100 protein-coding genes and 6 pseudogenes (2 of these 106 only partly in view) are annotated in these 112,232 nt (G+C 70.4%); 48 read left to right on the top strand and 58 right to left on the bottom strand.

Annotated elements, in window-relative coordinates; genetic code table 11:
• On the top strand, nt 1–761 hold the 3' portion of the coding sequence (locus ACIBCU_RS16470; protein WP_362927461.1) for a carbon-nitrogen family hydrolase. Its footprint begins 37 nt before the window's first position; only the last 761 of its 798 coding nucleotides appear in the window; its start codon lies beyond the left edge, outside the window; it ends in the stop codon at nt 759–761.
• A gap of 71 nt (nt 762–832) precedes the next feature.
• Here ACIBCU_RS16470 and ACIBCU_RS16465 read toward each other — a convergent pair whose 3' ends face one another.
• Nucleotides 833–1,351, bottom strand: a complete 519-nt coding sequence (locus ACIBCU_RS16465; protein WP_362927460.1) for an LURP-one-related family protein — start codon at nt 1,349–1,351, stop codon at nt 833–835.
• Nucleotides 1,352–1,415: 64 nt separating this feature from the next.
• On the opposite strand from ACIBCU_RS16465, the gene ACIBCU_RS16460 reads away from it, so the two are divergent.
• Complete coding sequence (locus ACIBCU_RS16460; RefSeq protein WP_399231982.1) at nt 1,416–3,227, top strand: NHL domain-containing thioredoxin family protein; 1,812 nt, start codon at nt 1,416–1,418, stop codon at nt 3,225–3,227.
• 79 nt (nt 3,228–3,306) lie between these two features.
• On the opposite strand, the gene ACIBCU_RS16455 is transcribed toward ACIBCU_RS16460, so the two are convergent.
• The 3 genes from ACIBCU_RS16455 to ACIBCU_RS16445 all read right to left on the bottom strand — a co-directional run bounded on the left by ACIBCU_RS16455 (nt 3,307) and on the right by ACIBCU_RS16445 (nt 6,913).
• Entirely contained in the window at nt 3,307–3,528 is a 222-nt protein-coding gene (locus tag ACIBCU_RS16455; protein ID WP_124277833.1) for a DUF6458 family protein, read from the bottom strand.
• A gap of 105 nt (nt 3,529–3,633) precedes the next feature.
• Nucleotides 3,634–4,932 carry a M18 family aminopeptidase gene (locus ACIBCU_RS16450; RefSeq protein WP_362927458.1) on the bottom strand — a complete coding sequence of 433 codons (1,299 nt, stop codon included), beginning with the start codon at nt 4,930–4,932 and terminating at the stop codon, nt 3,634–3,636.
• 154 nt (nt 4,933–5,086) lie between these two features.
• On the bottom strand, nt 5,087–6,913 hold the full coding sequence (locus tag ACIBCU_RS16445; RefSeq protein ID WP_362927457.1) for an acyl-CoA dehydrogenase: 1,827 nt from the start codon (nt 6,911–6,913) through the stop codon (nt 5,087–5,089).
• 171 nt (nt 6,914–7,084) lie between these two features.
• On the opposite strand from ACIBCU_RS16445, the gene ACIBCU_RS16440 reads away from it, so the two are divergent.
• From ACIBCU_RS16440 to ACIBCU_RS16430, 3 genes are all read left to right on the top strand, one after another.
• The gene (locus tag ACIBCU_RS16440; protein ID WP_103760589.1) at nt 7,085–7,525 is read left to right on the top strand and encodes an SseB family protein; all 441 of its coding nucleotides are present in this window, start codon (nt 7,085–7,087) and stop codon (nt 7,523–7,525) included.
• 174 nt (nt 7,526–7,699) lie between these two features.
• Complete coding sequence (locus ACIBCU_RS16435) at nt 7,700–8,656, top strand: pirin family protein (RefSeq protein WP_399231978.1); 957 nt, start codon at nt 7,700–7,702, stop codon at nt 8,654–8,656.
• Nucleotides 8,657–8,745: 89 nt separating this feature from the next.
• Nucleotides 8,746–9,822: an AI-2E family transporter gene (locus tag ACIBCU_RS16430; RefSeq protein ID WP_362927455.1), complete on the top strand. Its 1,077-nt coding sequence runs from the start codon at nt 8,746–8,748 to the stop codon at nt 9,820–9,822.
• Here the strand turns inward: ACIBCU_RS16430 and ACIBCU_RS16425 are convergent.
• Nucleotides 9,817–11,937, bottom strand: a complete 2,121-nt coding sequence (locus ACIBCU_RS16425; RefSeq protein ID WP_399231975.1) for a SpoIIE family protein phosphatase — start codon at nt 11,935–11,937, stop codon at nt 9,817–9,819. The two genes, ACIBCU_RS16430 and ACIBCU_RS16425, sit on opposite strands and share 6 nt — an antisense overlap.
• 173 nt (nt 11,938–12,110) lie before the next feature.
• Here ACIBCU_RS16425 and aspS point away from each other — a divergent pair, with 173 nt between their 5' ends.
• Nucleotides 12,111–13,928 (top strand): aspartate--tRNA ligase, encoded by a 1,818-nt coding sequence (gene aspS / locus ACIBCU_RS16420; RefSeq protein WP_362927453.1) that lies wholly within the window; start codon nt 12,111–12,113, stop codon nt 13,926–13,928.
• 454 nt (nt 13,929–14,382) lie between these two features.
• Nucleotides 14,383–15,144: a hypothetical protein gene (locus ACIBCU_RS16415; protein WP_362927452.1), complete on the top strand. Its 762-nt coding sequence runs from the start codon at nt 14,383–14,385 to the stop codon at nt 15,142–15,144.
• A gap of 86 nt (nt 15,145–15,230) precedes the next feature.
• Here the strand turns inward: ACIBCU_RS16415 and metG are convergent, their stop codons facing one another.
• The gene (metG, locus tag ACIBCU_RS16410) at nt 15,231–16,844 is read right to left on the bottom strand and encodes a methionine--tRNA ligase (protein ID WP_362927451.1); all 1,614 of its coding nucleotides are present in this window, start codon (nt 16,842–16,844) and stop codon (nt 15,231–15,233) included.
• Nucleotides 16,845–16,970: 126 nt separating this feature from the next.
• Nucleotides 16,971–18,494: a VWA domain-containing protein gene (locus tag ACIBCU_RS16405; RefSeq protein WP_399231973.1), complete on the bottom strand. Its 1,524-nt coding sequence runs from the start codon at nt 18,492–18,494 to the stop codon at nt 16,971–16,973.
• A 291-nt stretch (nt 18,495–18,785) separates the two neighbouring features.
• On the opposite strand from ACIBCU_RS16405, the gene ACIBCU_RS16400 reads away from it, so the two are divergent.
• From ACIBCU_RS16400 to ACIBCU_RS16390, 3 genes are all read left to right on the top strand, one after another.
• Nucleotides 18,786–20,846 (top strand): PhoX family protein, encoded by a 2,061-nt coding sequence (locus ACIBCU_RS16400; RefSeq protein ID WP_399231971.1) that lies wholly within the window; start codon nt 18,786–18,788, stop codon nt 20,844–20,846.
• Nucleotides 20,847–21,032: 186 nt separating this feature from the next.
• Nucleotides 21,033–22,706 (top strand): hypothetical protein, encoded by a 1,674-nt coding sequence (locus ACIBCU_RS16395; RefSeq protein ID WP_362927448.1) that lies wholly within the window; start codon nt 21,033–21,035, stop codon nt 22,704–22,706.
• 102 nt (nt 22,707–22,808) lie between these two features.
• Nucleotides 22,809–23,222, top strand: a complete 414-nt coding sequence (locus tag ACIBCU_RS16390; protein ID WP_362927447.1) for an RNA-binding S4 domain-containing protein — start codon at nt 22,809–22,811, stop codon at nt 23,220–23,222.
• A gap of 17 nt (nt 23,223–23,239) precedes the next feature.
• Here ACIBCU_RS16390 and ACIBCU_RS16385 read toward each other — a convergent pair whose 3' ends face one another.
• The 4 genes from ACIBCU_RS16385 to ACIBCU_RS16370 form a co-directional block, all read right to left on the bottom strand.
• A complete protein-coding gene (locus tag ACIBCU_RS16385) occupies nt 23,240–23,485 on the bottom strand; it encodes a DUF2630 family protein (protein ID WP_362927446.1) in 246 nt (81 codons plus the stop codon).
• Nucleotides 23,486–23,521: 36 nt separating this feature from the next.
• On the bottom strand, nt 23,522–24,463 hold the full coding sequence (locus ACIBCU_RS16380; protein ID WP_362927445.1) for an NADP-dependent oxidoreductase: 942 nt from the start codon (nt 24,461–24,463) through the stop codon (nt 23,522–23,524).
• An 89-nt stretch (nt 24,464–24,552) separates the two neighbouring features.
• Nucleotides 24,553–25,557, bottom strand: coding sequence for an endonuclease/exonuclease/phosphatase family protein (locus tag ACIBCU_RS16375; RefSeq protein WP_399231968.1), 1,005 nt, complete (start codon nt 25,555–25,557; stop codon nt 24,553–24,555).
• A 10-nt stretch (nt 25,558–25,567) separates the two neighbouring features.
• A complete protein-coding gene (locus ACIBCU_RS16370) occupies nt 25,568–26,425 on the bottom strand; it encodes a hypothetical protein (RefSeq protein ID WP_399232322.1) in 858 nt (285 codons plus the stop codon).
• Between the two features lie 127 nt (nt 26,426–26,552).
• Here ACIBCU_RS16370 and ACIBCU_RS16365 point away from each other — a divergent pair, with 127 nt between their 5' ends.
• From ACIBCU_RS16365 to ACIBCU_RS16355, 3 genes are all read left to right on the top strand, one after another.
• Entirely contained in the window at nt 26,553–26,975 is a 423-nt protein-coding gene (locus ACIBCU_RS16365) for a hypothetical protein (protein ID WP_399231966.1), read from the top strand.
• Between the two features lie 151 nt (nt 26,976–27,126).
• Nucleotides 27,127–28,443 carry a MerR family DNA-binding transcriptional regulator gene (locus tag ACIBCU_RS16360; RefSeq protein ID WP_399231964.1) on the top strand — a complete coding sequence of 439 codons (1,317 nt, stop codon included), beginning with the start codon at nt 27,127–27,129 and terminating at the stop codon, nt 28,441–28,443.
• A 64-nt stretch (nt 28,444–28,507) separates the two neighbouring features.
• Nucleotides 28,508–28,879 carry a hypothetical protein gene (locus ACIBCU_RS16355; RefSeq protein ID WP_399231962.1) on the top strand — a complete coding sequence of 124 codons (372 nt, stop codon included), beginning with the start codon at nt 28,508–28,510 and terminating at the stop codon, nt 28,877–28,879.
• An 83-nt stretch (nt 28,880–28,962) separates the two neighbouring features.
• Here ACIBCU_RS16355 and ACIBCU_RS16350 read toward each other — a convergent pair whose 3' ends face one another.
• The 3 genes from ACIBCU_RS16350 to ACIBCU_RS16340 form a co-directional block, all read right to left on the bottom strand.
• Entirely contained in the window at nt 28,963–29,385 is a 423-nt protein-coding gene (locus ACIBCU_RS16350) for a universal stress protein (RefSeq protein ID WP_362927593.1), read from the bottom strand.
• 93 nt (nt 29,386–29,478) lie between these two features.
• Nucleotides 29,479–30,144 carry an FMN reductase gene (locus ACIBCU_RS16345; protein WP_399231960.1) on the bottom strand — a complete coding sequence of 222 codons (666 nt, stop codon included), beginning with the start codon at nt 30,142–30,144 and terminating at the stop codon, nt 29,479–29,481.
• Nucleotides 30,141–31,241: an LLM class flavin-dependent oxidoreductase gene (locus ACIBCU_RS16340; protein ID WP_362927442.1), complete on the bottom strand. Its 1,101-nt coding sequence runs from the start codon at nt 31,239–31,241 to the stop codon at nt 30,141–30,143. The genes ACIBCU_RS16345 and ACIBCU_RS16340 overlap by 4 nt, the downstream gene beginning before the upstream one ends.
• Before the next feature lie 333 nt (nt 31,242–31,574).
• On the opposite strand from ACIBCU_RS16340, the gene trpS reads away from it, so the two are divergent.
• Entirely contained in the window at nt 31,575–32,627 is a 1,053-nt protein-coding gene (trpS, locus tag ACIBCU_RS16335; RefSeq protein ID WP_399231957.1) for a tryptophan--tRNA ligase, read from the top strand.
• A 22-nt stretch (nt 32,628–32,649) separates the two neighbouring features.
• Here the strand turns inward: trpS and ACIBCU_RS16330 are convergent, their stop codons facing one another.
• Both ACIBCU_RS16330 and ACIBCU_RS16325 read right to left on the bottom strand, forming a co-directional pair.
• Entirely contained in the window at nt 32,650–34,662 is a 2,013-nt protein-coding gene (locus tag ACIBCU_RS16330; RefSeq protein WP_399231956.1) for an NAD-binding protein, read from the bottom strand.
• A 246-nt stretch (nt 34,663–34,908) separates the two neighbouring features.
• A complete protein-coding gene (locus ACIBCU_RS16325) occupies nt 34,909–35,547 on the bottom strand; it encodes a hypothetical protein (protein ID WP_399231954.1) in 639 nt (212 codons plus the stop codon).
• 294 nt (nt 35,548–35,841) lie between these two features.
• Between ACIBCU_RS16325 and ACIBCU_RS16320 the strand changes: the two genes are divergently transcribed.
• Nucleotides 35,842–36,909 carry a PucR family transcriptional regulator gene (locus ACIBCU_RS16320; RefSeq protein WP_399231952.1) on the top strand — a complete coding sequence of 356 codons (1,068 nt, stop codon included), beginning with the start codon at nt 35,842–35,844 and terminating at the stop codon, nt 36,907–36,909.
• 61 nt (nt 36,910–36,970) lie between these two features.
• Here the strand turns inward: ACIBCU_RS16320 and ACIBCU_RS16315 are convergent.
• Nucleotides 36,971–37,117 (bottom strand): annotated as a pseudogene (locus ACIBCU_RS16315) (TerB family tellurite resistance protein); the annotation flags it as partial.
• A 99-nt stretch (nt 37,118–37,216) separates the two neighbouring features.
• Here ACIBCU_RS16315 and ACIBCU_RS16310 point away from each other — a divergent pair.
• The gene (locus tag ACIBCU_RS16310) at nt 37,217–37,660 is read left to right on the top strand and encodes a BlaI/MecI/CopY family transcriptional regulator (RefSeq protein ID WP_362927438.1); all 444 of its coding nucleotides are present in this window, start codon (nt 37,217–37,219) and stop codon (nt 37,658–37,660) included.
• An 8-nt stretch (nt 37,661–37,668) separates the two neighbouring features.
• A pseudogene (locus tag ACIBCU_RS16305) lies at nt 37,669–37,867 on the top strand (M56 family peptidase); the annotation flags it as partial.
• Nucleotides 37,868–37,887: 20 nt separating this feature from the next.
• Here ACIBCU_RS16305 and ACIBCU_RS16300 read toward each other — a convergent pair.
• The 5 genes from ACIBCU_RS16300 to ACIBCU_RS16280 form a co-directional block, all read right to left on the bottom strand.
• Nucleotides 37,888–39,135: a cation:proton antiporter gene (locus ACIBCU_RS16300; RefSeq protein ID WP_362927437.1), complete on the bottom strand. Its 1,248-nt coding sequence runs from the start codon at nt 39,133–39,135 to the stop codon at nt 37,888–37,890.
• A 2-nt stretch (nt 39,136–39,137) separates the two neighbouring features.
• On the bottom strand, nt 39,138–39,608 hold the full coding sequence (locus ACIBCU_RS16295; RefSeq protein WP_205019030.1) for a cation:proton antiporter regulatory subunit: 471 nt from the start codon (nt 39,606–39,608) through the stop codon (nt 39,138–39,140).
• 275 nt (nt 39,609–39,883) lie between these two features.
• On the bottom strand, nt 39,884–41,329 hold the full coding sequence (locus ACIBCU_RS16290) for a flotillin family protein (protein ID WP_399231949.1): 1,446 nt from the start codon (nt 41,327–41,329) through the stop codon (nt 39,884–39,886).
• A gap of 95 nt (nt 41,330–41,424) precedes the next feature.
• Nucleotides 41,425–41,946 (bottom strand): hypothetical protein, encoded by a 522-nt coding sequence (locus ACIBCU_RS16285; RefSeq protein ID WP_399231947.1) that lies wholly within the window; start codon nt 41,944–41,946, stop codon nt 41,425–41,427.
• Between the two features lie 106 nt (nt 41,947–42,052).
• Nucleotides 42,053–42,538, bottom strand: a complete 486-nt coding sequence (locus tag ACIBCU_RS16280) for a peroxiredoxin (RefSeq protein WP_362927434.1) — start codon at nt 42,536–42,538, stop codon at nt 42,053–42,055.
• A gap of 156 nt (nt 42,539–42,694) precedes the next feature.
• Here ACIBCU_RS16280 and ACIBCU_RS16275 point away from each other — a divergent pair, with 156 nt between their 5' ends.
• From ACIBCU_RS16275 to ACIBCU_RS16265, 3 genes are all read left to right on the top strand, one after another.
• Nucleotides 42,695–43,438 (top strand): alpha/beta hydrolase, encoded by a 744-nt coding sequence (locus tag ACIBCU_RS16275; RefSeq protein WP_362927590.1) that lies wholly within the window; start codon nt 42,695–42,697, stop codon nt 43,436–43,438.
• Nucleotides 43,439–43,512: 74 nt separating this feature from the next.
• Nucleotides 43,513–45,207, top strand: coding sequence for a SpoIIE family protein phosphatase (locus tag ACIBCU_RS16270; protein ID WP_399231944.1), 1,695 nt, complete (start codon nt 43,513–43,515; stop codon nt 45,205–45,207).
• A 50-nt stretch (nt 45,208–45,257) separates the two neighbouring features.
• On the top strand, nt 45,258–45,659 hold the full coding sequence (locus tag ACIBCU_RS16265) for a hypothetical protein (protein ID WP_362927432.1): 402 nt from the start codon (nt 45,258–45,260) through the stop codon (nt 45,657–45,659).
• Nucleotides 45,660–45,692: 33 nt separating this feature from the next.
• Here the strand turns inward: ACIBCU_RS16265 and ACIBCU_RS16260 are convergent, their stop codons facing one another.
• Both ACIBCU_RS16260 and ACIBCU_RS16255 read right to left on the bottom strand, forming a co-directional pair.
• Nucleotides 45,693–45,911 carry a hypothetical protein gene (locus ACIBCU_RS16260; RefSeq protein WP_362927431.1) on the bottom strand — a complete coding sequence of 73 codons (219 nt, stop codon included), beginning with the start codon at nt 45,909–45,911 and terminating at the stop codon, nt 45,693–45,695.
• Between the two features lie 131 nt (nt 45,912–46,042).
• Complete coding sequence (locus ACIBCU_RS16255) at nt 46,043–46,627, bottom strand: hypothetical protein (protein WP_362927430.1); 585 nt, start codon at nt 46,625–46,627, stop codon at nt 46,043–46,045.
• A 334-nt stretch (nt 46,628–46,961) separates the two neighbouring features.
• Here ACIBCU_RS16255 and ACIBCU_RS16250 point away from each other — a divergent pair, with 334 nt between their 5' ends.
• The 4 genes from ACIBCU_RS16250 (at nt 46,962) to ACIBCU_RS16235 (ending at nt 50,057) form a co-directional block, all read left to right on the top strand.
• Entirely contained in the window at nt 46,962–47,306 is a 345-nt protein-coding gene (locus tag ACIBCU_RS16250; protein WP_362927429.1) for a MerR family transcriptional regulator, read from the top strand.
• Nucleotides 47,307–47,611: 305 nt separating this feature from the next.
• Nucleotides 47,612–47,815: a cold-shock protein gene (locus ACIBCU_RS16245; protein WP_031090619.1), complete on the top strand. Its 204-nt coding sequence runs from the start codon at nt 47,612–47,614 to the stop codon at nt 47,813–47,815.
• A gap of 300 nt (nt 47,816–48,115) precedes the next feature.
• Nucleotides 48,116–49,684, top strand: coding sequence for a DEAD/DEAH box helicase (locus tag ACIBCU_RS16240; RefSeq protein ID WP_362927428.1), 1,569 nt, complete (start codon nt 48,116–48,118; stop codon nt 49,682–49,684).
• Between the two features lie 64 nt (nt 49,685–49,748).
• The gene (locus tag ACIBCU_RS16235) at nt 49,749–50,057 is read left to right on the top strand and encodes an SCO5918 family protein (protein WP_362927427.1); all 309 of its coding nucleotides are present in this window, start codon (nt 49,749–49,751) and stop codon (nt 50,055–50,057) included.
• 178 nt (nt 50,058–50,235) lie between these two features.
• On the opposite strand, the gene ACIBCU_RS16230 is transcribed toward ACIBCU_RS16235, so the two are convergent.
• Nucleotides 50,236–51,144 carry a zinc-binding alcohol dehydrogenase family protein gene (locus ACIBCU_RS16230; protein WP_399231940.1) on the bottom strand — a complete coding sequence of 303 codons (909 nt, stop codon included), beginning with the start codon at nt 51,142–51,144 and terminating at the stop codon, nt 50,236–50,238.
• 200 nt (nt 51,145–51,344) lie between these two features.
• Here ACIBCU_RS16230 and ACIBCU_RS16225 point away from each other — a divergent pair, with 200 nt between their 5' ends.
• A complete protein-coding gene (locus ACIBCU_RS16225) occupies nt 51,345–52,109 on the top strand; it encodes an SDR family oxidoreductase (RefSeq protein WP_399231938.1) in 765 nt (254 codons plus the stop codon).
• Between the two features lie 6 nt (nt 52,110–52,115).
• Here the strand turns inward: ACIBCU_RS16225 and ACIBCU_RS16220 are convergent, their stop codons facing one another.
• Nucleotides 52,116–53,039: a ScbA/BarX family gamma-butyrolactone biosynthesis protein gene (locus ACIBCU_RS16220; RefSeq protein WP_362927424.1), complete on the bottom strand. Its 924-nt coding sequence runs from the start codon at nt 53,037–53,039 to the stop codon at nt 52,116–52,118.
• 91 nt (nt 53,040–53,130) lie between these two features.
• Between ACIBCU_RS16220 and ACIBCU_RS16215 the strand changes: the two genes are divergently transcribed.
• Entirely contained in the window at nt 53,131–53,775 is a 645-nt protein-coding gene (locus tag ACIBCU_RS16215) for a ScbR family autoregulator-binding transcription factor (RefSeq protein ID WP_356709313.1), read from the top strand.
• A gap of 94 nt (nt 53,776–53,869) precedes the next feature.
• On the top strand, nt 53,870–54,619 hold the full coding sequence (locus tag ACIBCU_RS16210) for a peptidoglycan recognition protein (protein ID WP_362927423.1): 750 nt from the start codon (nt 53,870–53,872) through the stop codon (nt 54,617–54,619).
• Here ACIBCU_RS16210 and ACIBCU_RS16205 read toward each other — a convergent pair.
• On the bottom strand, nt 54,597–54,962 hold the full coding sequence (locus tag ACIBCU_RS16205; RefSeq protein WP_104787217.1) for a PH domain-containing protein: 366 nt from the start codon (nt 54,960–54,962) through the stop codon (nt 54,597–54,599). The two genes, ACIBCU_RS16210 and ACIBCU_RS16205, sit on opposite strands and share 23 nt — an antisense overlap.
• A gap of 126 nt (nt 54,963–55,088) precedes the next feature.
• On the opposite strand from ACIBCU_RS16205, the gene ACIBCU_RS16200 reads away from it, so the two are divergent.
• Nucleotides 55,089–55,979, top strand: coding sequence for a transglycosylase family protein (locus ACIBCU_RS16200; protein ID WP_399231934.1), 891 nt, complete (start codon nt 55,089–55,091; stop codon nt 55,977–55,979).
• A gap of 92 nt (nt 55,980–56,071) precedes the next feature.
• On the opposite strand, the pseudogene ACIBCU_RS16195 reads toward ACIBCU_RS16200, so the two are convergent.
• A pseudogene (locus tag ACIBCU_RS16195) lies at nt 56,072–56,702 on the bottom strand (AAA family ATPase); the annotation flags it as partial.
• Nucleotides 56,703–56,802: 100 nt separating this feature from the next.
• On the bottom strand, nt 56,803–57,021 hold the full coding sequence (locus ACIBCU_RS16190) for a hypothetical protein (protein ID WP_362927421.1): 219 nt from the start codon (nt 57,019–57,021) through the stop codon (nt 56,803–56,805).
• A 199-nt stretch (nt 57,022–57,220) separates the two neighbouring features.
• Between ACIBCU_RS16190 and ACIBCU_RS16185 the strand changes: the two genes are divergently transcribed.
• Nucleotides 57,221–57,982 carry an HAD-IA family hydrolase gene (locus ACIBCU_RS16185; RefSeq protein WP_362927420.1) on the top strand — a complete coding sequence of 254 codons (762 nt, stop codon included), beginning with the start codon at nt 57,221–57,223 and terminating at the stop codon, nt 57,980–57,982.
• Nucleotides 57,982–60,411: a glycosyl hydrolase family 65 protein gene (locus tag ACIBCU_RS16180; RefSeq protein ID WP_362927419.1), complete on the top strand. Its 2,430-nt coding sequence runs from the start codon at nt 57,982–57,984 to the stop codon at nt 60,409–60,411. Before ACIBCU_RS16185 ends, ACIBCU_RS16180 begins: the two co-directional genes overlap by 1 nt.
• Before the next feature lie 30 nt (nt 60,412–60,441).
• On the opposite strand, the gene ACIBCU_RS16175 is transcribed toward ACIBCU_RS16180, so the two are convergent.
• Nucleotides 60,442–61,134, bottom strand: a complete 693-nt coding sequence (locus ACIBCU_RS16175; RefSeq protein WP_362927418.1) for a class E sortase — start codon at nt 61,132–61,134, stop codon at nt 60,442–60,444.
• Between the two features lie 79 nt (nt 61,135–61,213).
• Nucleotides 61,214–62,878 carry an ABC-F family ATP-binding cassette domain-containing protein gene (locus tag ACIBCU_RS16170; RefSeq protein ID WP_362927417.1) on the bottom strand — a complete coding sequence of 555 codons (1,665 nt, stop codon included), beginning with the start codon at nt 62,876–62,878 and terminating at the stop codon, nt 61,214–61,216.
• A gap of 388 nt (nt 62,879–63,266) precedes the next feature.
• Between ACIBCU_RS16170 and ACIBCU_RS16165 the strand changes: the two genes are divergently transcribed.
• Together ACIBCU_RS16165 and ACIBCU_RS16160 are read left to right on the top strand one after the other, a co-directional pair.
• Complete coding sequence (locus ACIBCU_RS16165) at nt 63,267–63,878, top strand: TetR/AcrR family transcriptional regulator (RefSeq protein ID WP_362927416.1); 612 nt, start codon at nt 63,267–63,269, stop codon at nt 63,876–63,878.
• 61 nt (nt 63,879–63,939) lie between these two features.
• Entirely contained in the window at nt 63,940–64,548 is a 609-nt protein-coding gene (locus tag ACIBCU_RS16160; RefSeq protein WP_399231931.1) for an SRPBCC family protein, read from the top strand.
• A 98-nt stretch (nt 64,549–64,646) separates the two neighbouring features.
• On the opposite strand, the gene ACIBCU_RS16155 is transcribed toward ACIBCU_RS16160, so the two are convergent.
• Nucleotides 64,647–65,765: an NADH:flavin oxidoreductase gene (locus ACIBCU_RS16155; protein WP_399231929.1), complete on the bottom strand. Its 1,119-nt coding sequence runs from the start codon at nt 65,763–65,765 to the stop codon at nt 64,647–64,649.
• A 178-nt stretch (nt 65,766–65,943) separates the two neighbouring features.
• Here ACIBCU_RS16155 and ACIBCU_RS16150 point away from each other — a divergent pair, with 178 nt between their 5' ends.
• On the top strand, nt 65,944–66,894 hold the full coding sequence (locus ACIBCU_RS16150; protein ID WP_399231927.1) for an SMP-30/gluconolactonase/LRE family protein: 951 nt from the start codon (nt 65,944–65,946) through the stop codon (nt 66,892–66,894).
• 94 nt (nt 66,895–66,988) lie between these two features.
• Here ACIBCU_RS16150 and ACIBCU_RS16145 read toward each other — a convergent pair whose 3' ends face one another.
• Both ACIBCU_RS16145 and ACIBCU_RS16140 read right to left on the bottom strand, forming a co-directional pair.
• On the bottom strand, nt 66,989–68,080 hold the full coding sequence (locus ACIBCU_RS16145; protein ID WP_399231925.1) for a winged helix DNA-binding domain-containing protein: 1,092 nt from the start codon (nt 68,078–68,080) through the stop codon (nt 66,989–66,991).
• Nucleotides 68,081–68,089: 9 nt separating this feature from the next.
• Entirely contained in the window at nt 68,090–68,512 is a 423-nt protein-coding gene (locus ACIBCU_RS16140; RefSeq protein ID WP_362927411.1) for a VOC family protein, read from the bottom strand.
• Between the two features lie 94 nt (nt 68,513–68,606).
• Between ACIBCU_RS16140 and ACIBCU_RS16135 the strand changes: the two genes are divergently transcribed.
• Nucleotides 68,607–69,590, top strand: coding sequence for a helix-turn-helix transcriptional regulator (locus tag ACIBCU_RS16135; protein WP_399231923.1), 984 nt, complete (start codon nt 68,607–68,609; stop codon nt 69,588–69,590).
• Nucleotides 69,591–69,633: 43 nt separating this feature from the next.
• On the top strand, nt 69,634–70,494 hold the full coding sequence (locus tag ACIBCU_RS16130) for a winged helix-turn-helix transcriptional regulator (RefSeq protein WP_362927409.1): 861 nt from the start codon (nt 69,634–69,636) through the stop codon (nt 70,492–70,494).
• A gap of 21 nt (nt 70,495–70,515) precedes the next feature.
• Here ACIBCU_RS16130 and ACIBCU_RS16125 read toward each other — a convergent pair whose 3' ends face one another.
• The 4 genes from ACIBCU_RS16125 to ACIBCU_RS16110 are packed head-to-tail and all read right to left on the bottom strand — an operon-like array spanning nt 70,516 to nt 75,778.
• The gene (locus tag ACIBCU_RS16125) at nt 70,516–72,324 is read right to left on the bottom strand and encodes a PQQ-binding-like beta-propeller repeat protein (protein ID WP_399232320.1); all 1,809 of its coding nucleotides are present in this window, start codon (nt 72,322–72,324) and stop codon (nt 70,516–70,518) included.
• A 15-nt stretch (nt 72,325–72,339) separates the two neighbouring features.
• Nucleotides 72,340–72,603: a hypothetical protein gene (locus tag ACIBCU_RS16120; protein ID WP_399231920.1), complete on the bottom strand. Its 264-nt coding sequence runs from the start codon at nt 72,601–72,603 to the stop codon at nt 72,340–72,342.
• Between the two features lie 39 nt (nt 72,604–72,642).
• Nucleotides 72,643–74,847: a PQQ-binding-like beta-propeller repeat protein gene (locus tag ACIBCU_RS16115; RefSeq protein WP_399231918.1), complete on the bottom strand. Its 2,205-nt coding sequence runs from the start codon at nt 74,845–74,847 to the stop codon at nt 72,643–72,645.
• A gap of 4 nt (nt 74,848–74,851) precedes the next feature.
• The gene (locus ACIBCU_RS16110; protein ID WP_362927406.1) at nt 74,852–75,778 is read right to left on the bottom strand and encodes a serine/threonine protein kinase; all 927 of its coding nucleotides are present in this window, start codon (nt 75,776–75,778) and stop codon (nt 74,852–74,854) included.
• A gap of 514 nt (nt 75,779–76,292) precedes the next feature.
• On the opposite strand from ACIBCU_RS16110, the gene ACIBCU_RS16105 reads away from it, so the two are divergent.
• The 4 genes from ACIBCU_RS16105 (at nt 76,293) to ACIBCU_RS16090 (ending at nt 79,658) form a co-directional block, all read left to right on the top strand.
• A complete protein-coding gene (locus ACIBCU_RS16105) occupies nt 76,293–76,892 on the top strand; it encodes a hypothetical protein (RefSeq protein WP_362927405.1) in 600 nt (199 codons plus the stop codon).
• A gap of 211 nt (nt 76,893–77,103) precedes the next feature.
• Nucleotides 77,104–77,862: a polysaccharide deacetylase family protein gene (locus tag ACIBCU_RS16100; protein ID WP_362927404.1), complete on the top strand. Its 759-nt coding sequence runs from the start codon at nt 77,104–77,106 to the stop codon at nt 77,860–77,862.
• Nucleotides 77,863–78,328: 466 nt separating this feature from the next.
• The gene (locus ACIBCU_RS16095) at nt 78,329–78,865 is read left to right on the top strand and encodes a VOC family protein (RefSeq protein ID WP_362927403.1); all 537 of its coding nucleotides are present in this window, start codon (nt 78,329–78,331) and stop codon (nt 78,863–78,865) included.
• On the top strand, nt 78,858–79,658 hold the full coding sequence (locus ACIBCU_RS16090; RefSeq protein ID WP_399231915.1) for a MerR family transcriptional regulator: 801 nt from the start codon (nt 78,858–78,860) through the stop codon (nt 79,656–79,658). The genes ACIBCU_RS16095 and ACIBCU_RS16090 overlap by 8 nt, the downstream gene beginning before the upstream one ends.
• A 65-nt stretch (nt 79,659–79,723) precedes the next feature.
• Here ACIBCU_RS16090 and ACIBCU_RS16085 read toward each other — a convergent pair whose 3' ends face one another.
• Nucleotides 79,724–80,365, bottom strand: coding sequence for a GNAT family N-acetyltransferase (locus ACIBCU_RS16085; protein WP_399231913.1), 642 nt, complete (start codon nt 80,363–80,365; stop codon nt 79,724–79,726).
• A gap of 264 nt (nt 80,366–80,629) precedes the next feature.
• Here ACIBCU_RS16085 and ACIBCU_RS16080 point away from each other — a divergent pair.
• A pseudogene (locus ACIBCU_RS16080) lies at nt 80,630–80,870 on the top strand (GNAT family N-acetyltransferase); the annotation flags it as partial.
• A gap of 13 nt (nt 80,871–80,883) precedes the next feature.
• Here the strand turns inward: ACIBCU_RS16080 and ACIBCU_RS16075 are convergent.
• The 7 genes from ACIBCU_RS16075 to ACIBCU_RS16045 form a co-directional block, all read right to left on the bottom strand.
• A complete protein-coding gene (locus ACIBCU_RS16075) occupies nt 80,884–81,402 on the bottom strand; it encodes a hypothetical protein (protein WP_399231911.1) in 519 nt (172 codons plus the stop codon).
• A 322-nt stretch (nt 81,403–81,724) separates the two neighbouring features.
• Nucleotides 81,725–82,558: a PIG-L family deacetylase gene (locus ACIBCU_RS16070; protein WP_362927399.1), complete on the bottom strand. Its 834-nt coding sequence runs from the start codon at nt 82,556–82,558 to the stop codon at nt 81,725–81,727.
• Between the two features lie 598 nt (nt 82,559–83,156).
• Nucleotides 83,157–84,773, bottom strand: coding sequence for a D-alanyl-D-alanine carboxypeptidase/D-alanyl-D-alanine-endopeptidase (gene dacB, locus ACIBCU_RS16065; protein ID WP_399231909.1), 1,617 nt, complete (start codon nt 84,771–84,773; stop codon nt 83,157–83,159).
• Nucleotides 84,774–85,166: 393 nt separating this feature from the next.
• Nucleotides 85,167–85,853, bottom strand: coding sequence for a hypothetical protein (locus tag ACIBCU_RS16060; protein WP_399232318.1), 687 nt, complete (start codon nt 85,851–85,853; stop codon nt 85,167–85,169).
• Between the two features lie 102 nt (nt 85,854–85,955).
• Complete coding sequence (locus ACIBCU_RS16055; protein WP_399231907.1) at nt 85,956–86,288, bottom strand: hypothetical protein; 333 nt, start codon at nt 86,286–86,288, stop codon at nt 85,956–85,958.
• A gap of 66 nt (nt 86,289–86,354) precedes the next feature.
• Nucleotides 86,355–86,666: an NIPSNAP family protein gene (locus tag ACIBCU_RS16050; RefSeq protein WP_362927396.1), complete on the bottom strand. Its 312-nt coding sequence runs from the start codon at nt 86,664–86,666 to the stop codon at nt 86,355–86,357.
• A gap of 323 nt (nt 86,667–86,989) precedes the next feature.
• Nucleotides 86,990–87,571, bottom strand: coding sequence for a helix-turn-helix domain-containing protein (locus ACIBCU_RS16045; protein WP_362927395.1), 582 nt, complete (start codon nt 87,569–87,571; stop codon nt 86,990–86,992).
• Nucleotides 87,572–87,713: 142 nt separating this feature from the next.
• Between ACIBCU_RS16045 and ACIBCU_RS16040 the strand changes: the two genes are divergently transcribed.
• The 3 genes from ACIBCU_RS16040 to ACIBCU_RS16030 all read left to right on the top strand — a co-directional run bounded on the left by ACIBCU_RS16040 (nt 87,714) and on the right by ACIBCU_RS16030 (nt 90,896).
• Nucleotides 87,714–88,532 (top strand): SDR family NAD(P)-dependent oxidoreductase, encoded by an 819-nt coding sequence (locus ACIBCU_RS16040; RefSeq protein ID WP_399231904.1) that lies wholly within the window; start codon nt 87,714–87,716, stop codon nt 88,530–88,532.
• On the top strand, nt 88,529–89,470 hold the full coding sequence (locus ACIBCU_RS16035) for a DMT family transporter (protein ID WP_399231902.1): 942 nt from the start codon (nt 88,529–88,531) through the stop codon (nt 89,468–89,470). The genes ACIBCU_RS16040 and ACIBCU_RS16035 overlap by 4 nt, the downstream gene beginning before the upstream one ends.
• 289 nt (nt 89,471–89,759) lie before the next feature.
• Nucleotides 89,760–90,896 (top strand): endo-1,4-beta-xylanase, encoded by a 1,137-nt coding sequence (locus tag ACIBCU_RS16030; RefSeq protein ID WP_362927392.1) that lies wholly within the window; start codon nt 89,760–89,762, stop codon nt 90,894–90,896.
• Between the two features lie 230 nt (nt 90,897–91,126).
• Here ACIBCU_RS16030 and ACIBCU_RS16025 read toward each other — a convergent pair whose 3' ends face one another.
• Nucleotides 91,127–91,873, bottom strand: a complete 747-nt coding sequence (locus ACIBCU_RS16025; protein WP_399231900.1) for a DUF1838 family protein — start codon at nt 91,871–91,873, stop codon at nt 91,127–91,129.
• A gap of 410 nt (nt 91,874–92,283) precedes the next feature.
• Here ACIBCU_RS16025 and ACIBCU_RS16020 point away from each other — a divergent pair.
• A pseudogene (locus tag ACIBCU_RS16020) lies at nt 92,284–92,460 on the top strand (contact-dependent growth inhibition system immunity protein); the annotation flags it as partial.
• A gap of 476 nt (nt 92,461–92,936) precedes the next feature.
• On the opposite strand, the gene ACIBCU_RS16015 reads toward ACIBCU_RS16020, so the two are convergent.
• From ACIBCU_RS16015 to ACIBCU_RS15995, 5 genes are all read right to left on the bottom strand, one after another.
• Nucleotides 92,937–93,308, bottom strand: a complete 372-nt coding sequence (locus ACIBCU_RS16015; RefSeq protein ID WP_362943432.1) for a DUF6193 family natural product biosynthesis protein — start codon at nt 93,306–93,308, stop codon at nt 92,937–92,939.
• An 11-nt stretch (nt 93,309–93,319) separates the two neighbouring features.
• The gene (locus ACIBCU_RS16010; RefSeq protein WP_399231898.1) at nt 93,320–98,104 is read right to left on the bottom strand and encodes a DUF6531 domain-containing protein; all 4,785 of its coding nucleotides are present in this window, start codon (nt 98,102–98,104) and stop codon (nt 93,320–93,322) included.
• A gap of 735 nt (nt 98,105–98,839) precedes the next feature.
• The gene (locus ACIBCU_RS16005; RefSeq protein WP_399231896.1) at nt 98,840–99,265 is read right to left on the bottom strand and encodes a DNA-binding protein; all 426 of its coding nucleotides are present in this window, start codon (nt 99,263–99,265) and stop codon (nt 98,840–98,842) included.
• Nucleotides 99,262–99,510 carry a type II toxin-antitoxin system CcdA family antitoxin gene (locus ACIBCU_RS16000; RefSeq protein WP_362943423.1) on the bottom strand — a complete coding sequence of 83 codons (249 nt, stop codon included), beginning with the start codon at nt 99,508–99,510 and terminating at the stop codon, nt 99,262–99,264. The genes ACIBCU_RS16005 and ACIBCU_RS16000 overlap by 4 nt, the downstream gene beginning before the upstream one ends.
• A gap of 1,018 nt (nt 99,511–100,528) precedes the next feature.
• A complete protein-coding gene (locus tag ACIBCU_RS15995) occupies nt 100,529–100,813 on the bottom strand; it encodes a hypothetical protein (RefSeq protein ID WP_399231894.1) in 285 nt (94 codons plus the stop codon).
• Nucleotides 100,814–102,037: 1,224 nt separating this feature from the next.
• Here ACIBCU_RS15995 and repSA point away from each other — a divergent pair.
• From repSA to ACIBCU_RS15980, 3 genes are read left to right on the top strand one after another with little or no spacing between them, the layout of a single operon-like run.
• Nucleotides 102,038–103,420: a replication initiator protein RepSA gene (gene repSA, locus ACIBCU_RS15990; RefSeq protein WP_399231893.1), complete on the top strand. Its 1,383-nt coding sequence runs from the start codon at nt 102,038–102,040 to the stop codon at nt 103,418–103,420.
• Entirely contained in the window at nt 103,417–103,629 is a 213-nt protein-coding gene (locus tag ACIBCU_RS15985) for a helix-turn-helix domain-containing protein (RefSeq protein ID WP_399231891.1), read from the top strand. Before repSA ends, ACIBCU_RS15985 begins: the two co-directional genes overlap by 4 nt.
• Complete coding sequence (locus ACIBCU_RS15980) at nt 103,629–104,789, top strand: tyrosine-type recombinase/integrase (protein WP_399231889.1); 1,161 nt, start codon at nt 103,629–103,631, stop codon at nt 104,787–104,789. Before ACIBCU_RS15985 ends, ACIBCU_RS15980 begins: the two co-directional genes overlap by 1 nt.
• 320 nt (nt 104,790–105,109) lie before the next feature.
• On the opposite strand, the gene ACIBCU_RS15975 is transcribed toward ACIBCU_RS15980, so the two are convergent.
• The 4 genes from ACIBCU_RS15975 to ACIBCU_RS15960 form a co-directional block, all read right to left on the bottom strand.
• Nucleotides 105,110–109,858, bottom strand: coding sequence for a caspase family protein (locus ACIBCU_RS15975; protein WP_399231887.1), 4,749 nt, complete (start codon nt 109,856–109,858; stop codon nt 105,110–105,112).
• Between the two features lie 16 nt (nt 109,859–109,874).
• Nucleotides 109,875–110,237, bottom strand: a complete 363-nt coding sequence (locus ACIBCU_RS15970) for a hypothetical protein (RefSeq protein WP_399231885.1) — start codon at nt 110,235–110,237, stop codon at nt 109,875–109,877.
• Between the two features lie 158 nt (nt 110,238–110,395).
• Nucleotides 110,396–110,725: a MazG-like family protein gene (locus tag ACIBCU_RS15965; protein ID WP_399231883.1), complete on the bottom strand. Its 330-nt coding sequence runs from the start codon at nt 110,723–110,725 to the stop codon at nt 110,396–110,398.
• A 27-nt stretch (nt 110,726–110,752) separates the two neighbouring features.
• A complete protein-coding gene (locus ACIBCU_RS15960) occupies nt 110,753–111,124 on the bottom strand; it encodes a UDP binding domain-containing protein (protein ID WP_399231881.1) in 372 nt (123 codons plus the stop codon).
• On the opposite strand from ACIBCU_RS15960, the pseudogene ACIBCU_RS15955 reads away from it, so the two are divergent.
• Nucleotides 111,120–111,715 (top strand): annotated as a pseudogene (locus ACIBCU_RS15955) (tyrosine-type recombinase/integrase); the annotation flags it as partial. The gene ACIBCU_RS15960 and the pseudogene ACIBCU_RS15955 sit on opposite strands and share 5 nt — an antisense overlap.
• Before the next feature lie 95 nt (nt 111,716–111,810).
• Here ACIBCU_RS15955 and ACIBCU_RS15950 read toward each other — a convergent pair.
• Nucleotides 111,811–112,191, bottom strand: coding sequence for a hypothetical protein (locus ACIBCU_RS15950; RefSeq protein ID WP_353784919.1), 381 nt, complete (start codon nt 112,189–112,191; stop codon nt 111,811–111,813).
• Between the two features lie 2 nt (nt 112,192–112,193).
• Nucleotides 112,194–112,232: the 3' end of a hypothetical protein gene (locus ACIBCU_RS15945; RefSeq protein WP_399231879.1), read on the bottom strand. Its footprint extends 1,662 nt past the window's final position; only the last 39 of its 1,701 coding nucleotides appear in the window; its start codon lies off the right edge, out of view; the stop codon is at nt 112,194–112,196.

Here is a 112,232-nt window from a genome sequence, read left to right as displayed (position 1 = left end):
ATGAATCGGTCAATTCCCGTAGAGAGCGCGCGGCTTCGCTGGTCGTGGCCCAGCGGGGTGCGGACCTGGTCCTCCTCCCCGAGCTCTGGCCGGTCGGTGCGTTCGCCTACACCGCGTTCGCCGATGAGGCCGAGCCCCTGCAAGGCCCCACCCACGACGTCATGGCGAAGGCGGCGGCCGAGGCCGGGGTCTGGCTGCATGCCGGGTCGTTCGTCGAGCGTGCCGAGGACGGCACCCTCTACAACACCTCGCTGGTCTTCTCGCCCGAGGGTGAGCGGGCCGCCGCCTACCGCAAGATCCATCGCTTCGGCTTCGACAAGGGCGAGGCGGTGCTCATGGGGGCTGGAGAGGAACTCGTCACCGTCGCTCTGCCGGAGACCGTGGTCGGCCTCGCCACCTGCTACGACCTGCGCTTCCCCGAGCAGTTCCGGGGGCTCGTCGACGCGGGGGCCGAGACCCTGATCGTCGCGGCCGGCTGGCCGGAGCGCCGTCGTTCGCACTGGACCCTGCTGGCGCAGGCCCGCGCGGTCGAGAACCAGGCGTACGTCCTGGCGGTCGGGTCGGCCGGTACCCACGCGGGGGTCGAGCAGGCGGGCCACAGCATCGTCGTCGACCCCTGGGGCGAGGTGCTCGCCGAGGCCGGGGCCGGCGAGGAGGTGCTCACCGTGGAGTTCGACCCGGCGAAGGCCACCACCACCCGGGAGCAGTTCCCGGCCCTCAAGGACCGCCGCCTGGGCCTCGCGCCACGGCGCCTGGCCTGAGCCGTACGCAGACGTCCCGAGGGCCCGGTTTCACGTGAAACCGGGCCCTCGGCGGTCCGGCCGGCCGCCGGTCAGTCCTCGTCGTGGCCCTTGTCGTGATCATTGTCGTGCTCCTTGTCCGCGAGGACGATGACGCACACCGCCACGGCGAGAAGCAGCGGCACATCGGCGTCCTCCCGCACGATGTCGACGCCGTAGGTGTCGCGGACGGTCAGCCACCGCCGGGAGATCTGCGCGAGCAGCTCCCCGTCGTAGTCGATGGCGAACTCGCGGTCCAGGATCTTGCCGCTGACGTCGAGCTCGGTGCCGTCCACCAGGGCCACCCGGTAGTGGTTGCGCAGGAGCGAGAGCCGCTTCCGTTTGATCTTGGCGAGCTCCTCGCCGTTCCGCTCGATCAGCATCGTGTCGCGCAGGCTGATCATCTTCTGGCGGATCTCCACCAGCACCTGGCCGTTCGTGTCCTTCAGCTCGAAGGTGTCACGGAGCCGCATGGCCTTGCCGTCGACGAGGAAGAGCTTCCGCCCGTCCGCATCCTCGATCCAGTAGTCGTCGCCGACGCCGAGCAGTCGCTCACGCACGAGAAGTCTCATGGATCACAGGTTCCCCGACGACCTGCCGGAATGCGGGCAGGCCACGGTGCTGTTGACTGTTCTCATGACAGCACGTGCACGTGTCCGCGCCCCCGAACTGATCGGCAAGGGCGGCTGGCTCAATACAGGCGACCGGCAGTACACCCTTGCTGACCTGCGGGGACGCATTGTCATTCTGGATTTCTGGACATTCTGCTGCGTGAACTGTCTGCATGTGCTCGACGAGCTGCGTGAGTTGGAGGAGAAGCACCGCGACACCGTGGTGATCATCGGTGTCCACTCCCCGAAGTTCGTGCACGAGGCTGAGCACCAGGCCGTGGTCGACGCCGTCGAGCGGTACGAGGTGCACCACCCCGTGCTCGACGACCCCGAGCTCGCGACCTGGAAGCAGTACGCCGTCCGCGCCTGGCCCACGCTCGTCGTCGTGGACCCCGAGGGCTACGTCGTCGCACAGCACGCCGGTGAGGGGCACGCGCACGCCATCGAGAAGCTGGTCGAGGAGCTGGAGGCCGAGCACGCCGCGAAGGGCACCCTGCACCGCGGCGACGGCCCCTACGTCGCTCCGGAGCCCGTCGCCACACACCTGCGGTTCCCCGGCAAGGCGCTCGCCCTCCCGGACGGCGGCTTCCTGGTCTCGGACACCACCCGGCACCGCCTGGTCGAGCTGGATGCCGACGGCGAGACCGTGCGGGGGCACTTCGGCGCCGGTGAGCGCGGATTCGCGGACGGCGGCCGCGACGAGGCCCGGTTCAGCGAACCGCAGGGTCTCGCCGTGCTGCCGGACGGCCGGATCGCCGTCGCCGACACCGTCAACCACGCGATCAGGGCGCTCGACCTCGCCACGGGAGTGACGACCACGCTCGCCGGGACCGGACGCCAGTGGTGGCAGGGCTCCGCCACCAGCGGCCCGGCCACGGAGGTGGACCTGTCGTCGCCGTGGGACATCGCCTGGTTCGGCGACCGGCTGTGGATCGCGATGGCCGGGGTGCACCAGCTGTGGACGTACGACCCCGGGCAGGGCACGGTGCGGGTCGCCGCCGGGACGACCAACGAGGGACTGGTCGACGGGCCCGGGGACGAGGCGTGGTTCGCGCAGCCGTCCGGTCTGGCGGCGGCCGGCGACCGTCTCTGGGTCGCCGACTCCGAGACCTCCTCGCTGCGCTACGTGGACCCGGAGGGCGCGGTCCACACCGCCGTCGGTACCGGCCTCTTCGACTTCGGCCACCGCGACGGCCCCGCGGAGCAGGCGCTTTTCCAGCACCCGCTGGGCGTCACGGCCCTCCCCGACGGCTCCGTGGCCGTGAGCGACACCTACAACCACGCGCTGCGGCGGTACGACCCGGAGAGCGGCGAGGTCACCACGCTGGCCACCGATCTGCGGGAGCCGAGCGACGCGGTCCTGGTGGACGGCGATCTGGTCGTCGTCGAGTCCGCACGGCACCGGCTGACCCGGCTGCGGCTTCCCGAGGAGGCCGTGCGGGTCGCGGACCGGGCCCACCGCACCCAGCGCGCGGCCACCGAGGTCGCCGCCGGCACGCTGAGGCTTGACGTGGTCTTCCAGGCGCCGGCAGGGCAGAAGCTCGACACCCGTTACGGCCCCTCCACCCGGCTGCTGGTCTCCTCGACCCCGCCGGAGCTGCTGGCCGAGGGGTCGGGCCAGGGGACGGATCTGGGTCGTGACCTGGTCCTCGCGGACGGGGTCACCGAGGGTGTTCTGCATGTGTCCGCGATGGCGGCGTCCTGCGACGACGACCCGGACAACGAGTACCCGGCCTGCCATGTGCACCAGCAGGACTGGGGCGTCCCCGTGAGCGTCACCGCCGGAGGGACGTCCAGGCTCCCGCTGGTGCTGGCCGGGATGGACGACCGGGGCTGACGACGGACCGACCCGGCGGCGTCGCGCCACGTGCTCTCAGGGCACGTGCCGGCGCCATGAGGCCTGTCGGGTCGTCAGCTCACTGGTAGCGGCGCTCGTCCTCCGAGACGACCGTGGTGGTGGGCGGCACGACCATGCGGCGGCGCCGCGCGATGCTCACGTAGACGAAGACCCCGACGAGGCCGACGAGCATCATGATCCAGCCGACCAGGTCGACGTTGACGGTATCCATTTCCCAGTCGGTGGCGAACGCCAGGATCGCCCCGGCACCGATCAGGAGAATGCATCCTCCGAGTCCCATGATTTCCGCCTCCTCGACGGCCCGGTGAATCCGGGCCGGTGTACGGATCGCGTACCCGGCCCGGCAACAACCATGTCCACCGGGGCGGTTGGGACGGTGGAGGGATCAGCCCGCGAGGAACGCCGTGAGCGCGTTGGCCAGGAGGTACGGGTCGTCGGCGCCGCAGAGTTCACGCGCGCTGTGCATCGACAGGATCGCCACACCGATGTCGACGGTCGTGATGCCGTGCCGGGCCGCGGTGATCGGGCCGATCGTGGTGCCGCACGGCATCGAGTTGTTGGAGACGAACGTCTGCCACGGCACGCCGGCCTTCTCGCAGGCCGCGGCGAACACGGCGCGGCCGCCGCCGTCGGTCGCGTAGCGCATGTTGACGTTCACCTTGAGGATGGGCCCGCCGTTGGCCACCGGGTGGTGCGTCGGGTCGTGGCGCTCGGCGTAGTTGGGGTGGACGGCGTGACCGGTGTCCGAGGAGAGACAGACGGTTCCGGCGAAGGCCCGGGCGCGGTCCTCGTACGAACCGCCGCGGGCGAACACGGAGCGCTCCAGGACCGTGCCCAGCAGCGGGCCGTCCGCGCCGGTGTCGGACTGGGAGCCGTTCTCCTCGTGGTCGAAGGCGGCCAGCACGGGGATGTACGGGATCTCGTCGTCCGGCTGCCCGGACACGGCGGCCAGCGCGGCCGTCGCGGCGTGCACCGAGAGCAGGTTGTCCATGCGCGGACCGGCGAGCAGTTCACGGTCCCGGCCCAGGTAGGCGGGCGGCTCGACGGGGTGCGGCATGAGGTCCCAGCCGGTGATCTCCGCGGCCTCGACGCCCGCCGCGTCGGCGACGAAGCGGATGAGGTCGCCCTCCTCGACGTCGCCGAGTCCCCAGATCGGCTGCATGTGCTTCTGGCGGTCGAGCTTGAGGCCGTCGGGATTGGCGGACCGGTCCAGGTGCACGGCGAGCTGGGGGACGCGCAGCAGGGGCCGGTCGATGTTCACCAGCCGGTGCGTGCCGTCGCGCAGGGAGATGCGGCCGGCGAGACCGAGGTCCCGGTCGAGCCAGGTGTTCAGGAGCGTCCCGCCGTAGACCTCGACGGCGATCTGGCGCCAGCCGTGCGCACCCGAGTCGGGCAGCGGCTTGACCCGCAGGTTCGGGGAGTCGGTGTGGGCGCCCACGATCCGGAACGGGGTGTGGGCGGCGGCGCCCTCCGGCACGTACCAGGCCACGATGGCGCCGCCCCGCAGGACGTACTTACCGCCGGTGGAGCCGTCCCACGCGTCCGTCTCCTCGACCTGCCGGAATCCGGCCTTCTCCAGCCGCGCGGCGGCCGCGGCCACGGCGTGGTACGGGGAAGGGGCCGCCATCAGGAAGGCCATCAGATCGTCGGTGTGCCCGCGGTCGAAGCGGAGGGGAGAGCTCATGTTCCTCACTGTAACGACGGCGGACCGGGACGTTTAACGGTGTACGACGTCGTGCCGCCGCCCGTGTCCGGAAAGTTGCCCCGCCCATGACGACGCCGCCACCTGGAGGGATCCGGGTGGCGGCGTCATCATGGGCGGGGCGGGCCGGCGACGACTAGAACGCGGCCTCGTCGAGCTCCATCAGCGAGTTGTCGACGGACTCGGCCAGCGCGCGCTCGCCGGAGACGCCCGGCAGGACGTTCGCGGCGAAGAACTTCGCAGCGGCGATCTTGCCCTGGTAGAAGGCGGTGTCCTTGGCGGAGGCGTTGCGCAGCTTCTCGGAGGCCACGACCGCGCCCTTGAGCAGCAGGTAGCCGACGACGACGTCGCCCGAGGCCATCAGGAGGCGGGTCGTGTTGAGACCGACCTTGTAGATGTTCTTGACGTCCTCGCCCGTGGCGGTGAGGTCGGTGATCATCGTGCCGACGATCGCCTCCAGGTCCACCGCGGCCTTGGCGAGGTTGTCCAGCGAGCCGGACAGCTCCTCGTCGCCCTGGGCGCTCGCGAGGAACTTCTTGATCTCCTCGGAGAGGGCGTTCAGCGAGGCGCCCTGGTCGCGGACGATCTTCCGGAAGAAGAAGTCCTGGCCCTGGATCGCCGTCGTGCCCTCGTAGAGGGTGTCGATCTTGGCGTCGCGGATGTACTGCTCGACCGGGTACTCCTGGAGGTAACCGGAACCGCCGAACGTCTGGAGCGACTGCGCGAGCTGCTCGTAGGACTTCTCGGAGCCGTAGCCCTTCACGATCGGGAGCAGCAGGTCGTTGAGGCCGTTGAGTGCCTTGGCGTCCTCGCCCGCGGCCTCCTTCACCTGGATCGCGTCCTGGACGGAGGCGGTGTACAGCACGAGGGAGCGCATGCCCTCGGCGTACGCCTTCTGCGTCATCAGGGAGCGGCGCACGTCGGGGTGGTGCGTGATGGTGACCTTGGGGGCCGTCTTGTCCATGAACTGCGACAGGTCGGTGCCCTGGACGCGCTCCTTGGCGTACTCCAGCGCGTTGAGGTAGCCCGCAGAGAGGGCCGCGATGGCCTTCGTGCCGACCATCATGCGGGCGAACTCGATGATGCGGAACATCTGGCGGATGCCGTCGTGCTTGTCGCCGATCAGCCAGCCCTTGGCGGGGTGCTGGTCGCCGAAGGTCATCTCGCAGGTGTTCGACGCCTTGAGACCCATCTTGTGCTCGACGTTCGTCGCGTACACGCCGTTACGCGCACCGAGCTCGCCGGTGGTCCAGTCGAAGTGGAACTTCGGGACCAGGAAGAGGGAGAGGCCCTTGGTGCCCGGGCCGGCGCCCTCGGGGCGTGCCAGGACGTAGTGGAGGATGTTCTCGGACATGTCGTGCTCGCCCGAGGTGATGAAGCGCTTCACACCCTCGATGTGCCAGGAGCCGTCCTCCTGCTCGACCGCCTTCGTGCGGCCGGCGCCGACGTCCGAACCGGCGTCGGGCTCGGTCAGCACCATCGTCGAGCCCCACTGCTTCTCGACGGCGATCTCCGCGACCTTCTTCTGCGCCTCGTTGCCCTCGTCGAAGAGGATGCCGGCGAACGCGGGGCCGGAGGAGTACATCCAGACGGCCGGGTTCGAGCCGAGCAGCAGCTCCGCGTAACCCCAGATCAGGGAGCGCGGCGACGTCGTGCCGCCGATCTCCTCGGGCAGTCCCAGGCGCCAGTACTCGGAGTCCATGAAGGCCTGGTAGGACTTCTTGAAGGAGGCCGGGACGGGCGCGGTGTTCGTCTCGGGGTCGAAGACCGGCGGGTTGCGGTCCGCGTCGGCGTACGAGTCGGCGAGCTCGTTCTCCGCGAGGCGGGTCACCTCGTCCAGGATGCTCTTCGCGGTGTCGACGTCCATCTCCGCGAACGGACCGGTGCCGTACAGCTTGTCGCGCCCGAGGACCTCGAAGAGGTTGAACTCGATGTCGCGGAGATTCGACTTGTAGTGCCCCATGGGAAGGCTCCGTAATCAATAGCAGTGGCGCGCAGCGCCCCGTGGAGGAGTGAGGTTCGGGCGACGGACGGCCGGGCGTGGGTATATCACCTGACCCCCACGATGATGCTACCCGTCAGTAATAAGGCGCAACCCCTCAAGGCACAGATGTGTCCGATTACTCTTTGCGGCATGTATGGCTACGACCAGAACCAGGGCGCACAGCAGCAGATGGGCGGCGGCTATGGCGAGCAGCCGTTGTACCCCGAGCCCTCGCCGCCGTCCCTGGCCGACGCGGTACGGGCCTTCACGACCGGGTCGCTGTCCGCGGAGGACTTCCAGCAGATCTTCGCCACGGCGAAGGTCTACTGCCCGCGCGGCGACAACCCCGGCTTCCTGGCGCTCCACAACACCCAGCAGCCGGTGATCCCCATGTTCACCACGCTCAAGGAGCTCCGGAGCTACGCGGGCAAGGAGTCCAAGTACTTCGTGATCACGGGCGCCGAGGTGATCGACCTGCTGCCGACCGGCTACGGCTTCGTCCTGGACATGGAGGGTGATCACCGCATGGTCTTCGACGCCAAGGCGGTGGAGCAGATGGTGGACTTCGCTATGCGTCGTATGTACGGATAGGCATCCCCTGATCCGCGGACGGCCGAGGGCGTCCGCGGCCCGAGGCGGCCCGAGGGCCCGCACCGTCCGGTGCGGGCCCTCGGTGCTGTCCGGGGCGGCGGGAATGGATGCCGCCTTGCTAGATGTTCACTGTTCAACTAAATTGGTCGCAGAAGACTCCCGGAGGTGGCTCCCATGCCCGCAGTGACCGTCGAAAACCCGCTGACCCTGCCGAAGGTCGCGGCCCAGGCCGAGGCCGTGGCCCGCCCTGTGCTGACCGTCACGACCGCGCCCAGCGGTTTCGAGGGCGAGGGGTTCCCGGTGCGGCGTGCCTTCGCCGGGATCAACTACCGGCACCTCGACCCGTTCATCATGATGGACCAGATGGGTGAGGTGGAGTACGCGGCCGGCGAGCCGAAGGGGACTCCCTGGCACCCGCACCGCGGCTTCGAGACCGTCACGTACATCATCGACGGCAGCTTCATCCACCAGGACAGTCACGGCGGCGGCGGTGCCATCGAGAACGGCGACACCCAGTGGATGACCGCCGGCAGCGGGCTCCTGCACATCGAGACGCCGCCCGAGGCGCTCGTCATGTCCGGCGGCCTCTTCCACGGCCTCCAGCTCTGGGTGAACCTGCCCAAGGCCGACAAGATGATGGCCCCGCGCTACCAGGACATCCGTGGTGGCCAGGTCCAGCTCCTCGCCTCCCCGGACGGCGGCGCGCTGCTCCGTGTCATCGCCGGTGAGCTCGACGGCCACGAGGGCCCGGGCATCACGCACACGCCGATCACCATGGTCCACGCGACGGTCCGGCCGGGTGCCGAGGTGACGCTTCCGTGGCGCGAGGACTTCAACGGCCTCGCGTACGTCCTCGCCGGGCGCGGCAGCGTCGGTGAGGAGCGCCGCCCGGTCCGCACCGGGCAGACCGCGGTCTTCGGCAAGGGGTCCTCGCTGACCGTCCGCGCCGACGAGACGCAGGACGGCAACACCCCGGACCTGGAGGTCGTGCTGCTCGGCGGGCGCCCGATCCGTGAGCCGATGGCGCACTACGGGCCGTTCGTGATGAACACCCAGGACGAGCTCAAGCAGGCCTTCGAGGACTTCCAGGCCGGCCGCCTCGGCAAGGTCCCGGCCGTCCACGGCATGTGACCGGCCCCTCCGGTCGTACGGGTGACGGGCCGTCACCCGTACGACCGTGCGGAAGGGACATCACTCCCCGCCCGTGATCGGGTGGGAGGGTGCCGAACCGGAAGCCCCTCCTGCCCGATGTCGCGCGGCGGACGGCCGCCTGGTGCGGCGTTCTGCTCCTGGTCGTCGGCGTCGTGGCTGTGGCCATCTGGCTGGTGGTGGTGCTCAAGACCGCGGTCACCCCGGTCCTGCTGGCACTGCTCGGCACGGCGCTGCTCGGCCCCGTCCACCGCTGGCTGACCGCCCATAAGGTGAACAGATCCGTGGCGGCCGGACTCACCTGCGCCGCGCTCGTCGCGGTGGGGGGCGGCGCCGGATACATCGTCGTCACCGCCCTCGTCGACACCGGCGACCAGATCGTGGCCTCGCTGAAGGACGCGGCACAGTGGGTCATCGATCACTTCGACATCGAAGGGGTCGCGAATGTGGACGACCTGGCGGACAACGCGAAGAAGCTGATCGGGAGGTTCGGCGCGAGTGCGGCGGGCGGACTGCTCACCGGGATCAGCGTCATCGGGTCGCTCGTGACCACCGCGGTCCTGGCCCTGCTGCTGACGTTCTTCTTCCTGCGCGACTCCGACCGTGCCGTCCACCTCGCCCACACCATCGCCCCGCGCGGCACGGGCGGACTCGTGGAGGCCATGGGGCGCAGGGCCTTCGAAGCCGTCGAGGGGTTCATGCGCGGCACCACCTTCATCGCCCTGATCGACGCGCTGTGCATCACGGTGGGCCTGCTGATCCTGCGCGTGCCGGGGGCGGTGGGCCTGGGGGCGCTGGTCTTCGTCGGTGCCTACATCCCGTATCTCGGGGCCTTCATCTCCGGTGCCGTGGCCGTGCTGGTCGCGCTCGCCGACCGGGGCGTCGTGATCGCGCTCTGGGTGCTGGGAGTGGTGCTCGCAGTCCAGGTGCTGGAAGGGCACGTGCTCCAGCCCGTCATCCAGAGCCGTACGGTCCAGATGCACCCCGCCACGATCATGATCGCGCTGACCGCGGGTGCGAGCGTCGCGGGGCTGCTGGGCATGCTGCTGGCGGTGCCGGTGTGCGCCGCGGTGTTCGGGGTGATCGGCGAGCTGCGCAAGGGGTACGGGGCGGGAGGCCCGGAAGGCGCGGTTCCCGGGAGCTCATGAGCCGGTGACGCCCAGCTCGGCCGGCTCCGCGGACTCGTACAGCTCGAACCAGATCGACTTCCCTTCGCCCCTCGGGTCCACCCCCCAGGCGTCGGCGAGCATCTCCATCAGCACCAGCCCGCGGCCGCTGGACGCCATCTCCCCCGGCCGCCGCTTGTGCGGCAGCTCGTCGCTGGCGTCGGCCGCCTCGACACGCAGCCGCCGCTCGCCCCGCTCGCCCGTCACCTCCGCGACGAGCAGCGCGTCCCCGTCCGTGTGGACGAGCACGTTCGTGGACATCTCGGAGACCATGAGCTCCGCGGAGTCGACCTGCTCCGTGTCCGCCCAGTCGTGCAGCAGCTCCCGCAGCTGCTGCCGGGCGGCCGCGACGCGCTCGGGCTCCGCCTGGGCGATGGTCATGGCCGAGCGCCGCCCCGGGGTCCTGCGGGTCCGTGCGGCCTCGCGGCGCAGCACCATGACCGCGATGTCGTCCTCACGGCGGTCCACCAGCGGCCCGGTCGTGTAGTGGGAGCCGGGACCGTGCACCGTCTGCACGAGGGCGTCCGCGAGCTCCTCCAGGTCCTCGACGGGCTTCTCCAGGACCGGCCTGAGCCTGGTCCATCCGGTGGCCATGTCGTGTCCGCCGGTCTCGATGAGCCCGTCCGTGCACAGCATGATCGTCTCGCCGGGTCCCAGGACCACGCGGGTCGTCGGGTAGTCGGCGTCCTTCTCGACGCCCAGGGGCAGCCCTCCGGCGGTCTGCCGGATCACCGCGGTGCCGTCGACGCTGATCACCACCGGGTCCGGGTGGCCCGCCCGGGCGACGTCGAGGGTCCCGTTCTCGGGGTCGGCCTCCGCGTACAGGCAGGTCGCGAAGCGCGTCGCGTCGGACCGGTCCTCGCCGTCGTCGAGGTCGTACGTCTCGGTCAGTCCCGACAGGAAGCGCGAGGCCCGGGAGAGCACGGCGTCGGGGCGGTGCCCCTCGGAGGCGTACGCGCGCAGGGCGATCCGCAGCTGGCCCATCAGCCCCGCCGCCCGCACGTCATGGCCCTGGACGTCGCCGATGACGAGGGCGATACGGCCGTTGGGGAGCGGGATCACGTCGTACCAGTCGCCGCCGACCTGGAGACCTCCTCCTGTCGGGATGTAACGCGCCGCCACCGTCAGGCCGGGCACACCGGGTCCCAGGGACGGCCTCATCGCCCGCTGGAGGCCCAGCGACAGCTCCCGCTCGGTCTCGGCGGCACCGGCGCGGGTCAGGGCCTGAGCCAGCATCCTGGCCACCGTCGACAGCACGGAGCGCTCGTCCGGCGAGAAGGCCACGTTGTGCCGGAACCCGGCCATCCAGGCGCCCATGGTGCGACCGGACGAGATCAACGGCAGAAAGGCCCAGGACTGGCGTCCGAACTCCCGGGCGAGGGGCCAGGTGGCAGGGAAGCGCTGCCGGTACTCCTCGGGCGAGGCGAGGTAGATGGCCTGGCCGGTCCGCACGACCTCGGCTGCCGGGTAGTCGGTCTGCAGGGGCATGTCGGTGAACGGCTTCTCGTCGCCGACGTTGTGCCCGTGGTGCCCGATGACCGTCAGCCGCTCGCCCGAGACCCCGAACACGGCGAGTCCGTCAGGCGAGAACCCGGGCATGGAGAGCGAGCCCGCGACCCGCAGGACCTCCTCGGTGGACACCGCCTCGGCCAGCGCCCGTCCGGCGTCCAGCAGGAAAGCCTCGCGCGACCGCCGCCAGTCGCCCGTGAGCGGGGTCTTCGCCGCGGTGTCCTCCGGGAGCTGGGTGACCTCCTGGAGGATGCCCGTCAGCACGTACGTGTGGCGGCCCGGGGTGTCCAGCGGGATCGGCTTCGACCGGGTGCGCACCGTGCGTACGACCGCGCCGTTCTCGTCCACGATCCGCATCCTGGCCTCGGCCACCGTGCCCTCGGCGATCGCGAAGTTCACGATGCCGTCGATCTCGTTCCAGTCGGCGGGGTGGAACCGGGGGCGCACCTCCTCGCCGGGGCGGGCCGTGGCCTCGGCGGGCAGTCCCACCAGCCGCGCCGCCTCGGCGTCGAGCGTGACCGTGCCCGATGAGCTGTCCCAGCTCCACAGCCCGGTCCCGATCGCAGCCAGGATCTCCTCGGTGCGCATTGCCCCACTTTAGGAAGATGTTCTCCGCGGTCGCCACCGAGGGAGGCCGCCGCAGGAGGGCGTCGGGCGGGTCTCGGACAGCCGTGCGGCGACAATGCCAATGAAGCGGTGCGTCCACGGGCGGTAGCCTGGGGTGTCAATCCACCCCGACCGCGAAGACTGGATGAACGACGATGCATCGGTACAGGTCCCACACCTGCGGCGAGCTCCGCGCCTCTGACGTCGGCACCGACGTCCGGCTGAGCGGCTGGCTGCACAATCGTCGAGACCTGGGCGGCATCCTCTTCATCGATCTGCGCGACCACTACGGTCTGGTGCAGCTCGTCGCCCGCCCCGGCACCCCCGGCAACGACGCCTTGGCGAAACTGACCAAGGAGACCGTCGTCCGGATCGACGGCAAGGTCTCCGCGCGCGGCTCCGACAACGTCAACCCGGAGCTCCCGACCGGTGAGATCGAGATCGAGGTCACCGAGGTCGAGGTGCTGGGCGAGGCCGGCCCGCTGCCCTTCACGATCAACACCGAGGACGGGGTCAACGAGGAGCGGCGCCTGGAGTACCGCTTCCTCGACCTGCGCCGCGAGCGCATGCACCGCAACATCATGCTGCGCTCGGCCGTGATCGCCTCCATCCGCTCCAAGATGGTGGCCCTCGGCTTCAACGAGATGGCGACCCCGATCCTCACCGCGACCTCCCCCGAGGGCGCCCGTGACTTCGTCGTCCCGTCCCGGCTGAACCCCGGCAAGTTCTACGCGCTGCCGCAGGCCCCGCAGCAGTTCAAGCAGCTGCTGATGATCTCGGGCTTCGACCGCTACTTCCAGATCGCGCCGTGCTTCCGCGACGAGGACGCCCGCGCGGACCGCTCACCGGGCGAGTTCTACCAGCTCGATGTCGAGATGTCCTTCGTCGAGCAGGAGGACGTCTTCCAGCCGATCGAGAAGCTGATGACCGAGCTCTTCACCGAGTTCGGCAACGGCCGCGAGGTCACCTCGCCGTTCCCGCGCATCCCCTTCCGCGAGTCGATGCTGAAGTACGGCAACGACAAGCCGGACCTGCGGGCGAAGCTGGAGCTCGTCGACATCTCCGACGTGTTCGCCGACTCCGGTTTCAAGGCGTTCGCGGGCAAGCACGTCCGCGCCCTTCCCGTGCCGGACACCGCGGGCCAGTCCCGGAAGTTCTTCGACGGCCTCGGTGAGTACGCCGTCGAGCACGGAGCGAAGGGCCTCGCCTGGGTCCGCGTGGGCGAGGACGGCACGCCGACCGGGCCGATCGCGAAGTTCCTCACCGAGACGGACGTCAAGACCCTCACCGAGCGACTGTCCCTGGCCCCCGGCCACGCGGTCTTCTTCGGCGCGGGCGAGTTCGACGAGGTCTCCAAGATCATGTCCGCCGTCCGCGTGGAGGCCGCCAAGCGCGCCGGCCACTTCGAGGAGGGCGTCTTCCGGTTCTGCTGGATCGTCGACTTCCCGATGTACGAGAAGGACGAGGACACCGGGAAGATCGACTTCTCGCACAACCCCTTCTCGATGCCCCAGGGCGGCCTGAAGGACCTGGAGGAGAAGGACCCGCTGGACATCCTCGCCTGGCAGTACGACATCGTCTGCAACGGCATCGAGCTGTCCTCCGGCGCCATCCGTAACCACGAGCCCGAGCTGATGCTCAAGGCCTTCGAGATCGCCGGCTACGACCGCGAGACCGTCGAGCACGAGTTCGCGGGCATGCTCCGCGCCTTCCGTCTCGGCGCCCCGCCGCACGGTGGCATCGCCCCGGGCGTCGACCGCATCGTCATGCTGCTCGCCGACGAGCCCAACATCCGCGAGACGATCGCCTTCCCGCTCAACGGCAACGCCCAGGACCTGATGATGGGTGCCCCGACCGTGCTGGACGAGACCCGGCTGCGCGAGCTGAACATCCAGCTCCGCAAGCCCGTCGCGGCCGCGAAGGACAAGGCCGACGTCACGGACGCGGTGGCGAGGGACACCGGCGCGAAGTAGGCGTCACCGGTTCCGCTTCGGTTCCACGTGAAACAGTCCCCGGCCACCGGCCGGGGACTGTTTTCGTGGAGCCGGTGGGAGGGACCTCACCCGGTGCCGCGCGGTGTTCCGCGGTGCGGCGGTCGTGGGCCGCAGCAGGAGCCGGGGCCGGGTCCGTCGTCGCCACCGCCCGGCCCAGGAGGAGAAGAGCCAGGTATCCGGCACGACGACCGGACAGACCGACGAGACTCACGACGGAACCGGCCTCTGGACAGCAGGCCCCCGGTGAAGGGCCCGGAACCATGACGGTTCCGGGCTCTTTGCCTGCGTACGGGTGGACCGTGCGGAACTCCCGGACCTCGGGTACACGAACCGGGTACATCCGGATGGCCCCGGTTCCGGTTCGGCGCCGTCGGGTCCGGCAAGGACTGGCACGGGAAGTGCTCGTCCGCCCCCCACCGAGGAGTTCCGTACCGTGTCCGTCCCGCGTCGCCCGTACGCCCTGCTCGTCACCCTGTTCCTGCTGGTCATCGGCTGTTCCGCCGGGGCGGTGCAGACGACCGGCCCCTTCACGCCCCGCGGCGCGGCCGGCCCGGAGACCTCGGCCGCCCCGCCCCGCACCGTGGAGAGCCTCCGCCCCCCGGCTGAGATCCCGGCGCTGGGCCCGGAGACCCGGGCGCAGATCCCGGCCACGGCCCGGCAGGCCGTCGTGGTGACCGGGCAGGGCCCCGATTCCAACCGTTCCGCGGTCATGCTCTACAGCCTCGACGACCCCGCTCTCGGCTGGAGACCCGGGGCGGGCCCCTGGCCCGCCCACAACGGCATGGAGGGCTGGACGGACCACCACCTCGCGGACGACCTCCGGTCCCCCGTCGGGGTCTTCGGCCTCACCGACGCGGGCGGCCGGCTGCCCGACCCGGGCGCGCTGCTCCCGTACGACGAGCAGCACCGCTTCGCGGTGAGCGGCGAGGGCTTCCTGGGGGAGCCGCTCGAAGGCTCCTTCGACTACGTGGTCGCCATCAACTACAACCGGACCCCGGGCACCAGTCCCCTGGACCGCACCCGGCCGCTCGGCGCGGAGAGGGGCGGCGGCATCTGGATCCACGTGGACCACGGCGGACCGACCCAGGGCTGCGTCTCGCTGACCGAGGACCGGATGCGCGACCTGCTGCTCACCCTGGACCCCGCCAAGCACCCGGTGATCGTGATGGGGGACGCCGCGTCGCTGGCCCGGTGAAACGCCGGACACGCTGTGCCGGGTCACACGCAGGAGCCCGGGTCCCGATGGGTTCGGGTCCCGGGCTCCTGCACTGCGTACGCCGCTTACGCGGGCTTCTCCTCCAGGCGCGGGAACAGCACCGCGCCCTTCGTCACCGTCGCGCCCACGGGCAGCTGACCCCAGCGGCCCGCGTCCTGCACCGGCTGGTCGGCCAGGGCGCCCAGGGACGCCTCGGCGCCCAGGGACTCCCACAGCTTCTGCGAGGTGTCCGGCATGACGGCGTTCAGCAGGACCGCGACACCGCGCAGTGCGTCGGCCGCCGTGTACAGGATGGTCGCGAGCCGTGCCTGGCCCTCGGGCGACGTGTCCTTGGCGACCTTCCAGGGCTCCTGCTCCGTGATGTAGCCGTTGACCTGCTTCACGAAGTCGAAGACCGCCAGGATGCCGCCCTGGAAATCCAGCTCCTCGCCGATCTTCTGATCGGCCGAGGCGACGGCCCTGGCCAGGCCCTCCTGGACCGCCCGTTCCGCGTCACCGGCGGCCGTGGCCTCCGGGAGCGCACCGCCGAAGTACTTGCCGACCATGGCGGCGACGCGCGAGGCGAGGTTGCCGTAGTCGTTGGCGAGCTCGGAGGTGTAGCGGGCGCTGAAGTCCTCCCAGGAGAACGAGCCGTCGCTGCCGTACGCGATGGCCCGGAGGAAGTACCAGCGGTACGCGTCCACGCCGAAGTGCGAGGTCAGGTCCTGCGGCTTGATGCCCGTCAGGTTCGACTTGGACATCTTCTCGCCGCCGACCATCAGCCAGCCGTTGGCGACGACCTTGCCGGGCAGTGGCAGGCCCTGCGCCATCAGCATGGCCGGCCAGATGACCGAGTGGAAGCGCAGGATGTCCTTGCCGATCAGGTGCACGTCCGCCGGGAAGGTGCCGTCGAACTTCTCCTGGTTGGCGCCGTAGCCGACCGCCGTCGCGTAGTTGAGCAGCGCGTCGATCCACACGTAGATGACGTGCTTCGGGTCCCACGGCACCGGGACGCCCCAGTCGAACGTGGAGCGCGAGATCGACAGGTCCTGAAGGCCCTGCTTGACGAAGTTCACGATCTCGTTGCGGGCGGACTCGGGCTGGATGAAGCCCGGGTTGGCCGCGTAGAACTCCATGAGCTTCGGGCCGTACTCGCTGAGCTTGAAGAAGTAGTTCTCCTCCTTGAGGAGCTCCACCGGCTTCTTGTGGATCGGGCACAGCTTCGTGCCGTCCTCGGCCTCGATCAGGTCGCCGGGGAGCTTGTACTCCTCGCAGCCGACGCAGTACGGGCCTTCGTACCCGCCCTTGTAGATCTGGTCCTTGTCGTACAGGTCCTGCACGAACTCCTGCACACGGTCGGTGTGCCGCTTCTCCGTCGTACGGATGAAGTCGTCGTTCGCGATGTTCAGGTGCTCCCAGAGGGGCTTCCAGGCCTCCTCGACGAGCTTGTCGCACCAGGCCTGGGGCGTGACGTCGTTCGCCTCGGCCGTGCGCATGATCTTCTGACCGTGCTCGTCCGTGCCGGTGAGGTACCACACCTTCTCGCCACGCTGGCGGTGCCAGCGGGTGAGCACGTCGCCTGCGACGGTCGTATAGGCGTGCCCCAGGTGAGGAGCGTCGTTGACGTAGTAGATGGGGGTCGATACGTAGAAACTCTTCACGCCGTCGCCCCCTTGCTTCTCGGATCCAGTGGCCGCCATGGTCGAAATCCTAACGGTCCGTGGGAGATCCACTCACATCGATCTCGCGATGGCTCACGGCGGTACGGTCACGGCGGTACCCGGCCCGGAGGGCGGGCTCGCCGCGACCGTACGGCCGCCGGTGGATCAGTCCTCCGCGACGACCCCGCGGGCGGCGGCCCAGGCGGGCAGTGCGGCGAGGGCCTCACGGTAGAAGGCCGCGTCGGGGACCTCGCGCGGGGCGGGGCCCGCGTGGAAGAACCCGGCGTTCTCGGCGTCCAGCTTGCGCAGGAAGTCGAAGGCCTTCGCGTCCTCGTCGCCGAACGCGACGAACTGGAAGAACAGCGGCAGCCGCGCCGCGTCCGCCAGTGCCTGCTTGGCCGCCACCTTGGCGTCCGGGGCGCCGTCCGTCTGGAAGACGACCAGCGCCGGGCCGTCGGCGCCGGACTTCTCGTAGTGCGCGACGACCTCCTCGACGGCCCGGTGGTAGTTCGTACGGCCCAGGCGGCCGAGGCCCGCGTTCAGCTCGTCGATCCGGCCCTCGTGGGCGGTGAGGTCGATCGCCCCGGTGCCGTCGATGTCGGTCGAGAAGAAGACGACGGGCACGGTGGCGTTCGGGTCCAGGTGGGCCGCGAGCGCCAGGGCGCGGTCGCCCAGGTGCTGGGCGCTGCCGTCCTTGTAGAACGGCCGCATGGAACCGGACCGGTCGAGCACCAGATACACGGTGGCCCGCAGCCCGGTCAGCCCGTGCGCCTTGAGCCCGGCCTGTGCGGCCTTGTACGGGGTCACGAGCGCGGGCGCCGCCGCCTTGACCCGGGCGAGGGTGACGGCGGGCTTGCCGGCGGGGGCGGCGGTCTTGGCCGCGGGTGCGGCTTCCGGCTCGGGTGCGGTGACGGGTTCCGGTGCGGCTTCGGCGACCGGCTCGGCGGCGGCGACCGGCTCCGCCTTCGGCGGCTCGGGTGCGGCTTCCGGCTCGGGTGCGGCGACGGCTTCCGGTGCGGCTTCGGTGACGGGCTCGGCGGCGGCGACGGGCTCCGCCTTCGGCGGCTCGGGTGCGGCTTCCGGCTCGGGTGCGGCGACGGGCTCCGGTGCGGCTTCGGCCACCGGCTCCGCGGTGGCGACCGGCTCGGGCTCGACGGCCGGCTCGGGTTCCGCGACCGCGACCGGTTCGGCCGGCTTCTCGGCGGCGGCCGGTTCGACAGCCGCCACCACCTTCTCCTCGGCGGCAGGAAGCTGCTCCGCCTCCGGCTCCGGGTCGATGTCGATCGTGATCGGCGCGGCGGCGGCCGGCTCCGTCACCGCGGCGGCCTCCTCGGCCGCGTCCTTCCCGGCGTCCGCGGCCGGCTTCGCCTCCGGGTCCGACCCCTGGGCCGGAACCCTCGGCGCGGACGTGGAGGCAGGCGTGGTCGCCGAGGTCGCGGCCGCCTTGTCGAAGGCCGCCGCGACCAGGTCGGACGCCTGTCCGCTGTCGTCCCCCGTGCCGGCGGACCGGTCCGAGGAGGAGGCCGGGGCCGGTACCGAGGCCTTCGCGGGCTCGGCCGCCGAAGTGGCGGTCTCCGGCTCCGGCTCCGTGGGCTGGGTGCGCTCGGCCTGGGGCGGGACGGTGGCCGTGGTCGGCTCGTCCTGCTCCGTCCGGCCGAACACCTTGCGCAGCAAGCTCCGAATGCCCATGGGCGAGGCCTTTCGCATGAGGTGGGTGCGATAAATGTCCGTACTGCGGGAATTGATCCCTGGCCAGGGCGGATACGTAAGGTTAGCGGCCGGATCCGGCCGTTCGGTGGCGCGGCCCGCCCCTGGGGCAACCGAGCTCCACCCGAGTCGTGACCGAGTCCTGAACGGGGCCCGGATCAAAGGGAAGAGGAGCGGTGTCCCGGACTTCACCCTCCGTTCACCGGCAGTCCCACGAACGGCGTGGATGCGCACCTACCGTCACGCGTGACACACAGACGGAGGGACGAAAACGTGCGCGATCTGCTGCCGCTCATCGGCTCGCACCAGGGCGGGCGCTCTGCGCTGACCTGCCGCTACCGCTGCGGTGACGCCTGCTTCCAGGAGGTTCCGAACACCAGCGACAACGAGTACGCCGGCGACATCATCGCCGGTGCCCTGTCACGCCGGTCGATGATGCGCGCCGCCGCCGTGGTGACCGTGGCCGCCGCCGCCGGAACCACCGCTCTCGCCGGCCCCGCGGCCCCGAGTGCCGAGGCCGCGCCCCTCGCGGGCCGTACGGGCGGCAAGCCGAAGCCCACCACCCCGGGCGCCCGGGGCCTGCGCTTCGCGGCGGTCGCGCCCAACACGGAGGACAAGGTCACGATCCCCGACGGCTACGGCCAGAACGTCGTGATCCGCTGGGGCGAACCGATCCTGCGCGGCGCTCCCCGCTTCGACCCCGACAAGCAGTCGGCGAAGGCGCAGGCGGGCCAGTTCGGCTACAACAACGACTTCCTCTCCCTGCTCCCGCTGCGCGGTGAGCGCGGCCGTCAGGTGCTGGTCGCCAACCACGAGTACACGGACGAGATCCTGATGTTCCGTGGATACGATCCGGCCAGCCCGACCCGTGAGCAGGTCGAGATCGCCTGGGCGGCACACGGACTCTCCGTGGTCGTCGTCCAGGAGGAGAACCGCACCGGCAAGCTCGCGCCGGTCAACCGCCACCCGCTGAACCGCCGTCTCACCGCGACCAGCGAATTCCGGGTCACCGGCCCCGCCGCCGGCAGCCCGTTGCTCCGTACCTCCGCCGACCGCACCGGCCGCAAGGTGCTGGGCACCCTGAACAACTGTGCGGGCGGCACCACCCCGTGGGGCACCACGCTGCACGGCGAGGAGAACTTCAACCAGTACTTCGCCAACGGTTCCAGCGACACCGACAAGCGCTACGGCATCGGCACGGCCGCCACCGAGCGCAAGTGGGAGCGGTTCGACAGGCGCTTCGACCTGGCACAGGAGCCCAACGAGGCGCACCGCTTCGGCTGGGTCGTCGAGCTCGACCCGTACGACCCCGACTCCACGCCCCGCAAGCGGACCGCGCTCGGCCGGTTCAAGCACGAGGCGGCGCAGCCCCGGCTGACCGCCGACGGCCGCCCCGTGGTCTACATGGGCGACGACGAACGGTTCGACTACTTCTACAAGTTCGTCTCCAGCAAGCGGATGAAGAAGGGGAACTCGCGGGCCGCCCGGGAGCACAACCTCACGCTGCTGGACGAGGGAACGCTGTACGTCGCCAAGCTGACCGGGGACTCCCCGGCCGCGGAGTTCGACGGGACGGGCAAGCTCCCCTCCGACGGCGAGTTCGACGGCAGCGGCGTCTGGATCCCGCTCGCCACGGGCACCACCTCGCACGTCCCGGGCATGACGGCCGACGAGGTGTACGTCTTCACCCGCCTGGCCGGTGACAAGGTCGGCGCGACGAAGATGGACCGTCCCGAGGACGTCGAGCCCTCGCCGCGCACCGGCCGGGTCTACATCGCGCTCACCAACAACACCGACCGCGGAAAGGCGGGCAAGGCCGGCGCCGACGAGGCCAACCCGCGCAACGCCAACAAGCACGGTCAGATCCTGGAGCTCGCGGAGAACCGGGACGACCCGGCGGGCGACGGCTTCGCCTGGCGGCTGTTCCTCGTCGCGGGCGACCCGGAGGACCCGGCGACGTACTTCGCCGGGTTCCCGAAGGAGAAGGTCAGCCCCATCTCCTGCCCCGACAACGTCGCCTTCGACGACCACGGCAACCTCTGGATCTCCACGGACGGTGCCCAGCTCGGTTCGCACGACGGCCTGTTCGGCGTCGCCACGCAGGGCGAACGACGGGGCGAGCTCAAGCAGTTCCTGACCGTGCCGACCGGCGCGGAGACCTGCGGCCCGGTGATCCAGGACCGCCGCGTCCTCGTCGCCGTACAGCACCCGGGCGAGGTCGACGGCGCCTCCGTCGAGAAGCCCGCGAGCACCTGGCCGGACGGGCCGGGCAGGATCGTGCGCCCGTCGGTCGTCGCGGTCTGGCGCGAGGACGGCAGCGACATAGGCGTCTGAACCGTCCGGCCCTGCACAAGCGGAGCCCTCACTACGGCCTGTGTCCGTGTGGTGCACGGCTGATGAGTGTCGTTCAAATGTGCGTATAGGTCGCCCGATTGTGTTGCTAGCGTGACCGGCCGTTGTGCCTGATGAGGAATCAGGCGCAACGGCCGGTCGGTACGCGCACTCACGAAGGGCCCCCACATGGGACAACCATCCCGCCGAACACGCCTCGCGGCCTGCGCCGTGGCAGCAGGCGCACTGATGACCGCGCTGGTGCCGGCGACGGGTGCCACGGCCGCCGCCCCCGCTGACGCCCCTCGCGCCGTCGCGGCGGACGATCCCGTCCCGGGCCATGAGGGCATGCCGGACGACGGCTTCGAGAACGCGCCCGAAGGGGAGCAGGACGACCTGGCGGGTTCGGGATCCGCCCCCTCCGCGACCGCCGACGCACAGGCCGTGGTCCCCGGCCGTCCGGGCGACTTCACCCTGGAGACCGGCACAGGCCTCACGGGGCTCGTCGACAAGCTGGACGCCGCCCTGCCCAAGCAGGGCCTCACCGAGCTCATGACGCAGGCCAACCGTGACGCGGGCTGGAACGCCACCTGCGGTGACGCGGCCATCTACGGTCCCGACCTGACCGCGGCCCCCCGTGTCTGCTGGAAGGACGACGACGCCACCTCCTCCGAGTGGATCCCGCAGGCCATCACCGGCGTCTCGGACGCCCAGGAGGACGAGGACTGGGGCACGTCGGACGCCGAGCCCATCGCGGTGGCGGGCTACGACGACCAGAACCCGGGCCGCAGCAACTACGCCTCCGGCCGTAGCAACTGCGTCCAGGACTCGGCATCCGACGCCTGCAACGAGAAGGGCATACGGGTCAGCTTCTTCAACCAGGCCACCAAGAAGTACCGCCATGTGCTGCTGGCCTGGCCCTACCTGAACTCCAAGGACCACATCTCCTTCGACGCCCTGCACGCGAGCGAGGGCACGTGCACGCAGGAGTCCGGCGTGACGGACGCCTGCAGGGCGCAGAACGGCATCCACGCCGGCGGCATGGTCTGGTACGGCAACTACCTCTACGTCGCCGACACGGCCAACGGCATGCGGGTCTTCGACCTCCGCAAGATCATGGACCTCAACCCGGACAACGACACCTCGGTCCACGACCCGACTCCGGACGGCCTCGTCAGCAACGTCGTCGACAAGAAGCGGGTCGGCCGCCAGAACAACGTCTGGTACGGATACGGCTACCGGTACGTGATGCCCCAGGTCGCCACGCTGAAGTTCACCACGGCGAAGAACGGCGGGACCACCAGCGAGAACCAGTGCTACGCCACCGGCCGCCCGAAGGCCTCGTACATCTCGCTCGACCGGACCGGCGACGACCACATGGTCCTCGGTGAGTACTGCAACACCAACAACGGCGGGTCCAGCAACGGCCGCGTCGGCACCTACCCGATGACCGCGCTGACCGCCGCCGTCGAGGGCGCGTCGGGCACCACGGCCAGGGCGGACCTCGCGTACGGACTGCCGGACACGGGGACCTTCGGGGGCGAGGACCTCTGGCACAAGATCCAGGGCGTCACGCGCTACGACGGCAAGTGGTACTTCCACCGCAGCAACGCCTACGACAACGGCCGGCTGATGCAGGCCACCCCGGGGACCGTGGACGGCACGACGCAGCTCGTCGCCAACCCGAAGATCCTGGAGAGCTCGTTCGGCCCCGAGGACCTGTATCTCGCGCACGGGAGGGGCGACGGCTTCGCCCCGAAGCTGTGGTCGCTGAGCGAGCACGCGCCCAGCGAGTGCGGGGTCTGCAAGCGGGAGCTGTACAGCTACGACATGGGTGACGTCATCAGCGGCTTCGGCTCCTGACCCCGTGAAGGCGCCTCACCAAGACCGTCCGGCACATGGGGGGCGGCGTCGCGGGGCTCTTTCCTCCACCCCCCATGTGCCGGACGGTCTACAGTCGTACGCATGGTTTCCGGTGAGGCGCCGCAGGCGGAGGGAAGCGTCCGGGTCGATGCCTGGATCTGGGCGGTCCGGCTGACGAAGACCCGCTCGCAGGCGGCTGCCGCCTGCCGCGCGGGACATGTGCGTGTCAACGGCGAGCGCGCGAAGCCCGCCCAGGCCCTGCGTACGGGCGACGAGGTGCGGCTGCGGCACGCCGGCCGGGACCGGATCGTGGTCGTCTCCAAGATCGTGAAGAAGCGGGTGGGTCCGCCGGTCGCCGCGGAGTGCTTCGTCGACAACAGCCCGCCCCCGCCGCCGCGCGAGATGGCGATCCAGGTCCCGGTCCGCGACCGGGGCGCGGGCCGCCCGACCAAGCGGGACCGCCGGGAGATGGAACGCCTCCAGGGCTTCCAGGGCCGGGGCCCGGACGCCGGCTAGGCGGTCCGGCAGGGGTTTCAGCTCTGGTACCCCTCCACCTCGTCGGCCGGGCGCACCCGCGCCTCCGAGGGGTCCTCGCCGAATTCGCTGAGCGCGCGCCGCTGCCGCAGCAGGTCCCAGCACTGGTCGAGCTGGACCTCCACCTCGCGCAGCCGTGACCGCTCCTCGGCGGAGAGGCCCAGGTCCGCGGTGGAGCGGGCGCGGAGGGCGCGCTCCTCGGTGATCAGTCCGTCGATGTTCTCGAAGATGTCCTGTTCGGCCATGAGAGCTCCCGGTCGGTGTCCTGGGGGATGTGTCCTTCAGATGACGAAGACGGTCTTGCCGCGCGCCCCGCCCGCGCGGTTCTGGGCGAGAGCCTGCGGTGCCTTCTCCAGGGGCAGTTCCATGTCGATGGGCACGTCCAGCTCCCCACGCGCCACGGCCGAGGCCAGCTCCTCCAGCACCGCGGCGGTCGGAGCGAGCCGGAAGTCGGCCCAGGCGATGCCCGGCGGCGCCGCCACGCCCCGGGTGGTGACCGCGACGCCGCCGTCACGCACCAGGGCGGTGTAGGCCGCGAACGAGGCGGCGTCAGCCGAGACGAGGTCGACGAGGGCGTCGACACCGTCCGGGTACAGATCGCGCACCGCGGCCTCCAGCGCTTCGGGGCCCATGGTCGTGTCGACGGTGGCGGTGGCGCCGAGCGCCCCCATCCGCCGCTTCTCGTCGCCCCGCACGGCGGCGACGACCGCTGTCCCGCGGGCCGCCGCGAGCTGGGTCAGGAAGCTGCCGACGCCGCCCGTCGCCCCGACGACCAGCAGGCTCAGTCCGCTGCGTACGGCCGTGCTCGACAGGATCTGCGCGGCGGTCGTCCCGGCCGACGGGAGCGCCGCCGCGAGCTGGAGCGGCATGTCGCGAGGGACGAGGGCGATCGGGGAGTCCTGCGGGACGCACACGTATTCGCCGTACGCCCCACAGCGTCCGAGGGGCGGGGCCGTCGCGCGGCCGAAGACGGGGTCACCGACCCGGAAGCGGTTGTCGCCGCTGCCGATCATGTCCACCCGGCCGGCGAAATCGGTGCCCAGGACGAGTGGGAACACCTGAGGGGCGGCACCGTCCGGAGCGCCGTCGGCGGTCTGCCAGTCGAGCGGGTTCAGCGCCGCGTACTCGACCTTGACCCGCACCTCGCCCGCCCCGGGGTCGGGCTTCGGCACCTCGACGGAACAGGGCTCCGCACGGAACGCGCTGACGGCGATGGCTCGCATACGGCAGACCTCTCACTCGCCCCCTGCTCTCACGCATCCCACTGTCGCCCGGCCCACGCACCCGCGCACGTCGGGCCCGGGACGCCGGATCAGCCGTCGTGGAGGGCCAGCGAGACGAGCAGGGCCCGGTGGTCGGTGCCGCTCAGGTCCAGGAAGCGGGCGGACCGTACGGAGAAGTCGTCGCTGACCAGGACGTGGTCGATCTGGGTGCGCAGGGGCGTACGGCGGTCGGCCGGCCAGCTGTACGTGCGGGACCGGCCGGCGATCCTCGCGCTGTCGTGGAGCGCACCCGTGTCCAGCACCTCGCGGAAGGCGGCATGGTCCTGGGAGGCGTTGAAGTCGCCCGCGAGCAGGACCGCCCCGCCCCTGGCCCCCGCCGCGAAGTCCCTGATGCGGCCCAGCTCGTCCCGCCATCCCCCGACCCTGCCCGGCACCGGTGGCAGCGGGTGCGCGAGCTGCAGCCGGACGTCCCTGCCCGCGACTTCGGCCACCGATCCCGGCATAGCCATGACCCCGTCGACGGGATCGGCGGGCCGCAGCGGATACCGGCTGAGCAGGGCGGAGCCGAGCGAGCCGTCGAGGCGGACGACCTCGCGGTAGGGGTACGCGGCCTCCGGGATCCGGGCGGCGAGGGCGTCGGCGCAGAGCGGATCGCACTCCTGGACGAAGACGAGGTCGGGCCGTTCGCGCCGGACCGTGTCGATCAGCCCTTCCGTGGCGCCGCCGAACTCCACGTTGGAGGACAGGACCCGGACCTCGGCCAGGACGGACCCCTGCGCCCCCGTGGTGCCGGAGCCGTAGGGCCTGGCGTACCAGCCGGTGGCCGCGAGCACCACGGCCGCCCAGACCATGCCCGTACGCCACCGGGCGATGCCCGCGAGCGCGAGGCCGGCGCCGCCGGGGACGAGCAGCCAGGGCAGGAAGGCGAGGGCCTGGGGCACCGGCGTGGGGCCGTCGGCGTCCGCGGCGCGGAAGCCGAGGACGAGGGTGGCGCAGGACAGGGCGAGTGCGGCGCACCCGCCGGCGGCTGCGCGCCCTCGCCCTCGCGGGCGGGCCCCGTCCCCCACGGCCGCCCTCGCGGCGCTGCTGCTCACACCGGAAGTCCTACCCGCGCCGGGCCGCCACGACGCGCCCCACCAGGCCGCCGACCGCCAGGACCGCCCCCACGAGCAGCACGATCCACACCGTCGTCCGCAGGGACGCGGTCAGCGCGTCGTACACCGCGGCGGCCCCGTCCCGGTCGGTTCCGGGCACCTGGTCGAGCACCCGGTCGCGGCCGACGGCGACCGCGGCCCGCAGGAGGGCCGCGCCGAGGGCCAGGCCGCCGCCGACCACGGCCGCGGCCGTCAGACCGGCGCGGAGGCCGCCGCGTACGAGCGTGAGACCCAGCACCAGGACGAGCAGCACCACCGTCGCCACGGCCGGCCAGACGCTGCAGTACCTGAGCCACCTGAACGAGGACCGCAGGCCGTCCGCGCGGTCGGCGGACAGCACGGTGATGGAGGTCTCCCGGACCGGGATCCGGTCGGCGAACGGCACCCCGCTGCTGACCAGTTCCTTCTTGACCTCCTCGATCACCGGCGCCAGATCGATGGTCACCGCCTGCCCGTCGTCCCCGTGCAGCGAGGCGGTCACGGCCTGGTGCGCCGTCCGGTTGGCGCTGTCCCAGACCCGCCGGAACGCCTCGGTCGTGGTGAACGACAGGGCGGACTCGTGCAGGAACTGCTCGACGGTGTCCTGGAGCGGGCCGACGTCGATGTTCTTCATCGCCTCGTCCGTGACCAGCGTGGCGACGGTTTCCCGTACATCGGGGTCGGAGGCCAGCGGCGAGACGGCGGCCAGATAGCGGTCGGTGTCGTCGAGCTCCAGATCGACCCACGCCGAGAGCGCGCTCACCGGGACCAGCACGGCCAGCACGACGAGCAGCACCGCCGAGAGAGCCGCTGAGAGACAGTTCCGCACAGGCACCAGCCAATCCCCTGCGGCGGCGGGGCGCTCCGGGCCGTAGACCATTCGAGTTGCCGGGCGGCCCGGCCGGGTGTGCGCTGGAGGAACACAGGGACGGGGGCGACGGAAGGAGCTGTGCGCCATGGCCACACACGCGACGATGCCGACGCATCGACGGACGGGGGCCCGCGCCCCCGCCCCCGCCCGGCAGGAGCACCGGCGCACCGCGCTCGCCTGGGCGGTGCCCCTCGCACTGGGCGTGATCCTCGGCTTCTGGGCCTTCTTCATCAATCGGGACGGTGGAGCGACCACCGCTGGGCAGATCTGGCTCGGAGTCGTCTCCGGGGTGGTCTTCGCCGCGCTCTGCTACGCACTCGCGCGGGTCCGGTGGGCCTTGCCGCGTGAGCTGCGGGCGGCGGCCTTCGGCGTGATGGCCGGGGGCGCGGTCGGCTTCCTCTCCAGCCTGAACGGCAAGAGCGTGCTGATGTCGGGCTTCATCGGACTGGTGGTCGGGGCGGGCACGTTCTGCACGATGTTCTACGCCTACTACACGCGCGAGGAGTGACCCGGCCGCCTTCCGGAGGAAGGGGCGCGGTGGCCGGATCCGATCCGGCCACCGCGCCCCTCCCATTCCGTCCGATCCACCCCGCCACCGGCCTGCACCGTGCCATCGTTGGCCCGTATCCGCCCTCGACAGAGCCGAGAGGGAAGGGACCATGAGTACTGAACCGGCCATCGAGACCACGGGGCTGGTGATGGACTTCGGTGACAACCGTGCGGTGGACGGCGTCGATGCGGCTCTACAACCGGAAGTGACAGCGGCGGACCGGAGGTTGACCTTCCCGGCGGGGGAAGCCCCAGCATCGGCGTGGCCGGGCGCATCCGCCCGGCGCGAGGAGGCCGTGGTGGTACACGAAGGCGCGGGCGGGCGTGCGGGGCTGGTGACGATCGGGGAGTTCGCCCGGCTGTCCAGGCTCTCGGCGAAGGCCCTGCGCCGCTACGACGAGCTGGGGCTGCTCCGCCCCGCCCTGGTCGATCCGGTGAACGGCTACCGGTACTACGACCGGGCGCAGGCGGAGCCGGCGCGGCTGGTGGCGTGGCTGCGCAGGATCGGGATGCCGCTCGCCCGGATCTCCGAGGTGGTGGCGCTCGACGACGGCGCGGCCGCGGCGGAGATCCGCGCCTACTGGGCGCGGGTGGAGGCCGAGACGGCCGCCCGCAGGGAGCTCGCGGCCTTCCTCGTCGACCATCTGTCAGCGAAGGAGAAAGCCGGAATGTCGAACGGCAACGGGACCGGCCGGGGGCCGGCCACCCTCGGGATCCGCTATGCGGCACTCACCCACCCGGGCGCGGTGCGCACCTCCCAGCAGGACACGGCGTACGCCGGGGCACGGCTGCTCGCCGTGGCCGACGGCTTCGGGGTGAGCGGCGCCGGCGCCGGCGCGGCGGCCGTCGACGCGCTGAAACCGGCCGCGCGCGGTGCGGTGGACGCGGCGGATCTGCTCAGCGCCCTGCACGAGGCGGCGGAGTCCGCCGCGCGGGCGGTCCACGACGCGGTGGGCGGTGACGGCGCGCCGGAGGAGTCCGGGACCACGCTCACGGCCCTGGTGTGGACGGGTGAGCGGCTGGGTCTGGTGCACATCGGGGACTCGCGGGCCTATGTGCTCCGTGGCGGCGAGCTGTTCCGGATCACGCACGACCACACCCTGGTGCAGTCGATGATCGACGACGGCTCACTGACCGAGGAGGAGGCCGTCTCACACCCGCAGCGCGCGATGCTGCTCAGGGCCCTGGCCGGCGGTCCTCAGGCGCAGGCCCGCCCCGACGTCCGGCTGCACGACACCTTGCCGGGCGATCGCTATCTGCTCTGCTCGGACGGGCTGTCGGCGGTCGTCGACGAGGCGGAGGTGACCCGCACGGTCATCGCGGCGGACGGTCCGGACGCGGCCGTGCACGCTCTGGTCGCCCTGGCCGGTGACGCGGGCGCCCCGGACAACGTGTCCTGCGTCGTGGCCGACGTCGTCGCCCTCTGACATCGCGCCCCGCCGGGGCCGGGCCCAGACTGTAAGGGGGACGGAGACCGGCTCTGGAGGAGCAATGACGGCAACGACATGGGACGAGACGCCCGTTGCGATCCGAACCGACGAGGCGGAGCTGCGCAGTACGGAGATCGGCGGTGACCTGAGCGTCGCCCTGGTCCGGCTCGTCAAGGGCGCGGACATGGGCCCGGCGCTCAAGGGCCTTCCCGACGACGTGTGCCCCTGCCCGCACTGGGGCTACCTTCTGAAAGGCAGGCTGAAGCTGCGGACCGGCGCGGCCCCCGAGGCGTACGAGGTCTACGAGGAGGGCCAGGCGTTCTACTGGGCGCCCGGGCACGTGCCCGAGGCGCTGGAGGACTGCGAATACGTGGATTTCTCGCCCGTGCAGGAGTTCGACCGAGTGATCAGCCACATCACCGCTCAGGGCTGAGGCCTCACGGACGGGCGGGCTCTGCGGCGTACCCGGGAGCCCGCCCGTTCGCGTGCGGCAGCTGCGGAGGTGTTCAGGCCGGCTCAGTCACGGACGACGGTGACCGGGCAGGCGGCGTGCTGGGTGACATGGAGGCTGACCGAGCCGAGCAGCGTCGCCTTGAAGCCGCTGTAGCCACGGGCGCCCACGACCAGCAGGTTCGCGCCCCTGGCGCGGTCCAGCAGGGTCTGGGCGGGATTGCCGATCACGACGATCTTCTCGACCGCCGCCGCCCCCTCCGCGCCGAGCGCCTCTTCCAGCGCCTCGGTGAGCGCCACGGTCGCCACCGCCTGCGGGTCGAAGTCCTCCGGCATGCCCGGCATCATGGACGCCCAGCTGGTCGCGGGGTACTCCCAGCTGTTGACCGCCTCGACGGTGTCGCCGGTCAGCTCGGCCTGGCGCACGGCCCAGCGGAGCGCCTTGATCGACGGGTCCGATCCGTCCACACCCACGACGATCCTGCCCATGTCTGCCTCCAGTGTGTTCAACTTTTACGGCATACAGGGAGCAACTGTAGCCAAGGCGGACATAGGGGGCAGGGTGGCCCCCGGTGTCCGGGTTCAGCCGGCCCGCAGGCCGGCGAGCTGCTCCTCGAACGGGACGACCGCGTCCTCGCCGTCGTCGAGGGTGAGGGCCCGGGAGGCACCGGAGACGGTCCGCCCGGTGACCGCGGAGGCGAGCTCGCCTCCCGCGCGCCGGATCCGGGAGGGCAGTCCCTCGGTGTACTCGTCGCCGTTCGAGCCCCAGTCCTCCGACGCCGCGTACACGGAGGTCGGCAGGACGACGGCTCGCAGATAGGCGAAGAGCGGGCGCAGCGCGTGCTCCAGGACCAGCGAGTGCCGAGGTGTTCCGCCGGTCGCAGCGATGACGACGGGCTTGCCCGTCAGTGCGGTGTTGTCGATCAGGTCGAAGAAGGACTTGAACAGCCCGCTGTACGAGGCGGTGAAGACGGGCGTCACGGCGATCAGCCCGTCCGCCCCGGTCACCGCGTCGATCGCCTTCTTCAGGCCGGCCGGCGGGAAGCCGGTGACCAGGTGGTTGGCGATGTCCACGGCGAGGCCGCGCAGCTCGACGACCTGGACCTCGACTCGGCGGTCCTGGTCCGACGCGAGCCGCTCACGCGCGGCCTCGGCGAGCCGGTCGGCCAGCAGTCGGGTGGAGGAGGGGCTGCTGAGCCCCGCCGCGACGGCGACGATCTTCAGGGGGGCGGTGGCGGGCACGGTCATCGGAGCTCCTTCGGGTCCCCGGCGGCGGCGCGGGCGGCGGTGACGGCGGGGTGGACGGGGGCGTCCGGCACTCCGGCCGGGCGCAGGCGGGCGAATTCCTTGCGCAGCACGGGCACGACCTCCTCGCCCAGGATGTCGAGCTGCTCCAGGACCGTCTTCAGCGGCAGCCCCGCGTGGTCCATCAGGAAGAGCTGGCGCTGGTAGTCACCGACGTCCTCACGGAAGGAGAGGGTCCGCTCGATGACCTCCTGCGGGGAGCCGACGGTCAGCGGGGTCTGCTGGGTGAAGTCCTCCAGGGAGGGCCCGTGCCCGTAGACCGGCGCGTTGTCGAAGTACGGGCGGAACTCCCGGACCGCGTCCTGCGAGTTCTTCCGCATGAAGACCTGGCCGCCGAGACCCACGATCGCCTGCTCGGCGGTGCCGTGCCCGTAGTGGGCGTAGCGGCGCCGGTAGAGGTCGACCATCTTCCTGGTGTGCTCCATGGGCCAGAAGATGTTGTTGTGGAAGAAGCCGTCGCCGTAGTACGCGGCCTGCTCGGCGATCTCCGGGGAGCGGATCGAGCCGTGCCAGACGAACGGCGGGACGCCGTCCAGCGGGCGCGGGGTCGCGGTGAAGGACTGCAGCGGGGTGCGGAACTTCCCCTCCCAGTCGACGACGTCCTCGCGCCACAGCTTGTGCAGCAGCGCGTAGTTCTCGATCGCGAGCGGGATGCCCTGACGGATGTCCTTGCCGAACCAGGGGTAGACCGGCCCGGTGTTGCCCCGGCCCATCATCAGGTCGACGCGGCCGTCGGCCAGGTGCTGGAGCGTGGCGTAGTCCTCGGCGATCTTCACCGGGTCGTTGGTGGTGATCAGCGTGGTCGAGGTGGAGAGGATCAGCTTCTCCGTGCGGGCGGCGATGTAACCGAGCGTGGTCGTCGGGGAGGACGGGACGAACGGAGGGTTGTGGTGTTCGCCGGTCGCGAAGACGTCCAGGCCCACTTCCTCGGCCTTGAGCGCGATCGCGAGGGTCGCCTTGATCCGCTCGTTCTCGCTCGGTGTCGTACCGGTCGTGGGGTCGGTGGTGACATCCCCGACAGTGAAGATCCCGAACTGCATGGCGCCCGCCTCCAAAGGTGTTGAGCGGAAGTTGTTGAACCTTGAACTATGTGAACACACCCTACAACGGGGCACACCCTCTCCCTATTCCAGCCCTCTCCGGGACGCCCGGCCGGCAGGAAAACGGTCCGCGCTCCGGGGACCGGTGAGCGCTACACTCGGCCCATGACCTCCGTACCGTGCCGGAACTGGTGGCGCTCCTCCTAGGAGCGGCCACCTTCTCTGCACGGAACCAGGGCCGTTCGATCTTCGGACGGCCCTTCTCGCTGCCCCGGTGCCCTGTGACGGGCCGTCCTCCACGCGCAGACCACCAGCGAGGAGACCCCCGTGACCATGACCACCGATCTTGCCGTCAGCCCCGCCGTGCGCCGCAGCGCCGAACTGGAACAGCAGCTCGCCGGGGACCCCGGCCGCTTCCGCGTCCTCACCGGCGACCGGCCCACCGGAGCCCTGCACCTCGGGCACTACTTCGGCACCCTCCACAACCGGGTGCGCCTCCAGAACCTCGGCGTGAAGGTCTTCGTGCTCATCGCCGACTACCAGGTCCTCACCGACCGGGACGTCGCCGAACGGCTCACCGAGCATGTGGAGGGGCTGCTCCTGGACTATCTCGCCATCGGGATCGACCCCGCCCGCGCGACGGTCTTCAACCACAGCGCGGTCCCCGCCCTCAACCAGCTGATGCTGCCGTTCCTGTCCCTCGTCTCCGTCGCGGAACTCGGGCGCAATCCCACCGTGAAGGACGAGATCGCGCACTCCAGGCAGTCCGCCGTCAGCGGCCTCATGTACACCTACCCGGTGCACCAAGCCGCCGACATCCTGTTCTGCAAGGGCAACCTCGTCCCCGTCGGCATGGACCAGCTGCCGCACCTGGAGATCACCCGCACCGTCGCCCGCCGCTTCAACGAGCGGTACGGACATGTCTTCCCCGAACCCGACGCGCTGCTCTCCGCCGCGCCCCTGCTGCTCGGCACCGACGCCACCAAGATGAGCAAGAGCAGGGGCAACTCCATCGCCCTGGGAGCCGACGCCGACGAGACCGCCCGGCTGATCAAGGGCGCCACCACCGACGCCGACCGGCACATCACCTACGACCCCGAACTCCGGCCCGGGGTGTCGAGCCTGGTGCTGCTGGCCGCGCTCTGCCTCGACCGCGACCCGCACGAGGTCGCCCAGGAGATCGGGAACGGCGGCGCGGCCGGGCTCAAGCGGACCGTGACGGAGGCCGTCAACGCCCGCATGGCCCCGATCCGCGCCCGCCGGGCGGAGTACGCCCAGGACACGGGGTACGTGCGGGACGTGCTGCGCGCCGGCAACGAGCGGGCGAACGCCGTGGCCGAGGAGACCCTCCAGGAGGTGCGGGACGCGATGGGGATGTTCCGCTGACCTCCCGGGCCCCGGCCCTGGCTCAGCGCCGGGTCATCGAGCGCTGCCCGCGCAGCAGCTCGGCCAGACCGCGCCGGGTCGCGGCGATCACGACCCGGTCCTCCGGCCGCAGCACATAGCCCGGGTGCAGGTCCCAGACCAGGCCGGATGGCCGGCCCGGGGCCCCCGGGCCGGCGGGGTCGAGGGGGTCGTACGGCGGTACGGCCGCCAGGTCCGGGAGACGGTCGGCCGGCGGGGTGGCGTCCAGGGCCAGGACCCGCCAGGCGCCCGCCCGGAACGCCTGCTCGACGGTGCGGCCCTCCAGCTGGGAGTGCCCGGCGACCTCCAGGACCGCGAACAGCATCACCTTGCGCTCGACCGGGATCGCACCCAGGATCTGCCGGCCCATCATGGCCCCCGCGAATGCGGGCGCGGCCAGATGTGACACGGAGCGGGAGCGGGTCAGGGCCCCGGGGTGGGCCGTGCGCAGCGTGCGGTAGACGGCGGTGGCGAACTCGTCGTCGTACAGGCGCAGCGCCACCCGCAGGCCCGGCTTCACCGAGCGGGCGTACAGCGCGGCTTCGAGGTTCGTCGTGTCGACGCTGGTCAGGGCGAGCAGCGCGCGGGCCCGGCGGATCTTGGCCGCCTCCAGGACGCCCTCCTGGGTCACGTCCCCGAGGACCGTCGGGACGTGCAGGCTGCGGGCCAGCGGGATGCCCCGCGCCTCCGGGTCCTCCTCGACGACCACCACCGGGATGTCCAGCTCGCGGAGGCGCACCAGGACCCTCGTGCCGATCTTGCCGAGCCCCAGCAGGACCACATGGCCGGACAGGCCGCGCGGGGGGCGGCGCAGGGAGGACGCGGTGCGCAGCGTGCCGAACGCCTCCAGGACGGCGGCGACCAGCAGGGGCAGCAGCAGGAGCCCGGCCATGCCGGAGAGCAGCTGGATGACCTGGCGGGAGTCCGAGTCGGTGTCCTCGACCGCAGGATCGCCCATCGCCAGCAGGTCGAGCAGGGTCAGATAGGCGGCGTGCAGCGGGTTGTCGCCCGTGGTGACCACCGAGGCGACGGCCAGGGCGACGACGGCCGCCGCGACGCCCAGCGCCGACCGGCGCAGCCGCCGGGAGAAGACCTGGCCGAGCGGCGCGCCCCTGCCTCCCATACGGGCGGGCGTCCGGTCGGGCCCCGCCTGGCTGATGGCCTCCAGGACGACCGTGCCCCGGCCCGTGGCGGCGTTCACCGTCGCCAGGTCGGGCAGGAGCTGAGGGCCCTCCTCGCCGCTGCTGTCGGAGCCCTCGCTGCCGGCCGGGTCCTGGCTGGTCGAGGAGAGGAGCGCCAGCGTGCACAGCCCGGGGTCGGCGAGCTCGCCCGGGCGGGGCGGGGTGCGTTCCACGGCGCGCAGGAGCAGGCCCTCGGCCTGGATGACCTTGCTGCTGCCGGTGAGCGCGGTGGCCGCCAGGGCGGGGGCCGCGGTGTCGGCGTCGGACAGGACGGTGGTGGAGGCGTCCAGGGCGGCCGGGTCGAGTCCGGGCATGGAAACGGCGGCCGCCTGGTCGAGCAGCGCCTCCAGGTGCTGGCCCAGCTTGCGGTTGTAGAGCCGGATGACGAGGCGCAGGCGCGGATTGAGACGACGGGCCGTCAGGGCGGCGCGGATGTTGCGCTCGTCATCGTCGTAGACGAGCGCGAGCGCGGCGGCCCGGTCGACGCCGGCCTCCTCCAGCACGTCGTCGGAGGGCTCGTGCGCCTCCATGATGCGGACGGCCTCGACCCCGGCGTTCGTGTCGCCGCTCCCGTTCGCCCCGCCCGCCCCGTTACGGTTCATCGCCGCCGACATCCGCCCGAACAGTGCGCCGGCCCGGGCGCGCTGGGTCATAGGCGCGTCCGGTCTGCTGGGCTCCCGGCCCGGCGGGACGAGGAGCGTGACCCGCTCCCCGTACACGTAGCGCAGCTCCACGGCGAGCCGGCGGCCGAGGGTGTCGTCCCCGCAGACCACCATGTGGCCGGTACTCGGGGGGCGTTGGGGCTGTTGCGGAAGTGGGGACACATGACCCAGCATGCCTTGCTCCCTCCGGTTCAGTCGGGCGTGTCGGTGATCATCGCGTGACGGGGACGTGGGCCCGCGTCCGTCCGGCGGGGGCCCCGCGCGCTCGATGGCCGCCTCGGCCGCCGCGATCAGGTCCGCGAGCAGCCCCAGCTGAGATGGTCCTTGCGGCTGGTGGGACGTACGAGGAAGGGGAGCCCGGAGGCCCGTCCGAGGGCGCGCGGAACCACCGGCCCGGGGCCCGGAGGAAAGGGAGGACGGTCAGCCGGCCTTGCGCGGCAGCGGGCGCGGGGCGAGCGACGCGTCGTACGGCGAGACCCAGAAGAACTCACCGTCGGCGTCGTACGCGTAGAGGAGGCCCGTGCTGCCGGAGGTGAACACATCACCCGGCGCGGACGGCCTCAGCGGCTGCCGCACCTGCACGATCGCGGTCGAACCGTCGGCGGCGGCGACCTCGGCCCGCCCGAAGTCGGCGCTGACGGATCCCGTACGGATCGTGCAGACCTGACCCACGAAGTCCTGCCGGGATGGAGGGGGTTCCGCGGGGAAGAACCGGCGGAAGCGGCGTACGAGCATGCGGACCACCCCCCAGGCGATCAGGAGCGCCCCCGCCAGGACGGCGAGGTGCATCGCGGCCCGCGGGGTGCCGGTGGCTCCGCTGCGGAGGACCAGGACCGAACCGGCCAGGCCGGTGAACCAGGAAACGGCGATGAACAGCGACACCGACACGGAGACGGGCACCCCGCCGAAGCCGACCGCCTCGGTGTCGAGGTCGGTGTCGAAGGAGTCGTGACCCGCCGCTCCGACCAGCACCAGCAGCCAGAAGCAGACGACGACCACCAGGGCGCCGCCGAAGACGACGGCCGGGAACGCGACTGCTGCGGAAAAGAACTCGGTCATCCGGTCCACCCCCTGCGACGACGTGCGGTCCGGGGACCGGGCGGCGCCGGAGGGGACGGGGGACCGGCGCCGCGACACCGCGAACGGCCTCGCAGCAGCCGGCTTCTTCCCCCGTGATCCCCCGTAACCCCCGTGATTCCCCCGTGTGTTGCTGAACAGATCGTGTCAGCCGGGCCGGTCCGGGCGCATTGCCGGAATCCGGCAGCCTTCACGGGACCGGCCTGCCGGGCACCGGCACCGGCCTCCGTGCGTTGACGGGATGACGAGGCCGGCGATGTGTGGAGGAGTGCGCAAGTGGCGGAGCCCGAGATCCCCGAACGGTTCCTGGAGGGCTATGCCCGGATCCTGGCCGAGGTCGCGGACACCGGCCGGCGGCTCACCCGGGACGAGCTGGAGGCGCGGCGCATGCTCGGCCGTGAGGCCGCGGAGGCCGGGCATCAGCTGCGGGCTCTGGTGCGGCTCCATCTCTCGGAGACCCGCGCCGCCTGGCCGCTCACCACGCAGGGCGCGGTCGCCACCGAGGCCGTGCTGGGCGCCGTGGAGCAGACGGTCGACGCGTTCGCGGAGGGGTTCGAGCGGGCGCAGCGCATCACGGTGCGGCGGGAGGAAGCGGCGCGGCGGGAGTTCATCGACGACCTGCTGTACGGGCGCAGCGACCTGGGCCGGCTCGCGGAGCGCGCCACCCGGTTCGGGCTGCGGCTCTCGCGGGCCCATGCCGTCGCGGTGGCGGCGGGCCCGGAGGCCTACACCGAGTCCGACGCGGCGCCCCGCAGCGTGGAGGCGGCCCTGCTCGCCCGCTTCAGCGGCCGGAAGATCCTGCTCACCACGAAGGACGGGCGCCTCGTCTGCATAGCCCCCGGCAGCCAGCCCGACGTCCTGCGGTACTTCGCGAAGCAGGCCCATGCGGCGACGGACGGCGGTCAGGTCGCGGTCGGCCGCCCGCACCGGGGCCCCGGCGGAGTGGTCCACTCGTACGACGAGGCGCTCGACGCCCTCGATCTGGCTCAGCGGATGGGCCTCGACGACCCCGTTCTGTACGCCGCCGACCTGCTGGTCTACCCGGTGCTGACCAGGGACCGGCAGGCGATGGCCGACCTGGTGCGGAGCGAGCTCGGCCCGCTCACGGAGGCCCGGGGCGGTGCGGAGCCCCTGCTGCGCACGCTCTCCGTGTACTTCGACGCGGGCTGTGTCGCCGCCGAGACGGCCCGTCGGCTGTCGCTGAGCGTGCGCGCGCTGACGTACCGGCTGGAGCGGATACACCAGCTGACCGGCTCCGACCCGTCCGACCCGATGCACCGCTACACGCTGCAGACCGCGGTGATCGGCGCCCGGCTGCTGGACTGGCCTGCGAACGAGCTCTGACGGGCCCGGCCGGGCCGTGGCGCGTACGGCCCGAAGGGCCCGGGCCGTACGCGACGGGGGCCTACAGGTCGAACTCGTGCGGCGGCAGGTCCAGCGCGAAGCACGCCTCGCGCACGACGGCCTGCTCCGACGTGTCGAAGTCGCCGTCGGCGCCGCCGATCACGATGCCGATCTGGATGACGACACGCGCCTCGGCGGGCTTGGTGCGGAACAGTCAGACTCTACAGTCGCGTAGAAGTACGGCGGGCGGTCAGCGGTGGCACGGCGGCCGACAGGCACCGCCCGGCCACTCAGTAGGATGCCGCGGATGAACAGGCCCACAGGCGCGGACGACGGCTCCACCCGGGACGGCCCACGGCTGCCCAGGCGCGGCCAGGGACAGCTGGAGTCCCAGGTCCTGACCGTGCTGCGCTCGGCGGGCGGGCCCGCGACGGCGGGGTGGGTGCAGGAACACCTCGACGGCGACCTCGCCTACACCACGGTCATCACCATCCTCTCCCGCCTCTACGCGAAGAAGGCCGTGACCCGCACCCGCAAGGGCCGTTCCTACGTCTGGACCCCCGCCTCCGACGAGGCCGGCCTCGCCGCCCTCCGCATGCGCCGCGTCCTGGACGGTGAACGCGACAGGGATGCCGTCCTCGCCCGGTTCGTCTCCGCGCTGTCCCCCGGTGACGAGGCGAGACTCCGCGCGCTGCTCTCCCGCGCGGCCGACGAGCCCGACGACGACCCCGCCGGTCCGGACGGCCGATAGCCACCACGATGGGCGTCTTCGTCCACCTGCCACTCGTCCTGCCGCTGACCGCCCTTGCCCAAGGCGCGTCTCGCCGAGCAGCACCTGCACCCCAGGAGCGCCACCCGGCTGCCGGCCGCCGTGGGTTCGACGCCGGCCCTGTGCAGCACGCTGTGCCTGGCCCTGCTCATGGTGGTGGGCACGGCCCGGCTCCCCGGCAATCCTCTGACCGCCGTCCGGCGGACCCGTCAGTCGGAGTCGCGCCCGGCGTGCTCCGGCGTGAGGTCGTCGTGGGACGGCATCGGCTGGTCGGACACCACGGCCGGCTTCTTCCGCTTCCCGGCCAGAGCGGCCTGGAGCTTCGAGGCGACCGGCTCCGTCCAGCGGGCGGTGAGCGGCCCGACGATCACCAGGATCAGCACGTACGCGGTCGCGATGGGCCCGATCCGCGGCTCCGTGGCCACGGCCAGACCGGCGATGACGATCGAGAACTCCCCGCGCGCGACGAGCGTGCCGCCCGCGCGCCAGCGGCCCCGGGGCCCGATACCGGCCCGCCGGGACGCGTACCAGCCGGTGCCGATCTTCGTGAGGACCGTGACGACCGCCAGCAGCGCCGCCGGAAGCAGCACGGGCGGGATCTCCGCCGGGTCGGTGGACAGTCCGAAGAACACGAAGAAGACGGCGGCGAACAGGTCCCGCAGGGGCGTCAGCAGCTTGCGCGCACCCTCGGCGACCTCGCCTGACAGGGCGATACCCACGAGGAAGGCTCCGACGGCCGCGGAGACCTGGAGCTGCTGGGCGACACCGGCCACCAGGACGGTGAGCCCGAGGACGACGAGCAGCAGCATCTCCGGGTTGTCGGAGGAGACCGCGCGGCTGATGAGCCGGCCGTGCCGCAGCGCGAGGTACAGCACGAAGCCGACGGTCCCGAGCGCGATCAGCAGGGCGATGCTGCCGCCGGCCAGACCGACACCGGCCAGCATCGCGGTGAGCAGCGGCAGGTAGACGGCCATGGCGAGGTCCTCGATGACGAGGACACCGAGGATGACGGGCGTCTCGCGGTTACCGAGCCGCCCCATGTCGGTCATCACCTTGGCGATCACGCCCGAGGACGAGATCCAGGTGACCCCGGCCAGCGCGACGGCCCCCACGGGGCCCCACCCGAGCATCAGACCGGCTGCCGCGCCGGGCGTCGCGTTGAGCACGAAGTCGACGGCCCCGGACGGGTACTGCGTCTTGAGGCTGGTGACGAGCTCCGATGCGCTGTACTCGAGACCGAGCAGGAGCAGCAGCAGGATGACGCCGATCTCCGCCCCGATGGCGGTGAACTCCTCGCTGGCGCCGAGCGGCAGCAGACCGCCCTCACCGAACGCGAGCCCGGCCAGCAGGTAGAGCGGGATCGGCGAGAGACCTATCCGCCCGGCGAATCTTCCGATGATGCCGAGCCCCAGAATGACGGAGCCCAGCTCCACCAGCAGTGCGGTCGTGTCGTGCACGGTCAGCCCTCCGCAATGATCTCGGAGAGCGTGTCGACGCCCTCACGCGTTCCTACAACGACGAGCGTGTCCCCGATGGCCAGCCGGAAGTCCGGCCCGGGCGACGGATGTGCACTGTGCGTCCGCAGCACGGCCACGATCGAGGCCCCCGTCCGCGTCCGCGCCCGGGTGTCCCCGAGCAGCCGCCCGCCGTACGGGGAGCGGGTCCCGAGCGGGATGTGCTCGGTGACCAGGTCGATCCCCTCGGTCCGTACGGCGTCGATCGGCGCCGCGTCGATCAGGTGCGCGAGCCCGGTGGCCTCGGTGGTCGTCAGGGGTACGGAGAGCACGCACGAATCTGGGTCGTCCTTCTCGTAGAACCCCAGGAACCGCCGTCCGTCGTGATGCACCACCACGGAAATGTGCTGCCCCGACTCGGTGGTGTAGTCGTACTGGACGCCGACTCCCGGCAGAGATGTGCGGTGCGTTCCCATGGCTTCCTCCCGGGGAGCGCGCGGCAGCACGGCGCGCTTTTGATCAGCTTTTTATCTGCCCATTACCCTAACCGGAGCAAGGTTTCGGCCCAGGTCGCGGCGGAGCCACGGGCTCCGCAGCCCAGGTCGCGGCGGACCTGCACGAGGCGGGCCGGGCCGGGCCGGAGGCACGGGAAACCTGGCCCTGCGGGCTCGTCCGACAGCCGGCCGCCCGAACGGCCCGGGCCCGGCGGTGACCGAGGGTCGCCGCCGGGCCCGGAGGGAACAGAGGTGCGTCAGTCCTTGATCTCGATCTTCTCGCCGTTGGCCGCCGGGGCGGGCGCGGGGACCGCCGGTGCGGACGTGGCGCCGCCCGCCTTGCCCTGAAGGTTCCGGAGCAGCGCGGCCAGGTCGACGCCCGTGGTGGAGTTGAGGAGTTCCAGGCCCTGGGCGACGTTGTCGGTCACCGTGCGGGACAGCTGGCTCGCTCCGTCCGTCGAGATGACCGTCAGCTTGTCGATGGCGCTCAGCGGCTCGGACGCCTTGGCGACGACCTGCGGCAGCACCTCGACCAGCATCTGCAGGACGGCCGCGTCGCCGTACTGCTTGAAGGCGTCGGCCTTCTTCTGCATGGCCTCGGCCTCGGCGGCGCCCCTCGCGGCGATGGCGGCCGCCTCGGACTCACCCTCGATGCGTACGGCGTCGGCGAGGGCGGAGCGGTGGAGCTTCTCGCCCTGACCGGTGAGGCGGGAGCGCTCCGCGTCGGCCTCGGCCTCCTTGACCTGGGCGATGCGGCGGGCCTCCGCCTCCTGCTCCGCCTGGTAGCGGGCGGCGTCGGCGGGCTTGCGGACCTTGGTGTCGAGCTCACGGTCCGTCAGAGCGGCCTGGCGCTCGGCGACCTTCTCCTGCTCGCTGAGGACTTCCTGCTGGCGGGCGGCCTCGGCGAGCGGGCCCGCGGCGTTGGCCTTGGCCGCCGCGGCCTCGGTCTCGGCCTTGATCTCGGCCTGCTTGAGATAGAACGTCCGCTCGGCGATGGCGATCTCCTCCGCCGCCTTCAGCCGGGCCTGCTCGGAGGCCCGCCGGGCGATGGCCTCGGCGATGTCCGCCTCCTGCTTGGCGCGGGCGGCCTCCGGACGGCCGAGGTCCTCCAGGTAGGAGCCCTCGGTGGTGATGTCCTGGATCTGGAAGGCGTCCAGGATGAGGCCCTGGCCGGAGAGGCTGGCCTCGGCCTCCTCGGCGACCTGCCCGGCGAACGCGGCACGGTCACGGATGATGTCCTCGACCGACATGCGGCCGACGATGGCGCGGAGGGCCCCGGAGAGCACTTCCTGGGTGAAGCCGACGATGCCGTTCTGCTGCTGGAGGAAGCGCTGGGCCGCGGCGCGGATCGCGTCCTCGCTCCCGCCGACCTTGACGATCGCGACACCCTCGAGGTTGGACTTCACGCCGCGCAGGGTGACGGCGCCGCGTACGGCGACGGGGATGTGGCGGCTGGAGAGGTCCAGGGTGAACTTCTGCTGGACGAAGGGCACGACGAAGACGCCGCCGCCCACGACGACCTTCTGGCCGCTGTTGTCGATGCTGGTGCGGCCGGTCACCGGGTCGGTGGACTTCTTGCCGCGGCGCCCCGTGATGATGAAGGCCTGACTGGGGCCGGCGACCTTGTATCTGGTGATCACGGCGAGGGCCAGGAGTACGAGAAGTACGACGATGCCGATGACGGCGATGACTACTGGGCTCATGAAGGTGTCCCCCTTGCCCTCCCCACGGAGTTCCCGGGGGGACGGCAGTCTGTTCGGCTGTACGGGTTTCGGACAGGCGGGTGGCTCTGTGGTGGTCAGCGCTCGACGGGGCGGACCGTGACCGAGGTGGTCGAAAGCGTGGCCTCCACCCAGATCTCGGCGCCGCGTTCGACCGGGACGGCGCTCTTCGCGGAGAACTTCACGGTCTGGCCCGCGAGCCGGAGCAGGACCTCGCCGTAACCGTCGGCCGGGATCGGAGTGACCACCGAGCCCGAGGTGCCGACGAGGTCGTCCCCGCGTGGTGTGGCCGTGGTCTGATCCCGCATCAGGGCCTGGCTGAACTTCCATGTCAGCCAGGCCGCGACGACGCCCGCCGCCGCTCCGGCCGCGAGGGCGAGGGGGATTCCGGCCCCGGTGGTGCCGAGGACGATCGCTGCCCCGAAGCCGAGCATGGACAGGAAGCCGGCGATGACGGGCAGGGAGAGCAGACCGTCGAAAAAGCCGTTCAACAGCCCGCCCAGAGCGTCACCGAGGAGCCCTTCGAGGATCCCGTCGAAGATCAGGGAGAGGGTGAGAAGTGCGATCCCCGCAATGCCGAGACCGAGGAGAACGGTCACGTGATCACTCCCCCGTTTGTCCGCTGGCCCGCGAAACGCTTCCGTCGAACCGACTGAATGGTCCCACGGAGGACGTGATGGCGGCACTGCCGGAGTCCGGCAGTTTTTACCGAGTTCCGATGCCGGAAAGCTGCTGGGCGAGCGTGTCGAGCGACTGGAAGGTGGCACCGAGCAGGGCGACGTGCTTCCACCGCACCACGCCGTCCGGCCCGATCAGGAAAACGGAACGGCGTACGCCGATGCCGGGTGCGGCGACCCCGTAGGCCCGGGCGGTCTCCCGCCCCGTGTCGGCCAGCAGGGGCATGCGCAGGTCGTGGCCGCGGGCGAAGGACTCATGGCTGTCCACACCCTGTGGACTGATTCCCCAGACCTCGGCGTCGAGGTTCTCGAAGGTCTCGAGACCCGAGGAGTAGGAACAGAGCTGCTTGGTGCAGACGGCCGTGTTGTCACCCGGGTAGAAGGCGAGGACGACGGCCCGGCCGCGCGCGGCGGAGAGCGTGTGGTCGCGCCGCGTGAAGGTGTCTTCGGTGAGTATGCCTCCGGGCAGGGTGAAGTCCGGTGCGGGCTGGCCGATTTGGGGTCCTGACGCCATGTCGGCGCTCCTTGGGTCGCGTACGGGAAGGGTCCGTGCCTCCCCCAGTGAACGGCACTTTCCACGCATCGACACGTTCGACCCATGCGTCCGCCCTCCGGCACCGAATATGGGGGTGTGCGGGCGTCGGCCCGCGACCCCGATCTGGAGGTACGTGTGGCCGGAAGACCGCCGTCGGCAGCAGTGCTCGTTCTCCACGGCGGCTACGAGACGGGCATGGCGGCGCCGGCACCCGGCGCCCTGAACCTGCCCGGTCTGCGGATGCTGCCGGTCTCGCGCACGGTGGCCCGCGCGGTGCGCGGCGACCCCGGTGTGCGCGTGCAGCGCGTCCGTTACACGCACCGGGGCTGGAACGGCTCCCGCGAGGACCCGCTGCACGACGCCTTACGGGTGCTGGACGCCCTGCGGCGCGAGGCGGGCGACATCCCCGTGGTCCTTCTCGGCCACTCCATGGGAGCCCGCGCCGCCCTCCACGCCGCCGGGCACCCGCTGGTGCGCTCCGTGGTGGGACTCGCGCCGTGGTGCCCGCCCGGCGACCCGGTGACGCAGCTCGCGGGGCGCGACGTCGTCCTGCTGCACAGCACGCGGGACCGGGTGACGAGCCCGCTGGCGTCCCAGTCGCTCACTGCCAGGGCACGCCGGGCGGGCGCCAGGACCTGTCTGGTGACGATCCCGGGCAGCGACCACGCGATGATCCGCCGGGCTCCGGCCTGGCACCACCTGGCGGGCCTGCTGGTGACCGGGCTGCTGGGCCTCGCACCGGTGCCGAAACGGGTCGAGGCGGCGTTCGGACTGCCGCGGGGTGCGGCGGCCTCCGAAGGGACGCTGTCGCTGGACGGACTCGACGCCGACCGGCCGGGCCCGCGGAGATGCGGGGCGGTGCGGGGCGGCGGACGATGAGGGGCCGGGTGCCTGGTGGCCCGTGAGGGCCGCGCGCTCCGCACCCGCCCGGCATGATCCCTCCGGAGGCTCCGTTGCAGGCCGAAGAGCACGCCGATCCGCCGCCCTTCGACTCGGCGGCGCTGGCCGCGCTGATCGGCAGCAGCCCGGCAGGGGTGGCGGTCTTCGACACGGAGCTGCGCTATGTGTACGTGAACCCTGCACTCGAACGGCTCAACGGGGTGCCGGCCGCCGCGCACCTGGGCAGATCCGTCACCGAGGTGCTGCCGGACATGCACGTCCGGACGCACGTCATGCGCCAGGTGCTGGCCGACGGCAGACCCCGTGAGATCACCACCAGCGGGCAGACCTGGGTGGACTCCGTCATCGAGCAGAGGTACTGGCGTGTGGCCCTGCACCGGTACGAGGAGGACGGACGGGTGTGCGGGCTGATCGGGATCGTCCAGGAGGTCACCGCGACCCAGAACGAGCGGGAGGAGCTGCGGCGGGCCAGGAGCTATCTGACGCTCCTGGACAACGCGGCCGTCGACATCGGTACGACGCTGGACGTGGAGACCACCTGCCAGGAACTCGCGGAGTTCGTGGTGCCGGTGATGGCCGACGTCGCCGTCGTCGAGATGATCCCGGAGGACAACGGGCGCCCCCGGCGTGAACCACCGGCCGGAGTGCTGCGGCTGCGGCGGGCCGGGGTGGCCACGATCCCGGAACTCGCCGACTCGATCTCCCAGTTCGGCGGGCCGGGTACGGACATCGACTACCAGGAGGACGCGGCCGTGCCCCGCTGCCTGGCGGCCGACGAGCCGGTGATCGAGAACCTGTACGGCGACGAGCAGCTCAGCCATTCGGCGCCCGCCCCCGAACGGGTCGCCGCCTACCGGGCCGTCGGCCTCCACTCGGCCGTCGTCGTGCCGCTCACCGCGCGCGGACGCCCGCTGGGGGCCCTCAGCCTGCTGCGGGCCGGGGAATCCCCTCCCTTCACGGAGGGCCTGGACGTGGTCGTCGCCCGTACGCTCGCGGGCCGCGCCGCCGTCGACGTGGATCACGCCTACCGCTTCACGCACGAGCACCGCGTCGCCCGGGAACTCCAGCGCTCCCTGCTCGCCGAGCCGCGGGGGCCGGACCCGGGCATCGAGATCGCGTCCCTCTACCTTCCCGCGGGCGCGGGGGCGCTGGTGGGCGGGGACTGGTTCGACGCCATCCCGCTCGAGGGGGGACGGCATCTCAAGGTGATGGGCGATGTGATGGGGCACGGGGTGGAGGCCGCCGTCGCCATGAGCAACTACCGCTCGATGCTGCGCATCATGGCCGAGGACGACCAGCCGCCGCACCGCATTCTCGAGCGGCTCGACAAGGCCGTGGAGCACTCCGGCCTCGACCGCGCGGCGACCTGCCTGATCGCCGTGGTCGACCGGAAGGAAGGGGTCTGCGAGGTGGCCAGCGCGGGACATCCGCCGCCGGTCTTCATCGACCCCGGGGCGTCCGGCGCGCGGGTGGCGCGCATGCCCGTGGGACCGCCCCTCGGGACGGGCATGGGCGGGTACCGGACAGCGGTGCTGCCGTGCGGCCCCGGGACGGTGCTGTTCATGTACACCGACGGCCTGGTGGAGCGCCGGGGCGAGGACATCGACCACTCCATCGCGCGGCTCGCACGGCTCACCATGCCGGTGAGCGGACGGCTCCAGGACCTGCTGGGGGAGGTCGTCGACCGCTTCGCCGAGGGGGCCGAGGACGACATCGCGGTGCTCGTCTCGCGGAGCCGGGGTTACTGAACGCCCGCTGTACGGGGGCGTTGTCAGTGGCGGGTGCGAGGATTCACGGCATGGAACCTCTGCTGCTCACCGACATCGAAGCCGCCGTCCGCAGCAGTTGGGACGCGGACACCACCACGCCCACGCACCGGGCGCAGTGGGACCCGGGGAACCCGGCCCGCGACCAGTGCGGCGTCACCGCCCTGGTGCTCAACGATCTGTTGGGCGGCGAGCTGATCCGGGGAGAGGTGCGGGTCGACGGTGTCCGCGTCGATTACCACTGGTGGAACCGGCTGGGCATGGGGATCGAGGTCGACCTGACGCGGGAGCAGTTCGCCCCGCACGAGCTGGTGTCCGGGGGCGTGGTCGTCGAGCGCCCGGCGGAGATCGTGCGGCTCCGCGAGGAGTACGAGCTGCTGAGGGCCCGGGTGCTGGAGAGGCTGCGGGGACGGATACGGGCCGGGGCGGTCTGAGCGGGAGGTCCTGGTGCCGGTGCCGGTGCCGGTTCAGCCGGAGTGCTGCCGGGAGTGGCTGCGCAGCCGGCGCAGGACGATCAGTGCGGACATGACCAGGGGGAGCAGCCCGGCCACGGTGTTCGCGGCGGTCAGCTTGTCCTGGGTGCCTCTGGCCCGGCGCATCTGCTTGACGGTGCGGACGACGGCGATCGCGCTGCTGCCCAGGCTCAGGAGCAGGCCGACCTTGGAGTTCGCGGGTTTCCTGGGCATCTGCGCGCCTCCTGGTGACATCGCTGCGCGGCCCCTCCGTCCACGTAACCGGCTCCCGGCCGGCTCCGCAATCGGGGAGGTCGGGCGAGAGCGGGGTTCGGGCGGGACAGGGGGTCGGGCGGGACCGGGGGTCAGGTGAAGAGGAAGCCGGCCGCCGTCGCCGCGCCCGTGGCCGCCCCCGCCATCGTCTGGGCCACCGAGTGGTAGCGCAGCGCCACCCGCGACCAGCACACGGCGAGGGCCGCCGCGCCCGCGCACAGCCACCACAGGGAGTGCGTGACGCTGAGAAGGGCCACCACGGCCGACGCGACCGCCGAGTCCACGGAGATCTTCCAGAGCGTGTTGACCGCCAGGAGCACCGTCGTCATGACCCACAGGGAGATCATCGCGATCAGGATGCCGGGGGGAGCGTGGCCCAGCACCATGATCAGCGCTCCGGCGCCGATCGAGCCGAGGATCACCAGGAAGACGGGCGCCCGCTGGGTCCGGTCCACGACATGGCGGTCGCCCCAGGTCCCGCGCCCGCGCTCCCACTCGATGTAGCCGGCGGGGACGAGTCCGGCGCAGAGGGCGCCGAGGAAGCCCCAGGGCAGCCCGGTCCAGTCGCCGGCGGAGGCCAGCCCGATGGCGGGCATGCCGATGAGCAGCACATTCCGGGGCTGCAGGACGTCCGTGACCGTGCGGGCCACCGTCGTGGCCGTGTCCGTGCCGCTCATGCTGGGTGTGCTCCGGGTCGCGCGGGCTACGCGGACACCGGCGGGCGCGCGTAGAAGTAGCCCTTCACGACGGGGGATGCGTGAAGGGCTACGCGAGCAGTATGACCGTTCGCCGGTCTGCCGACAACTGACCGGTCGGTCAGCCTTGTTGGGGTGGTCATGCGGCTACGGAGGGCTTCCGCCGGGAAGCCTTTGGCCGGCGTCCGCGCGCGGGCCACACCGGGGGCTGGGCGAAACCTGTTCCGGCGGCAATAGACATGACCCACCCGTACGCCTAGGGTTTCTAGTGCAGCCAGGCCATATCAGTGGCTGGTGCGCAGCAGAAGAGGTGCAGATGCCCCCGGAGTCCCCGTCGCATGCCACGGACCGTCTCGATGACGACGACTACCCCGCGTACACGATGGGGCGGGCCGCGGAGATGATCGGTGCGACGCCCGGCTTCCTCAGGGCCCTCGGCGAAGCCCGCCTGATCACGCCGCTGCGCTCCGAGGGAGGCCACCGACGCTACTCCCGCTACCAGCTGCGTATCGCGGCCAGGGCCCGGGAGCTCGTGGACGCCGGCACGCCGATCGAGGCAGCCTGCCGCATCGTCATCCTGGAGGACCAGCTCGAGGAGGCCCTGCGTCTCAACGAGGAGCTGCGGCGGCCCGCCCCCGGCCGGAGCGGCGCCGATTCCTGACCGGCGCACGGGTGCATATCTGTTTCGGTCGGCACAGAAATACGCGCAATCAGCAGTGAGAGTTTATATCGTGCACGGTGGAGCGACGCCGTAGTGATATGGCGTACAGCTCGCTTGTGCCCAAATCGTGCTACTGTTGATCTCAGTTGCAGTTGTGGTTCCCAAAACTTCAAGTGCACTCACCGTTTTCACTCCGGTGGGCGCACTTTTGTATTTCCGGTTCTTTCCGGTCGGGGCAATCATTTGCGGCGACGTAGGACTCGCACAGTGTGGGTCCACGGGCAACGCCCCGAAGGAGATATGACATGGCTACTGGCACCGTGAAGTGGTTCAACGCGGAAAAGGGTTTCGGCTTCATCGAGCAGGAGGGTGGCGGCGCTGACGTCTTCGCCCACTACTCGAACATCGCCGCCCAGGGCTTCCGCGAGCTGCAGGAAGGCCAGAAGGTGAACTTCGACGTCACGCAGGGCCAGAAGGGCCCGCAGGCGGAGAACATCACCCCCGCCTGATCACTCAGGCGAATGGCGCAGCTGGGGCCCGCACCTTGGGGTGCGGGCCCCAGCTCGTTGTGCTTTCCCGGCCGTTGCCGAGGCCGTCGCACCGGTGGAGCAATCCCCGGTGAGGGCGGGCCGCGGCACGGCAGTTATCTGCAGTCATATGAAGTGCCTAATCCGGCTGGTTCACCCGGCCGACGGACTTCGTTTTTCGATATTTCATCGGCTCGTTCTTGCGATTCTTGGCGCCGTACATGGCTGCAGCCGCCCGGAAAGAATCCCTCGATACGTGCCATTCGAGGGAAGGGTTCTTCTTTGAACCGCGATCGCACAGCTCGCACGAACGACCGATTTTCCCGGACGCGCTCCGGCGGATCCGCAGGCAGTCGTACCGCCAACGGATTCCGCGGGACGGCATCCGGACGGCAGGGGGCCCCGGGTTCGCAGGGCCGCTCCGGCGGACCCAAGCGCTCCGGTGGCTACGGCCGCCGCTCCTCCTCCGTCTCGGGTGAATTCGCCCTGCCGGTGACCATCACCCCCGCCCTCCCCGCCGCCGAGTCCTTCGCGGACCTGGACATGCCCGCGCCCCTCCTGGCGGCGCTGGCTTCCGAGGGCATGTCCGTGCCGTTCCCCATCCAGGCGGCCACCCTGCCGAACTCGCTCGCCGGACGGGACGTCCTGGGCCGCGGCCGCACCGGATCGGGCAAGACGCTCGCCTTCGGCCTGGCCCTGCTCGCCCGCACCGCGGGCAACCGTGCCGACGCGCGCCGTCCGCTGGCCCTGGTCCTGGTCCCCACCCGGGAGCTGGCCCAGCAGGTCACCGACGCGCTCACCCCGTACGCCCGGTCCCTCAAGCTCCGGCTGGCCACGGTCGTCGGCGGCATGTCGATCGGCCGCCAGGCCAGCGCGCTGCGCGGCGGCGCCGAAGTCGTGGTCGCCACCCCGGGCCGGCTCAAGGACCTCATCGAGCGCGGCGACTGCCGGCTGGACCGAGTCGCCATCACCGTCCTCGACGAGGCCGACCAGATGGCCGACATGGGCTTCATGCCCCAGGTCACCGAGCTGCTGGACCAGGTCAACGCCGAGGGTCAGCGGATGCTGTTCTCGGCCACCCTGGACCGCAACGTGGACCTCCTGGTCCGCCGCTACCTGCACGACCCCGTCGTCCACTCGGTGGACCCCGCGGCCGGTGCGGTGACGACGATGGAGCACCACGTGCTCTACGTCCAGGGCGCCGACAAGTACGCCACGACCACCGAGATCGCCGCCCGTGAGGGCCGGGTGATCATGTTCCTGGACACCAAGCACGCGGTGGACAAGCTCACCGACCACCTGCTGCACAGCGGTGTGCGGGCGGCCGCGCTGCACGGCGGCAAGTCGCAGCCCCAGCGCACCCGCACCCTGGACCGGTTCAAGACCGGTCATGTCACGGTGCTGGTCGCCACGAACGTCGCCGCCCGCGGCATCCACGTCGACAACCTCGACCTGGTCGTCAACGTGGACCCGCCGAGCGACCACAAGGACTACCTGCACCGCGGCGGGCGTACCGCGCGGGCCGGGGAGTCCGGCAGCGTCGTCACGCTCGTGCTGCCCAACCAGCGCCGCGAGATGACCCGGCTGATGGCGGACGCAGGCATCACGCCGCAGATCGCCCAGGTCCGCTCCGGCGAGGCCGAGCTCAACCGCATCACCGGAGCCCAGGCGCCGTCGGGTGTGCCCGTCACGATCACCTCACCGGTGTCGGAGCGCGCCAAGGGCAGCGGTTCCGGTCCCCGCGGCCGGCGCGGCGCGCGTCCCGGCCAGGGGCGTCGCTCCAACGCCAACACGCCGACGCCGCAGGCGCGTGCGGCGTCGGTGCAGCGCCGGGCCAACAAGGCCGCGTAGTCGCCCGGCCGGGAACCCGGCCGACCCTGTCCGGCTTTCTTCACGACCACCCTGTTGAGGCACCATGCGCTGTGTCATCGCCCGCTTCCCTTTCGACCTCTTCAAGCACGAGGTCGAGGACTCGATGAAGGGCGTCAAGCCCGAGCCCGTCACGGGTGACGCGGTGGTGGTCAACCGCCGCGTCTACCCCGTCAAGCAGGTCGGCGAGATCATCACCCGGCAGGACCGCCGGGACTTCTCCGCCGGCGAGGTGACCAGGGCGCTGTCGCGTCTCGGCTTCACCTGCCGCCCGGCGGAGGTGCCCGCCCCCGCGGTGCCCCTCACTCCGCTGGAGAACGCGTCCGCCATGCTCGGAACGCCCGGCGAGGTCTGAGCCTCCGCCCGTCCCGCGCGAACCGCACCCCCGAGGCCTCCGGGCCCGGGGGTGCGGTGCGTCCGGGCACCCTTCCCTGCCCGCCGATGCCGGAAAGGTCTGTAACAGTCCTCCGCCCGCGGCTCGTGTCCCTGGCGCGGCGCCGCGGAGGCCTCGGGCCACCCCGGAAGCCGGCTGCTCAGGGGGTGAGGATCAGCTTCCCGGTGGTCCTGCGCGCGAGCAGGTCCTCATGGGCGCGCCGGGCCTCGGCCAGCGGATAGCTGCCGCCGGTCACGGGCCTGAGGCGGCCCTCGGCGACCAGGGTGAAGAGCTCCTTCAGTGGGCCGCTGACCCCGCCCGGTGCCGCGAGTGCGGGGCGCAGCCAGAACCCGACGACGGAGGCGTTGAGCCGGCCCAGCCGCCCCGGGTCGACGGGGGTGAAGCCGTCCCGGGCGGCGTTGCCGTAGGTCACCAGCCGGCCGAACGACGCCAGGGAGTCCAGGGCCCGGTCGAAGAGCTCACCGCCCACGGCGTCCAGGACGATGTCCGCCTTCTCCGCGAGGGGGTAGGTGATCACCGCGTCCGCCCCGAGGTCCAGGGCGAGCCGCTCCTTGTCCGGCGTGGAGGCCTGGGCCAGCACCCGGCCCGCTCCGAACTCGCGGGCCAGCTGGACGGCCAGGCTGCCGACCCCGCCCGCAGCGGAGTGCACGACGACGGTCTCGCCGCTGCGCAGCCGGGCCGCGGACCGCAGCAGGTGCCAGGCGGTCAGGCCCTGCATCATGAGGGCCAGTGCCTGGGCCGCACCGAGGTCCTCGGGGATCTCCACGACGCCGGACTCCTTGGCGGTCACCTGCTCCGCGTACCCGTGGGAGACCCGTGCCAGCACCCGCCGGCCGTCCTGGGTTCGGCCCACGACCTCGCTGCCGGGGACGTACGGCAGGGCGTCGGCGGCGAGGTAGGAGCCGTCCACCTGGTGGGTGTCCGCGAAGTTCACCCCGGCGGCCTCGACGGTGAGGAGCACCTCTCCGGGGCCGGGCACGGGAGCGGCCAGTTCCACGGGGCGGAGTACGTCAGGACCACCGAAGCGGTCGAACTGGATGGCGAGCATGCCGCAGAGTACCGCGGGGCCTCCGGGCAGGCGGGGGCTCCTGCGGTCCGCTGTCGGATTCCGGTGAAGGACGAGTTCCGGTGAAGGACGAGACGAAAACGGGATATTCAGTCGGTTATGGCCGGGCCCCTGGAGATCCTGGGTGAGGCTCGGGGGGAACGGCCATGGCCGGGGTCCGGATCGCCTGCCAGACTGCCGCCATGAGCGATCTTCTCCACGACAGAGTCGTCCTGATCACCGGGGCGAGCAGCGGTATCGGTGCGGCGGCGGCACGGGTGTTCTCCGAGGAGGGTGCGACGGTGGTCCTTGCCGCGCGCCGGGAGGACCGACTTGCCTCGCTGGTGGCCGAGTTGAGGGACAAGGGGGCCCAAGCCTCGTACGTCGTCTGCGATGTCACGGTGGCGGCGGACGCCGCCCGCGCCGTCGGCTTCACGGTCGACACCTACGGGCGCCTGGACTCGGCCTTCAACAACGCGGGGCTCGGCGGCGACCGGACTCCCCTTCATCTCATGGGAGATGACGTCTACGACGCGGTCATGGACACCAATGTGCGTGGCGTCTGGAACTGCCTCCGCCATGAGATCGCCGCCATGTTGCCCAACACCAGGGGCTGTTCCATCGTGAACAACAGCAGTGTGGGCGGGCTGGTGGCCATACCGGCGGCCGCGCCCTACATAGCGGCCAAGCACGCCGTCGTCGGTCTCACCAGGGCCGCCGCTGACGAGTACGCCCAACAGGGCATCAGGGTCAACGCGGTTGCGCCCGGCACGACCCGGAGCGAGATCACGGCCGACTGGTTCGGCCGCAATCCCGGACTCGAGGAAATGGTCAACGGCCTCACCCCACAGGGGCGTACGGCCGAGCCGGAGGAGATCGCCAACGCGGCTGCCTGGCTGCTCAGCGACCGCTGTCCCTTCCTCACGGGCACGGTCATGCCGGTGGACGGCGGCTTCGTCAACCAGTGAGCCGCGTCAGCCGCAGGGCCCGGTCAGCCGGCTCCGGAAGACCGTTTCTCCGTCCTGTGTCGCCGTGACCAGCACCGAGGTCTCTCCGGGGGCGGCGGGCAGGATCTCGGCGGAGATCCAGCAGGGCCGGTCGAACTCGGCGTACCGTTCGAACGTGCTGGTGACGGTGGTCGGTTCGAAGCGCGCGGGGTGAAGGGCCCCGTGTGCGGCCTGGTCGGCAGCCTCCATCAGGGCGAGCCCCGGGACGTGGTCGACGGGGTGGTCGTACAGCACGGTGTTGTCCACGTCGTTGCGCAACTGCCAGTGCCGGGGGCGGTCTCCGGCGGCCAGGACCACGTCGGCCGGGGCGCACCGGCCCACGGTGCGGGGATCGACCGGAGCGGGCAGCGGCCATGCGTTCCAGTCGACGGTGAAGTGTTCGCCGCGAAGCCGTCGGTAGACGCGCGTGGAGAGCCAGCCGAACTCGGAGTCCGCGCGGACCACCACGCTGCCACCCCGGAGGATGCGGAACTCCATGTCGAGTGAAGTGACCTTCCTGCCCCGCTCCTTGGTGCTCTTGACCGTGACCTCGACAGCGAGGTCGCAGGGCTCACCGGATGGCACCTCGAACCCGGGAGCGACGGTGAAGTCGAAGTAGTTCAGCAAGGTGTGATCGGAGAGGGGTGCGCCGTAGGCGGCGTGCGCGATGGTCAGGCCGCTCTGCCGGACGGTCTGTGTGAGCATCCGCGGGTCGTAAGGGAGGCCGGCAGCCAGGGCCGGCCATGTCGCGGACAGCGAGAACTCGCCATCTTCCCTGCGCCGCCAGGACGTGAGGAGGACCATGTCGGAACGTCCGAGGTGGACGTATTCCTTGAGGATGCCGTCCCACCCCTCAGTCGGGAGCGGCGGGCACGGAACAGCGGGTATGTCGGGCACGGCCCTCCCGGACATGGCGCAAAATGGGCATTACGGCGCTGATATGATACCGGTTCACCGGTACTTTTTGAAGTAGCGTCTTGCAACGTTCAAAGGGGAGCGCGAGTTGGCACGACAGCAACGGGCGATCCGCACGCGCCGGATCTTCCTGGAGGCGGCCGCCGAGGTCTTCGACGAGCACGGCTACGACGCCGCCACCATCGCCGCGATCCTCGACCGGGCAGGTCTCACGCGGGGCGCCCTCTACTTCCACTTCACGTCGAAGGAGGAGCTGGCCCGTGGTGTCCTCCTGGAGGCGGTGACGTCGGACGGGGTCACCCCGCAGACCTTCAAGCTGCAGGAGTGGGTGGACATGGCGCTCCTGCTCGCCTACCGCCTGCCACGGGAACCTCTGCTCAGTGCCTCGATCCGGCTGTCCGTGGACCCGCGTGCGCGCGGGCTCTTCGGCACCCGCTGGCCGGACTGGATCGCTCTCGGGACGGAGATGCTGACCGAGGCCAAGGAGCGCGGCGAGCTCCTTCCGCACGTCGATCCGGAGGTCACATCCCGGCTGGTCGTCGGGGCGTGGACCGGGGTGCAGCTGGTGACCGAGTCCATGGCCGAGCCGCCGGACCTGGTCGCCGAGATATCTGCACTGTTCGAGCTCATCCTGCCCAACAACGCGGTCCCGGGCGTGCTGGCCCGGCTCGACACCTCCCCGCACCGCGCCGCACGCATCATCGAGCAGCAGCAGGCGGTCGCCGTTTCCTGACCGCCCTGGCGGTGCTCGATGATGCGTCGGCACGGGTTCACCCGATTGGGTGTGGGCGCCTGCGACGTCGCTGGTCAGCCCGCATGGTGGCCCTATGTGGCTTCGCCGAACCGTCGTGTGCGCCATGGTCGTGCCGCTGGCGTTCCTGGTCCTCCGGGACGCGCCGGTACGCCTCGCCGCGCCCGACAGGGCCACCGCGAAGCCGGCCACGCCGCCCGCCGCCCCGCGACCCGCGATCGTCAGCCGGGCGGAGTGGCACGCGGACGAGAGCCTGGTGAAGGAGCACGCGGTGTACGCGGGGGCGGTGAAGGCCGTCTTCGTCCATCACACCGGTCACACCAACAGCTACGACTGCGCCGACGCCCCCAAGATGCTCCGGGCGATGGAGGAGATGCACGTCCGGGGCGAGGGCTGGGACGACATCGGCTACAACTTCGTCGTCGACCGCTGCGGGACCATATACGAGGGCAGGGCGGGCGGTGTCGGACGCTCCGTGCGCGGGGCCCACACCACCGGGTTCAACGCGCACAGCGTGGGCATCGCGGCCCTCGGCACCTTCGACCCCGGCGTACCGGTGCCGAAGGCGCTCATCGAGGGGATCGCGAAGGTCGGCGCGTGGAAACTGGACCGGGCCGTCGACCCGCAGGGCTTCGTGCGATTGGTCTCGACGAACGACGACAGCCTGTACCGGCGCGGTGAGGTGGTCCACCTCCACGCCGTGGCGGGTCACCGCGACACCTTCTCGACGTACTGTCCCGGCGAAGCGCTGTACGCCCGACTGCCGGCGATCCGCGCGGAGATGGCCAGGCTCCGGGACCGGGCTAGCGCGCGACGTACTGGGTGAGGACGGCCTGCACCTCGTAGATGTCGACGCCCTTGGTGAACGTCTTCTGGATCGGCGTCGCGGAACCTGAGACCCAGATCTTCAGCTCGGCGTCCAGATCGAAGGTCCCGGCCGTCTCCACCGCGAAGTGCGTGATGCTCCGGTACGGGACGGAGTGGTACTCCACCTTCTTGCCGGTGATCCCCTGCTTGTCGATGAGGACGAGCCTGCGGTCGGTGAAGAGGATCGTGTCGCGGATCAGGAGATACGCGGCGTGCACCTGCTCCCCCTGCCCGAGAAGCCGTGCGTAGTCACGCTGCGCGGCCGCCGGATCGACGGTGTGCGCGTTACCGAACAGTGCCATGAGGGACCCTCCACCCGAGTGAATGTGCGGGCGTTGAACGCGTCAAAGCCCAACGAAAAGAATATCGGCGGCTTATCTGTACGTGCCCTTGCACACCTTCCGGAGCACAGCGGAGGAAATACCGTCATGCCGGCATCACCCCTCGCCAAGCGGCCCGTCGAATCGGTGCTCGTCCTTCTGCTCGTCCTCCTGAGCGTGCTCGGCCTCGCCGGCCGCAGCGTCGCCGACGCCCCCGCCCAGGCCCCGGCCCAGGCCCCGGCCCAGGCCGTACCGGCGCAGGCCGCCCCCGCGCGGGCCGTCATCGCGCCGACCGTCACGGCGGGTACCGACTGGGACCGCATCGCCGAGTGCGAGAGCAGCGGACGCTGGAACACCAACACCGGCAACGGCTACCACGGCGGCCTCCAGTTCGCCCCGTCCACCTGGCGGGCCTACGGCGGCGGGCAGTACGCACCCCGCGCCGACCTCGCCACGAGGTCCGAGCAGATCGCCGTCGGTGAACGCGTCGCCCGGTCACAGGGAATGGGTGCCTGGCCCACGTGCGGACGCCTCGGAGCGAGCGGTACGTCGAACTCCTCGTCCGGCAGCGGCGACAGCGGCAGTGTCGACGGGAGTGACACGGCGCAGGCAGCGCCTGAGCGTCAGTCGACCGGCAGTTCGAACAGCGGCTCGTCCAGCAACACATCGTCCAGCAACACGTCGTCCGGCAGCGCGTCGTCCGGGAACACGTCGTCCGGCAGCGCGTCGTCCGGGAACACGTCCTCCGGCAGCACGTCGGGCAGCACGAACGACAGCGACGACAGCACCGCAGGCAGCGACAGCGGCGCGACGCACTTGTCCGAGGACCTCGCCGACGCGGAGACGTACGTCGTCGAGCCCGGTGACTGCCTCTCGGAGATCGCCGAGCGTGCCGACGTGTCCGGTGGCTGGCCCGCGCTGTACGAGCTGAACCGCGAGGCCCTGGACCACGGACCGCACCTCATCTTCCCCGGTCAGCACCTCCGACTGAACGCCTGAACCATGACGACCGCGGTGAGTCGGCGACCCGGCAGGGCCGGAACGTCCTCGGGGAGCAGCCGGCGCAGCACGTCGAGAGCCGGGGAGTCCGGTGCGGTGACGACGACGTCGTCACGGTGGTCCTCCATCAGCTTGAGCAGTGTCTCCACGGCCTCACGGCCGAAGTCGGAGGTCGCCCCCTCGGGAGTGAGGGTGCAGGCCCCGTCGATGAACAGCACACCACCCAGGGCGCTTTCGAAGACTTCCTTGGTGAGCTGCGCGGTGTGGCCGACGTACCGGCCGACGAGGTCCGCGCGTGCCACCTCGACGAGCCGGCCCCGGGGCGGTACCCCCGGAGAGTGCAGGAGCCCGGCGTAGAGGCGGGCCACGGTGGTCTTACCGGTGCCGGGAGGCCCGGAGAAGATCAGATGGTGGCTGACCTTGGGTGTCGGCAGACCGGCGGCCGTGCGGCGGCGGGAGGAGTCCAGGAGGGAACTCGGCGGGTTCGGCCATGCTGCTCAGCCGGAAGGCCTGGCGGTCGACCATCCCCTCGAAGACACGGCGGGCGGCCCGGCCGTTGCCGAAGGAGGCGTCGCGGGTCATGGACGTGTAGTGCGCGGCGAGGGCGTCGAGCGTGCGCGGGTCCAGCTCGTAGCGGTGGGTCTCACCCATGGAGTCGGTGATGGTGACGAGCTCTTCGACCGAGTAGTTGGCGCATTCGACGGTGCGGGTGAAGCGGGAGGCATCTACCAGGCGGACACGGCGAACGGCACCCCGGCGGTGCTCTTCCCCTGCTCCGGCGTTCCGAACCAGACCTGGTCCAAGGCCTGATCCGGGGTACCGGCTACCGCCCGACGGAGTCCGCACCCCGGGTGGAGGCGGACGCCTCCCCGGCCTCCGCCTCGTGCCGGTGGCACTCGGGGTTGCGACACGGCCCCGCGCCCCAGTGCGGGACGAAGATGCCGAGGGTCTTGTGCCGCGCCAGCACGGTCTCGACGGGCTGCTTGCAGGCCGGACACACGTACTCCGCCTGCCGGTGGGTCTGACGCTCGGTTCTGGCCATGTTTTTACGGTAGCTCCGAAGGGGACATTTAGAAACTTTCCCGACTGTTTGCCAGTGGTTGCCTCGGAGCTTGCACAAGGGCTCGGAGCGCTCCGCGAGCGCCCGCTCCGGTGCGCCCGTTCCGGAAGCCACGAGGAGCGGTCCGGCCCGGAACCTGGTGCCATGGAACGGAGGCGCCACGACGAAGGGACCACCGGGCATGGCACGTGCAGCGTCACCGGCCGCAGTCCTGCTCTCCGTGCACGCCGTCGTCTTCGACACGGACGGCGTGATTACCGACTCCGCTCCGGCGCACGCGGCAGCCTGGAAATTGGCGTTCGACGCCTGTCTGGCCACTCACGAGGGCCAGCGGCCCTTCGACGAGGAGGACGACTACCGGCGCTACGTCGACGGCAAGGCGCGCATGGACGGTGCCGCCGCGTTCCTCGCGTCCAGGGGCCTCGATCTCCCCGAAGGCAGCCCCGACGACCCCCCGGGCACCGGGACCGTACGGGCCGTCGCCGCGCGCAAGGACGAGACGTTCACCCTGCGCCTGCGCGACCGTCCGATCGAGGTCTGGCCGGGGACGGTCCGTCTCCTGCACGTGCTGCACGAAGCGCGGGTGCCGTTCGCCGCCGCGTCCGCGTCCCGGCACGCGACCGAGCTGCTGGCCGGGGCCGGTCTGCTGGACCTGTTCACGGCGGTCGTCGACGGCAACGAGGCGCGCCGCCTCGGACTGCCCGGCAAACCGGACCCAGCCCTGTTCACGGAGACGGCACGGCGCCTGGGCGTCCCGCCCGGGGACACCGCCGTCGTGGAGGACGCCCTGGCCGGGGTGGAGGCGGGCCGGCGGGGCGGCTTCGGTCTCGTCGTCGGGGTCGACCGGACGGACAGCCCGGAGGGAGCCGCCGGCCTGCGCCGTCACGGCGCGGACCTCGTGGTGGCCGATCCGGGAGACCTGCTGATCGACGGGGAGGACTGATGGCGCGCGGCTGGATCTGGGCGTACGAGGGGTACGACCCGGAGAAGGAACGCCTGCGCGAAGCGCTGTGCACCCTCGGCAACGGCTACTTCGCCACCCGCGGCGCCGCGCCCGAGACCCCGGCGGGCGAGACGCACTACCCGGGTACGTATGTCGCGGGCTGTTACAACCGGCTGACCTCCTCCGTCCAGGGGCGGCAGGTCGAGAACGAGGACATGGTCAACCTCCCCAACTGGCTGCCGCTGCGCTACCGCATGCGCCCCGCCGGCTCCCGCCCCGGCCCGTGGCTGACCCCCGACCACGCCCACCTCGTCGACCACCGCCAGGCGCTCGACCTGCGCGGCGGGACACTGACCCGCCGCTCGGTGTACGAGGACAGGGCCGGCCGCCGGCTGACGGTGGAGCAGGAGCGCCTGGTGCACATGGGCAACCCCCATCTCGCCGCGCTGCACACGGTGTTCACCGCGGAGGGCTGGTCGGGCGAGCTGGAGGTGGAGGCCGGGATCGACGGGGACATCCACAACAACGGCGTCGCGCGCTACCGCGCCCTGGCCGACCGCCACCTCACCGGCTGGGAGACCGGCACGGAGCCCGGCTCCATGGTGTGGCTGCGCTGCCGCACGGTGGAGTCGGACATCGGCATCGCCCTGGCCGCCCGCACGGTGGCATCCTGCGGCCCGGAACGGAACGGCGACCACCGGGCCGAACCGGAGCAACAGCCCCGCGCGGTCCACCAGAGGCTGCTCCTCCCGCTCGCCCCGGACTCCGGTGCGGTCGTCGACAAGACGGTCGGCCTCTACACCTCCCGTGACCCGGCCATCGGCAGTCCGCTGCGGGCCGCCGTGTCCGCGGTGGGCGACGCCCCGGCGTACGTCCGGCTGCGGGCCTCGCACCGCCGGGCCTGGGCGGACCTGTGGCAGCAGGTGAAGCTGGAGGTGCCGGGCGAGCCCGGACACATCCTGCGGCTGCACCTCTTCCACGTGCTCCAGACCCTGTCACCGCACACCGCCGAGCTCGACGTCGGAGTGCCGGCCAGGGGGCTGCACGGCGAGGCGTACCGGGGCCATGTCTTCTGGGACGAGCTCTTCGTCCTGCCCTTCCTCAATCTCCATCTCCCCGAGGTCTCCAGGGGGTTGCTCGACTACCGCCACCGGCGGCTCCCCGCGGCCTGCGCCGCCGCGCGCGCGGTGGGCAGGTCGGGGGCGATGTATCCGTGGCAGAGCGCCGACGAGGGGCGCGAGGAGACCCAGGAGGTCCACCTCAACCCCCGCTCGGGACGCTGGCTGCCCGACCGTTCACGGCTGCAGCACCATGTCGGCTCGGCGGTGGCGTACAACGTGTGGCAGTACTGCCAGGCCACCGGAGACACGGAGTACCTCTACTCCAAGGGCGCCGAGATGCTGATGCAGATCGCCCGCTTCTGGGCGGACAGCGCCGAGTGGGACGATGCCCTCGCGAGGTACCGCATCCGGGGAGTCGTCGGGCCCGACGAGTACCACGACGCCTATCCGGATTCCGACGCCGCGGGGCTCGACGACAACACGTACACGAACGTGACGGCGGCCTGGGTGCTGGCACGGGCCGGAGAGCTCTGCCGCACGCTGCCCCGGAGCCGGTGCCGGCAGCTCCTCGAACTGATCCGTCTCGACCCGTCGGAGCTGGACCGCTGGGACGACATCTCCCGGCGGCTGTACGTGCCCCACCATCGGGGTGTCATCAGCCAGTTCGCCGGCTACGGCGACCTGGAGGAGCTGGACTGGGACGGCTACCGGCAGCGGTACGGGGAGATCCGGCGACTCGACCGGATCCTGGAGGCTGAGGGCGACACCGTCAACCGCTACCAGGCGTCCAAGCAGGCCGACGTGCTGATGCTCGGCTACCTCTTCTCACCCAAGGAACTCGTCGCGCTGTTCGGCCGGCTCGGCCACGCACTCGACGACGAGACCTGGCGGGCAACCGTCGACTACTACGTGGGCCGTACGAGCCACGGCTCCACCCTCAGCTCCCTCGTCCACGCCTGGGTGCTGGCGCGCGTCCACCGCGACGACGCCTGGGCGTACTGCGAGGAGGCGCTGATCGGCGACGTGGCCGACATCCAGGGCGGTACGACGGAGGAGGGCATCCACCTGGGAGCGATGGCCGGCACCCTCGACTTCGTGCAGCGAGGCATGACGGGCCTGGACACCCGCGAGGACGCCCTGTGGCTCGCGCCGGCCACGCTGCCCCAGCTCTCCAAGTTCCGTATCCGGCTCCGCTTCCGCCGGCACTGGGATGTGGACCTGCGCATCCGCGCCGAGCGCCTCAGGATCGCCGTACCGGACTCGGAACGGCCGGCGGTCCGGGTGAGGGTGGACGGCAGCTCCTACGTCATCGAGCCGGGCACGGCACGGTGGCTGGAGCTGCCCGAGGACAGGCCCGGCGGCCGGTGAAGGCCCGGTTCGACCGGGCCGGGGCCCGGTTCACGCGGGCCGGGAGGAGACCAGTACGCCGATCTTGTCGATGCGGTGCTCCGGATTGTGGTGGGCGTCGCGCCAGAAGTTCCCGGCCGCGTCGTCCTCCGGGGTCGCGCAGGTGGACAGGGTGATCATCGCCCGGGTCGGCTTCTCACCCGGCTCACCCGGCACCTCGGCCCGCTGTTCGGCCAGCGAGCGCTCGGACCGGAAGGACGTCTCCCTGGTCTCCGTGATCCGGTACTCGTACACCGTGGAGCCCTCCGTGACCAGGACCTTGTCGCCCTTCTCCAGCGACGGCAGATCGCGGAACGGGCCCCCGGCGGAGAGCCGGTGGGCCGTCACGAGGTAGTTCCCGGTCTCGCCGGGCCCGACGCCGCCGTCCTCGCCGTACGGGCTGGCGGCCACACCGCGGTCCTGGACGCGGGTCCCGGGCCCGTCGTCCGTCGTCCCCTCGTACGGGACGACGCGCAGCTCCGTCATGCCGAGCGCCGGGACGGTGAGCTCGGCGGTCGCCGTACGCGGGTCGGTCCGGTCGGTCGGGGCCCCGGCGGACGGGCCCGCGACGGCCGGCGCTGCCGCGGGTGCGGCCGGGGGAGAGCCGGCGGCCACCGCCGGTCCTCCGGCCGCCACCAGGGCGACGGCCGCGCCCGCGAGGGCCCGGGAAACGCCTCGGAATCGGAATCCTTGAGGACGGTGCATGACGGGATCCGGATCAGTAGCCGGTGGTGCCTGGGGCGGGCCCGGGAGCGCGGCCCGCACCCTTCCAGTACACCACCGGTCACCTGATCGCGTCGGGCGTGCCGAGCAGCTCGCGCACCTCCTCGGCGCTCAGTTCGGTGAGCTCCTCGCCCACGAGCAGCCAGCGGGTGATTCCGACCGAATCCAGGAACGCCAGATCGTGGCCCGCGATCATCAGCGCGCCCTCGTAGGACTCCAGGGCGCTCGTCAGCTGCCGGACGCTTGCCAGGTCCAGATTGTTGGTCGGCTCGTCGAGCATCAGCAGCTGCGGGGCCGGTGTGGCGAGCATCGTCGCCGCGAGGGCCGCGCGGAAGCGTTCGCCGCCGGAGAGGGTGCCCGCCGGCTGCTCGGCCCGTGCCCCCTTGAACAGGAAGCGGGCGAGCTGGGAGCGGATCTCGTTGTCGGTGGTCCCGGGCGCCGCGCGGGCCACGTTCGCCGCGACGCTCAGCCCGTCGTCCAGCACGTCGAGCCGCTGCGGGAGGAAACGCAGCGGCACATGCGCCCTGGCCTCGCCGGCCTCCGGCGCCAGCTCCCCGGTGAGGGTGCGCAGCAGCGTCGTCTTGCCCGCCCCGTTCCGCCCGATGAGCGCGATGCGTTCCGGCCCCCGGACATGGAGTTCACCGTCGCGCAGGGCGCCGAAGCGGGGACGCAGGCCCTGCGCGCTGAGGACCGTGCGGCCCGCGGGTACGGCGGTGTGCGGCAGCCGCACCCGGATCTCGGCGTCCTCCCGGATCGCCTCCGACGCCGTGTCGAGCCGCTCCCGCGCCTCCTGGAGACGGTCCTCGTGCAGACCGTGGAGCTTGCCGGCCGCCTCCTGGGAGGACCTCTTGTGCGCACCCGCGACGATCCGGGGAGCGCGCCGCTGGGCGTCCATCTTCTTGTTGTGCCGCTGGCGGCGGGCGACCTTGATCTGGGCCTCCTCCAGCTCGCGCTTCTGGCGGCGTACGTCGGACTCGGCGGCCCGCACCATGCGCCCGGCCGCCTCCTGCTGGGTGGCCAGCGCCTCCTCGTAGGCGGACCAGCCGCCGCCGTACCAACTCACCGCACCGGCGCGCAGATCGGCGATCCGGTCCACGCGTTCCAGCAGGTCACGGTCGTGGCTGACCACGAGGAGCACTCCGGAGCGCCAGGACTCGACGGCGTCGTACAGCCGGCGTCGCGCGAACACGTCGAGGTTGTTGGTCGGCTCGTCGAGCAGCAGGACGTCGGGGCGTTCCAGCAGGAGCGCGGCCAGCCGGAGCAGCACGGTCTCGCCGCCGGAAAGCTGTCCCACGGTGCGGTCGAGGGCGATGTCGCCGAGGCCGAGGGACCCCAGGGTCGCCAGGGCCCGCTCCTCGACGTCCCAGTCGTCGCCGACGGTCTCGAAGTGCTTGTCGGCGACGTCGCCGGCCTCGATCGCGCGCAGCGCCGTACGCCGCTCGGTGATGCCGAGCGCGTCCTCGACGCGGAGGTCCGTGTCGAGGGTGAGGTTCTGCGGCAGGTAGGCGAGGTGCCCGCCGGCGGTCACCGAGCCGGCGGAGGGCTTCAGCCGGCCCGCCAGCAGCCGCAGCAGGGTGGACTTCCCGGAGCCGTTGGTCCCGACGAGCCCGGTGCGGCCCCGGGGGACGCTGAGGGACAGCCCGTCGAAGACCTCCGTGCCGTCCGCCCACCGGAAGGACAGGGCGGAGCAGCTGAGGGAGCCGGCGGGCGTAGTGGGGTGGGTCATGTGGTCCTCGCAGTCGCAAGCGTGTGAACAGGGGCTTCGTGTGCGAGCACCACGCGGCGACCGGCCGGGAGAGGAAGGGGTGCGGTCCTCCGGGCATACGGGGGACGGATCCTGCACCGAGGTCGCATCCACGCGGTGGGTCACGCGGCGGCAGAAAGCCGACAAGGCGTGACGGGCTACGGCAGGGGCCGTACCGCGCGATGATCGCGGACCTCAGATGCGCAACGTCCACCTCTATCGGAGACGACAGGACTCGAAAACTGTACACCGAGCCCGGTCCGGGTGGGCCGGAACCGGGATTCGGTTATTTTCGCTACGGCCGTTGCGTAAAGGAAGAGGTCTCGCTACCTTCTTCGAAACGGCCGTAGCGAAAATGAGGAGCCCAGCCATGGAACCCGCAGCCCGACGTGGCCGGCCGCGCAGCGAGGACGCGGACGCCCGCATCATCGACGCCGCCCTGGAGTCGCTGCTCAACCGCGGATACGACCGCTTCTCGGTCGACGAGGTGGCGGTTGCGGCCGGCGTCGCGAAAACCACGCTCTACCGGCGGTGGCCCACCAAGGATCATCTGATCGTCGCGGTGGTGGCGCGCCTGCAGGAACAGGTGCCGGTCGAGTACAGCGGTGACGTCCGGGCCGACCTCACGCAGTACCTGGGCAAGATCGTGGACGGGCTCGACCGCATGCGGCGGGCCGGCCGCCCCGCCGCGTCGGGCGACGCGTCCGCGGGCCTGGTGGCGGAGGTCGCCGCCGCGGCGGCCCGCCACGCCGATGTCGGCGCGGCGGTGCAGGAGATGTTCGCCCGACGTAACTCCCTGGCGCTGACCCTGCTCGAACAGGCGCGTGATCACGGCGAGTTGCGGGCCACCGCCGACCCGGAAGTCATCTTCGACCAGCTTGCGGGCGCGCTCTACTACCGGCTGCTCGTCACAGGGCAGCCCATCGGCGCGGCGTACGTCGCCCGCGTCGTCGGCAGCGCGCTGGACGGCTCCTCGGCCTGATCCACCGCCCCACCGTACGGCCGCGTTCCCCTCTCACCACTCAGAGCGAAAGAGGCCTCCGATGAGCAGCACCCCCCGGACCACCGGATTCACCGCAACGCCCGGCACGGCACCCCGCCCGCGCCCCGTCGGACGGCGCGGGCGCCGCCGTCTGCTCACCGCGCTGCTGGGCCTCGTGGTCCTCCTCGCCGCCTTCACCGTCTGGACCAACACCCGCCCGGTGCGGCTCACGGCCGCCATGGAGATCCAGGCGACGCCCGAGGAGGTGTGGCAGGTGCTGACGGACTTCGCCGCGTACCCGGAGTGGAATCCGTTCATGACGTCGGCGGAGGTGACCTCGAAGGGCGGCCGGCTCGAGAAGGGCGCACGGATGCGCAACGTCCTGCACTCCGGGACCGGCGACACCACGTTCACCCCGGAGATCCTCGCCGCCGAGCCGGGCCGGGAGCTGCGCTGGCTCGGCAGGATGGGGCCTGGCTGGATCGCGGACGGGGAGCACCGCTTCCTCATCGAGCAGACCGGTCCGGGCTGGGTCCGGCTGACCCAGAGCGAGGAATTCACCGGCGTCGCCGTGCCGTTCGTCGCGGGACAGCTCAAGTCCGACACCCTGCCGCAGTTCCGAGCCATGAACGAGGCCCTCGCGCAGCGGGCCGAGGCCCTGAGCCGCTGAGGCGACGTCAGGCACCACACTCAATCACCTCGCTGCTGGGCGATGGCCTGGAGCACGGCGGGCATCCGCCCGCCGTGCCCGCCCCGGCCCCGGCCGGATCAGCGCAGGGTCTTCAGCATCTCCGCCCCGAACGGCGTGATGTCCTCCGTACGCCCCCGCAGGGTCTTCGCGGCCCACTCGGGGTCGGCGATCAGCGCACGTCCGACCGCGACCATGTCGAACTCGTCGCGCTCCAGCCGGTCCAGCAGCTGGTCGATGCCGGTGACCGAGGAGCTGTTGCCCTGGAAGGCGCTGAAGAAGTCACCGTCCAGGCCGACGGACCCGACGGTGACCGTCGGCCTGCCGCTGATCTTCTTCACCCATCCGGCGAGGTTCAGGTCGGAGTCGTCGAACTCCGGCAGCCAGTAGCGGCGGGTGGAGGCGTGGAAGACGTCGACACCGGCCTCGGCAAGCGGCGTCAGGAGGGTGTCCAGCTCCTCGGGGGTCCGGGCGAGCTTCGCCTCGTAGGCGTCCATCTTCCACTGGGACATGCGGAAGAAGAGCGGGAAGGAGTCGGACACGGCCGCGCGGCACGCCGCCACGATCTCCGCCGCGAAACGCGTGCGGGCGACGATGTCCCCGCCGTACGCGTCGGTGCGGCGGTTGCTGCCCTCCCAGAGGAACTGGTCGATCAAGTAGCCGTGTGCTCCGTGCAGTTCGACGCCGTCGAAGCCGAGGCGCTCCGCGTTCGCCGCCGCGTCGGCGAACGCGGCGATGACGTCGTCGAGGTCCTTCTGTGTCATGGCGCGCCCCTTGGGCTCGCCGGCCAGGGACACGCCCGACGGGCCGACCGGCTCCGCCTTCGCCACCGGCGGGGCGCCTTCGGTGCGCGTGACGCCCACGTGCCAGAGCTGGGGGATGATCGCGCCGCCCTCGCGGTGTACGGAGTCCACGACACCCGCCCAGCCCGCGAACGCGTCCTCGCCGTGGAACAGCGGGATCCGGCCACTGGTGCCGGCGGAGGCGTGGTCGACGTAGGTGCCCTCGGTGATGATCAGCCCCACGCCGCCCGCGGCGCGGCGGGCGTAGTAGTCCGCCACATCCTGGCCCGGAACACCGTTCGGGGAGAACTGCCTGGTCATGGGTGCCATGGCGATCCGGTTGCGCGAGGTCAGGCCGCGGACCGCGAACGGGCGGGAGAGAGCGGCTGCTGCTCGGCGGGCATTCTCGTCTGTCACTGCGTGTCCTGTTCGAAGGGTGGGGGCGGGTCCACCCGTCGCCAACAGACGACCGCCGCCTCCGCATCCCCGGACCGGGCCCGATGTGGCGAAGGTCTCCCCTTGATCCCCGGCCCGGGTATCCAGCAATCTTCGGCAGAGCCGAAGCGTTCGGCGTCGGGCGAAGGGATGGATGTCCATGACCAGCGAGCACCCCGGGCTGTACGAGAGCTTCGACGACCGGTTCCGCGCGGGGCGGTGCATGAACGGCGACGACGGTCTCGAGGTCCTGTACACCGGCTGCCGCTGGGCCGAAGGCCCCGTGTACGTGCCCGCCTGGCGCCACCTGGTCTGGAGCGACATCCCGAACGACCGGCTGCTGCGCTGGGAGGAGGAGACGGGCGCCGTGAGCGTCTTCCGCCGTACGGCGGGGCACACCAACGGCAACACCCTCGACCGTGAGGGGCGGCTCGTCACCTGCGAGCAGGGCAACCGGCGGGTGACGCGGACCGAACACGACGGCACGGTGACCGTGCTCGCGGACCGCTGGCAGGGCAGGCGTCTGAACAGTCCCAACGACGCCACCGTGAAGTCCGACGGCTCGATATGGTTCTCCGACCCGGACTTCGGTATCACCAGCGACTACGAGGGCTATCGCGCGGAGAGCGAGATCGGCTCCAACAACGTCTACCGCGTCGATCCGTCCACCGGTGAAGTGCGCCTGGTCGCCGACTGTTTCGGCGCGCCGAACGGGCTCGTCTTCTCGGTGGACGAGCGGCAGCTGTTCGTCTCCGACACCCGCGCGGGCTTCGTCCGGGTCTTCGACGTACGGGAGGACGGCACGCTGTCGGACGGTGAGATCTTCGCCGAGGCCGGGGCCAGGGAGGCCGCCCGCTTCGACAACCTCCGCTTCGACGACGGCGGCCGGCTCTGGGTGGCTGCCATGGACGACGGGGTGCACTGCTACGACCCGGACGGCACGCTGATCGGACGGCTCGTCGTCCCGGAGGCGGTGGCCAACATCGCCTGGGGCGGTGACAAGCGCAACCGCCTCTTCATCACCGCGGAGACCAGCCTCTACTCGGTCCTCATGGGAGTCACGGGCACCCACCCGACGGGCCCCGGCCGCAGGCCCTGGCTCGCCCCGTGACGGCCTGACGGCCCGGGGCGCGTGCAGGGGGGTGCCTCCCCGCAAGCGCCCTGATGCGCGCTGCCCTGGAGTCGCCCGTGGCCTGGCGACCGGCTCAGCCGGGTGTGATCGCGACACGGTCGATGCCCTCGTCCAGGAAGGCGGCCAGCCCGTGGCCCTCCTCCTCGACTGCTTCCCGCTCCCGGGGAGAGAGGAGCCGCAAGGGCGTGACGCGCAGGCGCCGGTCGTCCGTGGTCCAGGTGGCGGCGACGCGGCCGTCGACGAGCACGGCGCGTTCCCCCGCGACGGACAGGCCGAGGTCGGCGTCGTCGATGATGCGGCTGCGGTCGTCGTAGCCGAGGATCGCGTTGTCGAAGGCCGGGAGGAACCGGACGGGGGCGGGGGTGTCCGGCGCCGGCCGCGGTGCGTCGGGCAGGTCGAGGAGCAGCCGGCCGCGTTCGTCCCGAAAGGTGACCAGCTCGTCCCGGAGGGCTTTGACCGCCGCGGGGAGACCGGCCAGACCGCTCCAGGCGCGGATGTCCGCCGTGGCGGCGGGCCCGTAGGCGGCGAGGTAGCGGCGCACCAGCCGCTGTCCGACCGGGTCGTCGGCGTCGTCGGGCAGCGGGGCCGGATCACGTCCGAGCCACGCGGCCAGGGGCAGGTTCCGCACGCCGGCCGTCGTCTTCCACAGACCGCGCGGGGGAAGCTGCGCCATCGGGACCAGGGCGGCGACGACGAGCTCGCCCAGAGCGCGGCGCGGCGGGCCGGGCCAGCGGTCCTGGAGCGCCTGGACGAGCTCGGCCATGGTGCGGGGCCGGCCGTCGGCCATGACCGCCCGGCCGGCCGCGGCGACCTCGCCGGGGTCGATGCCGGCGAGTTCGAGCCGGTAGGTGCCCATCACCCGCTGGAGCAGCATGGCGTCGTGGCGGGACCGCCAGGCGAGAGCGTCGTCGTTGGTGACCAGGTGGACGGTGCGCCGCATCAGGTGTGTGCGTACGACGTGCCGTTCCGTCAGCGCCTGGTCGAGCCGGTCGGGTGTGAAGGCGCGCAACCTCGTCCACAGGCCGGTGAAGGGCTCCTGCGGTTCCTGGGCCTGGAGGCCCGCCAGGTGCGCCACCGCCTCCACGACCGGTGTGGTGGCGCGCTCGAGCAGGTACTGCCGGGCGAGGGTGGCGCGGTTGAGAGCGCGTGCGCTGAGGACGGTCATGGGAGTGGATCAGCCGTTGTACGGTGCCGCGACGTCCAGGACCCAGGTCACGCCGAAGCGGTCGGTGAGCATGCCGTACAGCGGCGCCCACTGCGACGGTTCCAGGGGTTGCACCACCGTCGAGCCCTCCGCCAGCTTCTGCCAGAGGGCGCTGATCTCATCCGTGTCGTCACCGCGCACCGAGACGAAGAACGGGCTGCTGCCCTGGTCCCAGGGCAGCTGGGACGGCACGTCGTAGGCCATGACGTGGAAGCCGTTGTCGCCCGTGACCTCGCCCCAGACGACCCGGTCCGCCTCGTTCTCGTTCCGCACGTCGCCCATGTCCTTGTACGTGACGGCGGTGACGCGCCCGCCGAAGACGGACCGGTAGTGGTCCAGCGCCGCCCTCGCGTCGCCCCGGAAGTTCAGATGAGTGGTGGTCGTGACGGACATGGCCTTCTCCCTTGCTGCTGCGGCTGTTCTTGATACCGACCATTCCACGGGTAGCGGACAGGTTGTGTCCTGTAATCAAGGGAGGATGGTGAGCATGCAGAAGACGTCCTCCCGGCTGCTCGCGCTGCTCTCGCTGCTCCAGACGCATCGCGACTGGTCCGGTGACGATCTCGCCGAGCGGCTCGACATCACCCCGCGCACGGTGCGGCGCGACATCGACCGCTTGCGGGAACTGGGCTACCCGGTCCGCGCCTTCAAGGGGCCCGCCGGCGGCTACCGCCTGGACGCCGGTTCGCTGCTGCCCCCGCTGCTGTTCGACGACGGCCAGGCCGTGGCCCTGGCTCTCGCCCTGCAGTCCGCGGCCACCGACGGCACGATCGGCGAGGATGCCGCACGGGCCCTGGCCACCGTCCGCCAGGTCATGCCGCCCCGCCTGCGTCAGCGCATCGGCACGCTGCGGGTCACCGCGGTCCAGCCGCCCGGCGCCGAGGAGACCTCCCCGGCCGGTACGGAGCTCCTCGTGGAGCTGGGCCGCGTGATCCACGCCCGCGAGGAGCTGCGCTTCGACTACGGGCACGACGCCCCCGGCCGGGCCCGCCGGACCCAGCCGCACCACCTCGTCACCTGGCGCGGCCACTGGTACCTGATCGCGTGGGATCTCGACCGTGCCGACTGGCGCACCTTCCGCGTCGACCGCATCCGTCCCCGCACCCCCACCGGCCCGCGCTTCACCCCGCGCGACCTCCCCGGGCACGACGTAGCCGCGTTCGTCACGGGCCGGTTCCGGGGGACCGACGGCTCCACCACCGACTGGCCCTGCCGCGGCGAAGTGGTCCTCGGCCTCCCCGCGCAGGCCGTGGCGCCCTTCGCGCGGGACGGGATCGTGGAGGAACTCGGCCCCGTCCGCTGCCGACTCACCCTCGGCTCCTGGTCGTGGACCGGTCTCGCCACCACCATCGGTCACTTCGAGACCGACATCCACGTCATCGGCCCACCGCAGCTCACCCGTGCGTTCGCCGAACTCGCCGCGCGTTACGCCAGGGCCGCAGGCGGCGGTTCCGAAAGGGAACTTACTTAGGATGGGGCCGACCGTCCCACCCTCGCCCCTTCGGAGTGCAGCCATGAATCCACGCCGCGCGGCCGATGACACGTGTGGGATCGCTCAGGCGGCTGCCGTGGTGGGGGACTGGTGGAGTCTGCTGGTGCTCCGCGAGGTCGCACGCGGGCATGTGCGCTTCGAGAGCCTGGCCCAGGAACTCGGCGTGTCCCGCAAGGTCCTCACCGAGCGGCTGCGCGGACTGGTCGGGAGCGAAATCCTGGAACGCCGTCTCTACCAGGAGCGCCCGGAGCGGTACGAGTACCACCTGACGCCACGCGGGCAGGGCTTCGTGCCCGTCCTGGTCTCCCTCCAGGACTGGGCGGACCGCTGGCTGCTCGGGGACGGCACCGTCACCGGGCTCCCGGGCGAGGAGGCCGCCGAGACCCGGCGCACCCGGGGGCTGGTGGGGGAGACCGTCCCCGCAGGCCTGACCCTGCCGGGCACGGACGGCCGTCCGCACGACGTGGTCGGCGAAGGGGCGCGGGCCACGGTCGTCTTCGCGTACCCGGGCACGGGCATCCCGGAGGGGATTCCGGGGGGCGTGGGATGCACCTTGGAGAGCCGCCTGTTCCGGCAGGCGTGGCCCCGCTTCGAAGCGGCCGGCGTCGCCGTCCACGGTGTCAGCACCCAGCCCCCCGAGGCGCAGGCGGACTTCGCGAAGGCCGAGGAACTGCCGTTCCTCCTGCTGTCCGACGCCCGGCTCCGGCTCACGGCGGCGCTGCGGCTGCCGACCTTCCGGACGGGCCAGGATCTCCGTATCAAACGCCTCATCCTGGTCGTCGGCCCGGACCGCGTGGTGCGCCATGTGATGCTGCCCGTCACCGACATCCCGGGCGCGGTGGCCGAAGCCCTGGACCTGGCGGCCGCCCTTCCCGGCAGCTGAGCGCGGCACCGCGGCGTACGTTCAGAACACCGGCAGCGCGACGACCGAGCCCTTGTTCAGGAGGAACACCCGGTTTCCCGCGGCGGCCATGTGCCAGTCGCCCTCCGACTCCGGCTCGTAGGTCCACATGAGCTCGCCGTCCGATTCGTCGCCCGGGCTGTTCCCGAAAGCCGATACGCCTGACGAGGTGCCCCCCTCGGCGATCCAGAGAGTGCTGCCCTGGAGGACCGGTGGTGTGCGGGACGGGAGGGTGCCGTCCGGCCACGCGATGTATCCGTCCTCGGCGCCGGATGCCTTGTCGACCCGGTAGAGGCGGCCGTCGTCGATGGCGACGAGGGAGCCGCCGGATATCACGGGGGAGCCCCATCCGTCCTGCTCGGGACTCAGGGAGTGCGAAGGCGCCGACCAGACCTCGTCGCCGGTCTCCAGGTCGAGTGCCAGGAGCGACGTCCCGCCGACGTAGACGAACCGCTCCTCGACGGCAGGGGTCAGCGCCGTCCCGGCGTGGCCGCCCAGCTGCCAGGCCACGTCGCCATTGGCGGAGTCGAGGGCGAAGTAGTGCCCGTCCGCCGTGCAGACGACCAGCCGGCCCGATCCGGCAACGGCCACGGCGGCCTGGTCGACGGTGGCCTCGGCTGGGTCACCCGCCGTCCAGCGGACCTTGTGCACCTCGGTGTCGACGGCGGCCATTTCCCCGTCCTTCGTCAGCACGAAGACGAGCTTCGCGTCGGACGCGGTGGCCAGCAGCTTCTCCGCCTTCGCCGGGACACTCCACTGCGGCTCGCTGGTGGACGCGTCGTAGCAGCGGACGTCGCCGTCGGCGTCGGCTGCGACGAACTGCTCGCCCGTCAGCTTCAGGAAGCCCGCGGAGGACGACACCTCCGGAAGCGTCCACTTCAGGCGGCCGTCGGTCACCCTGTGCGCCGCAAGTCCTTCCGACGAGCCGGCCATCATGACCACATCCCGCACCGGCAGCAGCATGGACGCACTCGGCGCGGCTGCCTTCAGCGGCCCCCAGAGGGGCTTGGGCAGCGTGCCCGACCCGTACTCACCGGCGGCCAGCAGTTCCGCCGGCGCGGCGTCCGCGGCTTCCGGCAGACGGGGTCCTCTGTTCAGCCACCAAGCCGTCGCGCCGCCGCCCAGAGCAAGCACCGCTCCGCCGGCGGCGAGCGAGGTGAGGAAGAGCCGCCGCGACGGCTTCGCCTCCGCGACAGTGGTGCCGGCCAGAGTGCTGAGCCGGCTCGTCCGGGTCTCGTGCTCCTTGATCTGCGTGCCGAGAACACCCTTCTTCCACAGCCTGTCCGCGCCGCGAGGAGGCGCGGACATCTGGATCACCGACGAGGGCTGGGGACGGTGTGCGGGATCCTTGGCCAGGCACGGCGCGATGAGAGGCCGGAGCGCTTCCGGCACGGCGTGGAGCGCGGGGCTGCCGTGCACCACCTCGTACTGCACCGCCGCGACATGCGCACCCTCGTACGCCTGCCTGCCGCTCGCCGCGTACACCAGGACCGCCCCGAGGGAGAACACGTCGGCCGACGGGCCGACGCGCTGACCCAGGATCTGCTCAGGTGCCCCGTATCCGGGGGTCGCCGGCGCCTGGCCCGTCGTGGTGAGGGTGAGGCCGTGCTCGGGGCGCGCGATGCCGAAGTCGATGACGCGGGGACCCGAGGAAGTGAGCACGATATTCGCCGGCTTGAGGTCGCGGTGGATCAGCCCCGCCGCGTGGATGTCCCGCAGGGTCGACGCCAGGGCGGCGGCGAGCGCGCGTACACCTGCCTCGTCCAGCGGTCCGTGGCCCGCGACCGCCTGCTCCAGCGTCGGCCCCGACAGGTACTCGGTGGCGATCTAGGGGCGCCCGCCCTCGGTGTGCGACCCGACGACGCGTGCCACACCGGTGCTGCTCACCGCCTGCGCGGTCCGGGCCTCGCGCAGGAACCGCTGGGCGAGGTTGTGGTCGTGCGCGAGCTCGGGACGGAGCACCTTGACGGCCGCGAGGCGGCCGGAACTGTCGTGACCCACGTACACCTTGCCCATGCCGCCCTCGCCGAGTACACCGACGATGCGGTACGGCCCCAGCCGGATCGGGTCGCCGAAACTGAGAGGTTGCATGGTGTGAGCCGAGCCCTTCGTGGTGATGAGGTGGGGCGCCTACGACGAGGCCTGGTCCGAGGGCCGCTCCAGCGGAAGGGCGGCCACGGGCCCTTCTCCGACGCCGATGAGCAGCCCCTCCGCGATCAGGGCGCTGAACTTGTCGAGACTCTCCGGGTGGAGCCAGGCCGTTTCGTGGCTGCGGAGACCGATGGCGCGCAGCCCCGCCGCGCAGTGCTTGTAGACGTAGGTGTCGTCGACCGTGGGCGCCACCCTCAGCTCGTGCCCGGACGCCACGGGGTTCTTCTCCCGCCACAGGAGTGCGCCGGTCCCCGCGTCGATGGCCACGAGGCCCCGCTCTCCCACTGCTTCCACCGCGTAGACGACTCCGTCCTTCACCGTGGGAGGGCCGTACGCGGTCACGTTCGTCCCCTTGTAACTCCAGGCCTCCTTGCCGTCCTTCACGCGCCGCGCCCTGACCGCGTCCGACGCGGTGTAGAGGTGCTCGGCGTCCAAGGAGACGGGACTGCGCGCGGCGTCGACGGCCGTGAGACCGAGGGGCGCCCGCCAGACGCGCGTCCCTGTACGCGTGTCGCAGACGAGCGCGTCGACCCCGCCGGATTCCGTACGGAAGAAGAGGACCAGGCGTGAACCGGTCACCCGGGCACCGGTCACCCAGGGGTACTCCCCGGGCACGGCCTCGTCCAGGACCAGCTCGGTGCGCCGCTTGCCCGTCGAGAGCGAGAAGGAGGCGATGAGCCAGCCCCGTTCGGGGCCGACGCCGCTCGACTCGGCGGTGTCCTCCTCACGCACCCGCGCGGTGAGCAGCCAGGCCACGTCACCGTCGACACAGAGAAGCTGGTTTCCCACCAGCTTCCCGTTGTACGCCTTCTCGACCACGACCGGATCCGTCAGAGACCCGTCGCCGAGGTCGATCTCCGCGATACGGAGCCCCTCTCCCGGGTCCAGGGAGTAGTCCACCGCGAAGAGCCGCTCACCGTCCGTGGCCACGTCCCAGGAGCTCAGCACCGCGTTGCCCGACCAGACGGGCCGCCCGGTCGACGCCTCGACGGCGCTCACTCCGGCCTCGGTGGTCACGATCAACTTGTCGCCGACCACCAGCGGACGTCCCAGCTCATCAGGTGGAGCCGTCGTGATGTTCCGCTTCCACCGGGCCACGGGAGCGCTGCCCGCGCCCGCGGAATCCGGCGCGTCCGTGCCCCGCTCTCGCGTCGCCGCCCAGACACCCGCGCCGGTGGCCGCCGTGGCCAGCAGCGCACTGCCGCTGAGGGTGAGGAGCTTGCGGCGGCTCATGCCGGGTGCTGCGGTGGTCGGGACGGTCTCGGCCGTCGCGTGACCGGCGGGAGCGGGAAGCCGCTCCGGCCGGTGCTGCCAGACCTCCGACGCCCGCCGGGCTATGTCGGCGAGCAGGGCGTCGGGCAGATGGTCCGCGAAGTGGCCCTCACCGCTGTGGAGCCGGCGGACGAGGTCGTGGGTGGTGGGCCGCCCGGCCGGATCCTTGGCCAGGCAGGGGCCGAGGACGGCGGCCAGGGCCGGGGGGAGGCCGGAGAGGTCAGGGTCGGCGTAGCGGACGCGGTACAGGAGATCCGCGGCCTGTCCTGTGCCGAAGGGGCCGTGGCCGGTGGCGGCGTGGAGGAGGACTCCGGCGAGGGCGAACACGTCACCCGCGGCGGTGTGTTCCTGGCCGACCGCCTGCTCGGGGGACATGAAGGCGGGTGTCCCGGCGGCGGATCCGGGGCGGGTCAGGTGGTCGCCGCCGGAGGCGTGGGCGATGCCGAAGTCGATGATCTTGGGCCCGTAGGCGGTGACCATCACGTTCGAGGGCTTCAGGTCACGGTGGACCACGTCCGAGGTGTGGAGCTGACCGAGGGCCCCGGCGAGCGCGGCGCCCAGCGCGCGTACGGTCGCCTCGGGCAGGGGGCCGCAGAGGGCGACGGCGTCGTCCAGGGGCGGGCCGAGGACGTATTCGGTGGCGAGCCACGGGGCGGGCGCCAGGGGGTCGGCGTCGACGACGACGGCGCCGTGATGGCCGCCGATGATGCGCGCCGCGTCCGTCTCCAGGCGGAAGCGGGTGCGCGACGCCGGGTCGGCCGCGATGGACGGGTGCATGGTCTTCAGAGCGACCGTGCGGCCGCCCTGCGAACGAGCCAGGTAGACGGTTCCCATACCGCCGTGGCCCAGCCGCGCGAGCAGGCGGAAGCCCGCCAGCCCGGCCGGATCGTCATGGGTCAGAGGGGAGAGCATCGCGTCAGGTCCTGGCGGTCTGTGAGATCGGGGTACGGACTTCCGCGGCGAGGACCTCCGCGGACTGGCGTGCCATGGCCGCGACCACCCGGCTCGGCAGCCAGCCCGGCCCCAGCAGTGCGCCGGCCGGGTCCAGGACCGTCGCCACGGGGGCGGACGACCCTCCCGCCAGCGCGCCGAGCACCTCGTGCGCGGCCGGGCGGGCGGCGGCGTCACGCGCCAGACAGCGCGCGACCAACGACCGGAGGGACTCCGGCAGTTCCGAGGTGTCGGGGACCGAGTGCCCGGTCGCCGCGTATGCCAGCACGGCACCCAGCCCATAGACGTCGCCGGGCGGCCGGGGCCGCCCGCCCGACGCCTGCTCGGGGGCCAGGCTGCCTGGCTCGAGCCCGGGCAGGCCGGTGCGCCCCGTGCCGTCCGGGGCCGCCGTGCGGACCGCGCCGAAGCAGGTCAGGCGTGGTCCGTCCCAGGCGAGGAGCACGGAGGCGGGGGACAGACCGGCGTGCGTGATGCCGACGGCGTGCGCGCCCGTGAGGGCCTCCGCCAGGGCCGCGCCCAGGGACCGGACCGTGCGCTCGGGCAGTGGTCCGCCGTGCACGGCGAGCGCCACCGGGAGCGGGAGCACGGGGAGGTACGGGGCGGCGTACCAGGGGGCGTCGGGCGGGGCGGTGAGTTCGGCGACGGGCAGGACCCAGGGGCCGAGGAGCCGGCGGCCCGCGTCGGCCTCGGCGAGGAAGCGCCCCGGGTCGGCGCCGTCGAGCGGCGCGCTGATGAGTACCGTACGGTCACCGTCCGCGCTGCGCCCGATGAACCGGCGTACGGGGACGGGCGGTTGGCCCGGCCCGCTCGGGTCGAGACGGGTGATGAGGTGGTACGGGCCGATCCGCCGCGGCCCGTCCGGGTGCGGGCGGTCCGTGCGTGCTCGTTCCATGTGCGAATCCCCCCACCCACGACAGCGGCCAGATGAGACTACCGGCGTGCCGGACCGGAGGCATCGCCGCCCTCCACGCGGGGGACGCGGAGAGCGACGGCGGACCGGAGGCGGGCGTCGCCCGGGCGGGGTTTGCGTACGCGCCGGTGGCCGGCCGGCGCGCGGACGGGCGGGCGCCGCCGACCACCGGCGGGACCTCGATGACCGGCCCCAGGTCCGGGAACGCCGCGCGGCGGCGCGTGAGACGCCCGGGTCAGCAGTCGGCTCGGGCTTCGGCGGCGGCCCCACGAGGCATTCGCGAGACCGCTCGAATTCGACTCGGCGGCCGAGCTAATTCCGAAAGGCTCTCCATCGAAGCCTCGAATCGTTCTCGCGTCGCATTTATCTCCAGTGGCTGCGCTTTGCCTGCGATGCGCAAATATTCTCCCGGTGCCCCGCCGGGAGGAAATTACTCGCCGCTTTCGTGGTATAGTCCTAATGGATTTACAGGACGCCGCGAAAAAAGGGGAATGGCGTGAATACCGAGAAGGTCACGGCTCGACGTCTTACGGCCGCAGAGGTTTCCGAACTGGGCCTCCAGGACGGCATCTTCGTCTCGGCGGGGACGGACGGCCTTCCTCTCGACTGCTACGCACCGGCTTTCCTCACGGAGCCGGGAAAGAATTTCGAGGGAGGGGCCTTCGCCGTGAGGACCATCTTCGGCGAGGAGGCTCATGTTCTTCCTGATAATGCCGAGGAGAGCGGGATCTGGATTGCCGACAAGGCGGGGGAAGAGATCGAGGTTCTCCAGAGTGCCGGCGTCCTCCTGAATCTCGCCCTTTTCGTGCCCGCCGGGAACAAGGATTCCCTGGAATCGCTCTACTCCGCCGCACGGGACGCGTTCGGCGCGGGCATCGTGCAGCGCTGGAGCGAGGAGACCGTCGCGGTGCCGGACGTCAAGGTCGACCTGTACGAGGAGCCGGCCCGCGGGCGGAAGAGCGCGAACAGCCAGAACCGCGACCGCCGCGCCCTGGACATCTACCCGACCCGGGTGCGGTTCCTGGAACCCAGCGACGGCTGGAGGTTCGTCGTCGAACCGCACAAGGAGATCGTCGACGAGACGCCGACGATCTGACCCGACCTGACCTGATGGCAGGTTGAGTCTCAGGTTTTCGCGGGAGCCCGTCAGCTTGCTGACGGGCTCTTCGTCTGTCGCGGAACCCCTGCGTTTGTCGCCGGCCCCCTGCGGGTTCGTCCGTGATCGGTAACAGGGGTGCCTGGCCAGGGCGTTCGTGTGACTTGATGGGGGCACGGCATCGGCGGAAGCAGCAAAGGGGCGGTCGGACATGGCAAGGCACAAGGGAAAGGGATGGCACGGCCGGCTCCTCGCCGCAGGTCTCGGGGTGACGGTGGTGGCCGCCGCCGCCTCGATGTGGACCGCGCAGGCCGACCCCGCCGGAGCGCGGAAGCCGCAAGGGCATGTCTCGGCGCCGGTGGCCAAGGTGGCGGCCGACATCGCACACGCCTCCGACCGCGGCGCCCGGGGCGTCAACATCACCATCGACGACGGGCCGGACCCGGTCTGGACGCCGCAGGTCCTGCAACTGCTGGAGGACAACGGCGTGAAGGCCACGTTCTGCATGGTGGGCACGCAGGCCAAGGCGTACCCGGACCTGGTCAAGAAGGTCGTGGCGGCCGGGCACCGGCTGTGCGACCACACGGTCGCGCACGACACCACGATGGACACCCGGTCCGAGGCGTTCCAGTCGCAGCAGATCCTCGATGCCGAACGCATGATCACCGAGGCCTCCGGAGGCGTACGGCCCCAGTACTACCGGGCCCCGGGCGGCGCTTTCACCCCGTACAGCCGGAAGCTCGCCGCGTCCCGGGGGATGCGGCCGCTCGGCTGGAACGTCGATTCCAAGGACTTCGAGCTTCCCGGCGCGGACACCATGGTCGCCACCGTGAAGAGGGAGATCTCCAACGGCCCGACCGTCCTCTTCCACGACGCGGGAGGGGACCGCTCCCAGACCGTGGCGGCTCTGCGCGAGGTGCTGCCCTGGCTGAAGGAGCAGGGATACTCCTTCGGCTTCCCCGTGCGGTGAGTGAGGCTCGACCTCGCTGACATCCATACCTGGATCCCGAGTAGTCAGCAAGCGTCTCCGTACGGCCTGTTCGGGCGCGGCCGTACCGCCTCTTCGGACCCTGTCCCGCGAGGTCCTTCGGAGCCACGTCGAGAGGGCAGTGCCCTCTCGACCGGCCGTCGCTCCAGCCTCCAGGCGGGCTGCCGGACGGCTGCTCCACACACCGGGACGGCTGAACGAAATGCATCCCATGAAACGTCCCATGCAACGCCCCGTCGTCCGAAGCCTGGTCGTTGCTTCACCGGCGACCGTACTCGCGTGCCCCTTGTGGGCCGGAACCGCTTCGGCTCCACCGTGCAGGTCACGGGCATCGACATGAGTGCCGCCGGGCCGACCGCCCGGCCACGGCCTCGGCCGCATCGTCGGCAGGACGAGATCCACGGTCGGGCTTGACCCTCACGTCGCGTGAGGCCGCACCGTGGGGTGCATGAGCGACTACTACGACGCGTTCGAGATGAGCCCCGTGCCCGGTCCCGGCCCGGAGGCGGTTCCGCCGGAGCCGTTCCGTGGCATCTACGGGATGCCGGCGTTCGTGACGATCCCCACGACCGATCTGGCGGCGTCCGTGGACTTCTGGATTCGTGGGCTCGGGTTCATCGAGCTGTTCAGCATCCCCGGCCAGGTGGTGCATCTGCGCCGGTGGGCGTTCCAGGACGTACTCCTCGTCCCGGCACCCGGTGTTCCGGAGCAGGCGCCGGCGGTCAGCTTCAGCTTCGCCTGCGTGCTCAGCCAGGTCGACTCCCTCGTCGAGGCCTGCCGTGCGTTGCGCCCGGACTCCGTCGAGGGCCCACGGGACACTCCCTGGAACACCCGCGACGTGGCGGTGACCACCCCCGAGAACGCAAGGATCATCCTCACCGCGGCGAAGCCCTTCGACCCGGACAGCGAGGAGGCGCGGAACCTTGCAGCCGTCGGGATCACCCCACCCGCCACCGGCCCCGGCGACAATGAGGAGCATGCCTGACGACACGGATGACGACCTGACCGTCGGACAGGTCTCGGCGCGTCTGGGCGTGACGGTCCGTGCACTGCACCACTGGGACGAGATCGGTCTGGCGCGCCCGTCGCTGCGTACGGCTGCCGGATACCGGGTCTACACCGCCGCTGACCTGGAACGTCTGCACCGCATCGTCGTCTACCGGGAGATCGGCCTCGGCCTGGACAGAATTCGGGCCGTCCTGGACGACTCGACCGCCGACGTGCCCGGTGCGTTGCGCGCGCAGCGCACCCAGGTCGCTGAACGGATCGAGCGTCTCCAGCGGCTCAGCGCCGGACTGGACCGGATGATCGACGCCCACGAACGCGGCCTGCTGCTGACCGCCGAACAGCAGGCCGCGGTCTTCGGCCCCACATGGGACCCGGACTGGCCCGCCGAAGCCCGCCGGCGTTACGGGGACACGACGCAGTGGCTGCAGTACGCCGAACGCTCGGCCTCCCGCGGCCCGGAGGAATGGAAAGCCGTCGCCGAGGCCGTGGCGGGCCTCGACCGGGCCCTCGGAGACGCGATGGACGCGGGCGTCACACCGGGGAGTCCGGAAGCGAACCAACTCGTCGAGCGGCACCGCGAGGTCTTCGCCTCGTACTTCCCCCTCACCCGACAGATGCAGGTCTGCCTCGGCCGCGTGTATGAGGCCGATCCGGGATTCGCCGCCCACTACGACGGCGTCCGCACCGGCCTCGCCACATGGTTCCGCAGCATCGTCGATGCCTCCGCCCGCGCCCACGGCATCGACCCCGACACCGCGACCTGGCAGTAGAGCGCGCTCCGGGGGCGGCGCACCTCTCCGAAACAGGGGGGCTCCCCGGGGGCTGCCCGGGCGGGTCAGTCGCGGAGGTCCATTCCCAGAGTGAGCGAGCCGGGCTCCTCGGTGAGTTGCTCGAAGCCCAGGTGGCGGTAGAACCCGATCGCGCGGGCGTTCGCCTTCCCCACTCCGAGGTGGACACCGCGAACGCCTTGCGCGCGCAACGCACCGAGCAGGGTGCGGATCAGACGGGAGCCGTTGCCGCCACCCTGAGCCTCGGGCAGAAGATCGATGTGCAGGTGGGCCGGGTACGCGGACGCCAATTCGGCCGGGGCGGTCCGGGGACGGGTGATCCACTCCCAGGACCGGGCATCCGCCGTACCCTCACGGATCGCTTCCCCGTCGTAGCGGTCCCGAAGGGCGGGCCACCACTCCCGTTCCAGGGTCTGCTCGAACGAGGCGGTGTCGGCGACGCCGAGGACGTACCCCGAGGCGGGCTGGTCCGCCTGGGCGAGAACCCAGGCGAGATCGGGCGCGTACCGCAGGTAGGGGCCGACGAAGATCTCCCCCGGCAGGCGGGCGTCCTCGAACAGCTCGGTCGCGTCCTCGCCCCCCGCCGCCGTGCGCACACAGATCTCGTAGAGTCGCTCGACTTCAGCCCTGTCATCCGTGTCGGCGGCGCGGATCTCGAACTCTGTGGCCGGCTGCGGACGATCGATCACGTGCACCTCGCGGAAGGAATGGTCGGGCTGTCCATGGAGACCGGGCCAGGGCGGGCCCGTGATCAGAACTATGACGTAGGGCTGACCCGTTCGTCCGACCGGCACGAAGCGGCACGCACGGCCGGGGCGTTCGTGCTCAGCGCCGAAATCCACTGTGCGGAACGGCATCGGACTGCTGGGATGGGGCGCATGAGCCTCTCGCCGGCCGGTGCGGCCGAGGTCGTCGTCCCCGTCCTCGTACGTGCTCTGACGTCCGCCGACCTGCCGGCCTGTCTTCCGGTGGCGATCGGCGGCGTCGACTATCAGGCCGCGGCCGGCGCCGGCACGCTGTGGCAGCTCGGGGTGCTCCCGGCAGGAGAGCAACCCACGCGCCCGGGCGCTGTACGAACGCCTGGGTTACGTGGCCTGCGGCAGCCGGCCGGACTCCTGGGACGTGGAGACGCCGGACGGATCCCCGCGCCGGTACGAGACCGTGTGCACGCTGATGCGGAAGGACCTGACGTAGGGCCGGCTCCCCTTCATGGCTGGCCCATCGACCAGGGCGCCCCCCGCGGGTCAGCCGCCCGCCCCGCCTTCGTCTCCGCCCGCGCCCGGTACTCGTCCAGAGCCCCCACCGCGAGCAGCGACACCACCGCTGCCAGGGCGAAGGCGACGGTCAGGAAGTTCAGCAGGCTGTAGGGGCCGTCGGCCGCGACGACACGACCGCCGTCCAGCAGACAGTCGAAGCCCAGCGGGAAGTAGGACGGTTCGTGCCCCGTGAGTCCATCGAGGGTGGCGGGCGGGAGGGAGCGGCAGGGAGCGGCGGGGGAGGACCCCGCGCCGGACTCGGCTTCGCTCGCGTCCCACTGGACCGAGCCGAGCCCGATCGTGTACGCGATGACGGCTGCGGCAGCCGTCATTCCCGCGCTCCAGAGCAGCAGGTCCCTGGCCCAGTCCGGACGGCGGCCGGGGAGGACGACCGAGACCAGCTTCACCACGACCGCAACGGCCCAGAGCGGTGCGGCGATCATGGCGCCGTACATCATCAGGACGAACATGCCGCACCTGCCTTTCGGGCGGTCCCCGGGCTCCGTCGACGACCGGGCTTCCTGCGCCGGACGTCACGCCGGCCGTCCTGCCCCAGACGTCACGCTGCGCCGTTCGGTTCTCCTCCAGTTCCTCGTCCCTTGCTCGGGATTCCGCCGACGGACGAGGCCGGGGCTGCGCAGTGGCGCCATGGACGTACCGCGGCAGGACGGCTTCGCCGACCGCAGGCCGGGCATGGAGGCACACGCACAGGTGATCCTTTCGCGCCTCCCGGACGGCTCGCAGTTCCTCACGAACACCCGCCACGGCGACGACCACCCCGACTTCGGGCGGTCAGCGCAGTCCGGCGAAGAGATCGTTCTCGGGTACGGCCGCACCGGTGGCGTCCTTGACGCGTACGAAGGTCTCCATGCCCATCAGCTCGCCGAACCTCTCCTTGCCCATCTTGAGGAAGAAGATGTTCTCGCCCTGACTGGCGTGCGCGGCCAGCGCATCGAACTTCTGACCGCTGAATGCGGTGGTGTCCACCCAGGTGGTGATCTCGTCGTCGGGGAGGCCGATCTCGGCCATCGCGGCCTCCTCGGCAGGATCCGGCTCCGGCGCGTCCTCATGGAACTCGCGCATGGTCTCCCCGAACCGCTGCATCATCGAGCGGGGCATCGTCGTCCAGTACACCTTCGGTGTCAGCGCGGTCATCTCCAGCGCCGCCATCGTGATGCGGTGGGCCTGGATGTGGTCGGGGTGGCCGTAGAAGCCGTTCTCGTCGTAGGTGACGACCACATCGGGCCGGTAGTGCCGCATGAGTTCCGCAAGCCGGGCGGCGCCTTCCTCCACGGGGGTCTGCCAGAAGGATCCGGGGGCGTCGTTGCTCGGCCAGCCCATCATCCCGGAGTCTGCGTAGTCCAGCATCTCCAGGTCGCTGACCTTCAGCACGTCACAACTCGCCTCGAGTTCTTGACGGCGCATGGAGGCGACGGCAGCGGGATCGTGCCCGGGTTCGCCTGGCTTGGCACCTCCCGGTCCGTCACCGCAACCGCCGTCGGTACAGGTCACGAGAACCGTGCGGATGCCCTCCGCCGCGTACCGCGCGAGAACCCCTCCCGTTCCGGTGGCTTCGTCGTCGGGGTGAGCGTGTACCGCCATGAGCGTCAAGGGCCGGTCAGTCATGGAAACAGTCCTCCTGCAGAACTACGTGTTGGTCCGAGTGCGCGGCGGGCGTACCGCGATCCTGGGGCCCGGGTCCTGGTAGGGCGGGTGACCTTGCGGTCCCCGTGCTCCCCGCCCGTGCGGCGCCGGTTCCCCGGTTGCAACCGTGCCGGCCGTGCCGGCTGTTCCCGGCGCGGCCGATCGGTTTTCAGGCGCGGGCGTTGCGACCTGCACGTCTCGGCGCCAGGCCGGCCGACTTCATCGCCGACGCCGAGGGCGCACACCGGATCACTGCACGATGTCGCCTCGGTCATCCGGGGGGAGAGACGGCGGCTCCTGTGGGTGTCCGACGCGGAGGTCGGGCTGATCTGGTCCTTCGATCCACGTTGAAAGGTGACGACCGTTGCTGAGGCCGCCGTGGCCCGACTCCAGGCAGGCAGAAAGGCCCAGTTCATCGACCTGGGCCTTCGTCGTGGAGCGGATGATGAGAGTCGAACCAGAGGGCTCCGGCTGTCACCGGGACAGGCAAGCCGAGCGACTGCAACACCGTCCTGCGGGTGCTACAGCCGCTTGAACCGCGTGGTGTGCGATCTCCTCAACCGGCCGCGTCGCAGTGCTTTCAGTCTTCTCGCCGCGCCGCCGCCTCCTGCAGGTACGCGGAGACCATGGCCAGGTCATCGGCGATGTCCAGCACACCGTTGACGTCAGTTGTCGGGGTGGAGGCGCCGTTCACGCCCGCGAAGAAGACGTCGAAGCGGCCGTTGCCCTTGTCCAGGTAGCCGGCGATCGTGATGGCGTTGACGGCCAGGCGGTTGTTGAGTGCGTCCAGCCCCACTGCGGCGCCGGTCTTGGCGAACACTTTTCCGCGCGCGGGGCAGTCGGTGCAGTTGTCGGCCAGCAGGCCGTCGACGCCGAGGATGGGCAGCGCGTTCCGGAAGACATCCGCCTCGGGGGTGCGATGCCAGTACGTCAGCAACTGCACCACGGCCTTGGGTGTGGTCCGGTCGACGGGGTTTCCGCCACGGCCGTCCAGGAGCTGGACCTGCTCGCGGTCGACGTCCGCGCGTTCCAGGAAGTCGGCCAGCACCGGGAAGCCGTCCATGCAGTCCTTGCTGCCGGCCGCGACCGCCATCAGACAGATGGCCAGGTTGCCGCCCAGGTTGTGGCTGACCTTGAAGATGAGCTTGGCGTACTGGGCGTACGGCGGGGAGGTGTACAGCGCCACGCGCGGTCGGCCCTCGTACGAGCCGGGGAGCCGGCCGACCGGGTTGGCGCCGGTCGGATTCGCGGTCACCTTCACCCCGGCCCGCCCCAGTGCCTCGATCAGCGCGGTGCGTCCGAAGGCCGCCGGATCGGCGATGGGCGACACCTTGAGAGCCGGCTCGGAGTCGGCCGCGATGGTTCCGGACAGCTGGATCCGGGTTCCGTTGTCGGAGGTCGTCACCTCGATATCGGTCGGCCCACCGGCCGCCACCGTCCGCACGGTCGACGTCACGCGGTAGGGGGCGACTTTCGGCCGCCAGTCCAGTTGTGCGGGCGTACCGGCGCGGGCGCCGGGGGTGGCCAGCAGGTCGATGAGATTGTCGTTGATGATCAGCGGGGTGGGGACGGGGACGAAGACCGGCTCAGGCTGGAACAGCCGGTTGTCGACGATCACGTTCCCCTCGACGCGGGTGATGCCGGAACGCCGCACCTGCTGCGCGATCTGCTTGATCCCGGCGAGCGGGTCCTCGGGCGTGAGCGTGGCGCCGGGGAAGTCATTGGCGTACGTGTGGTCGAGGTCGGTGTAGTCGACCGTGCCGTCGGGACGGGTCCTGCCGCCCATGGTGAGGTCACCCTGCGCGACGAGGCCGAGATCGCCGTCCAGCGTGCTTCCGCGGCGCTCGCCGACCGCGTAGACCGGAGTCCTGAAGCGGTGGTCGCCGCCGAGGGTGTTCCAGGCCCCGGAGGTCCCGAACAGCTTGGCGACGGACCCGGGGATGAAGAGCTGCTCGGCGAACCGGCTGTGGACGACCCGCCCGCTGTCCGGGTCCTGCTGGAGCAGCCCCCACTGGGCGTTGGGGTAGTCCGGCTTCCGCATGATCTCCGTGATCCGCGGGTCGAGCCGGTCGGGACCGCCGTCGTCGGGCGACGCGGCCGCATGGGCTGCCGCGCCCGAAGCCAGAACCAGGAGCAGCAGGGCACACCATCCGGCGACAACACGATGCCGACGGGATCCGAAATTCTCTGCTCGCACTGCGGCACGCACCGTTCGTCTCGGCAGATTCCTGTCCATGGGCTCAGGTATGGACCCCGGTGGAAGCCGGATACGGACGGCGCGAAGGGTTGTCACCCGAACGGCGCGGCGCATTCGTCGAAATGCGCAGCGGCCGCCCGGTCGGGACGGAGTCAGCCGATCAGCGACCGCGGCCGAGCTCAGCCTTCACGGGCTTGTCCTCAGCGGGCTCGGACAGCGTGCGCCGAGGCGGGAGCCGAGCACAGGTGGCTCGCCGCGAGCAATGCCCACTCGCGCCGCAGTTGACCGATCGATGCGCCCTCACGCCAGGCGCACCAGCGCTTCTCGCAGGCCGCCTGCCGCAGCAAGCTCCGGATAATGCCCGGGCTGTGTCGACGGTGCCGGTCCGGTTCGTCAGACGATGACGGGGACGGCCTCGGCGCGGCTGGTGGCCCAGTTGGTGACGATGGGCTTGTCGACGGTGGCGGTGTCGGGGAGCTTGAGTTCGGCAGGGTCGGGATCGTCGTTGGTGGTGGCGATGATGACGTTCTCGAATTCCTTGCCGGCATCGCTGTTGGTGGTCTTGGGGCTGATGCCGGTGTATGCGACGGCGGAGCCGGTGAGCTTGATGGGGCCTGCACCGCCCTGTCCGACAGGGGAGGCGACACCGTCGGCGCCGGAGCCGAAGGACACGCTGGGGGTGTTGACGTCCAGGTAGCAGGTGATACCGGACTTGGCCTTGGCGGTGACGAGGTAGTAGCCGCCGGCCTGGGACTCCGAGGTGACCGTGAAGTCCAGGTCGTTGGTGCCGCAGGACTGCCCGTAGCCGCTCTTCCCGCCGTCGCCGGAGTCGGCGGTCTTGTCATCGGAGTCGCCGGAGTCGCCGGAGTCGGAGGAGCCGCTGGAACCGGACGCGTTGGTGGAGAGGCTGTCGCCGGAGGAGGGGCTGCCGCTCCCGCCGCTGCCGGCGGAGGGAGCCGAGGAACTGCTGGTGTCCTCGACGTCGTCGGCACTGCAGGCGGTGGAGGTGGCGGCGAGGGCCGTCACGGCCGCGGCGGCGAGGACGAGTCGAGTGGAACGGGCGGCGAGGCGCGAACGCATCATGATCTCCAGCGGCTGTCGGTTGCGGTGCTTCCTGCTTGCACCGACGACACTAGGGCTGAGTCGTTCTTGAAATGATCCGGAGCATGTCCGGGTTCTGTCTCAGCGACATCGGTTCCAAGGATCGGGGTGCAACTCGTCGGTGAGCTGCTCGGCACGCTGCCGCCGGGGGATCAGGGCTGCGGCGACGGGATGCGGCTCCTGCCGGCCGTAATGGGTTGCCTGCTCGACGCCGAGGTTGATGACCATTGCCGTTCGGGTACTCAGTCCGCACAGGCGTACCGCCGCCAAGTGGCAGGCGCCGCGGTGTTCCCGCGATACGTGGATGCGCTGCATGGCCGCTCTGACCGCACCGTCGGCGGGGCAGGGTTGTGCGCGCCAGCCGGGAACAGAGGCAGCGCGTCGGCGGCGGCGGGGATGTCGGCGCGCCCCCACGTCCGGACTGCCTGCGCATGGCAGGAGGCGGCTTCCTCTGTGCTCAGCCGCGCGGCGGGATGCTGCCTAGGAGAGGCCGTCGAGCGGCCTGAGGAAACGGCGCTCGTAGCGTTTGATGCAGCGGGTCTCACGGGCCAGTTCGAACGCTTCCTGGCACTCCGGGTCGGAAACGCTGTCCGTGCGGTACTGCTCGTACGCGGCCAGACCGGGGAAGGAGAACAAGGCGTAGGCGATGTCGCTGTCACCCTCGCTCGGCAGGAAATAGCCGTGGTGCGTCCCGCCGAAACGGTTGACGAGCCGGACCCAGCGACGACCGTACTCCTCGAAACTCTCAAGCTTGTCGGCGTCGATCTCGTACTTCAGATGAATGGTGATCATGCCTGCATGATGCCGTGTCACAGGCGGGTCCCCGGACGACCGAGTCCCGTGGGGCCAGGACGTCCGTCATCGCGCCCGATGCCGGATGGAGTACGCCCCACTCAGTGCGGCAGAAAATCCGCATCGCGGCTTGACCACCGGCCAGTTGGTGGTGGCTGATGGCACCGATGGCCTGGGTGAGCTGGTCCGCCCCCGTCGACGGGGTGATGGAGACGTTCATCCAGCTGTGGCACGGAGAGTTGAGGTAGTACTGCTGCCGTGCGGGTGTCGGTGGTGGTCCGGAGGCGGTGTTCGGGCGGTAGTCGCCCAGGTCTGTGGCGACCTCAGGTGCGTGGGCCCGCGCCGTGCAGCAGGGTGTCGATGATGCGGGCGGCGAGGGTGTCGGTGTCGATGCCGGTGTCGTCCGGGCTTCCGTGCAGGGACTCTCCGAGGAGCGCGTAGTAGACACGCCGTACCCAGTGGAGGTCGGCTGCCTCGTCGATGAGCTTGTCCGCCCGGGCCCGTTCCAGCACTGTGATGCAACGTCGGCCGATGTCCTCGTGGAGTGCGGCCGCTTCGCTGCCGGGATCGGCCGGCAGTTCCAGGGCGAATGTCCAGGCGCCTTTCACCTCGAGCACGTTGGCCGTGATCCGGTGCAGTGCCACCAGCGGAGGGGCGGTGTCCGGCCGGCCGTCCTCCACGGCTTGGGCGAGTTGGCGGGCGGCGGACGAAGCCAGCGCCTCGATCAGCGCCTGTCGATGGGCGAACCGGCGGTGGATCGTCGTCCTGGCCACCCCCGCCGCGGTCGCGATCTGCTCCATCGACGCGCCGGGATCCATGGAGAGCACGCGTTCGGCTGCCTCCAGGATCGCGCGCACACTGCGCTCCGCGTCCGCCCGCAACGGTCGTGCCGCTGTCTCGCTCATGGCGCCTCCCGCTCATCTGCTTGTGCTTCAAAACGATACACCACTGGCCCATCTCTGAATTAATTGCATCGAACCTGTTGCAGTTATGCGGGGAGTGAGTACTCTTCAGTCTCAGTTCCTCGTCGAGTGAAGGAGATTTCCCGTGCACAGCGCAGCGCTCATCACCGGTGCCTCATCCGGACTCGGGGCGGAGTTCGCCGCACAGCTCGCCGCCCGTGGACACGATCTGATCCTTGTGGCGCGTTCCGAGGACAGGCTCACCGCCCTCGCCGAGCGCCTCGCCGCGGAGCACGACGTCCGCGCCCACGTCCTGGTCCAGGACCTCGCCGAGCCCGACGCGGCCCGGCAGATCGCCGGCCGTCTCGCGGACCGCGGCCTGAGCGTCGGCCTGCTGGTCAACAACGCCGGATTCGGCACGTGCGGTCGCTTCGAGGACATCGCCGCGGACCGTGACCACGACCAGCTGATGGTCAACGTCGTGGCGCTCGTCGCTCTCACCCACGCACTGCTCCCCGGCATGCTGGAGCGCGGCACGGGCGCAGTCGTGAACGTCGCTTCCACCGCGGGCTTCCAGCCCTCCCCGTACTTCGCCGTCTACAGCGCGGCCAAGGGCTTCGTGCTGAACTTCGGGCTCGCCCTGCGCCAGGAGTACCGCGGGCGCGGCATTCGCGTACTCACTCTGTGCCCCGGCCCGGTCGACACCCCCTTCTTCGACGCCATCGGCACTCGCAAGGCGGCCGTCAACGGTTCGATGACCACACCGGAGCCGGTGGTACGCGCCGCTCTGCGCGCACTCGACCGCGACCGCGGCTACGTCACCCCCGGACTCGGCAATGCCCTGGCCGCGCATCTTCTGCCGCGCCGGCCGCGCACTCTCGTCGCCGCCATTGCCGAGCGTGTCACCCGTAAGGTCCTCAGCCCCGCGGGCGCCACCCCACAGCCGAAGGAGTACGCGGCATGAGTTCCTCCACCGTTCCGGCCGCGGGCGCCGCCGCCGCGATGCTCCTCGTCGGCACCTCGACGGCCGTCTCCGCGACGATTGCCGACTACCCCGTCCTCAGCGGTCAGGCCCTGCGCTACGCGCTCGCCGCGGCGATCCTCCTTGCCGTGGTACGCCACCGCCGTTTACCCCGCGCCGGCCTTACCTTCCGTGACTTCCTGCTCCTTCTGGCGCTGGCCGCCACCGGCCTGGCGGGCTTCAACATCTTCCTGGTCGAAGCCACCCGGCACGCGAGCCCCGCCATGATCGGCACTGTGGTCGGAGCGATCCCCATCGTCCTCGCACTCGTAGGGCCGTTGACGGAACGCCGCCGGCCGGCCGCGCGCACCGTCGGCGCCGCGGTTGTCGTGACCCTGGGCGCTGCCGTCGCCGCAGGGCTCGGCGGCGGCAGCCTGCACGGGGTGCTGCTGTCGCTGGGAGCGCTCGTCGGAGAGGTCGCCTTCTCGCTGCTCGCTCTTCCGCTCCTGCCCAAACTCGGCCCCATGAGAGTCGCCGCCTATCCCGCGGTCCTGGCCGTGCCCATGCTGCTGGCCGCGAGCATCGCCCTGGACGGTGCGAGCGCCCTTCGCCTGCCCACCCCCACAGAAGCGGCCGCCTTCGGCTACCTCGGTGTCCTCGTCACAGCCACTGCCTTCTTCCTCTGGTACGACGCGCTCCGCCGACTGGGCGCCGCACGTGCGGGACTCTTCGCCGGACTCGTCCCGGTGGGCGCGCTGGTCACCACGGTCGCACTCGGGCTCGGCGAGGTGGGCGTCGCAGAAGTCGCCGGCGCACTGCTCGTCGGCGCAGGTGTCCTGATCGGCCTGCGGCAGCCTGCGCCGACCGGCGTTGCGGGGCGGGCCCGCCGTCCCGTCCGGCGGCCCGAACCGAAGACGAGCAGCGGGTGCCGACGTCATTGACGTCAGTAGCGCAGGCGCGGTGACCAGGTGCTCGGCACCGAGAGCTGTCCGCTCCGCTGGGCACGGATGGACACGAGGGGTGGCGGCGGCGTACGCCATCGACCCATGTCCGCGCACACGCCCAGCCGCGCTTCCACCGCCGGCCCGGAGGCCGGAAGGTTCTTCGCTCGGCAGGCTTACGACTCTGCATGGGTATTGACGCCCGCGCCGACGAGCTCATAGCGTCCGTCACGCATTCGGAAACTTTATCGAAACTTTCGAACAGCTCGACGGAAATGAGAGTTCTCTGATGAGACACCTCCGCTTCATCACCGTTGCGTTCGCCACGGCAGCCCTGACGCTGCCGCTGGTGGCGACCTCGGCTACGGCTGATCCGTCGCGCGGCCACCAGGCGGCGCCTCACTCCAACGCCAAGTTCGACCAGCTGCGCCAGGCCGCTCCCGATGGGTTCTTCGTCGGCACCGCCGTGGCAGGCGGCGGCCACCACCTGGAGCAGGACTACCCGGATCCCTTCACCTCGGACAAGACGTACCGGAAGATAATGGGGCAGCAGTTCAGCTCGGTCTCCCCCGAGAATCAGATGAAGTGGGAGTACATCCACCCCGAGCAGAACCGCTACAACTTCGAGATGGCGGACGCCATCGTCGACTTCGCCGACCGTCACAACCAGGTCGTGCGCGGGCACACACTCCTGTGGCACAGCCAGAACCCGGCCTGGCTGGAGGAGGGAGACTTCTCCGACGAGGAGCTGCGCGCCATCCTGCGCAAGCACATCACCACCGTCGTCGGCCGCTACGCCGGCCGTATCCAGCAGTGGGACGTGGCCAACGAGATCTTCGACGGCGAGGGTCACCTGCGCACCGAGGAGAACATCTGGATCCGCGAGCTCGGGCCGGGCGTCATCGCCGACGTGTTCCGCTGGGCGCACCAGGCCGACCCGAAGGCGAAGCTCTTCTTCAACGACTACGGCGTCGAGGACATCAACGCCAAGAGTGATGCCTACTACGAACTCATCAAGGACCTGCGCAAGCAGGGTGTGCCCGTGCATGGTTTCTCCTCGCAGGCGCACCTGAGCACCCGCTACGGCTTCCCGGGCGGCCTTGAGGAAAGCCTGCGCCGGTTCGACGAGCTCGGCCTCGAGACGGCCATCACCGAGCTGGACGTGCGTATGGACCTGCCGGAGAGCGGCGAGCCCACCGATGCGCAACTGCAGAAGCAGGCCGACTACTACCAGCAGGCGCTGTCCGCGTGCCTGGCTGTGAAGGGCTGCAACTCCTTCACGATCTGGGGCTTCACCGACAAGTACTCCTGGGTCCCGGTCTTCTTCGAGGGGGAGGGCTCCGCGACGGTCATGACCGGTGACTTCACTCGCAAACCCGCCTTCTTCGCCCTGCAGTCCACCTTGAAGGAGGCGCAGGAGGACTGAGTGCGTCGCCTTCCGCGGCCGTAACCCTCCACTTCCCCCGACGCTCTCCCATCCCGTGCGCTTTCGGCCCACGCGTCGGGGAGTAAGTGTGGTTCAGGGCGTCAAGGTGGAGCGCGCCACTGTACGAACGACCTTGACGCCCTGGGGGCGCGACTGCTCGGCCCGGCCCGGGGCGGATGTGGTCGGGACGGGAGCCCGCGACGCTCACCAGCGCCCGACCTAGCCGACGGCTATTGCGGGGGGTTGAGCTTGCGGAAGTAGGTCCAGCTGGTCTCGTTCGGCTCGCTCCACTTCTCCGGGGCGTGGGCGAACTCCGGGTGGTGGGCGGCGATGTAGGCCCGGGTGCGCTCGGGGGCCTCGGCGTACGAGCCGAGCTTGCGGCCCCGGCAGTGGAAGGTGAGGCCGCCGGGCCGCTGTCCGCGGGCCATCCATGGGAGCCACGGGGACATGCGGGTCCACGACATGGTGGCCGGGACGCCGGCCCCCGGGCCGGCCAGGTCGGTGCGGTCGGCGAAGAACTGGAAGAGCTCCAGGGCCTTGTAGGTGTCGCCGGCCGAGTGGAGGGGGTACTGGGCGACCGGCAGTGGCGAGGGGTAGGCGAGCGGGATCTCGAGGCTGAAGCAGACCTGTCCGCCGAGTTCGGTCGTCGGGATCGGGAAGGGGCGCCACTTCTGGTTCGCGGGGTCGTTCCAGACGTGCACCACCGGCAGGTCCTGCCAGGTCTCCAGGATCTCGCGGGTGACGGGGTCCAGGTAGAAGGCGGCCTCGCGGGTGAGCAGTCGGTAGGCGTCGGGGCCGGCTTCGGCGTCCTGGACCAGGCGGGAGACGTTGAGACCTTCGAAGCCGAAGACGCGCTGGTAGGGCTCGTCAGGGGCCCAGGAGTACACGTCTCCGGACCACCAGTACGTGACCTCCTCACCGTCGAGCGAGGCGCGGGTGCGGGCGAAGGAGCGGAGCAGCTCAGCGGGTGTCGTCATACGGAGTACTCTGCTCGGCCACCGCCCGGGCCGGGCAGGAAACATCCCTCCGGAGCGGGAACGGCCGGAAGAAGCCGACGACGGTCCCGGCAAGGTCCGAAAGGGACGGCCTGACCCGTGTGTGACGCGCAGCCCATGTGCATGCGATTTCGCGATGCGGGGCGACGAAGTGAGACGCCGGGCCCGATCATCGCACCCGCCATCGACGCAGGGGCGCTGCGGGCAGGCGCCGGGCGGCGCACTGTGATTCGGTAGCCACGACTGTTTCGATGAGGCCCTTCGCTGGACGCCTTGAGCAGGAGCCGGAAGCGGAGGAGCCAGATGCCAACCACCGCCGTACAACATCGGAGTCTTGCCCAGAAAGCGCCTGGGGCTTATGACGGACGGCGCCTGGGTGGTGGGGTCGCGGGGTCGCTCGCCTCATGGGTGAGCTGCACGAACTCCTCGCCCTCCCCCTGGAGGAATCCGACTACGCCCTCGCGGTGGCGGAGCTGGGCATGGAGGTCGACCCGCCCCGGCCGTACTCCCCGAGCGGCTGGCTGGCCCACCTCACGGACGCTCTGGGCGGATTCAAGGCGGACTACGGCCCGGACCGGCCGCGGGCTGACCGCACGCCCGTCTGCGCCCTGGCCGCCGTCCCCTTCACCACCTCGCCTGCTGCTCGGAAGAATGACGGTCAAGGTGGTGCGGATCTGGTGCGCGACCCCTGAAGTGGTCCAGACAACAAAGAAGCCCCAGGCCGCCAGCCTGGGGCTTTTGCACGGAGCGGGTGACGAGAATCGAACTCGCGTTCTGAGCTTGGGAATCACCGGTGCTCGGGCGGTCGGAGTGGCCCTGGCCTGCATGTTTGCCCAGGCCGGACGAGGTCGGCGAGGTCTCTGGGCGCGGCACCTGACCGCTGCTGTCCGCTCCGCTGGGCACGGATGGGGCGCGGCGTTTGGGAAGGGTAGCCTGCGAGCATGCCGAGCGGGTGGCAGTCGTGTGTGGCCAGGTGACCGACGTGCCCACCCCCTCATGGACCCTTAGCCCTCAACACCTACGAGTGGGCGCCGAAAGTCTCCGGTTACAGGTCGTGCGCCGTTCCGTCGATGGCAGGCCCGCATCCGGCCGGAAGGTTGGCGACGATCAGAGCGATTGCCTCCTCCACCGTGTCGGGCTCCCCGAGGACGGCGCCGTCGGACTGGCGGACCACCATGAACCCGCCGCCGGCACGTGGGAACAGGCTGCCCACGTCGTGTGGCCGCGGGTAGCGAATGCAACGGCTGAGGTACAGGGCGCCGTGGCTGACCGTCGGAAATAGTTCCCGCAGACGAGGGCTCGCATAGGCTGCCCGGGGCATGGCGGGGTCGATCAGGCTGTCTCCGGAGTCGAGGATAGACTGCCATTTATTCGCAACAATTTCCGCAGCCTGCGCACGGGCTTCATTTTGGGTCATTTGTTAGACCATTACTTTCTGGGCTTCGGGGGCTGTATCTCGGGAATGTCTGGTTTCGGGACGGTGATTTCCTCGTTTCCTGAATACCAGCGTATTTCCTCCCAGGGGCGTCCGAGTGGTTCGGGTTCGTTGAACATGGCATCCGATTCGTACATGCGCACATTGCGTGCGACGATGCTCATCTCCCAAGCCGTCCCCAAACCTTCACTCGGCCAGTTCCCGGGTGCGGTGCCGAAGGGCTGTCCGTTCCGGGCAGCGGTTTGGAAGGCGTCCACGATAGTCTCCGGGGTGTTCCAGTTGCCGTACTCACCTCTGCTGTTGGGCATCCCGTCAAGCGTTATGGACAAGGTGGTGCCGCGGTCTCCCACCGCAGCCATGACGTTCGTCATCCAGATCGGCCCGCTCTCCTCGACGCCGGCGTAGTTCGGCCCGTTGTAGGTGTGGGCTCCCGGATCGCCGTTGGCGCGGAGATGCGCGGCCAGTGAGTTCGAGGCGTTGTCGGGCTCCTGGTTCACCCCCAGCACCACACTGTGCCGGTGCTCCCCGCCCCGGTGGGGGCAGCCTGCGAGCCCCAACGGGTCGATCCATCGTGTCGGATCGTCGACGTAGGTGACCGCGTTCGGGGCGGGGGCCAGGCCGAGCGGGTCGGGGGAGAGGTAACGGCCCGACTCGGGGTCGTAGTGGCGGTGGCGGTTGTAGTGGAGGCCCGATTCGGGGTCGAAGTACTGGCCCGGGAAGCGCAGCGGGGTGTAGGCGTCAGCGTCGCGGTTCCACGAGGTTGTTCCCCACAGGGCAGCCCGGTTGTGCCATGCCACCTCGCCCTGTTCGTCGAGGAGTTCACGTGGCGTGCCGATCAGGTCGGTGACGATCGCGAAGAAGCGGCGGTCGACCTCCGCCCGGTCCCGGAGTCGGCGCTCCACCTGGGTGACCGGCTTCACCCCGTCGTGGTCCCAGGTGAGGGCGACGGTGTCTGGGGAGCCAGCTGTGGTGGTGGTCTGTTCGCAGAGAGTGTTTCCGTCCCAGGTGAAGGTCACCTCCTCGGTGACCGTCGTTCCGTCCGGCGACAGGCGCTGTTTCGCGGTGCGGCGGCCGAGGGCGTCGTAGCGGTAGCGCCAGCGCGTCCCGTCCGGTGTGGTGACGGATACCAGGCGGTCCTCGGCGTCCCAGTCGTAGTGCCAGGTCTCGGGCTTCCGGGACAGACGGGACTTCTGGCGCAGAACCACACGGCCTTGGGCGTCGTGTTCGTACCTGACGCGGCCCGCGCGGGTGATGCGGGTGCCGGCGTACTCGCGGGGGCCGGTGGCGTCGTTCGCGCCAGGCCAGGTCGCTGTGGTCTGGTTTCCGGCTTCGTCGTACACGTACCGCTCGGACCAGTTCTCGGCGGTGACGCCCGTGACGCGGCCGTCAGGGGTAACCTCCAGCCGCTTGTGGCCGCCGGTCAGCTCGTCCACCGAGGTGAGGTGGCCGTCGGCGCGGTAGGTGTACGAACGGCGCTGGAGGATCCGGTCGCCCGATGCGCGGACACGCTGGTTGCTCAAGCGGCCCGCGGGGTCGTAGGCGTGCTCGACGGTCAGGGCGTCGCCGATCCGGCGCGTTGTCTCGCGGCCCGTCTCGTCGAAGGCGAAGACCACCTGATGGCCCGAGGTGTTCAGCTCCGCCTGCAGGGCGGCCGGGAAGGACCAGGTGCTGACTGCCCCGGACGGGGTGACCCGACTGAGGCGGCGTCCGGTCTCGTCGTAGGTGTTGGCCAGCTCGCGGCCGTCACAGGTCTCACGGAGGACCCTGCCCGAGCTGTCCCGGACGTACGTCAGCTCGGTGTCCGGACCCGTCGCCGAGGCGAGACGGCCTTGGATGTCGTAGGTGAAGCGCGTGACCGCGCCGTCGGCGTCCTTGGCGGTGACGCGGCCCGCCGTGTCGCGCTCGTAGCGGACTGTCTGTCCCAGAGCGTTTGTGCGAGTGGTGAGCTGCCCGCAGGCGTCGTGCGTGTAGCGGAGCGAGCGGCCGTCGAAGTCGTTCTCCGAGCTGAGGCGGCCTGCCGAGTCGTAGGTGTAGTCCCAGGTCAGGCCCTGAGGGCTGGTGACACGGGAGATGCGCAGCTCGGTGTCGTGCGTGAACTCCTGGCGCACCCCGTCAGGTGTGGTGCGGGCGGCGACCAGATCGAAGTGGGTGTACTCGAAGCGGGTTTCGCCGCCCGCCGCGTCGGTGTGGACGAGGCAGTTGCCCTCGCCGTCGTACGTCCAGGACTGCTGCGCGCCGTCCGGGTCCGTCCGCCGGGCGAGCTTGCCTTCGACGGTCCATTCCAGCTCGGTGCTGCGGCCCTGCGGGTCGGTGATTCTCACCGCGCGCCCGAATGCGTCGCGGGTGTAGCGGGTGACCGTGCCGAGAGGGCCGCGGATCGCCAGTGGGAGGCCCGCCGCGTCGCAGCGCAGCCGGTCCAGGACGCCCAGGGAGTCGTCGACTCCGGTGAGGTGGCCGTTGGGCCCGTGGGTGAGGCGGGTCGTCGATCCGTCCGGCCGGGTGAAGAGAGTCGGGTTGCCCCGGTCGTCGTACTCCTGCCGTGACGTGGCGCCGTCCGGGCCGGTGACGGAGGCGAGCTGGTTCAGCGCGTTGTACTCGACCGAGGCCGAAGTCCCGTCGGGGTGCTCGATGTGGGTGGGATTTCCGCGATCGTCGTAGGTGTAGGTGGTGGTCCGGCCGAGCGGATCCGTCCGGGAGAGGAGCCGGTCGTAGCGGTCGAAGGTGCGGTGGGTGACACCGCCCAGCGGATCCGTCTCCGCGATCGCCTGCAGCCGGTCGTTGAGGTGGTGGACCTTGGCCGCGCCGAGGGAGTCCGTGTACCGGGTGACGCGGTCGCCCGTCTCGGGATGGGTGTCGTACGCGAACGTGGACGACAGGTAGCCGTCCGGGCCGACCGTGCGGACGACCCGGCCCACGTCGTCGTACACGTAGCGGAACATGGAGTCGTTGCGGTCGGTCCAGGAGGTGATCCGGGCGTCCGGGTCGTACGTGAAACGCAGCGGTAGCCCCGAGGAGTTGATGACGCTGTCGAGGTTGCCCTGAGGGTCGTAGTCGTAGCGCATGACGGTGACCGGGCCGTCAGGGGTGCGCAGCGCCAGTTCGCGCACCCGTGCGTCCTCGATGACCGCGGTGACCCGGTAGCCCCCGGAGTGGACGATGACCGTTGGCCTGCCGTCGCCGAGGCGGGCGATGCTGATGCGGTTGTGGTTGCGGTCCTCGATCTCCCTGAGCCAGTAGGCCGGGGACACGTTGTACGGGCCGCCCTGGAATGAACGGGTCAGGCCCGAGTGCGGGTCGGTGACGAGGTAGGTGGTCTGCCCGTTGTGCTGGCCCCCGTGCAGCAGGGGCAGCCGGGCGCCCTCCACGGGCATGACGCCGCCGGTGTCGTCGGACAGTGGCAACCGCGGGTAGATGAGGAGTGAGCCGTCCTCGCGCGCCCAGACCGCACTGGCGCCATACGCGTCGAGCTCGATCCGCTCATCCAGTGTGGACGCCCAACTCCGGCCGAACCACTGGCCGTACCGGTAGGCGGAGAGGTGTGTGCGGCGGAGGACGAGCGGAAGTACTCCCGGCAGCGACAGGTCGGTCTGCGGCAGGGCCATCTCACCAGTGGCGACGTCCACCGGGTCGTTCTCGCAGGTCTTCTTCTCCAGCGAGATGCTGTTGCGCCGGGCCTCGTCCTTGGAGTTGTTCAGGGCGTCCGGCTTGGTGCGGGTGGAGTCCCGGCGTGTTTCGGGGCGAGGGTGGGTGTTGCCGCCCTCCTGGCGAACTTTGTCCTGGGGGCCGATCCCGTCCTTGATGTCGAGGTCGATCTTCTTCTGGATGGTGGATATGTCCTTGACCGCCTTCGGCAACGACTCGCCGAGGTGGTCCCCCATCGCCTTGTTCGCCTTGCCGAGGGCTGCCATCGCCTTGTCGATCACCGGGTCCAGAGCGCCGGCGATGTCGTCCTTGCCCCGGGTTCGGCCATGGTGGGACTTGGCATTGGCCAGCTTGCCCGCGGTCTTCCCGTGAATGTCGATGCTGACCAGGTTCAGCTTCGTGCCGGCGCGGTCGTGCTCCGAGTGCTCGATATGCAGACCCTTGCCGGACGCGGGACCGGGGCCCGCGCCTGCGGAAGCGAGCTGGAGGGAGTCCTTGGCGCCCTCCACGCCCTCCTTGCCCGACTGGCCGACCTGGTTCATATCGACGCCGTTCTGGAGGCCCATCGCGTTGGCGCCGATCTGCACCACCAGGTCTGCGGCCATGTTCTCCAGTGCGGCGACGGCGGGCTCGGTCATCGCGGAGACGATGTAGCCGACGACCTCTTCCAGGCACTCCTTGATGACGCGGCGGATGGCCTGCTGGGCGACTGCGATCGCGGCCCCGCCGATGAGCATGGACAGTCCACCGGTCACGGGTATCAGCGCCATGGAGATGCCTGCTTTGCCAGCCAGAACCCCCAGGTGGACGATCGCCGCGTACTTCATGGCCTCGATCGCCATCGCCGCGTTGTCGAGAGCGCCCGCGATCGTCCGGGCGGCGCCGGCGATGTCCTTGATGTGCTTGTCCTTGACCTTGCTCCAGTGGCCGTTGAGGGCATCGAGGGCCTCGCCGTGGCCTGATGACAGCAGGCGCTGCACATGCTGGTTGGCGAGGAAACCGTCGTCCTCCACGTCATCTGCGAACTCCCGCAGGGAGGTGGCCATGTCCCGGTAGGCGTCCTCGTCGACGTTCGGCCAGTTGATGCCGATGATGTCGAGCATGGTGTCGGCCCAGTCGGGCACGGTGACGGCCATAGTGCGAAATCCCCCCGTGCGAACCCGTGTTCGCAGAATGCGTATGCGAACAGAATGTCATTCCGGTGTGGCCGAGCCAAGGTCGTTCTCGGCCTGGCGGTGCCGGCAGGTGGCTTGGGGGCCTCGATGTCTCGGTGGAGCGGACTGTGCCTCCGAGGGGGGCTGGGCATCGAGGGCCGTTGCCTGCGTTGTCCTTGAGGCCCTTCCGGGGGCGGCTGTCAGGGTGCTGGCCCCGGCGGGGTGGTGGTGGTCTGCGGCCAGGGTCCCGGAGGCGTTGCCCTCGGTGCACTCGCTATCGGCGTAGGGCACTCGTCAGCCAAGCTTCGCCGCTCCACGGATTATGCGATCCGATGGCTTCAGGCCGAGACCGTCAGGAGATCGGTCGAACCGCATCGGGCGGCGTCATCTTGAGCGTTGCGGTGGCGTTCGCCAGGCTGGCTGGATGCCCTCGTGCGTAGCTGCCCGTGAAGACCGAGGGAAGCCCCAGGGTGCGGCAAAGAAGCCCCCGGCCGCTGGCCTGGGGCTTGCTCGTGGAGCGGGTGACGAGAATCGAACTCGCGGTCTGAGCTTGGGAATCAGCGGTTCTTGGGTTGATAGAGGGGCTCTGTACTGGGGTTTCGCGGTGGGCAGGTGGATGGCCCTCGGCCCCTGGGAGCTGTATCTGACCGTTGTTGTCCGCTCTGATGGGCACGGATGGGGCACGGCTGGCGGCAGTGCACCAGAACCTGCTGAGGTTCATGCTCCGGGTGGGCTGGAGGGTCGGAGAGGGATGATGCGGACCTGGCTGCCGCAGAGCTTGGTCATGTCGTCGCTGTCGGAGGTCAGCAGTGCGACGGGTTTCGGCAGGCGGAGCGCGATCTCGGCGACCGTGGCGTCGATGGCGTACTTGTGCCCGTGCAGTCCGGCGCCTTTGAGGAGCGCAGCCGCCGCTTTCGCCGCCTGCTCGGTGACCGGCTCCACCTTGACACGGGACAGGGCCCAGTTCAGGCGAGGCATGTTGGTACGGGAGTGGGTGACTTCCACGATGGTGTTCGCCCCGATCACCAGGTCGGCTCCCATGTCGTGGAAGACCTGCAGCATCGCGAGGAGCTTGCGGTCCTGCGCGATCCAGGCGGAGAGCCCTTCCGAGTCCAGGACGACGGTTTCGATGCGCTCGCTCACGCGGCGTCCGTGTCCTTGGAGGAGTCGGCGGAGCCGAAGATCTTCGCGCGGGCCTCGGTGAGTTCCTCGTCGCTGAAGTGTCCGTGTTCTTCCTCGTGGCGGCGAAGGTCGTCGCCGAGAAGCTGGTGCCGGATCTGGCGGGCCACGGCTTCCGCTACATAGCCGGAGACGTTGTCCGTGAGCTTGCGGAGTTCCGCCACCTGGTCGCTGGGGAGCGTGACGGTGATGCGAGTCGTTGAGGACATAAGCCCAAGCATACTGGAGTATGCACGTGCTGGCTCGGGTCTCTGGGTCCCAGCCTTGACGCTCGCGGTCGCATGCTCCGGGGGGAGACCTGGGGACGGTCGCTCTCCGGCTGTCCATAGCGAGTGAGGCTGCGGCCGGTGTCGTTGGACGGCAAGCAAAAGGCCCCGGTCATTGACCAGGGCCTTCGTCAAAGAGCGGGTGACGAGAATCGAACTCGCGCTCTGAGCTTGGGAATCACCGCTCGTTTGCGCCCGCCTGCAGCCGTGACCTGGGTAGATCGTCCGCTGTCACTCATACCCGATGGCCATGAGATGCCCGGTGTTGACCGGGGTTCACCGTCTCATCTGGCACGCATCTGGCACGCTGCGGGTGCGGCTCACGAGGGGGCCCAATCGGCGGGATGAGCGACGTTCTGAGTCGTTGTGGATCGCAAAATATGGAGGGCTTCGTCGCGGACTCCTGGGTCCCTATCGCGTGCCAACGTAGACAGCTGGGCGATCATCTGTGTAGCTCCGTCGTCAGCGGTCCAGCGCGGGTCACAGCTGACCTCGGCATAAAGCTGGTCCGCGGTGTCCACGACATGTGCCTGCGAGAGTGCATGCAGCACGGCCCGCAGACCGGGAAGGTCCCGTCGCTCCAATAGGGCTTCGGCAGTCTCCTGTGTGACGCCGGTGTCGTGCTCATCCAGCAACAGTCGATGGAGGGCCGGGGTCACTTTGGCGTGCTCTGGCCAGGCTGCGAGACGGCGACCTGCGGCAGCTCTCACTGCCCAGGAGGTCGATTGCGCGTCCCGAAGCGCCGACGGCAGGTCGTCTTCGTGGTTACCGTGGTGCATGAGGCGACATCCTGCCGCACCGAGCACCTTAACGAAGCGGCCTCTTCGTCCCGAAGCAATGCAATCGGCTCCGCGGCCTGCGCTCGTACCTCGTCGACCTGCGAAAGCTGTTCGTCAGAGTGCGTGGACGTCCGGCTTGGTGCGGGGTCGTTGTAGCGCAGTTAGACACTCAGTCCGTGCCTCTAGAGGCCACGTAGTGCCTCATGTAGATCGCCGTAGGCAGACCAACAGTCGATGCTGCCGTCGTCGTACAGGCTGCCCATGTACCAGTCATCGTCATGGACAGGCTTCACGAGGCACAGGTTGTGGAAGCCGAGCACGATCTCTGGCTGCATCGGCTCGTCGGCTCCGGCGACTGCGGTCCACTTTACCGTTCGGTTTGGATCCAGGACGACAGCCTCGTGGTCGCCGGATACATCGCGGATCTGCTCAAGGGTCCAGCCCTGGGGTAGCTGTGCGTTCGCCATCCTGGGACGATCCCACCCCCGGTGTACCACCGCTTTAGGAGCGAGGTGGGGCGACTTGGGCTCTGACCTGCGGGACACCGACTTCGGCGTCTGTTGGCCGTGGTCCCTGCCAGCAGCCGCAGTTCCCCGTGACTCCCCGCCCCATCTGGCGCGGTTGTGGCACGGGGAACTTCTGATCCGTAGCTCTAGCCGGATCGGTCAGCGCAGACAAGGCCTCCCGCGGTAGATCACCCAGAGGCTGACCAGAACAAGCACCGTCCCGCCGATTGGCCAGCCCACGGACCCTCCATCGCGATAGTCCCTGATGCCGATCGCAAGAAGGAGAGCGGACAGGGGCAGCCCTGCCCAGTCGAGGGCCCTGTTCAATCTTGCGGGAATCGAAGTCTCGTTCACGGCTTGATCCTTACAGGCGCTTGCGTCCTCCACCAGGCATGGTCCAATGGCGAGGAGCCCTGGACTTGAACGTGTGGCCTCATCCTTATCAGGTCGGTCTATCGGCACCACGCACCATGGCCAATGGGGTCCCGTGCTGCGCCTACCTGCCGGGCAAATCCGCCGGGATTCGCCAACGATCGGGCCCGTTGGTGTCAGCCGCTGATCTCATCGCCAGATGGACCCGTTCAGGACGCCGGTGTCCGTACGTAGCCGATGGCGACGACTCCCACTCCGATGACAGCGGCACTCGGAGACCAGAATGCGCCCCATACAAGCAGGAGGGCGCCTGCCCCCCACAGCCTTGGCCGCCTGACGTGCCGCTGTAGCCAGCGGCCGGGGACTCGTCCGAGGATCAGCGCATGGATGCCGAGTACGGCACCCGTCAGCGCAAGCGCGATCGCTACGAACAGCGCGCCGAGCACCATAGCCCCAAAAGCCGCTCCCACGGCCCACCCCCTTGACGCCACCCTTCGACGGCTGGCCCAGTGTGGCAGAGGGAGCGACCGCCCGAACTGGCGCACCAAGGTCGGTGGTGTCTCAGTGGGTGAGGCGGCAGCGTTCGCCGCTCTCCTTAACCCACCACCCGCCCCAGCTCCCATCCCGTCCGCCTTCGACCCACACACCGTGGAGCGGGCGTGGTTCAGGGCGTCAAGGTGGAGCGCGCCACTGTACGAACGACCTTGACGCCCTGGGCCGCGACTGCTCGGCTCTGCCTGGGTCGAAGGTGGTCGGGATGGGAGCCCACAACGCTCACCCGGCCCCGGCTCCGGTCGTCCAGCGGGAGCACGCGTGACGGACACGATCCTCACGGGTCTGGACCCGGCCACCCTCGGCGACATGCTGCGGGTGGCCGGGTCCACCGGCTTCGACCGCTGGCAGGACCAGATCCGCCGCACAGGTGGCTGCTCCAACCCCATCCACCTCTCCGGCTGGACCCTCACCAAGGACAAGACCACCGGCCAGACCCTGCACCGCTACTCCACCGACACCGAGCCCGGCGGACGGCTCCGCGTCGCCTGCGGCAACCGCCGTGCCTCCCGCTGCCCGGCCTGCGCCTGGACCTACTCCGCCGACACCTACCACCTGATCCGCGCCGGACTCGCGGGCGACCAGGACAAGGACGTCCCCACCACTGTTCGCGACCACCCCCGCGTCTTCGCCACGCTCACCGCCCCGTCCTTCGGCCCGGTCCACAACCGCCCCGACACCAGCCGCTGCCGCTGCGGCACCACCCACCGCCCCGACGACGACACCCTTGGCACCCCGCTCGACCCGGAGGCGTACGACTACGCGGGAGCGGTTTTCTTCAACAACTACGCCGGGAACCTGTGGCAGCGCTTCACCAACCGGCTCCGCCGCGAGATCGCCGCCCGCGCAGGTCTCACCCAGCGCGAACTCAAAGAAGTGGCGCGGGTCTCGTACGGCAAGGTCGCCGAGTTCCAGAAGCGCGGTGCCGTTCACTTCCACGCGGTCATACGCCTCGACGGCCCGGAGGGTGCCGACAGCCCGCCGCCCTTCTGGGCCTCGGTGCAGCTGCTCGACGACTCCATCCGCGCGGCCGTCGCGCACGCGTACACGACCATCAGCGTCCCGGCCGCCGCCGGCCAACCCGCCCGCGAACTGCGCTGGGGCACCCAGCTCGATATCCGACCCATTCGCGCCTTCGACGCCGGGACCGACATCACCGAACAAGCCGTCGCCTCCTACGTCGCCAAGTACGCCACCAAAGCTGCCGAGACCACCGGCACCATCGACCGCCGCGTCGGCAACCGCGAGGCCTTGGTCCTCCTTGACGTACCCGACCACCCGCGCCGACTCATCGAAGCCTGCTTCGACCTCGATCCGCTCTACCCCGACCGGCGGCTGAGGGCCTGGGCTCACATGCTCGGCTTTCGCGGCCACTTCTCCTCCAAGTCCCGCCGCTACTCCACCACCCTCGGTGCACTCCGCCAGGTCCGCGCCGACTACCGCGCCGCCCAGCAGCGCGAGGAACTCGGCCTGCCCGACCCGGACCAAGACCCGACTGTCCTCGTTCTCACGGACTGGCAGTACGCCGGACACGGTCACAGCCCCGGCGAATCCGTCCTCGCCGCCTCGATCACCAGAAGCCTGCAACTCAACCGAGAGACCGCCCGCTATGCCCTCGCTGATCTGGAAGGAGACCGGTCGTGACTGACCCCCTGCTCACCGTCGACCAAGCCGCCGAACGCCTCGGTACTACCGCACGCTTCCCGCGCCGCCTCATAGCCGAACGCCGAATCGCCTTCGTCAAGGTCGGCAGCCGCGTGCGCATCAAGGCGAGCGACCTGGAGGCGTACATCGAAGGCAACACCGTCCAGCCGATTCGCCGCCGTCGCTCCCGCTACGGAAGGGCCGCCTGATGGCCAACAAGAAGGGCAAGCGCCGTACGTTCGGGGCGGTGCGGAAGCTGCCTTCGGGACGCTTCCAGGCTCGGTATCCGGGCCCGGACGGCTTGATGCGACCCGCGCCCGAGACGTTCGAGACTGCTCGTGACGCTGACGACTGGCTGGCTGAGAAGCAGACCGAGATCAGGCGCGGTGACTGGCAGGATCCGGATGCCGGTGCGGTGGGCTCCCGGGAGTACGCCCTTCTCTGGGTGAAGGAACGCCGCCTCTCCCAGACCACAGAGGAGCTGTACCGGCGGCTCCTGCGGCTGCACATCCTGCCGGCCTTCGAGGACCTGGACCTTGACCAGATCACCGCGCCCCGCGTGAGGTCCTGGCGCTCGGAACGGCTCGACACCACCGGGGCCGAGACCACCGTCGCCAAGAGCTATCGGCTCCTCAAGGCCATTCTTGAGACCGCCGTCGAGGATGAACTGATCCGCCGCAACCCCTGCCGCATCCGGGGCGCCGGAAAGGAGACCGCGGCCGAACGTCCCGTCGCCACCGTCGACCAGGTCGACGCGCTCGCTGACGCCCTCGGCCCTCGTTGGCGGCTGATGGTCTACCTCGGCGCGTACGGCCCTCTACATCCCGAGGAACAGGCAGAGCTGCGCCGGAAGGACATCGACCTGGGCAACCTCACCGTCCGCGTCAGGCAGGCCGCCCCGGAGCTGACCACGGGCAAGCGTGCGGAAGGGCCCACCAAGTCGGAAGCAGGCAAACGGCTCGTCGTCCTGCCGGCCTTTCTGCGGACCGACCTTCGACGTCACCTTGACTGGTACGCCGAGAAGGGCGCGGACGGCCTGCCGTTCGTGGGTGAGAAGGGCAAGCCGTTCCGCCGCTCCACCTTCGGGCGGAAGTGGCGCGCGGCTCGCTCGAAGGCGGGCCTTCCCGACGGCTTCCGCTTCTACGATCTTCGTCACACCGGGCACACCCTGACGACCCGGTCCGGCGCCACGCTGAAGGACACGATGGTGCGCGCGGGGCAGTCGACCGAACGGGCTGCGCTCATCTATCAGCACTCGGACCTCGACCGGCAGCGCGAGGTGGCGGTCGGCCTCGACCAGCTCGTCCGGGCTCGGCGCGAAACCGCTGATGACCAGGCATCTGGCACGGATGTGGCACGAGATACCTGAACTGGTCCAGACAACAAAGAAGCCCCCGGCCGCTGGCCTGGGGCTTTTTCATGGAGCGGGTGACGAGAATCGAACTCGCGCTCTGAGCTTGGGAATCAACGGTTCTTGGGCTGCCAGAGGGGACCTGAACTGGGGTTTTGCAGCGGGCAGGTGAATGGCCCCCGGTCTCTGAGAGCCGTATCTGACCGCTGTTGTCCGCTCTGCTGGGCACGGATAGGGCACGGTCGGCGTGCGCTGAGTGGCTTGGCGTGCATCTTGCTGAGCGCGTCCGGCCTCCATGCCGCCATCAGTCTTCGTGCGGAGCCTCCAGCTCTTGGAAGCTAGTCGTGGGTGTAGATTGCGTCTTCGGCCAAAGTGAATCCGATTTCACTCAAGCGACGGGCCACCTCCGGCAGGGGACGTTCAGTGAGAATGGCACCCTCAAAGATCTGGCCTAGTTGAATCGGCGTCCTTGTGCTCCGCTCGTCCACGAATCCGTGCTCACCAAACATCCGGAGATCCTCGAGCTCAATCTGCCCTAGCTGTAGTGCTCCGTCCGCCACCTGGAATCCGAGGGCCGCCAGTCTGGCCGCTACCTCTGCGGGACGGCGCCCCAGCCGGGCCGCCGCATTCAGTACATGGCTCACTGGTATCGGCGCTGACTTGTCCAGCCATGGCGCAACTCGATCGTGGTCAACACTCAGGATGGCCGGATCATCCACCCCAGCAGTCTCGGGCAGCACCGTCCCCTCCGCGAGATAGAGCCCGAACTCCATCAATCTGGACGCTACCTCCGCTGGACGAAGCTTCGTCCGCTCGGCCACGGCCAGTACATGGCCCATGGGGACCGGCTTGGCCACATCCAGCCACCGCCTACTCGCTCTCTGCCCGTCGCTGAGGATTTCGAGGTCGTTGAAGTGGATGACTTCCGGCAGCACCACGCCCGTGACAAGGCACAGGCCGAGTTCCACGAGTCTGGCCGCTGCCTCCGCTGGACGAAGCTTCATTTGCTCGGATACCGCCAGTACATGGCCCAGCGGGACTGGCTTCTTGAAACTCAGCCATTTCTTCCTCCGCTCATCGGTGCCTGCGGTGAGCAGGGCGAGATCTGCGGGTGTCACCGTTGGGGGCAGCACAGCCTCCTCTTGCAGGCGCAGGCCGAGTTGTACGAGTCTGGACGCCACCTCTTGAGGCGACCGGTCCACGACATGGGCGGCTACCAGCACGTGTGCCGACGGTACCGGACGACAGACTTCCCACCACGGAGAGCTCTTGTGGAGTCCATGACGCAAGATGATTAGGTCGTCGGGCTTTACGACAGCCGGCAGCGCAGCCCCATCCTCCAGCCGCAGGCCGAGTCCGGTGAGCCTGGCTTCCACCTCCGCTGGGCGACGATCTGTCTGCTCGGCTACCGCCAGCACATGCCCCAGCGGAACAGGAACGGTTGGATCCAACCATCGCCGCTGCCCTGTGGGAGTTGGCCGGCCGAGGAGAGCCACGTCAATGCGTTCGGCGGTCTCCGGCAGCATCGCTCCCTCGACGAGATTCAGCCCGAGTTCGGCGAGCCGAGCGGCCACCTCGGCCGGGGGGCGTTTTGTTTGTTCGGCAGCTGCCATCACGTGCCCCATCGGAACAGGGACGGCAGCATCCAGCCATGGTGGGATCTGATCGAGGTCCCGGCTGAGTATGACCAGGTCATCAACCGCGGCGGTCTCGGGCAGCACCACATCGTCCTCAAGCCTGAAGCCGAGTGCCATGAGCCTGTCTGTTGCCTCTCCTGGAGTGCACCCCACCGAGCGCGCGAACTCCAATACATGACCCAGAGGCACCGGGGTTTCGGGCTGCAGCCACTCCTCCGCATAGAATCTCTGCGAACTGAACCTGGCCTCGAGATTATCGTCGACGACCGATTCCTTGAGCAGACCGACGTCGGTGGGCCTTGCGAGAACTACCGATTCGGGGTCGGTGAGTGTGACCCCGGGGAATGCCCCGGCGGCCGCTGCGGCCTTGGCCCGCCACGTGACAACGGATGAGGTACTCATGTTGCGCTGGCCCAACAGGAAATCCCCGCTCATGATCTGCGTGTCCAGCGTGAAGCATCCCGATTTGGTGATGTCCAGTTCCAGCCCGCCTGCCCCCCAGGGGCTGTACCGGCAGTCCACCGCGGCCTCGGCTATCTCGTCCGCTAGAGCGTGATGGTGGGCGACCAACTCCGACAACCAGCTGAGGCTGAAGACGTTGCCGTCCTCCCGCAGCAGCGACGGAATCTCCTCGCGCATTCGCTGAATGACGTGGCTCTCGTCTAGGGCCAACGTGCGCCTGCGGTCAACGGTCAGCTGAGGTGCGTGCCTTCCGGTGAGGTTGACCACAGCTCCGAACAGTGGAAAGCCGATCCAAACGCCGTCCGCAAGGACACCGCCCATGCTGGTGGTCCACCAGACATCCGGCCGCGTCGTGTCATCGACCCCGATGTCGTCAGGGCGTACCGTGTCGCCGGCATGCGGGTCTCCCGCACCCAACGGGGCCATGGGCGACAGAATATTCGGTTTCCACTCGAATCGGGTCTCCGTGTCCTGTGCCACCACCGAGTACTCGGAGATCCACAGCAGGCGCCGCAACAGGTCTGTACACAAGGGAAGCCTGCCGGACGAGCGCGGATACAGGCGCACGGTCGTGCCCGCCTCATACCCCCGCCCCAGATCCTGAATGTGGAACAGCGAACCGGGTCCGGCAATGTCGACCTGCAAGCGCTGTCCTGGGTGACCTTGGCGGTCCAGGCGGCAGGTGATCACCGAGACGTCGTCAGCGATCATGAAGTAGCTGAGCACACCAATGCCGAATCGACTGTTGGGGTGTAGTTCGATGTTGGCCGCGCGCCACTCGGCCTGTTCGTCCAGGTACTCGGGAAGATCGGCGAAGCGCATACCGGCGTGGGCAAAGACTTCGCGGAGTTCACGTTCCCCCATGCCAATGCCGTTATCGGTGCATTCGATATAAGCACGGCCGCGCTCGTCCACATCTTGCTTGAAAGTGATGCTCCCTGACCAGGGGGCGACACCGGAGTGCCGCAAGCGCAGATACTGAGTGCGGGCTTCTCGGTAGCGACAGGCGTCCAGGGCGTTCTGGTAGAGCTCCCGAATCGCCAACCCCGAATCTCCGTACAATTGTTCGCCCATGAGCAGCTTTTGGATACGGTCGTCGGCGAGACGGAACCGCAGGTCCGTTGTCTCGTACGCCAGTTTTCCCGCAGCCGTGAGGGCCGGTCTCACCTGGTCGGCCGTGGCATGCGCCGGCAGGTCCTGCAATGGCTCCATCTGGGGTTCACCGCCGGCCTGGATGTCGACCGTGCCGAGCAGCGCGTCCAAGGCTGCTGCCTGCTGCTGGAGAGCCAGGCCCATCGCCGGATGGTGGCAGGTGGCGTTGAGGACGCGGGTGCGACCGTGCTGGTCCCAGCGGGCCGTCTGAATCGTGCGGTGCAGCTGGTCCATTCGCACGGAGTAGTTGATGCCCAGGTGCTCCACGACGACGTCCGACAGCAGGATAGGGTCCATTGCTAGGTGATGCGCCACCGTCACCAGAACGACCAGCAGTTGCTCGCGTACGTGCTGCTCTACTTCGGCGCCGCCCGCCAGCTGGCGTTTGGACCGGATGGTGGTGGAGTCGAACGAAGTGCGCAGCGAGCGCAGCAGCATCGGCAGTGTGTTCAGCTCGAACAGTTCGGCGACAAGCTTGCGGTCCGTTCCGGCGGGCACGTTGTCCAGCAAGCTTTCCACAGGGCCGACCAGGTCGGTGAGAATCTTTTCCTGGAATCCGCCGGGCTTTGTAGTCAGCCAGCGGCGGAACAGCCACCAGGCGATGCTGGCCGAATAGCCGTCCTCGTCAGACGACTGCTCCACGAGTTCGGCGCGGCGTACGAGCCGTTCCCGGTTGTTGAAGTGCTGCTCATAGCTTGCTCGGGCGGGACTTGGACCGGGCAACTGCGCAAGGTTGGTGGGCTGGACCTCCAGTGCCTGGACCGCGGCGCGGTTCGCGCACGAAACGTAGAGGTAGGGCACGGCAACCAGGAGGGCGGCCTCGGCAGGGGAGAGATCCAGCTTCTCCGGGTTGAGAGCCTTCGATAGTAGCCAGCCGATCGCGCCGGTCATCCGTTCGGCAAAGTCGACTGGCCGCCAGGGGTCGTCGACCAGCGCCGCCTCGTCCCGGGCGGCGCGCGGGGCGATCTGGGCGACGAGAGTCACGGCAGTCGCGCGCATGGCCTCGGCACCGGGGGCGTCGCCGATCTGCTTCCACGCCGGATGGTTGCGGGCCACGGTCACCCACGGGTGCTCCCCACCGGCCCCGAGTGCGGTGCGGTCGGGCCGAACGAATACGGCGAAGTCGTCGGTCTCCGTCTCGGTACGTACCCTGATCTGCTGGCGAGGCAGTTTGTGTTCGGCGGTCAGCGCGTCCGTCGCGCTCTGCAGCTGTTCCTTGAGTTCGCGCAGCGTGCTTGCACCCGCCTCATCCGCTACGACAGTGCTGAGAGCGCGGGAGAAGATGCTGAACGTGCTGTTTCCCGCACGGGTGTAGCGCGCGCGCTCTCCGGGTGAGCACGCGTATACGTGGCTGTAATGGCGCGTGCCGGCGCGAACCACTCGCATGTCGGACCAGCCGATGGCGTTGCCGACAGACATCTCCCTGAGGGCGATGCCCTCACGGCAGGCATCCACAAACACGACCACGTCACCTGCCTCGCTGCGTTCAACGTAGCCGCTGAAGTCGAGCGAGAGGCATTTGCCACGGAAATCGTGGGAGGTCGTCCGAGCGCCCTTGGGGACGAGGTAGTCCTTGCCGTCGTGGTGGATTCCGTGGCCACTGAGGTAGAGGAGCAGGGTCTCGCCCTGAGAGGCGCCTTGGAAGAAGGCTTCGATGGTGTGGTCGATGCTCTCCCGGTCGGTCTCTGCGAAGTCGTGGGTGTGCACGTCGTACCCAATGTCGGACAGCACCTCCGACAGCTCTGCGATGTCATCCGTGACGAAGGGCAGAGGGTCGATGTGGGAGTCGAGGTAGGTCGGTACGCCGATAAGTAGGGCGCGGTAGGAGCCATTCATCGCGGTCTCCGCAGGATCAGGGGCCGAAGGTCAGCGTGATGGCTCCCTTGGCGCCCACTTGGGCCGATGTCCCCACTACGGCGATTCCCCCAGTCGCGGTGACTTCGAAGGAAACCTGAGCCTGCTGCAACCGCATACCGTCCTCGGTCGAACTGAGACCTGCGAGTACCTGTTGCAAGGTGTCTACGGTGCGCTGGAGATTTTCACGCAGGATGCCAGCGGGGATCCGTCGGACCGAGGGTTCTTCGGTTCGACGCCCGAAGATGCCCATTTCTCCTGTGCTGGCCGGGGTTTCGGTGTCGTCGATGGACACCAGTAGGTCGAGTCCTTCCACGATGACGTCCTCACTTGCAGCCGTGACCTTGGTCGTCTCGAACATCGCTCCCCCTCGTCCCGAACGTGGAAATCGCCACATCATAGGGCCATTGGGCCTCCTTTCGGGCCTTGTTGGGGAAAGGCGTCTGCCGCAGCTTGTGTGCCGGACGTGGCTGTCAGGCCGCGTTCCAGGCGAGCGCGGTCGACAGCCACTTCCGGCCGTCAGGCCGCAGCAGTGGTCTCGCGGCCCCTTCGTGTGCGCCGGTGGAGGATCTCGTCGAAGGTGGCGCGGGCGCCTGTGGAGTCGATGTAGTGCATGGCCGGGAGGGCCGCGATGACTGCGCCGACCAGGTCGTTCTGGACCTCGGACCAGGTGTGGTCGTCGCCGCAGGTGGTAAGGCCCTTCAGGCCGTGTAGGGCGTGCATCGCCTCGCCGGCTTCCTCCGCGACCTTGCCGACCTGGAGGGCTTTGAGCTCCTCGTCGGGCAGGTGGGCGCCGGCCGCTCGGCAGACGGCGGAGAGCTTCTCGATGTTGTCCCACAGGGTGTCCACGGCGGACCTCCGATTTGATGGGTTCGGTTATTCCTGTGCGGGGCGTCCGAGCTGGCGTACGGTCCATCCGGCCATGCGCCAGGCGTCGGCGTCGATGAGGTTGCGGAGGTCGACGAGGACCGGGTCCGCGACCAGTGGGGCGAGGGCCTTGGGGTCTGCCTCTCGGAAGTGGGGCCACTCGGTAGCCAGGACGATTAGTTGGGCGCCCTGGACGGAGTTGTCGAGGGCTTCGGCGTAGTCGAGCTCCGGGTGCCGGCGCAGTGCCGTAGGCACGGCGTGCGGGTCGTGGACGGTGATGGTCGCGCCGCGCTGGTGCATGAGGGCGGCGATCGCCAGGGCCGGGGATTCGCGGACATCGTCGGTGCCTGCCTTGAAGGAGGCGCCCCAGACGGTTGCCATGGGACCGAGGTGGCGGCTGATGGTCTACTTCGGCGCCTACGGGCCCATGCGCCCGGAAGAACAGGCCGCCCTCCGGCGCCCCGACGTCACCCTCGAACCCCTCGCGGTCAAGGTTCGGGACGCTGCACCCGAGCTGACCACCGGGCGTCGCGTCGAAGGCGACACCAAGTCGGCCGCGGGAAGGCGAACCGTCTTCCTCCCGGCCTTCCTGTTCATCGAGGTGAAGCGACACCTCGATTGGTACGCCGAGAAGGAACCCGACGGACTCCTGTTCGTCGGGGAGAGGGGAGCCCCCTTCCGGCGGTCCACCTTCGGCCGCAAGTGGCGCAGGGCTCGGACCAAGGTCGGCCTGCCGGAGGGCTTCCGCTTCTACGACCTCCGGCACACCGGGCACACCCTGTCCACCCAGTCCGGCGCCACGCTCAAGGACACGATGGTCCGCGCCGGCCAGTCCTCGGAGAAGGCGGCGCGGTGTACCAGCACTCTGATGGAGAACGGCAGCGGGAGGTTGCGTCGGGCATCGACGCCCTGGTGCAGGAGGGCCGTCGGAAAATGGCGGAAGCGCGCCGGTCGGTTCCACGAAAGAATTAGGTGGACGTGGGCAGGGCCTGCTGGCCCTGCCCACGCAGCCGTGACGCTTGGCCGCCGACCGGCTCTCTCGCAGCACGAAGGGGCGCCCCAGGTCTTCAGCCGAGAAGTGCCTCGATCGCACTTCGAAGTGAACCAGCGAGCGAGGTCAGGGACGTGGCGGACCCGAGCGCGAGGCTCAGCATCTCCAGGGTCTCGGTGAGGCGGCGCCCGTCCGGCGTCGGCTCCCGTAGCTCCTCGTCAATTCTGGCCACGGCTTGGCGGCAACTGTCGATGCTGTGCACTTCGTCTGCGTATGTGTCGAGGGCAGCTACCAGCTCAGCGAGCCGGGTCTGTGCAGCCAGCAGCCTGGGGTCGTCTGCTGCGGTCCCCGAGACGTGGACTTGGCGCATGTCACCACCGACTCTGCCGGTGTTGACCTGGTTGCCGCTGCCGGTGACGTTGGTGCCACCACCAGCGTTTGCTCGACCGAATCTCATGATCAACCTGCCTTCTCGGTTCTGTTTGCCGGACCGCCAGG

This window comes from Streptomyces sp. NPDC051064 (assembly GCF_044455985.1).
Lineage (GTDB): Bacteria > Actinomycetota > Actinomycetes > Streptomycetales > Streptomycetaceae > Streptomyces.
This window is presented reverse-complemented; position numbering and strand designations above follow the sequence as displayed.

Bases quoted from the DNA above. Each gene is read 5' to 3' on its own strand.
- ACIBCU_RS16465 (WP_362927460.1), bottom strand. From the start codon at position 1,351: ATGAGACTTCTCGTGCGTGAGCGACTGCTCGGCGTCGGCGACGACTAC.
- ACIBCU_RS16460 (WP_399231982.1), top strand. From the start codon at position 1,416: ATGACAGCACGTGCACGTGTCCGCGCCCCCGAACTGATCGGCAAGGGC.
- ACIBCU_RS16455 (WP_124277833.1), bottom strand. From the start codon at position 3,528: ATGGGACTCGGAGGATGCATTCTCCTGATCGGTGCCGGGGCGATCCTG.
- ACIBCU_RS16450 (WP_362927458.1), bottom strand. From the start codon at position 4,932: ATGAGCTCTCCCCTCCGCTTCGACCGCGGGCACACCGACGATCTGATG.
- ACIBCU_RS16445 (WP_362927457.1), bottom strand. From the start codon at position 6,913: ATGGGGCACTACAAGTCGAATCTCCGCGACATCGAGTTCAACCTCTTC.
- ACIBCU_RS16440 (WP_103760589.1), top strand. From the start codon at position 7,085: ATGTATGGCTACGACCAGAACCAGGGCGCACAGCAGCAGATGGGCGGC.
- ACIBCU_RS16435 (WP_399231978.1), top strand. From the start codon at position 7,700: ATGCCCGCAGTGACCGTCGAAAACCCGCTGACCCTGCCGAAGGTCGCG.
- ACIBCU_RS16425 (WP_399231975.1), bottom strand. From the start codon at position 11,937: ATGCGCACCGAGGAGATCCTGGCTGCGATCGGGACCGGGCTGTGGAGC.
- aspS (WP_362927453.1), top strand. From the start codon at position 12,111: ATGCATCGGTACAGGTCCCACACCTGCGGCGAGCTCCGCGCCTCTGAC.
- metG (WP_362927451.1), bottom strand. From the start codon at position 16,844: ATGGCGGCCACTGGATCCGAGAAGCAAGGGGGCGACGGCGTGAAGAGT.
- ACIBCU_RS16405 (WP_399231973.1), bottom strand. From the start codon at position 18,494: ATGGGCATTCGGAGCTTGCTGCGCAAGGTGTTCGGCCGGACGGAGCAG.
- ACIBCU_RS16395 (WP_362927448.1), top strand. From the start codon at position 21,033: ATGGGACAACCATCCCGCCGAACACGCCTCGCGGCCTGCGCCGTGGCA.
- ACIBCU_RS16390 (WP_362927447.1), top strand. From the start codon at position 22,809: ATGGTTTCCGGTGAGGCGCCGCAGGCGGAGGGAAGCGTCCGGGTCGAT.
- ACIBCU_RS16385 (WP_362927446.1), bottom strand. From the start codon at position 23,485: ATGGCCGAACAGGACATCTTCGAGAACATCGACGGACTGATCACCGAG.
- ACIBCU_RS16380 (WP_362927445.1), bottom strand. From the start codon at position 24,463: ATGCGAGCCATCGCCGTCAGCGCGTTCCGTGCGGAGCCCTGTTCCGTC.
- ACIBCU_RS16365 (WP_399231966.1), top strand. From the start codon at position 26,553: ATGGCCACACACGCGACGATGCCGACGCATCGACGGACGGGGGCCCGC.
- ACIBCU_RS16360 (WP_399231964.1), top strand. From the start codon at position 27,127: ATGAGTACTGAACCGGCCATCGAGACCACGGGGCTGGTGATGGACTTC.
- ACIBCU_RS16355 (WP_399231962.1), top strand. From the start codon at position 28,508: ATGACGGCAACGACATGGGACGAGACGCCCGTTGCGATCCGAACCGAC.
- ACIBCU_RS16350 (WP_362927593.1), bottom strand. From the start codon at position 29,385: ATGGGCAGGATCGTCGTGGGTGTGGACGGATCGGACCCGTCGATCAAG.
- ACIBCU_RS16345 (WP_399231960.1), bottom strand. From the start codon at position 30,144: ATGACCGTGCCCGCCACCGCCCCCCTGAAGATCGTCGCCGTCGCGGCG.
- ACIBCU_RS16340 (WP_362927442.1), bottom strand. From the start codon at position 31,241: ATGCAGTTCGGGATCTTCACTGTCGGGGATGTCACCACCGACCCCACG.
- trpS (WP_399231957.1), top strand. From the start codon at position 31,575: ATGACCACCGATCTTGCCGTCAGCCCCGCCGTGCGCCGCAGCGCCGAA.
- ACIBCU_RS16330 (WP_399231956.1), bottom strand. From the start codon at position 34,662: ATGCTGGGTCATGTGTCCCCACTTCCGCAACAGCCCCAACGCCCCCCG.
- ACIBCU_RS16325 (WP_399231954.1), bottom strand. From the start codon at position 35,547: ATGACCGAGTTCTTTTCCGCAGCAGTCGCGTTCCCGGCCGTCGTCTTC.
- ACIBCU_RS16310 (WP_362927438.1), top strand. From the start codon at position 37,217: ATGAACAGGCCCACAGGCGCGGACGACGGCTCCACCCGGGACGGCCCA.
- ACIBCU_RS16295 (WP_205019030.1), bottom strand. From the start codon at position 39,608: ATGGGAACGCACCGCACATCTCTGCCGGGAGTCGGCGTCCAGTACGAC.
- ACIBCU_RS16290 (WP_399231949.1), bottom strand. From the start codon at position 41,329: ATGAGCCCAGTAGTCATCGCCGTCATCGGCATCGTCGTACTTCTCGTA.
- ACIBCU_RS16280 (WP_362927434.1), bottom strand. From the start codon at position 42,538: ATGGCGTCAGGACCCCAAATCGGCCAGCCCGCACCGGACTTCACCCTG.
- ACIBCU_RS16265 (WP_362927432.1), top strand. From the start codon at position 45,258: ATGGAACCTCTGCTGCTCACCGACATCGAAGCCGCCGTCCGCAGCAGT.
- ACIBCU_RS16260 (WP_362927431.1), bottom strand. From the start codon at position 45,911: ATGCCCAGGAAACCCGCGAACTCCAAGGTCGGCCTGCTCCTGAGCCTG.
- ACIBCU_RS16255 (WP_362927430.1), bottom strand. From the start codon at position 46,627: ATGAGCGGCACGGACACGGCCACGACGGTGGCCCGCACGGTCACGGAC.
- ACIBCU_RS16250 (WP_362927429.1), top strand. From the start codon at position 46,962: ATGCCCCCGGAGTCCCCGTCGCATGCCACGGACCGTCTCGATGACGAC.
- ACIBCU_RS16245 (WP_031090619.1), top strand. From the start codon at position 47,612: ATGGCTACTGGCACCGTGAAGTGGTTCAACGCGGAAAAGGGTTTCGGC.
- ACIBCU_RS16235 (WP_362927427.1), top strand. From the start codon at position 49,749: ATGCGCTGTGTCATCGCCCGCTTCCCTTTCGACCTCTTCAAGCACGAG.
- ACIBCU_RS16230 (WP_399231940.1), bottom strand. From the start codon at position 51,144: ATGCTCGCCATCCAGTTCGACCGCTTCGGTGGTCCTGACGTACTCCGC.
- ACIBCU_RS16225 (WP_399231938.1), top strand. From the start codon at position 51,345: ATGAGCGATCTTCTCCACGACAGAGTCGTCCTGATCACCGGGGCGAGC.
- ACIBCU_RS16220 (WP_362927424.1), bottom strand. From the start codon at position 53,039: ATGTCCGGGAGGGCCGTGCCCGACATACCCGCTGTTCCGTGCCCGCCG.
- ACIBCU_RS16210 (WP_362927423.1), top strand. From the start codon at position 53,870: ATGTGGCTTCGCCGAACCGTCGTGTGCGCCATGGTCGTGCCGCTGGCG.
- ACIBCU_RS16205 (WP_104787217.1), bottom strand. From the start codon at position 54,962: ATGGCACTGTTCGGTAACGCGCACACCGTCGATCCGGCGGCCGCGCAG.
- ACIBCU_RS16200 (WP_399231934.1), top strand. From the start codon at position 55,089: ATGCCGGCATCACCCCTCGCCAAGCGGCCCGTCGAATCGGTGCTCGTC.
- ACIBCU_RS16190 (WP_362927421.1), bottom strand. From the start codon at position 57,021: ATGGCCAGAACCGAGCGTCAGACCCACCGGCAGGCGGAGTACGTGTGT.
- ACIBCU_RS16185 (WP_362927420.1), top strand. From the start codon at position 57,221: ATGGCACGTGCAGCGTCACCGGCCGCAGTCCTGCTCTCCGTGCACGCC.
- ACIBCU_RS16180 (WP_362927419.1), top strand. From the start codon at position 57,982: ATGGCGCGCGGCTGGATCTGGGCGTACGAGGGGTACGACCCGGAGAAG.
- ACIBCU_RS16175 (WP_362927418.1), bottom strand. From the start codon at position 61,134: ATGCACCGTCCTCAAGGATTCCGATTCCGAGGCGTTTCCCGGGCCCTC.
- ACIBCU_RS16170 (WP_362927417.1), bottom strand. From the start codon at position 62,878: ATGACCCACCCCACTACGCCCGCCGGCTCCCTCAGCTGCTCCGCCCTG.
- ACIBCU_RS16165 (WP_362927416.1), top strand. From the start codon at position 63,267: ATGGAACCCGCAGCCCGACGTGGCCGGCCGCGCAGCGAGGACGCGGAC.
- ACIBCU_RS16160 (WP_399231931.1), top strand. From the start codon at position 63,940: ATGAGCAGCACCCCCCGGACCACCGGATTCACCGCAACGCCCGGCACG.
- ACIBCU_RS16150 (WP_399231927.1), top strand. From the start codon at position 65,944: ATGACCAGCGAGCACCCCGGGCTGTACGAGAGCTTCGACGACCGGTTC.
- ACIBCU_RS16145 (WP_399231925.1), bottom strand. From the start codon at position 68,080: ATGACCGTCCTCAGCGCACGCGCTCTCAACCGCGCCACCCTCGCCCGG.
- ACIBCU_RS16140 (WP_362927411.1), bottom strand. From the start codon at position 68,512: ATGTCCGTCACGACCACCACTCATCTGAACTTCCGGGGCGACGCGAGG.
- ACIBCU_RS16135 (WP_399231923.1), top strand. From the start codon at position 68,607: ATGCAGAAGACGTCCTCCCGGCTGCTCGCGCTGCTCTCGCTGCTCCAG.
- ACIBCU_RS16130 (WP_362927409.1), top strand. From the start codon at position 69,634: ATGAATCCACGCCGCGCGGCCGATGACACGTGTGGGATCGCTCAGGCG.
- ACIBCU_RS16120 (WP_399231920.1), bottom strand. From the start codon at position 72,603: ATGCAACCTCTCAGTTTCGGCGACCCGATCCGGCTGGGGCCGTACCGC.
- ACIBCU_RS16115 (WP_399231918.1), bottom strand. From the start codon at position 74,847: ATGCTCTCCCCTCTGACCCATGACGATCCGGCCGGGCTGGCGGGCTTC.
- ACIBCU_RS16110 (WP_362927406.1), bottom strand. From the start codon at position 75,778: ATGGAACGAGCACGCACGGACCGCCCGCACCCGGACGGGCCGCGGCGG.
- ACIBCU_RS16100 (WP_362927404.1), top strand. From the start codon at position 77,104: ATGGCAAGGCACAAGGGAAAGGGATGGCACGGCCGGCTCCTCGCCGCA.
- ACIBCU_RS16095 (WP_362927403.1), top strand. From the start codon at position 78,329: ATGAGCGACTACTACGACGCGTTCGAGATGAGCCCCGTGCCCGGTCCC.
- ACIBCU_RS16090 (WP_399231915.1), top strand. From the start codon at position 78,858: ATGCCTGACGACACGGATGACGACCTGACCGTCGGACAGGTCTCGGCG.
- ACIBCU_RS16075 (WP_399231911.1), bottom strand. From the start codon at position 81,402: ATGTTCGTCCTGATGATGTACGGCGCCATGATCGCCGCACCGCTCTGG.
- ACIBCU_RS16070 (WP_362927399.1), bottom strand. From the start codon at position 82,558: ATGACTGACCGGCCCTTGACGCTCATGGCGGTACACGCTCACCCCGAC.
- ACIBCU_RS16060 (WP_399232318.1), bottom strand. From the start codon at position 85,853: ATGCGTTCGCGCCTCGCCGCCCGTTCCACTCGACTCGTCCTCGCCGCC.
- ACIBCU_RS16050 (WP_362927396.1), bottom strand. From the start codon at position 86,666: ATGATCACCATTCATCTGAAGTACGAGATCGACGCCGACAAGCTTGAG.
- ACIBCU_RS16045 (WP_362927395.1), bottom strand. From the start codon at position 87,571: ATGAGCGAGACAGCGGCACGACCGTTGCGGGCGGACGCGGAGCGCAGT.
- ACIBCU_RS16035 (WP_399231902.1), top strand. From the start codon at position 88,529: ATGAGTTCCTCCACCGTTCCGGCCGCGGGCGCCGCCGCCGCGATGCTC.
- ACIBCU_RS16030 (WP_362927392.1), top strand. From the start codon at position 89,760: ATGAGACACCTCCGCTTCATCACCGTTGCGTTCGCCACGGCAGCCCTG.
- ACIBCU_RS16025 (WP_399231900.1), bottom strand. From the start codon at position 91,873: ATGACGACACCCGCTGAGCTGCTCCGCTCCTTCGCCCGCACCCGCGCC.
- ACIBCU_RS16015 (WP_362943432.1), bottom strand. From the start codon at position 93,308: ATGACCCAAAATGAAGCCCGTGCGCAGGCTGCGGAAATTGTTGCGAAT.
- ACIBCU_RS16010 (WP_399231898.1), bottom strand. From the start codon at position 98,104: ATGGCCGTCACCGTGCCCGACTGGGCCGACACCATGCTCGACATCATC.
- ACIBCU_RS16000 (WP_362943423.1), bottom strand. From the start codon at position 99,510: ATGTCCTCAACGACTCGCATCACCGTCACGCTCCCCAGCGACCAGGTG.
- ACIBCU_RS15995 (WP_399231894.1), bottom strand. From the start codon at position 100,813: ATGGCGAACGCACAGCTACCCCAGGGCTGGACCCTTGAGCAGATCCGC.
- ACIBCU_RS15980 (WP_399231889.1), top strand. From the start codon at position 103,629: ATGGCCAACAAGAAGGGCAAGCGCCGTACGTTCGGGGCGGTGCGGAAG.
- ACIBCU_RS15975 (WP_399231887.1), bottom strand. From the start codon at position 109,858: ATGAATGGCTCCTACCGCGCCCTACTTATCGGCGTACCGACCTACCTC.
- ACIBCU_RS15970 (WP_399231885.1), bottom strand. From the start codon at position 110,237: ATGTTCGAGACGACCAAGGTCACGGCTGCAAGTGAGGACGTCATCGTG.
- ACIBCU_RS15960 (WP_399231881.1), bottom strand. From the start codon at position 111,124: ATGGCAACCGTCTGGGGCGCCTCCTTCAAGGCAGGCACCGACGATGTC.
- ACIBCU_RS15950 (WP_353784919.1), bottom strand. From the start codon at position 112,191: ATGAGATTCGGTCGAGCAAACGCTGGTGGTGGCACCAACGTCACCGGC.